Below are 114,146 nucleotides of genomic sequence, written 5' to 3'. Positions count from 1 at the left end.
ATATGCTTTTCGCTATAACCATTGAACAGGTGGCCAAGCAGCCCGCGATCAAGATCGCTGGTCTTCATGAACCAGTCTGCAATAGGGAAGGTCAGGTTCATGTTGTAATGCATCATCAGCCCCATATTGTGGTGCGCCGTGTGATGGCGCCGGATGGTATTGATAAAGGGCACATTGCGCACGAACCAATTGTCATGAACATGGCAGCAGTAATGGAAGGTTTCATACACAAGATATTGCAGCACCATTGTAAGGAAAACAACATAACCGGCATTGGGATTGATAATCACCGAAGCCAGATAGCCCAGGACCAGGCCGCCAACGCCAAGCGTCAGCAAAACCCGCCATGGGAAAAAGACAATCCTGAATTCGCGGCTTGAATCTATCGTAATGTCATTGTCGGTGAAATACTGATGATGCTGCCGGGTATGCCTTTCGTAAATGGCGCGCAGGCAAACACGTCAATGCGTCTGTGCATCACGTAGGTATGCATGGCCCATTCCACGAAGTTGCCCGCCAGGAAGACGGGAATAATCAATAAATACTCCCAGCTCGCCGTGCTCAGTTGCGAGATGCAATAGATGACTGCGGCTATGCCGACCGCATACATCACGCCGATGTGCACCAGTCCGTTATACAAGGGGCTGATATCGCTTTTATATTGTTCGCGAAATTTTCGTTGCCTTTCGGTCATCATAATCATTACTCCTGAAATAAAATCTCAATTGCCATTCATTACCCGGCCACTTATCCGGATATGTCTTCAAGGGCCCGGCCACGGGTCTCTACCCCCAGCAATACAACAACCGCAGCTGCGATGACGAATGAGACAGCACCCAGCGTAAACACGCCAGTCTGTCCGGTGACCGGTAGCAGAAAGCCTACGGCAAAGGGCCCCACAAACGAACCCAGTCGACCAATGGATGACGCAAAGCCGGCGCCGGTGGCGCGGATGCGTGTGGGATACAGCTCAGGGGTATAGGCGTACAGAATGGACCACATGCCAAAAAGGCAGAATTGCATGAACATGCCGGACATCATCAGGTATTGCAGGTCACCCTTTACGCTTGCCACATGCCCATAGATGTATACCGAAACGGCACTACCCAGCAGCAGCAGAACACATGTGGGCTTGCGGCCGATTTTCTCAATGATCCAGGAAGCGAAGATAAAGCCGGGAATGCCCGCCAGTGAAATAGTGACGGTGTACTGCACGGATTTGGTCACTTCGTAACCGGCTTGCTGTAGCAACGCGCCAAGCCAGCTGGTCAGGCCGTAATAGCCCATTAGTGCAAAAAACCACAGTATCCACAGCATCAGGGTGCGGCGTCCGTATTCACCCTTCCACAACTCAGAGAAGCTATTGCCTGAATTGGACTGCGTGGCAGTGGCCGGCAGCGAGACTATGGGCGGCAACTCTTTATTGTTAAGTGTTTTGCGCACATGATTTTCCATGGTGGTCATGACGCTGTCGGCTTTTTCACTTTGCCCTGAATCTGACAGCCAGCGGGGCGATTCAGGAACGTGACGACGGATATAGAAAACGAACACAGCAGGCACCGCCAATACAAAGAAAATACCGCGCCAGCCGATGGGTTCCAGCAGCAGATAGCTCAGCAGGCCAGAACAGATGAAACCGATAGGCCAGAAGCCTTCCAGGATGGCCAGATATCTGCCACGACGGTTGGAGGGAACAATTTCCGAAACGATCGACAGACCTACCGGAAATTCCATACCCATGCCGAAACCCAGCACGATGCGACTGGCAATCAGCATGTTGACGTCGGTCGACAGGCCACAGAACAGGCTGCCCAGTCCCCAGAAAACCATACTGATCTGGAACACGGGCTTGCGACCGAACCGATCGGCCAATACGCCGGCGACAGCAGCGCCGATCAGCATACCAAGAAAACTGGCGCTGGCCACGATCCCGGTCTGGGCAATGCTCAGACCGAACTCGGCTTTGATCGACCCCAGAATAAACGTCATGACGCCCAGATCCATCGAATCAAAGAACCATGCGGTCGCGATAATACAGAACAATTTGGTTTGATAACTTGTCATCGGTAGCCGTTCCATACGACCTGAAATATCCGATGGCGTAATAGGTATTGATGCCATTGCCAGTCTCCTTATCAATATATTTTTCTTGAATTTAACTGATATATTACTGAAATGCAATAGAAATATATCATGAATGTGATATCACGATAGCTGCAGATCATCATAAAGGGGTCTGGGCAAAGGGGGTAACAGCGCTGGCGCAGCATGGAACGCCCGCTACGGTTCCCCTGAAAAAAACGAGGAGCAATCACGGTTGCAATTGAGGGTGGCGCGCGTAGTTGCAAGGCACCAGTCGTACGCAGCAGGCCGCTTCAGCAGTCGGTACGGCCCGATGGCTCTTCTGGTGCGCTGGGGCGTCCCGGCACTGCCCGGCAGTATGTGCCTTTGGGTATTGATTATTTGCAAAGGCCAGCACGCTGCGCCAGCTGCCGGGCGCGGGTGAGCAGGCAGGTTATTCGGAAGTGCAAGCCTCCTGGCTTTCCTGCACATGCCGCAGAACAGCGAGAGGCGTGTCGGTAAACTCGCCAGCCCATGCATTGGCAATAATGCGCAGGTACGACGCAGAGGTATCCGGAACGGCAAATGCGTTGCGCAGACGGGTCACGCTCATTGCGTCTGCGTACAGGCGCGGCAGATCGGCTTCTTTGATGCCAAAATCTTTCAGGTTATTGGGAATACCCAGTTCGCTGACCAGCGTCTGAAGTGTCCGCACCAGTTGTAAAACAGTATCGTGTTCGTGCTCGTGGCCCTGGCCGGTTATGCCAAAAATCGCGGCAATTTCTTTGAGTTCCTGCAAGCGGTTTTCGCGCAACTCATATAGAACATAAGGAAGGATCACGGCGTTGGTGCGGCCGTGTGTTTCATGAGTCAGACCGGCAATACTGTAGGCGATGCCATGCACCGCGTTCAGTCCTGCGCTGCCATAAGACAGGCCTGCAAACACGCTGGCATAGCTCATGCCGATGCGTGCCTGCGAGTCGGCGCCATTCAGGTAAGCCTGTCGCAGGTGGCGGGCGCAAAGCATCATGGATTCGCGGGCGAACATCTTGCTCAAGTGGGTGCGTCCACTGTAGCCTGGATCCGGATTGTTGTTGCGCTCAAACTGATTCGAATCCATGGTGACATAGGATTCCATAGCGTGGATCAACGCATCGATGCCGGCGTCGGCGGTGACGCGCGGCGGACAGGTATAGGTGAACTGTGGATCGACGAGTGCAATAAACGGTCGCAAGCGATTATCCATCAAGGCGATCTTGGTCGCGTTGTCGGGGTCTATCAGAATGGCGCCTGGCGTGACTTCCGAGGCCGTGCCCGAGGTTGTCGGCACGGCGATAAAGGGCAGCGGTTCATCGTTGCCAATGCCGTCCTTGTAGTGCGCTACTGGTTTTTTGCTGCGCAACGTCAGCGTGAGCGCCTTGGCCAGATCCATATTGCTGCCGCCGCCCAGCGCGATCACATGATCGGGCGTCTGGTCCTGTGTCTGGGCCAGAATGTGCTGCGTCGCCTGGTCGCACAGTGTTGTGGACGGATCAGGCTCACCGCCGCTAAATACGTAAGTGCTGATCCCGCATTTGCCGGCAGCCTGCACATATTCGCTGACCCATGGCGTTTGTTCTGCGAAATAGCTATCGGTAACGAGTATGCCGCTGTGATAGCCCAGTTTGGCCAGCAGGGCAGGCAGATCATGTCTGGCGCCTTCCCTGATGATCAGGCGAGAGGGTGCGCAGAAAAACAGATGGTCGTCAAAATTCATGCATTACTCCAGATTGAGAAAGTCGGAAAATCCGGCTGAGACGGCAGCGGTGTTCTTAGTCAGAATCGAATGGCCCGCATTGTCTATCGTGAGAAAAGTGGGGTTTGCAAGCAGCTGGCGAAACTCGGATACCAACGGCAAGGGAGAGTCCTCATCCCGGGTGCCAGTCATAATCAGACAGGGAACATCCACCAACGCGCATTGTTCGCGCAGTGAGCACCGTGCAATGGACTGCCAGGTCCACATAACCGCATGATGCGTGGCCGCTTCCTGCAGCTGCAGGCGCTGTTCGCGTTCGCCAATCTCCTCAAGCAACTGTGCTTGCGTTGTTTGCGTAAACCAGGAAACCTGGCTGATATCGGGCACCCCGGACAGCAACATCAGTTTATCGGGCCGTTTTGCCTGCGCCTGGCCGACAAAGGCCAGGGCCACGCTTACGCCCATACTCCAGCCGGCAAGGCAATAAGGCTGGCCATCATTGATATACTTGTGTACCGTGTCTTCAATCACATTTGCAAACGATTCAAGGGTCATGTCATGTTCAGAGCAGTCCCGCTGGGCGCCTCTTCCCGGCAGGTTCGGCAAAATAAAAGTGCACTGGTGGGCCAGTTGGGCTGCCAGCGGCAGCCAGACGCGGTTGGTCCCCTGTATGCCGTGTATGGCGATAATTTTGATGGGGCCCGAGCCGTGAATCAGTGTATCCATAGTGTTGTGATTGATGAATGAACAGAAAAAGCAAGTCGATTGAAATGAAGGGAGCAACAAATATATTAGTTGTATAATACTCACGTGTGTGATTTTTCACAATAGCCGAAAGAAAAACGATTTTTTTCGGTCAACCTTTTCGTGACATCATGGCCTCAAATAACGCATCGAATTTACAGAATAATCAAGACCTTGTTTCGGAACCCGTTTCGCTTCAACCCAAAGTCAAACTGACCGATATTGCCTATCAAAAGCTTGAGCAGGCTATTACCATGCTGGTCCTGGAGCCGGGCTGTTCTGTCTCGGAACAGCAGTTGTGCGACTTGACGGAAATTGGACGCACGCCGGTACGGGAAGCGGTGCAGCGACTGGCGCGCGAGCATCTGATTATCGTTTTGCCGCAGCGTGGCTTGTTTATTCCCGAGATCAATATCCGCAAGCAGTTAAAGCTGCTCGAAGTGCGTCGGGAAGTTGAACGGCTTGTTTGCCGCATGTCGGCAAAGCGCTGCACGGAACAGGAGCGGCTTGCCTTTGTCCAGTTGCATCAGCAATTTAAGGAATCGGCCAGGCAGGCCGATGTAAACCAGTTCCTGAAAGCCGACAGAATGCTCAATGAATTGACCTTGAAGGCGGCCAGGAATGAATTTGCAGAAGGGGCCATGCGCCTGATGCATGGCTTGTCCCGTCGATTCTGGTATTTTTATTTCAAAAAATCGAATGACCTGCAAACCATGGCCTTGTTGCACGCCGATGTGGCTGAAGCCATCGGCCAGCAGGACGCGGATAAAGCTGCTCAGGCATCAGACAAATTGCTGGACTACATAGAGTTTTATACCAAGGAAAGCGTCACTGATTTTATGTAGCCGGCATGCCGCTGGTAGTGACGGGCGGCACGACGGCCCCGCCAAATATCGATCAGTGCACCCGGGTGCTGTCATCGCATAATGTGATTGTGCACGCTGACAATTGATTCGGTGCGCCCGTTTTACCAGCCTGGCAGGCTCCCGAGTGACGTATCGCGGCGTGGCGCGCGAGGCCACTGCCGCATAATCAATTATTCAATTTTTCCCATTTTCTGTACCGTGACGGCAATGCCTTGTGCATCCTGTTTCCAGTATTGGGCAAAGGCGTCAGCAGGCAGATAATCCAGTGGACTGCCTGTGTTGCCGATGGTTTTGGCAAAAGCAGGGTCGGCAGCGAGTTTATCCAGACTGGTTTTCAATGTCTCGGTGGCCTCGGCTGGTGTGTCGGCGGGTACAAAAACGCCGGACCACTGGATAAAGGTGGCGTCGTGTCCAAGCGACTTCAGGCTGGGTACATCCGGCATGGACGCAATCGGCTTATCTCCCCAGTGTGCCAGCGCCCGCACTTTGCCGGCCTTGACCTGCTGAACTATGCTTGCCGGACCGGTAGCCAGTGCCTGCACGTGATTGCCCAGCAGTCCTGCTACTGCCGGACCGGCCCCGGTATAGGGGATATGTGCAAGAGAGATTCCGGCAGCCTGCGACAGGATTTCCATCGGAACGTGCATGGTGCCATACAGGCCGGAGCTGCCATAAGTGATGCCTTTCGGATCTTTTCTGGCCGCTTCAATAAACTCTTTGGCGCTCTTCCATGGCGCGTCGGCCCTGACCACGAGCACGGTCGGATCTGCTGTGATTCGCGCTATCGGCTTGAATTGATCAAGCCGATAGGCAGGCGTTCGGCCAAGGATTTTGTCTGCCCCGGGCAAAATTGAAATGGACGACAGGCTCAAAAGAATGGTATAGCCATCCGGTTTTGCCTGGCTGACGCCCCGATGCCGATAGCGCCGCCAGCCCCGCCCTTGTTTTCGATGACCACAGATTTGCCCAGTGCTTTGGACATGGCATCTGCCACCGGGCGGGCGACCGTATCGGCAACGCCGCCGGGCGGAAATGGCACAATCATGGTAACGGGTCTTTCCGGGTATCGGGCCAGGGCCTGGGATGCGGTTACAAGCGATAACGCCAGTAACAAGGATGTCAGCTTGCGGGTTGTCGTCATATTGGATGACGACGATGCATTCTTACGTGTTGGTGTCATGGTGGTGTCTCCTGCCGTGACCAATTGCGATTGTCAATGGTGCTTTGTTGTCGTGTGCTGCACTGCATGTTTTTATCGGTTGAAACGGCCAGCTATTGTGTCGTCAGGCTGTGCCGATTCCGTTGCTCGTCAATGAAATGCTCAGCCAAAGGGGTTGCTCAGTTCACCAATGCCGTCTATCTGTATTGTTACCACGTCTGCGCTGCGCAGATATTGCGGTGGTGTCATGCCCATGCCAACGCCCGCTGGCGTGCCGGTAGCGATAATATCGCCGGGGTAAAGCGTGATGCCGCGCGAGCAGGTTTCGATGAGCGTGGGTAAATCGAATATCAGATCTGTGGTGACGGCGTCCTGACGCAGTTGCTCGTTCACCCAGCACCGTACACGCGTATTGGTTGCATCAAGTTCATCGGCGGTAACAATCCATGGCCCCATAGGGCAGAAGGTATCGAACGATTTTCCCAGATCCCATTGCTGGTGGCGCATTTGAATATCACGTGCCGTCACGTCGTTCACAATGGTGTAGCCAAATACATGAGTCAGGGCATTCTCACGCGAAATGTTTTTACCTTTTGTACCAATGATGATTGCCAATTCGGCTTCATAATCAATTTGGCTGGAAATTGTTCCCGGCAGCATAACTGTCTGCCCCGGTCCGATAACGCACTCGGGAACTTTGGTAAATACGATGGGCCAGGAATCCGCTTTTTTATTGCTGTCCTTGAATACCGTGTCGGACAGCTCCCTGGCGTGCGCGTGATAATTTCGGCCCACACAGAAAAGATTGCGGCGGGGCCGGGGTATCGGAGCAAGGACGGTGGCTGCGGCCAGATCGTGTCCTGGCGATACTGGCGTCAGGCGATCTCGTAAGGCTGCATATTGCGATACCAATTGGTTCATATCTCCCTTGAACCCGGTGACAAGCTCGAATATGGGCCAAAATTGGTTCTTGTCAGTATCCACAAGGCATGGATAGCTATTGTCTTGATATTTCAACGTGGCAAATTTCATTTTTTCCAATTAATTGGTCAGAGAAAATGTTAATCTATCACAATAAAAATACCAAAATGGGCTCGTATTGGTCTATATTGCCCTGTTCCAAGCGCAGATAACACGTATTCGACGGATTCAATGACAGACAGAATTAATATCAGTGGCCAGATTCGGCTGCTTGGCGGCAAGAAACTGGCGGACTACCTCGCAGGAGAAATCGTCGCCGGTAAATTGAAACCCGGCATGAAACTGCCGCCGGAACGTGAACTCAGTGACCGTTTCAATATATCCCGTGGCGCAGTACGACGGGTGTTGGCGCTTTTTCGCCAGCAGCAACTGATCAGCCAAAGCATTGGCAGCGGCACGTTTGTAACCGAGCGCGCGGCGTTATTGGCTAATCCGGATCCGCAAGATCAGGTCTCGGCAATCAGCACCAGTCCGGCCGAGCTCATGGTTGCCCGTCAGTTGATCGAACCGCTGATGCCTGGCCTGATCGTTCAGAACGCTACCGTAATGGATTTCCAGCGCATGGCCGAATGTATTGCGCGCTCGGAAGCCGCCCTGACAATTGAAGAGTTTGAGCATTGGGATGAACAGCTGCACAAGGCGCTGGCGCATGCCACCCATAATTCTTTTTTTGTGCAGGTTTTGAATCTGACAAACCAGGTGCGTGCCCAGGGAGAATGGGGGCGGCTCAAACGCAATTCTCTGACTCCCGAAAATCGCCACTGCTATGAGGTGCAACATCGGGAAATTGTCGCGGCGCTGACCGACCGCGATGCCGGGCTGGCCAGGAAACGGTTGCTTGAGCATTTGCAACAGATAGAGATGAATCTGTTTGGCATAAAAAATTAATATCGCCGGCGAGTACTGAGTTTGCTTACTGCCGGCGCGCTGCATGAGGACTGTTTTCGCTGGGCTTGTCCCAACAGCGGGCTACCTTATCAATTGCGCCTCTCTGTATACTCCCACATCCCATCCATCAGCATCCGCAAGGCATAGTCGGCAAAACTTCGCCGCACAATTACCTCCCAGTGCTCACCGGCTTTGTCATCAAGACGGCGCAGCAGCACTGATGTTTTGTAATAATGACTTTGTGCACATTGCCCAGCACCAAATATGCGAGGGTGCAAGTCCAAAGGGCAGCCTTTGGCCAGAACACAACGGGCTTTCGGGCCACTCAGTTGCACTGTGCTGTAGGCGCTGCTCTGGTCGGTCACGGCGCAGAAAATACCGCGCAAAGCCACGTTCAGACGGGTCGGCAGATCGCCGGCTTGCGGCCTTTTTGCACGGATCATCCATTCGTCAGGCGCGAGCCACATAATGCAATACTGATCACTTTCAGTTGTGGTATTGGGTTCGGTCGGCAACGGTATGCCGAGTGTGCTCTGTACGGCAGCAGTAAAGTCAAGATTGTCAGGTTCGCCACGCAGATTAACCAGTTCTGCAAACGGCACTTCAAGCAGTATCACGCACGCGGGTGATCCGTGTTCAAATGCGCCGGCACCGCCTGTCAGGCCTGCCAGTGGAGTTTGCTGTCTGGGTTCATTCAACATGCTGGCGTGCTCCTTGGGGATCATAGAATACCGGACTGCAGATCTGCGCTTGCGCGAATGCGCCGTCTGGCAATGCAACCGTGACTTCCTGTTGCATGCGAGACAGGCCGTTTCTGATCATGGCAAGCGCAATAGGTTGCTTCAGAGTGGGACTCAGATAGCTTGAGGTGACGTGCCCCTGTAACGGTACTATTGCCGGCGCAGCGGGTTCATTAAGAATGGCCGCGCCTTCCGGCAATACGGTTCGCCCGTCTTGCGAGCGCAGTCCGACAAATTGTTTGCGATCAGGGCCGGCTGTGTCGCTGCGCGACAGCGAGCGTTTGCCCAGGAAGTCTTTGGACGGGGCAAGCATACCGCTCATGCCCATGTCAATGGGTGTGGCCGAGCCGTCGGTATCCTGTCCGACAATAATGAAGCCTTTTTCAGCCCGCAGTACATGCATGGCCTCGGTACCATAGGGTGTGATGCCAAACGGTTCGCCGGCATGCATAAGCATTTCCCATATATGATGACCGTGATTGGCGGGCATATAGACTTCATAAGACAGCTCACCCGAGAAGCTGACGCGCAAAATACGTACCGCCACGCCATCAATACTGCCGTGTCTGAAACTCATGAACGGGAAAGCCTGGTTGTCAAAGTCAATGTCATGGCATACGTGCTGCAGCACCTTGCGGGCGTGTGGGCCGGCAACCGTTGCCGTCGCATATTGGTCGGTCAGCGAGGTAAGATAGACTTTAAGTTCTGGCCATTCGGTCTGCAACCAACGCTCCATCCAGCTCATCACTTTGGCGGCGCCACTGGTAGTTGTCGAAATGAGAAAATGCTGATCGGCGAGCCGCAAATTGACGCCATCGTCCAGGATCATGCCATTTTCATCAAGCATCAGGCCATAGCGGCAGCGCCCGGGTTCAAGTTTGGTCCAGGAGTTGGTATAGATGCGATTCAAAAATGTGGCGGCATCAGGCCCGCGCACATCAATTTTACCCAATGTGCTGTAATCGAGCAGCCCGACGCTGTTACGCACGGCCAGGCATTCTCGCGCAACCGCCGCCTCCATGGTTTCATTGTCGCGGGGATAATACCGTGCACGCTTCCAGTTTCCCACATCTTCAAAAACGGCGCCATGCGCAACATGCCATTGATGCAGGCAGCTTTTACGAATTGGATCGAAATACTCGCCCAGCTCTCGTCCGGCAATGGCGCCGAAAGAAACGGGGGTGTAGTTGGGACGGAAGGTGGTCGTGCCCGTCTCCGATATACTCTGGCCAAGCGCGTCGGCCAGCACAGCCATGCCGTTAATGTTACCCAGTTTGCCCTGGTCGGTGCCGAAACCCATGGCGGTATAACGCTTGACATGTTCGATGCTGCGATAGCCTTCGCGTACGGCCAGGTAGATGTCGGACACAGACACGTCATTTTGCAAATCCACAAATTGCTTGGGGCCGCGCGCGATATCCCGGCCCGTGGCCGTTGTCCACAAGGGCAGGATGTTGCCGGCCGGCACAGGCTCTGTGTGCCACGAGATATCGTGATCGGACTGCCAACCTAGCGCGGCAGCCGCTTCGCGGCCGGCCCGTACGCCGCTGTCCAGGGCGCCGGCCAGATCAAATTGGCCGTTGCAAGCGCCGACCGTTGTCTGCCTGGCCACCTGATCGTTCGGCACGAAGCAGGCGTCAAGTTCCTGCCAGCGGGGTTTGCCGCCAGACTGGGCATACAAATGCACGACCGGGTTCCGTCCGCCGGATACGGCAAGCAGATCGCAAGGCAGTGTGTGGGTTGTTATGTCATGGCCGACCGGATTGCCCAGCTGGCGCACGGCTACGCTGTCTATATGACGTTTGCCATTGGCGTGGCTGACAACAGCCTGCCACAGGATCGGTATGCCTTTTTCTGCAAGCAATGTCGGCACGGCTGCGTCCTTGGCCGCGCGCGCGTCAACAACGGTAACCTGGGCGCCGCAGCGATGCAGGTCCAGTGCAGTCTGATAGGCGCTGTCATTATTGGTAAACACCACGGCGCGCCGGCCGGGCAGCACGCCAAAGCGGCCGATATAGGTGCTGATCGCTGACGCCAGCAAAATGCCAGGCAGGTCATTGTTGCCGAACGCGATTGGACGCTCATGGGCACCGGTGGCCAGAATCACGTGCGCAGCGCGGATTTTCCACAGGCGTTCGCGCACGCCGTTACGCTGCTGCAGCGGCAGATGATCGGTCAGTCGTTCGCATACGGTGACCAGGTTGTGGTCCTGATAACCGAAGGCGGTCGCGCGCGGCAAAAATTGGAATTCGGGCATTGCGGCCAGTTCGCCGGTGATCCTTGCGAGCCACTGCCTGGCAGGTGCGCCGTTGACAGAGGCGCACGCGTGCAGCAGGCTGCCGCCCGGTTCCGATTGATTGTCGACCAGTATGACCCGTGCACCCGTACTTGCGGCGCTGTATGCGGCGGCAAGTCCGGCAGGCCCCGCGCCTACGACCAGTACATCACAGTGGGCATAGTTTTTTCGTAGCGATCAGGATCATGTTCGGTGGGAACGGTACCCAGGCCTGCAGTATGGCGGATGTGTTCTTCATATTTCCCCCACCAGCGGCGGGGCCACATAAATGTTTTATAGTAAAAGCCTGCCGGGATAAAGCGCGACAAATATTGCATGAACGCCAGCCGGTCACGTTCAATGTCGGGCCGGGCATTAACGCTGCTTGCAGTCAATCCTTCGTACAGTTCGACTTCAGTAGCGCGCGCATTGGGCACGGTATATGCGCCGTTTTCCAGCTGGACAATGGCATTGGGTTCCTCGACTCCGGCCGTCATGATGCCGCGGGGGCGGTGATACTTGAAACTGCGAGCGACAAAGTGGATGCCATTTGCAAGCAGGGCAGAGGCCAGCGTATCGCCCTGGTAACCCAGATACCATTTGCCGTTAAATTGGAACCGCAGTGGTTTGTTTCTGTCAATAAGACCGCCATCGGCCAGACGATGTGACTGGGTCATGTCTGCTCCTTGCCCGGTGCGCCGATTTTTTCCACCGACTTGAACTGATAATGACGGGTGTCGCGTTCGGCAATAAACCAGCGTCGACAGCCATGAGTATGCACCCATTGTTCGCGGTGGATGCCTAAAGGGTTCTTGCGCATGAACAAATAGTCGCCCCATTGTTCATCGGACAGGTGTTCGGGATTGGCGGGTCGTTCAATACCGGCCTGGCCGCCGAAATTGAATTCGCTTTCGGCGCGCTCACCGCACCATGGGCATCGTATGACAAGCATGATTATGATCCTAGTGCGCAACGGCAGCGGCGCCGTGCTCGTCTATGAGATGACCGGTATAGAAGCGGTCTATGGAAAAGGGCGCGTTCAGGGAATGAGGTTCGTCGTTGGCGATGGTGTGGGCAAAAACCCAGCCCGAGCCTGGCGTCGCCTTGAAGCCGCCGGTACCCCAGCCACAATTGAAATAGAGCCCCTTGATGGGCGTTTTGGAGATGATGGGACAGGCATCGGGACTAATGTCGACAATGCCGGCCCATTGCCGGTTCATGCGCACACGGCTTAAGCTGGGGAACATTTCAACAATGGCCTGCAAGGTCTGTTCGATGCTCTGAAAACTGCCGCGCTGACCATAGCCTGTGTACTGATCAATGCCTGCGCCAATGACCAGATCGCCTTTATCGGACTGGCTGATATAAGCATGTACCGCGTTGGACATGACCACGGTATTGATCGCAGGCTTGACCGGCTCCGATACGAGGGCCTGCAATGGATGGCTCTCCAGCGGCAGGCGTATGCCGGCCATATCGGCAAGCACACTTGAATGGCCGGCCGCCACGATCGCCACTTTCCTGGCGCCGATGAATCCCTTGCCGGTTTCAACACCCAGGACTACGCCATCTTTCTTGCGAATGTTGGTTACGGGGCAGTTCTGAATGATATCCACGCCCAGTTGGTCGGCTGCGCGGGCAAAACCCCAGGCGACCGCATCATGTCGGGCCACGCCACCGCGGGGCTGGAACGAGGCGCCCAGTACCGGGTAGCGGCTGTCCAGGTTGATCAGCGGCTCCAGTTGGCGAATTTGTTCGCGGTCAAGCCATTGGCCGTCAACGCCGTTATACAGATTGGCATTGATGCGTCGCTGGGTATCACGCACCTCTTGCAGGGTATGCGCCAGATTCATTACGCCGCGCTGGCTGAACATGACGTTGTAGTTCAGCTCCTGGGACAGACCTTCCCATAGCTTCATCGCCTTTTCATAGAGCTGTGCTGATTCGTCCCATAAGTAGTTGGAGCGCACAATGGTGGTATTGCGAGCGGTGTTGCCGCCACCCAGCCAGCCTTTTTCCACAACGGCAATATTGCGTATGCCATGAACCTTGGCCAGATAATAGGCGGTTGCCAGGCCATGACCGCCGGCTCCAACAATAACCACGTCGTATTCGCGCTTGGGTTCGGGACTGTGCCAGGCACGTCCCCATTTTTCGTTATGGCTCAGCCCGTTGCGGATCAGACTGAAAATTGAATAGCGGTTGCGCATGATGTCCTCGTAGCAATCCTGTTGCGCCGTGATCGGAGCGGGCGCAGTGACTGCAAGTAGAGCAAATCGGGCGCTGCGCAGATAGAACTTTTCCGCCTATTGATTGGAATAATTACGCCATCATTGAATGGTTTTGAAAGTTGGAAAACGTCTAATGAAACTCCTGGCGCCCCGGAAATACTTCGCTCACATAATCGACCGGGTTCGGGGTTTTTGCGGCCAGCAGCGATGCCGGCAACTGGGCCCGGCTGCGCCACTGGCCAGGAGACATTTCAAAGGTGGTTCGAAATTCCCGCCCCATATGTGAGGCATCGGCAAAACCGCAAGCGCTGGCAATGGCCGCGATGGATTTGGTGGAGTGAGTCAGCATCCAGGCGGCCATGCGCAGCCGAATCCCCCTGGAATACGCCTGTGGGGTCACGCCTGACGATTGCTTGAAAAGCCGTTCCAGCTGACGCACTGAAATATTCAGTTTGCCTGCAAGCGTGTCCATCGTGAGGGCCTTGCCCATATGTTGCTCCATTAACAGCATGGCGCGACGCACCACAGGATGCGTGTCCGGTTCGATACCCGGGGGCAGCGGCTGGGGCGTCGTTTGCGGGTTGGCATTATCTATCTGCAGGATCCGCAAGGCCTTTTGTACGATGGCATGGTCCATATGACGCTTCAGAATATCGGCGGCCACATCAATGGATGCACGTCCTCCCGAGCAGGTAATGCGGCGGCGATCACAGACGTAGAGCCGGTCGGCAACAATCAGATTCGGATCGGCTTGCGGGAACTGTTCGACAAAATCCCAATAATGGAACCAGCTGACGCAGATGCGGTGATCCTGCATGACACCGGCCTGCATCAGCGCGAAAACCCCGGTGCAGACGCCAACCAGATTCACGTTCTGGTCTGCAGCTTGCTGTATAAATCGTTTTTGGGCAGGACTGAGCGGCAGGCCGGTGTGCAACAAACCGCCCACCACCACCAGATAATCAAAACGTGCCGGATCGCCCAGTTTTTCCGAGGGCATTACCTGAATGGCGCTGGAAGAGCTCACTGGCGCCAGCGTTTCGTCGACCACATGCCAGGCGCAGCGAACCGGTTTACTGTAGTCGCCTTCGTCTCCGGCCAGGCGCAGGACGTCCAGCAGACCGGAGAATGCGGTCAGCGTGAACTGCGGCAGCAACAGAAAGCCAAAGCGAATGGGCGCAGTAGCCGTAGGTTTGGGGAGCATGGTGATGGCGTTCCTTAGTATTTGTATTCTAGCCAACTATAGCGCCAAATGCCTCCAGCCAAACGGCGGTCACAAGAGATAACCGCTCAATGCGTTGCAAGCCGGGGGACGCAGCTGGTGTGCACTCAAAAAAACCTCCCGCTCAGGACCTTCTGGCGATTATCTCTCGGTGAATGCCAGCTTGGCGCCCAGCGCAACGAAGGCGGCGGCAAAGCTGCGGCGCAACCAGGTCATGACCGCGGGCCGGCCAATCACGTGGTGGCGAACCGCTGCAGCAAAGACGCCGTAACCGGTAAAAACGATAAATGTCATTGCCATGAAAATGGCAGATAGCTCCAGCATGATCGGTAGCGGGTTGCTGGCCTGGTTGCCGACAAATTGCGGTAAAAAGGCGAAGAAAAATATGGACAGCTTCGGGTTTAGCACATTGACGGCAATAGCGGAGCGAATCACGTCCCTATTGGAGCGCGGCGCGGCGCCGGTTTCGATTTTCAGCGCGCCATGCTCGCGCAGGGTTGTAAACGCCATGTACAACAGATAGGCGACGCCCGCGTACCGGATTATTTCAAAAGCCAGGGCACTGGTATGCAACAAGGCAGCCAGTCCCGTAATGGCGGCGAACATGTGCGGCAAAATACCCAAGGTACAGCCGAAAGCGCAGATGACGGCGGCGCGGCGTCCCCGCGACAGGCCGGCGGCGACGGTGATAATGACGCCTGTGCCGGGCGAGATCACCACGATCAGGGATGTCAGCAAAAATTCCAGGCTCATATTGTGGCTCCGGTAAAAGGTGCAGCAGGCAGGCAAAGACGCGATTGTCTGCCTAGCTTATAACAGTCTGTACCGGGCAAACAACTTATAAATGGGATAACGTGCGACGGCGGGCAATGATTTGCTGTATCCACTCGTAACCACTAACCAGCAATATGCCAAGCAGAACCATCAGCACCGGCCACGAAATTGGGCTCCAGCGGCTCATCCAGCAGCCAGACGCCAAAAGCAATACCGAAAAGCGGCGTCATGAAGGACAGGACGCCAAGCCGGGATGCCAGATACTGCCGCAGCAGCCAGAACCACAAGAGCAGGCTGCCAAAAGACACGACCAGTATCTGAAATGCCATGGCGGCAAAGGCACGCGGCGTAGGGTTGAAATAAGTCTGGTCCATGAGGATGGCGGCAACGATCAGAACGGCGAAGCCGCCAATCAGCTGATACAGCAAGGTGTGCGTGCTTGGGCAGTTGTTCAGGCGAGTGGTGCGTATGACAACAGTGGTCGCACCCCAGGCCATGGCTGCGCAGATCCCAAGCAAGTCGCCCAGCAGCGGGTTAGTGCCGCCGGTATCCGCCGAGCCGCTGCGGCCGGTAAAGGTTACGACAATGCCCGCAAAAGCGATCGCGATGCCCAGCCATTGAACCCGGCTCAGACGTTCGTCGGGCACCTTCCAGTAAAGCCCCAGGGCAGCAAATACCGGGGCAGTGTAAAGGAAAATGACCATATGCGAGGCCGTGGTGTGGTGCAACCCCTCGGCCACCAGCAAAAATTCCAGGGCAAAAAGCAGTCCGGCGGCAATCCCGGGCTTCCAGGTCCCGTCAGAGAGCACAATGCGATCGCCGCGCGCATAGATCAGGATGTACACCATGATGGCTGAAACACCGGAGCGCAAGGCAATCTGAAAAACCGGCGCAACGTCTGGTGCCGCGCCCTTGAGTACGACCTGTTGCAGACCCCAAATTGCGCAAGTAAGCAGCATCAGGCCGGTGGCCTTGCGATCAATTGCCCGGCGGTGTTCCATTTTTGTTCCTGTTCAAGATAAGCCCATTGTGAAACAGGATTATCTCATTGACGGATAATCGCCATATACTGTAAATATGACAATCGATATCGGGATTAAGTCATTTATTGGTATGAAGTGAATTTTCCGACGAGGGGTGGCATGTTTCCTTCGGGATCCATGTGCCGTTTTGCAGATGCAAGTGCGAGCTGTACAGGGATATGGCACGCGTCGGGCTCGTGTCGGTATTGCTGTCAGCGCGATCGCTCTTGGCCTTTCTGTCCGTTATATCGCTTTTATTGGATTACGCTTATGAAAAAATCCGGCTTTTCACCCAGCAACGCGACGCATTTGCGTCGACCTCCGTTTGATACGGCTTTGCCGGCGCCCATTGTCTTTCGGGCGGTGAGCGTGCAGGCAGACACCGTATATCCGCGTCATCTTCACAACTGGGGGGAATTTGTATACTCCTTTAGCGGCATCATGGAAATCGAACTGGCCCATCAGCATTATCTGGCGCCGCCCCAGTACGGTTTATGGCTGCCGCCTCGCACCGAGCATATCGCATTCAATCGTCATGCGGGCATCCACTGCTCCCTGTATGTCGACGCAGCGCTGTGTCAGACCTTGCCTGGCGTCACCTGTGCATTGACCGTCAGCCCGTTTATGCGGGCGCTGCTTGATGAACTGGGCAGAAGGCCGCCGGCCGTTGTCGCTTCACTGCGGGAGCAACGTCTATTGCGGGTATTGGTGGATCAGCTGGAGCAGGCCGATTGTGCAGGGACTTACCTGCCCACATCAGACGATCCTTTGCTCAAGCCGGTGTTGCTGGCGCTACAGGCCAACCCGGGTGATGCGCGTACAATCGCCGAATTCGCGGCGATCAGTCATACAACAGAAAGAACCTGATGCGCCGTTGCCAGCGTGATCTGGGCATGTCTTTTGTTGAATGGCGACAGCGGCTCAAGGTGCTGGCTTCGCTGGCACGGCTTGATCGGGGCGAGACCGTGGAAGCGATTGGCCTGGATCTGGGCTACAGCAGCGCGTCGGCATTTATCAGCATGTTTCGCCGCCTGATGGGAACCACGCCTGATGAGTACCGCAAGGGCCGGCGCACGCAGGGTGCAAGACTGGCAGCGGGCCGGGAGAATAGGTGAACAAGCCACCAACTGAGCAGTGTGCAAAAGCATATATATCCAATACATAAGTAAAGATCAAGCGAAAGGCTGACAGAACCGGTGATGTCGGGTATAAAGCGGAATCAGATATTTATTACGTCAGTCAGGCTATTTGATCGTTGCCCTGAAATTTGATTTCCAGAAAGGAGAAGAAATGAAACTTGAGACATTGGCCATTCATGCGGGTTACACACCGGAGCCCACCACCAAGGCAGTTGCCGTACCCATTTATCAGACGTCTTCGTTTGCCTTTGACAATACGCAGCATGGCGCCGACCTGTTTGATCTGAAAGTGGCCGGCAATATCTACTCGCGTATCATGAATCCGACCAATGCGGTGCTGGAAGAGCGCGTAGCTGCCCTGGAAGGCGGAATTGCCGCGCTGGCAGTCGCCTCGGGCATGGCGGCCATCACCTATGCCATCCAGACCATTACTCAGGCAGGCGACAATATTGTATCGGTCAGCAAACTGTATGGCGGTACCTATAACCTGTTTGCCCATGCGTTTCCGCGCCAGGGAATCGAGGTGCGCATGGCTCCTCATAATGATATTGCGGCACTGGAGGCGTTGATCGATGACAAGACCAAAGCGGTGTTCTGCGAATCCATTGGCAATCCCGCAGGCAACCTGATTGATCTGCGCGCACTGGCAGACGCGGCGCACCGGCACGGGGTACCGCTGATTGTGGACAACACCGTGGCAACGCCGGCGCTGTGCCGTCCCTTTGAACACGGCGCCGATATTGTGGTGCATTCGCTGACCAAATATATGGGCGGGCATGGCACGACTATTGCCGGGGCTGTGGTTGATTCCGGCAAGTTTCCATGGGCCGAGCATAAAGAGCGGTTTGCGGTGCTGAATGAACCAGATCCGGCCTACCATGGTGTGGTCTATACCGAGGCGTTTGCCGAAGCTGCCTTTATCGGACGTTGTCGCGTCGGCCCGTTGCGCAACACCGGCGCCGCCCTGGCTCCGCTGGCAGCATTCCAGATTCTGCAGGGTATTGAAACGCTGGCATTGCGCGTCGAGCGCCATTGTGAAAATGCCTGAAAGTGGCGCAGTTTCTGCAGAAGCATGAGCAGGTCAGCTGGGTGAAATATGCGGGTCTGCCCGATCATCCAGAACACGAACTGGCCCGCAAATATATGGGTGGCAAACCATCGGCCATTCTGTGCTTCGGCGTGAAGGGAGATGCGCAGGCAGGGGCGCGCTTTATCGATGCGCTGCAATTGATTACGCGCCTGGTCAATATTGGCGATGCCAAATCGCTGGCATGCCATCCGGCCACAACCACCCATCGTCAGCTCAATGAGCAGGAACTGGAGAAGGCCGGGGTCAGCCAGGACATGGTCAGGCTTTCGATTGGTATTGAGCATATCGATGACATTCTGGCGGATCTGGATCAGGCATTGCAGCAGAGCAAGGGCTGATCGCAGGCTTTCATATTGTCCATACGCAATCCGGGGCGCCATAATTGGCGCTCTTTTACTGCGCAAGATATTGCGCGCCCGCGTCGCCGGTTCGGTGATGGGGCGTTGTAATCGTCATGGCCATGTACCGCCTTGCATCGGCCAATGGTTACACGCATTCGACCTGCTAAATGCTATGATTGAACCACCAACGGTACAGGAGTTCCCCTCATGGATATTACAATTTATCACAATACCCGCTGCGGTACTTCACGCACGACGCTGGCGCTGATCCGCAATACAGGTGTCGAGCCCAATGTCATAGAATACCTGCACAATCCGCCTTCTCGCGAAGAGTTGACAGCGATTATAGAGCAGGCCGGCATCAGCGTGCGCGACGCAGTGCGTCAGAAAGAAACGCTGTTCAAGGAACTCGGACTGGATGACCCGGCTGTAAGTGATGATCGGCTGCTGGATGCCATGATTGAATATCCGATTCTGATTAATCGCCCCTTTGTGATCACGCCTAAAGGCGCGCGCCTGTGCCGCCCGTCAGAGCTGGTGCTGGATATTTTGCCGCTGCCGCAAAAAGGCGCGCTCAACCGCGATGACGGCACACCACTGATAGATGCACTGGGTCAAAAGGTTACGCAAGCCTGAACGCTTACAGGCAATACCCCACACGATTCATTGCATTTGAAATTGGGTCGGCCCTTGAGCCGATTCACATTGCTGCAGGACTCGCGCTGCGTTTGGCGCATTGATGATCTTGAACAAGGACCTGATATGGCACGCCCGATCTGGAATGGTACGCTTTCTTTTGGACTATTGAATATACCCGTGGCGTTAATGCCAGGGGAGCGACGCATTGATCTGCATTTTCGGATGCTGGACTCGCGTGACAAGGCGCCGGTGCGATACGAGAGGGTCAACGCCGATACCGGCGAAGAGGTGCCGTGGAAAGATATCGTCAAGGCATTTGAATATAGCAAAGGCAATTATGTGGTGCTGGAACCCGACGATATTCGCGATGCAGCGCCGCAAAGCAAAGAGTCGGTCGATGTAGAGGCTTTTGTCGACGCCAGCGCTATCGGCCCGGCGTATTTCGAAAAACCCTATGTGCTGGTGCCGGGAAAAAAGGCGGAAAAAGGATATGTGCTGTTGCGCGAGACACTGCGTGATGCCGGCAAGATCGGAATAGCACGTGTGGTCATACGCACGCGTGAATATCTGTGTGCCGTGATGCCGCAAGACGATGCGCTCATGCTGATTCTGCTGCGCTATCCGCAGGAGTTGATTGATGTGCAGGACTACCGGATTCCGGAAGGCAAGTTGAGCGACTACCGGATTTCCAGCCAGGAAATGGACATGGCCAGTCAATTGATTACGTCCATGGGCGCGGAATGGAAACCAGAGCAGTACAAGGACGAGTTCCGGCAGCGGCTTTCAGATGTGATAAAAAAGCGGATGAAAGCCAACAAAGTCAGCCACCGACCTGAAGACGAACTGGAAGACGCTGCAGTACCGGAGAATGCTGCCACTAACGTGGTCGACTTTATGTCGCTGCTCAAGCAAAGCCTGGCAACCAATAAACGAACACCACCCAAGGCGGCCAAATCCAGTCCTGCAGCACGAGGCAGCGACAGTGCGGCAGGCAAAGCGAGCAAAAAGGCTTCAGCAAAATCAGCGGCCAGAGCGGCGGGGCGCAAGAGCACAACGGATAACGGTAAAACAGCCCGAGGTAAAACGGCAGGCAAGGCAGCCAAATCAACAACGACTGCCAGAAAAACTGCCAAGCAACACCAAAGAAAAGCGCCGGTTCTTCCGGATCCGGCTCACGCAAGCGTGCGGGCAGCACCAAAAAGGCGGCCTAGCGCGCATTTTCCAACACTACTGACCGGGGGCGCCTATGAGCCTTGCCGACTATCAGCGCAAACGCAGGTTTGACCGTACACCGGAACCGCAAGAGGATGCAATTGGCGGCGGTCGGCCCATCTTTGTTGTCCAGCTACATCACGCCAGCCATCGCCATTATGATTTTCGGCTGCAGGTTGCCGGGGTGCTCAAGAGCTGGGCGGTGCCCAAAGGCCCCAGCCTTGACCCGTCGGTCAAACGTCTGGCAGTGCAAGTAGAGGACCACCCCGTCAGCTATGCCCGTTTCGAGGGTGATATTCCCAAAGGGGAATACGGTGGAGGACATGTCAGAATATTTGACAGCGGAATCTGGAGCACCAATGAAGAGGTCGAAGCGCAACTGGCCAAAGGACATTTGAAATTTGAACTGTTTGGCGACATCTTGCAAGGCGGGTGGCATCTGATCCGCAGCCATCGCCGCAGTCGCCAGCAACAGTGGTTACTGATCAAGCAGGACGATGCATTTGCCGGGGACAAAGAGGCTGATGACTTTGTCGATGAGTCTGCAGCGTTGGTCACGGATGGCAAAGGGCCAGCCGCAAAAAAAGCGAGTGCGGGTAAAAAGACCGCCGCCCAAAAAAGAGCAAAAGACAGGGCAGCAAAAAATATAACTTCTAAAGGCACAACTTCCAAAGCAGTAGCCGATACGAAAAGCCAGAAGAATCCGGCAACCGCCGCCTGGCGTGCGCAGCTTGATGCCTTCAAAGGCGCAAAGCGACAGCCGTTGCAGCACAAACCATTTGCGCCACAATTATGCCTTACTGCAGACAAGGCGCCGGTTGGCGATGATTGGCTGCATGAAGTCAAATGGGACGGCTATCGCCTGCTGTGCACGATTGTTGATGGCACTCCGGCCTTGTGGTCGCGTAATGGTCTGGACTGGACGGCACGCCTGCCTGATGTGGCCAGTGATATGGCATCGCTCGGGCTGCAGCAGGCTGCCTTTGATGGCGAACTGGTTGTGCTCGAGGGCGTGCACAGCAATTTTTCCGCCTTGCAGGCGACGCTGTCTGGCGAGAAGCAGGCGCCATTGAGTTATCTGTTGTTTGACCTGATTCATCTGCAAGGGTTTGATCTGTGCGATGTGCCGTTGCAGGAACGCAAGGCATTGCTGGAGACGGTATTGCAAGGCGCGCCATCACGATTGCGATACAGTTCGCATCTGGTGGGTTCCGGACCTCAGGTGTTTGCGCGAGTAACAGCAGAAAAACTCGAAGGCATTATTTCAAAACGGGTAAATGCGTCATATCACGCCGGTCGCAGCAGAAGCTGGCAGAAAATAAAAATGGAACTCAGTGATGAGTTTGCCATTGCCGGCTTTATTGAGCCCAAAGGAAGTCGCATGGGTATTGGTTCATTACTGCTGGCATTGCCCGAGGGCAAGTCAGGCTGGCGACTAGCCGGGCGTGTCGGCACCGGCATGAATGATGCTATGTTGCGACAACTATCGACCCTGTTGCGACCGGTTGCAGAGACAGACCCGACGGTGACAGTTGCAGGCATAGATTCGGATTTGCGGCGTGCAAAATGGGTCAAGCCGCGCCATGTGGTGGAGGTGTTTTATCGTGGACACAGCAGTCAGGGATTGTTGCGTCACACGGCGTTCAAGACATTACGAGAAGACAAGTCTGTTGCTGATCTGCGAGGCAGCCAGGCAAAAGAGGAGCCTATGAAAAAGGATACTGTTCAAATTAGCAGCCCGGACCGCTTAGTGTACCCCGAGATGCAGGTGAGCAAGCAGGATGTGGCCGACTATTACGAACGAGTGATGGACTGGCTGTTGCCGGGGGTAGCCGGACGGCCGCTATCGGTGCTGCGCTGCCCGGATGGCACGCAAAAAGCCTGCTTTTTCCAAAAACACCATACGGCCGGCATGGATGTCAGTACGGTCAGTCTGCAAGAAGAGCAGGGTGGCAGGCAGGACTATTTGATGGTGCGGGACAAGACAGATGTCATGCAACTGGTGCAGTTTAACTCGCTGGAGTTCCATCCATGGGGTGCGCTGGCCGACAGCCCGGATGATTGCGACCGTCTGGTATTTGATCTTGACCCTTCTGAGCAAGTGTCGTGGGCCACGGTGAAAAAGGCGGCGCGTCAGGTGCGCGATCTGCTGGAGCAACTGCAGCTGCAATCGTTTGTACGCACGACCGGCGGTAAAGGGCTGCATGTGGTCGCGCCGCTGAAACCGCCCGTGCCCTGGGAGGACGCAAGACAGTTTGCGCGCGCTTTTGCCGAGTCGCTGGCCGGGGCGCATCCGGACACCTATATCGCAACGGCCTCCAAAAAACAGCGTAAAGGATTGATATTCGTGGACTATCTGCGCAATGGGCGTGGCGCCACCAGTGTCTGCTCGTATTCGCTGCGTGCCAGGCCTGGTGCCGCAGTGGCCACACCGCTGCGCTGGGAAGAACTTGGGCGCGTAAAGTCGTCGGACGCCTTCCATATCCGCAATCTGCCGCAACGCCTGGCCCGGCTTGCCAGTGACCCCTGGGAGGAGATGACTGCGATCAGGCAGTCACTACCTGATCTGCCTGAGTGACGGCGCGCGCTGGGGTGCCGCTATGCCGAAATCGGCCCCGGATTGCCGGGACAGTGACCAGGCGTCGAGCATTTTCACGGCGTCAATATACTCGTGATGCAAGCCATGGCACTACAGACACGCCTTTGAGTTATTCCCAGCCGCCGCCCAGCGCCAGAAATACATCCACCTGCATATCGGCCAGCTGCGCCAGGGACGAGGCCAGCGCGCTGTCGGCACTGGCCAGGGTGCGCTGTGCATCCAGCACCGGCAGGTAATCTGTTTTGCCTGCCCGGTACAGGACCGATGCCTGACTGGCCGCCTGTGCCGCTGTATCGCGTGCCGCTTTGAGTGCAGCGTAACGTTCCAGTTGGCGGGCATAAGTAACCAGCGCGCTCTCGGTTTCCTGCAGGGCATTCAGCACTGTTGCATCAAAATGCGCATATTCTGCCTCTGCCGTTGCCCTGGCCTGGGCAATAGCGGCCTTGGCGGCGCCCGTATTGGGCACTGTCCATGATATTAGCGGGCCTACATTTAAGCTCGTGGTGCTTTTATTGCCAAGCATATCCATGGGGCCGGTCGATGCGCTGGCCAGGCCCAGTGTGATGGTCGGATACAGCTGGCCGATGGCAACGCCGATTCTTGCAGTGGCGGCCGCCAGCTTGCGTTCGGCTGCCCGAATATCGGGGCGACGGCGCAATAACTGTTTGCCGTTGCCAACCGGAATGGTGCCGGTAAACCGAGGAGGCGTGGCGCATTTCAATAGTGATGCCGGCATGGAGGACGGTGTCTGGCCGGTCAGGGTCGCCAGCCGGAACAAGGCAACCTGCTGCTGGGCCTGCAACGGCGGGATGCCGGCGTTCAACTGCTGAACCAGACCGCGTGCGCGGGTGACATCCAGTTGCGTCCCGCGTCCTGCCTGCCACAATTGTCTTGCGATATCGCTCGATTCCTGTTGTATACGCACTGATTTTTTCGCCGAAGCCAGTTGCATACCGGCGGCGCAGATAGTGGCGTAGGCCCGCGCGGTTTCTGCAGCAACTGTCACGCGCGCGGCTTCGTAGGTGGCCATTGCCGCTTGTGCATCCTGCTCAGACGCCTCTATCGCCCGATGGATTTGCCCGAAAAGATCGATCTGATACGCAATATTAAGGCCGCTACTGTATGCCCACCGGTCTGGTGGTCGCAGATCCGGCTGTAGCTGCTGCAACCCGGAACTGTGACCGTACTGTGCCGAGGCATTGACGTCTATGACAGGAGATTGCTGAGCCTGGGCACCCGCCACAGTGGCGCGTGCGCGGGCCAGATTTGCCTGGGCTGCGCGCAGGTTGGCATTGGCAGCCAGTGCCTTGCTCACCAGCCGATCAAGGATTGGGTCATGATTGAGCCGCCACCAGTGCACAGGCAAGGGCGCGTCAGAATAGACATTGGTCGCGCGCGCGCCGACAAAGGCGCCCTGGGCGGACGGCTGTTGTATGACGGCATTGTCCGGCGTTTTGTAATCGGGCCCCACGACACTACATCCGGCCAGCAGGAGGGAAAAAAAGACGAGGGTTGATAAGCGGTAATTCATAATCAGATTTTTAAAAGAGGTCTTGCGTAATGGCGCCACGCTTGCGCCTGCAGCTTGTCTGGCTACGAGTACGGACGCGTCAGCCTGTTAAGAGGGGCTCGTGTTGCCTGGCATGGTTGTGTGTCGGATTGTTTATTGATGATCCTGGCTTGTCTGGTCGATATTCACGGTGGCTGTCTGCCCTGCGACCAGCAGCATGTCCGCATCCTTGTTGTCAATGGCAATGCGTACGGGCACGCGTTGCGCCAGCCGAATCCAGTTAAAGGTGGGATTGACGTTGGGTAGCAGGTCGCTGCCGACGCTGCGTTCGCGATCGGCAATACCCAAGGCGATGCTTTGCACATGTCCCCTGATGATGGCGCTATTGCCCATTAATGTGACGGTGGCCGGATCATTGATATGAATGTTGCCCAGCTTGCCTTCCTCGAAATAGCCTTCCACATAGAACGATGCGCTGTCGATAAGAGCCAGTACCGGTTTGCCGACCGTGACGTAATCTCCAATGCGCAAGCTCAGATTGGTGACCCGACCATCGGTGACGGCGTACACGCGACTGCGAGACAGATTCAGCTGTGCGCTGGCCAGCTGTACTTTTGCCTGGGCCAGCGCCGCTTGTGCCTGATGCAGATGCATGCGGCTTTGTTCGACCATTTCGGCGGCTACCAGTTTGCCCAGGGAGCGGTTGCGTTTTACGTCACGCTGTGCCTGATCCCGGGCCGCAGTATCAGCCTGGACCACAGCCTGTGCCTGGTCGTATGCCAACTGATAGCGTGCCCGGTCAATTTCGAAAAGCAAGTCTCCCGCCTTGACGTCCTGGTTGTCATGCACGGCAACGTTCATGACCAGGCCCGAGACATCAGGGGCAACCTGAATCACATTGGCCTTGACTCGCCCGTCACGGGTCCACGGTTCCACCTCGTAGTGCAGCCAGAGCTGCCAACCGGCGTACACCGCCAGTGTCAGTACCAACATGGTAAGCAGGAACCGGCCAATAGCGGCCAGTGGTGGTGAAGTGGGTAATTTCATTTGTCAAACCATTAGCAATTTCAAAATAGAAGGAAAAGTACGCTGCACTGCGAAAAGCAGAATCACGTACAGCCCCAGGTCAAACAGGGCAGGGTGCCACACCAGGCGATAAAATCCCAGGCGCGAGAGCAGTGTGCTTACGGCCTTGGCGATTACGAATGTGATGAGAGCCAGTACCAGCAGCCAAGGTATATACAGGCCCTGTATGTCAATTTCTCCGATCATGTTTCGGCCTCCTTGGTGTTTGCGGTAACAGGGTACGGCGCCATTTGCGGGAACAGGCCACGGCGCAGACCCACCATGGCGACAACAGCGCGGTGGTGCGACGGACCGATAGTGGGGGCCAGCAATACATTTTTCAGCGCATCATCCAGCTGCCGCAGCAGGTCGTCATCGGGCGCTTGCCTTGGCTTGCGAAGAAAGGCAGCCAGGCTATCGAGCAGCCGGCGCACCGACTGGCCGGCGCGCGGCAGGGACTGCAACGCGCTTTGCAACACGGCGATATCATTGCCGACCCGCAAGGCCAGCAGTGGATCGGGTGTTTCCTGCTGTGCTGTGCGGTTCTCGACGGGCAGACGGGTTTGCAGCAGGCCAACGCGGTCAAGCATGCGTGAAGTCAGGTGTGGTGTGATCCGCAAGCGTCGCGTTGACGCCAGAGTGGCCAGATCCTGTCGATTGGCATTTTGAATGCGAACGACGGCGCGTTCGGCACTGATGGTGCGAAACAGGCTCGCCACCAGCGCTGCCACGGCTGTGCCAGCCAGTTGCCCGGTGATGCTGTTCAGATAAATGTCCAGTGTTGCCTGGTTGACATCCATCAGAGCGAATGTTCCCAGTACGCCAAATAGCAAAGCCATTGCCTTGAGCGCATAGGCAGGGCGTATGGCCAGTGCCGACAGTACAAAGACAACTGGAAAAATGACCATTGCCAGCATTTCAAATGTGTGTACGGATGGCAGTGCAACCAGCAGATAGAAAGCAGAAATGGGAATGGAGTAAATCGTATAGCGCAGGAACACACGCATGGGTGCGGCCGGGTTATCCAGCGTGGAAAAAAAACAGCTGAACACGGCGGCCATCATGGCTGCGGTGCTCCCCTGCGGCCATGCAGTGATAATCCAGAAAACGCAACAAATGCCAATGGCGATCGCGGCCGCCAGCGCCGATTGCAGCGCAATGCCGTGATCAATATGCAGGTCGGGTTTGCGCCGGCTGGCGCTGGCCTCGTCACTGGCTTTCTGGATGCCGGCATCCAGATCTATGCGCATCTGAATACATTTTGCATAGGTGTTGACCAGTTCATGCAGGCGAGTCGCCAGGCTTGCTGACAACAGCGTGTGCCATTTCATGCCGGGCTCAATGGCGGGTGTGATCGTGTCAATTGAGTGATGCATCGCTTGCAGCTGTTTAGCGTCGGGCTGCTGACCGGATGCGATCCAGTCGCTGATTTGATTCATTACCTCGCGCGTTGCAGGCGGCAATGGTCTGCCGGCTCGCTGCAATGCATTGATCCTGTCTTCCACCGAAGAGATGACCGGCGTCAGGCTGATGATGCGGTTCAGTAGCGCACGCAACAGGTGCGAGGACCAGCGAATATTGCTGGTGTCAAACGGTATATGCGTAGCGGTCAGACGCAATTGCGTAATGTCGTTGGCCAGCTTGCGACGATTTTGCCTGTCTTCTTCCGGGGCAGCGCAACGCAGCGTAGATATCATCCAGGAGCGGGCATCGGCCAGTGTCTGGTCCAGGCCATTCATTACCACAGGTGCAATACTGCGCGGTAGCACAAGCGTATGCACCAGGGCGGCGCACACGATACCCAGGCTGATCTCTTCAACGCGGGAAATGCCCTTGTCAAAGAGGCCTATCGGATCGTCGACAGCGGGAAATCCGATAAGTGCGGCGGTGTAGCCCGCCAGCATGAACACATAAGAGCGGGGCGTACGGTCCAGTAACGAAATATACAGACAGCCGCCTACCCACAGAGACATAGCTAAAGTGGTAAGCAGGGGGCTTTGATTCAGGTTCGGAATAATGGCAATCGCTGCGGCCGATCCCAATACCGTGCCAGCCAGTCTGTACAGGGCCTTGGAACGGATGCTGCCTGCCCAGGGCTGGGTTGTGACGACGTAGGCGGTCATCATCGCCCAGAACGGGTTGTGCAGGCCGATGCTGTATGAAATATAAAGCGCCAACATGGCGCTTATATAGCATTTGAATGAAAACAGCGCTTCGTCGCCAGTAAACAGTTTCATTTGTGATTGCCCGAATGCTTCCCTGAAGAGCGGCCAGCTGTACAGGTGCTGTGTCTGATCGTATCGAGCACACGCAAAAAGGCATCGGCATCTTCTTTTGACACCCCATTGAAGACCATGCGCCGAAAGCCAAGCAGGCGCTCATCAATTTCATTTGCAATGCGTCTGCCCGCATCGGTCAGGTACAGCGTTTTGCTGCGCCCGTCTTCAGGGTCCAGCTTGCGTACGGCCAGGCCGCTGGCCTCAAGCTGATCGAGCAGGCGGACCAGGGAAGGGGCTTCAATGCCCAGCTCTTCGGCGATATCCTTTTGTCTTACGCCTTCCCCTAGCCGTCGGATGACCACAATCGGCCACGCGGTGGCCTGAGACATGCCAAGTTCGGCAAGCAATTGATCGGCCGCGCCGCGATAGCGCGTGCCATATGCAGCAGGCCCTGGCTCATGGCCATGCGTGTGGCGTCTGAGGCTGATTGGATTTGTTGGTCATGGCAAGTGGGGTTCAAATATATGGGTTGAGATATTCTATTAGTTAGCTACCTAACTATTATAAGGACTGAAGCTTAAAGCAGACTGAAATCGGGCAGGTGAGCTTTTTCTTGTATGGGAGGTCCGTTTTGGATCGGCCGTTGCGAGTCAGCTTTGGTTACAACGGCCATGCACCTTACCATCTTTAATGTGGGGTTGACCCGTTCCGGAAGCGGCTATGGCGGGTTGCGCTTAAAACCGTGGATACGACCATGATCATGATCGATCAAGTAATTTACATGCCGATACACCGCGCAGGCGCGCCCGCAGTTCTGGCTCGGACTGCTTTATTGTTACACTGAATTGATCTTTCGTACTTGAAAGGAGTTTTGGCATGGCGGTGACGACAACAGAACAGGAACGCGAATTATTGTATTCATTGATTTCGCGTCGCCGCTCCGTCCGGCAGTTTACCGACACGCCCGTTGAAGAACCCGCGCTCATGCGCGTCCTTACCTGCGCACAAGGGGTCAATAGCAGCGACGGCAAGCGGGGCGCGCCTTCGGCTCATGCCTTGCATCCGCTAGGCCTGACGGTTGTGGTGCGACGGGTGCAGGGCGTAGAGGCGGGCAGCTATCTGTTTGACCCGGCGCGCAAATCTCTTGGTCGCATCGCATCTGCCCCGGTATCCGGCAGCTTGCTGCCTGTCTCTCTTGCCGATGATGAATGGCTTGAGACCGCGCCTGTTGTTATCGTCATTAGTGCCGACTATGACCTGGCTTTGCGTCATTTTGCCGATCAGCAGCCCGATGGCCTGCGCGGTTCCCGCTATGTAGACGTAGAGACCGGCGCTGTAGCACAGAACCTTTATCTGGCAGCGCTCGTCGAGAAGCTGGGCGGCGTGCTGGTCATGGGGGTCGATGACCAGGCGTTGGCCAGGCAACTGACCTTGCCCGCCGAACATAAGCCGGTGGCGCTATTCTGTCTGGGCCAAGCTCAGGCGTCATAGCCGAACAATCAGTCCGACAACAGGTTTTGTTATGATGAATGTCATCGTGACATTCAGGGAATATGTAATGACGTCAATCGAGAACGACAAACCGATCAACGGCAAGCCACGCATTCTGCTGCTCTCGGGCAGTACGCGACGACTGTCCTACAATACCCGGCTGGCTCGCCATATGGCGCTCACGGTGGAGCAAGCCGGGGGCAATGCGACGTTGATCAGTCTGGCCGACTATCCGATGGCCATCTATCATGCAGATGATGAAGCGCAGTTTGGTCTGCCTGAATCTGCGCGTCAACTGCGAGCGCTGTTCAAGTCGCATCATGGCGTGTTCTTTGCCTCTCCGGAAGAAAATTCCTCCATCTCGGCTTTGCTGAAAAATACGCTGGACTGGGTGTCGCGTGCAGACGGCGACGAACCGGGCAAAGTGCCTTATATTGGCAAGGTGGCGGCCATTGGCGGCGCAACCACAGGTGCGTCTGGGACCAGGCTGGGCTTGCTGCACTTGCGCACGGTGTTGTCAGGGCTGGGAATGTTGGTATTGCCGTCCGTCATGACAATTCCCTTTGCCGCCAACGCATTTGACGATGCAGGTCTGTTGCAAAGCGAAGAGCAGCGGGCAGCAGCAGAAGCACTCGCGTTGTCCCTGGTCAGGACGGCGCGCGCAGTGGGCGTTAGTTCCTGAGATCAAGGGCGGCGGGCTGGTATACCTTTTTTACATAATGCATGAAATGTGCAAGATCAGGTGTTGTGCGTTGCGGCACCTTGGCCAGATCGTCCCAGCGGCGCAGGCGCAACGCGTCCTGGGCGTAAGGACGTTGCCGGAATTGTTCAACCTCGGCCTGACTGAACTTGCCACCCTGCAAACCCAGGCTGTGTACGGAGGCGGGCGATAGCGTCCCGAAATAGTCCGGATCAATGGCGCACAGGCAACGCTTGGCATCGACGTGCATTTTGACCGGCTCGATCACCGAATCTGGAAACCCCGGTTCAAGGAAGGGAACGGCGGCCAATTGATGGCGGTGGTCGACACCCGGGAACGCATTATCACGCTCCTGATTGCGCGCCTCCAGGATGTGACCCAGGTCATGCAACAGAGCTGCCGCAATGAGCGAATCCGGGGCGCGCCCGGCCTCGGCAAGACAGGCCGCTTGCAGCGCATGTTCCAGTTGCGTGACCGCCTCGCCGTCGTACAATGAGGCGCCATAGTGCTCGTACAGCGATTGAATGTCTTCGGGAGTAAGTGCCATCACGATTCCTGTCTTCTGGTAAAAAGCACCAGCATAATCTTTAAAAATGACAGACGCTTGACCGGATGGCGTAAATGATGCCAGAGCCGATCATCCGTTCGTATTCGTTACAGCACTTGTACGGTCGGCCTTCGTCACTTGTCTAATGCGAAACGCTGCCGGAAAATACATTGATGACAATGACACCGGCAATAATCAGGCCGATGCCCAGCAGTGCTGCCCCGTCAAGAGATTGCCCGAACCAGATCCAGCTTATCAGGGATATGAGCACGATACCAGCTCCGGACCATATTGCATACGCAATACCAGTAGGCATTGTGCGTAAGCTGAGTGACAAAAGGTAAAACGCAGAGGCGTATCCCGCAATGGTGATGATTGAAGGAACGAGCCGGGTGAAGCTCTCGGATGATTTTAGAAAGGAAGTAGCGATCACTTCCATGATAATCGCGCCGGCCAGATATAAATAAGTGGAAATCATCGTGATGGGTGCTCACCTTGGTCAGAGGCAACTTTGCTTTCGATAAGGGCAGTAAACCCGGCCGCATCGCCGTAGTACCGTTCATGCCCCAGTTTTTCCAGGACATCATCCTTTTGGATCACAAAGGCCGGGAAGCCTTGTGCGCCGGCATAATGCATCAGCGTGAGCGTGCTGTCCAGATGCGCCTGGATGTTGTCATTGAGTATTTCCCGGTAGGCCCCGACAAATAACGCTCGATCAATCTGCAGCGACTGTGCCAGATCGGCCAGGACATCTTCCTGAACGACGGCGCGGCCTTCGCGATAGTGTGCATATTGGATAGCCTGCAACATGGCCGGTTCGCTACCGGCAGAGACAGTGCCGACCGCGAGAATGGCGGCAATGGGCGGCAGGGAATCATAAATGGTATCGTCGCGTGCGAGCAATCCGTCCAGATAGGGCTGGCCAAAGTGCTGGCCGGTCATGTTTGCGATACGTGCATCGGCCTGGCGAATCATGGCCCGTTTGCCTTGTGGCAGCGTCATGCGCTGGAACAATCCGCCTGCATGCATTTCAAATGTAAACTTGTCGCGAACGGGAGAGGCAAGAACACGTTCAAGCAGTGGCTCGGCGGCATAACACCAGCCGCAAAGGGGATCATAGATATAGTGCAGTGTAATTTTCATGGCCAGACCCTATGAATATGTGGCAAATCGCTAAGCAGATCGAAATTAACACAAATGAGCCAATTGGCACTAGACTAGGCATACGTCCCTCGCGCCTGGCTAATGTGGGCGATACTGCGTGAGTGATTGTATTTCATTCGCAGGCGGGGTATTTAACGTTAGGCAAAATAACATCATCAGGGAGAGCGGGATGGACACCATCCAGAATCAATATGAAGCCGTTTATCATTCGGACGAGACAACCCGGCTGCGCCAGGACCTGGCACTGGCCTTGCGGGCGGCTGCCTTTCATGATCTTTCGGAGGGCGTCTGTAATCACTTTAGCGCCGAGGTCCCCGCCTGTGCCGACTGGTTCCTGCTAAATCCGCGCGGCTTCCAGTGGTCCGAGATACAGGCCGAAGACATTGTCATGGTTGATGCCGATGGCAACAAATTGTGGGGCGAACATGAAATTGAGCCAACCGCATTGTTTATTCACGCTGCCGTACATCGGATTGCGCGCAAAAAATGTGTGCTGCATACGCATATGCCTTATGCGACCGCACTGACGCTGACCGAAAATGGCGGGCTGGATCCGCTGCTGTCGCAAAATGCCATGCGGTTCTACAACCGTATCGCTGTCGATCGTACCTACAACGGTCTGGCGCTGGACCATGCCGAGGGTGAGCGCATTGCCCATGCCATGAATGGCGCCGATGTTGCATTTTTGACAAATCATGGACCAATTGTCTGTGGTGAAAGCGTCGCTTATGCGTACGACGATCTGTACTATCTGGAGCGTGCCGCCCGCGTGGAAGTGCTGGCGCATTCGTCGGGCCTGCCGTTAAAACCGGTGGAGGAACACAAGGCGGCACTGGCGGCCAGTCAGATACAGCAGGAACGGTTGCAGTCTACGTTGTTCTTTGAATCGCTGCGTCGCTTGCTGTAAGGGCGAGTGGCCAACAGGCGCTGGTTGATGCCGGTTGGTCACTACTTACCGACCGAGATAGTTCAACTGGCGCAGGCAACCGGCATGACTGGCGTTCTTTCCCTGCGTATGGCGACCACTGCAATCAGCAGACTGGCGATCGGCATCAATGCCGCAACATAGGGAATCCATGGCAATCCACCCTCCTGGGCAATAACCAGGCCGCCGGCCCAGGCGCCCAGCGCATTGCCCAGGTTAAAGGCGGCAATGTTCAGACTGGACACCAGGCTCTGGTCTGCATTGGTAATCTTACCCAATACCCACATTTGCAATGGTGCAACGGTGCTGAAAGCCGCTACCCCAAACAGCCCTACTGCAATCACGGCAGCAATCTGATTCTGGAAGGCCCATGGCATGAGCAGGAGCACCGCAGACAGGGCAAGCAGGCTCACGATCACAGTCGTCTTGAGATACTTGTCTGCAAATCTGCCGCCCAGCAGATTGCCTATGACCAACCCGACGCCAAACACAACCAGAATAGGCGAGAGTGCTGTTTTATCAAAGCCGCTGATTTGCGTGAGCAATGGGGCGATATAGGTAAACACGGCGAACACGCCGGCAAACCCAAACACGGTTGTCATCAAGCCCGCAATCACGCCGCCATTGGCCAGACTGCGCACGCTGGCGCGCCAGTTGTGATCGGAGCCCTGCGCGCGGGTACCGGCCGGAACATAATGACGAATGACAAAAAACGACACAATGCCAATTAGCGTGACCGCCCAGAACGTCGCGCGCCATCCATACATCTGGCCCAGGAAGGTGCCGAACGGCACGCCCAGAATATTGGCGGCAGTCAACCCGGTGAACATGACAGCGATGGCCGAGGCCTGTTTGTCCCTGGCAACCAGCCGTGTTGCAACCACCGAGCCGACACCGAAAAAGGTGCCATGTGCAAAGGAGGTGAGCACCCGGGCGAACAACAGGAACCAGTAATTGGGTGCCAGGGCGCAGGCAGCGTTGCCCAGAATGAAAATGACCATCAGAACCAGCAACGTGGTTTGTGGGCAGTCGTCCCGTGGCGATGGTAAAGATGGGCGCGCCCACTACAACACCAAGGGCATAGCCTGATATCAAGGTGCCGGCAGTCTGGACAGGGATCATCAGGTCGTTGCCTACTTCAAGCAACAAGCCCATGATCACAAACTCGGTTACGCCGATTCCAAAAGCGCCGGCCATTAATGCATAAACAGCAATAGGCATGATAATTTCCGATAGGTAGATGAAAGCAGGCTTATTATTGCCTGCCCGACCCCGGGGAAACAGCCTGTCTGCGGCAAATGATTTGTGCGCAGAATTCACGAATTTGCCTGTCTTGCGCTGGCAGCGCGCGGCAACGGTGTTGCTGCGTTTAGCGCAGAATGGTGTGCTCGGTCAGAAAGTCCAGAAAAACGGCGACCCGGCGCGGCATCAGATCGCGTTTGCCCATGAAGACTGCGTAAAACGATTCAAATTCCTGGCTATTGTATTGCTCCAGCACCTGGATCAGCGCGCCACTTTGCAGCTCCTTGTCCACGATGAACCGGGTCAGGCGTGCCAACCCAGCCCCTTGCATTGCCAGATGCTTGAGCGAAATGCCGTTATTGACCTTGATCTGCGCATCTATGCTGACCTGCAGCGCCTGGCCGTCTTGTGTCATACGCCAACCGCGAAACGAACGGGACAGGTTCAAATCGAGCTTGTGATAACGCGTCAAATCTTCGGGTTGCTTTGGTGTGCCATGCTTTTGCAAATAGGCGGGTGCTGCGACGATGACGCGGGGCGATTGTCCCAGCTTGCGCGCGTAAAGATCGGAGTCCTTCAACTGGCCGGCGCGAATGGCAACATCAACACGCGCATCGTACATATCTACCACGTCGTCGGTCAGGTCAATATTGAGTGTAATGTCAGGAAATTTCGCCTGAAATAAAGGAACCAGCGGCAATAGGATCAGTTCACCGAATGGCACATTGGTATTGATGCGCAGGGCCCCGACGGCAGGGCATCCTGTGTCATGCCCGCTTCAATGTCGTCCAGTTCCGAGAGCAGACATTTGCTGCGGTGAAAAAAAGACTCGCCGGCCGGTGTAAGCGATAGCTTGCGCGTGGAACGGTTCAGCAGCGTCACCCGCAGGCGCGCTTCAAGTCTGGCAACTGCTTTGGAAACGGCCGACGGACTCATGCAAAAGTGTCGGGCAGCCAGGGAGAAACTGCCCGACTCGATGGTGGCCACGAACAGTTCCATTTCGACAAGTTTATTGCCCTTGGGTGCAGATGACATATGAATATTGTTCACAAATGTTGTGATTGCTGGTGTCTGGATTGTAAAGCATGTGCACTGCATACTGCACGCAGTTGCTGTTGCCCTTATCCATCACACTTATCGTCCATACACAGGAGACTTCATTGAAATCAACGCACTATATACTGCTGGCGGGCTTTTTGAGCCTTATTACCTTTACCGCGCAGGCCCGGCAATGGGTGGCAAGCTGGCAGGCGAGTCCACAACCGATCTGGGGGCAGGATTTTGCTTTTCCTACGGGCATTCCGCAAGCAATACAGGACGCGACATTCACCCAGAATGTCATGATCAGCCGTGGCGGCAAGCGTTTGCGTCTGGTGATCTCCAATCGCTACGGCACGGCGCCGCTGGTCGTGGCGCAAACCACGGTAAGTCGCAAGACGGGCAAACAAGGATTGACCGATGCCCCAAAAACCGTAAATTTTAGCGGACAGGCGGCAGTGACCATCGCTCCCGGCCAGCAAGCTATATCTGATCCTCTGGATATGCTGGTAGCGGATCTGCAGCAGTTGCAAATTGCGCACTATGTGAAAGCCAAAACGGCATTAGAGACGTTTCACTGGGATGGGCGCCAGCAGGCAGTGTTTCGCCAGGGAAACCAGACGCAAAAGCCGTTGTTGGCCGCTGATCCAGTTTTGCATCGTACGCAGGCCCGGGTTTTTCTGACTCGCATCGACACGGAAAGCGTATCGCCGACCTGTGCCGTGGCTATGCTGGGCGACTCCATTACCGACGGCAACGGTGTGCCGATAGACTCCAACACGCGCGTGACAGACTATATGGCCGACGCGCTGCATTCGGCCGGGATTGCTGTGATCAATGCCGGCATTTCGGGGGCGCGCCTGCTTGGCGACAAAATGGGGAGCATGCAATGGCGCGTATTTCACACGACGTCTTTGATGCGCCGGCTGTGACCACCCTGGTGCTCTTTATTGGCATCAATGACATCAGCTGGCCCGGGACCGCTTTTGCGCCGACCCAGCCTATGCCTGCTTTAAGCTCCTTGCAGGAGGGATATCGCAAGTTGGCAGCGCTGGCCAAAAGCAGAGGGCTGCGCGTTATTGGCGTGACGCTGGCACCATTTCGCGGTGCATTGGCCGGCACGCCGCTGGACAATTACTATGATGACGACAAGAACCGTCTGCGCCTGGCGGTCAACGCATGGATACGTGATGCCGGGATTTTTGATGCGGTGGTCGATGCCGACAGCTTGTTGCAGGATCGGCATGACGTAACAAAACTGGACGCACGTTACGACTCTGGTGACCATTTGCATCCCGGACCGGGCGGCAATGCGGTGCTGGCGCAAGCGATTGCGGGGCAGGTTCGATCCTGTCGATAGTTGCCTGCTCGTTGTATTTCAGACTCGTTGCGCTAAGGCATATTGTCCTATATATTGCGGGGCTTGGTCAGTTTGCCCGCAAAGCAAGTACAATAATGCAACTGTAATATGAGTAGTAAAAATATGGGCTCGCTGGTTACTGGCGGAATTACCATAACAGCAGATGTCCATACCGTGTGCGTATGTTTCAATCCTCCAGGAGCAGCAAATGGAGCTGGACACTCTGACTCTGGCCCGAATACAGTTCGGGTTCACGATTTCTTTTCATATTATTTTCCCTGCCATTACGATCGGGCTGGCCAGTTATATGGCGGTGCTCGAAGGCTTATGGCTCAAGACAGCCAATACCGTCTATCGGGACCTGTACCACTTCTGGTTGCGCGTGTTTGCGATCAACTTCGGCATGGGCGTGGTGTCCGGCCTGGTGATGGCTTACCAGTTCGGCACCAACTGGAGTTACTTTTCCGATTTTGCCGGTGGCGTGACCGGCCCGTTGCTTACCTACGAAGTATTGACCGCATTCTTTCTTGAAGCGGGTTTTCTGGGTGTGATGATGTTCGGCTGGCACAGGGTGGGGCCACGGCTGCACTGGTGTTCCACTATTCTGGTTGCGCTCGGAACCCTTATTTCGGCCACCTGGATTCTGGCCTCCAACAGCTGGATGCAGACCCCGCAGGCTACGAAATCATCGACAGTCGTGTGGTACCGGTCGACTGGTTCGCCGTGATATTCAATCCCTCTTTCCCCTATCGCCTGGTCCACATGGTCATCGCGGCATTTCTTGCAACTGCATTGATCGTGGGTGCGGTTGCTGCCTGGCACATGTTGCGGCGGAACGCGCAGCCTGCGGTCAGGAAGATGTATTCCATGGCGATGTGGATGCTGCTTGTAGTTGCGCCGATTCAAATACTGGTTGGCGATTTGCATGGTCTGAATACACTCGAACACCAGCCGGCCAAACTGGCGGCAATGGAAGGGCATTGGGAAAACGGGCCGGATGGAGAGGGTGTGCCATTGGTGCTGTTGGGCTGGCCCGATATGGAGCGGGAAGAGACGCGCTTCAAAGTGGAAGTGCCGCGTCTGGGCAGCCTGATCCTGACGCACAGTCTGGATGGGAAAATTCCGGCACTCAAGGAATTTGCGCCTGAAGACAGGCCCAACTCCACGATCGTGTTCTGGACATTCAGGATCATGGTGGGACTTGGCATGCTCATGTTGCTGCTGGGCGTGTGGGCATTGTATGCGCGCTGGAAGGACAAGCTTTACGACAGCCCGGTGCTGCATCGTTTCTCTGTCTATATGGGGTTGAGCGGCCTGGTGGCCATGCTGGCCGGCTGGTACACCACTGAAATAGGGCGCCAGCCGTGGGTCGTCTATAACGTCATGCGTACGGCCGATGCCGTTACGCCGCACAGCCCGCTGGAACTGGGCATTACGCTGATTTTGTTTATCGTGGTGTACTTCGTGCTGTTCGGCGCAGGGGTTGTTTATATGCTTCATATAATGGCTCAGGGACCGCAACCGACTCCACATCTTGAAATTGATGGTGGAGGACCGGGAGAGGGGCGTACACCGGCACGGCCACTGTCGGCGGCGACCGATACCGATGAAGAGTCGCGCTCACCAACACAGGGAGACCGTCATGGGAATTGATATTTCGCTCTTGTGGGCTGTGATTATCCTGTTCGGAATCATGATGTACGTGATCATGGACGGATTCGATCTGGGCATCGGGATTCTGTTTCCGCTCATGCCTCGCCGTGCAGACCGTGACGTGATGATGAACACTGTTGCCCCGGTCTGGGACGGCAACGAGACCTGGCTGGTGTTGGGTGGCGCCGGCTTGATGGCCGCCTTTCCGCTGGCTTATGCCGTGATTCTGAGTGCATTTGCCATGCCGCTGATTCTGATGCTGCTCGCGCTGATTTTCCGCGGCGTGGCGTTCGAGTTTCGCTTCCGGGCCAGCGATGCGCGTCGTCGCTGGTGGGACGCCGCTTTTATTGGCGGTTCTGTACTGGCCACTTTCTTCCAGGGCGTGACCCTGGGGGCGTATATTGACGGCATCACAGTTGTGAATCGCGCCTATGCCGGCGGGGCGTTGGACTGGCTCACGCCGTTTTCCGTGTTCACCGGCATCGGGCTGATTGTTGCCTATGCGTTGCTGGGCTGCACCTGGCTTGTGCTCAAGACAGACGGGCCGTTGCAGCAACGGATGATTGAACTGGCCAGGCCGCTGACCCTGGTGTTGCTGGTTATCATTGGTATTCTGAGTATCTGGACGCCGATGAGCAATACGCTTATCTACGAGCGCTGGTTTACCTTGCCAAATCTGTTCTGGTTTGCACCAGTTCCCATTCTGGTGATCCTGGTAAGCTGGGGGCTGATACGCAGCCTGAATCACAATCCGCATGCCGAGCCGTTTATTTTTACCCTGTGTATGGTATTTCTGGGTTATAGCGGACTGGGCATCAGTGTCTGGCCCAATATCATTCCACCTGATATTTCCATCTGGGATGCCGCCGGTCCGCCGGAAAGCCAGGGGTTCGCACTGGTGGGTGCGCTCTTCATTATTCCGTTTATTCTCATGTACACCTCCTGGGCGTACTATGTGTTCCGTGGCAAAGTGACGGCAGATGCGGGATATCACTAGAGGCGTGAGCCGCGGGCAGAGGCATACCGGACTGCCGGCGGCAGTTACCACATTCATAGCTACAGGCGCATATTACATTTGGGATCACGCGATATGACACAGCAGGAAACCAAACGCGCTGGCACCACTACAAGCAAACGCAGTCGCTGGTTATGGTTCGTCGGATTGTGGCTGGCCGGAACCGTGGCGCTATTGCTGGCGGCCTATCTACTGCGCGGCATTATGTCCGCCGTGGGCATGACTTCCTGAAAGCGCCGGCGCGGCTTTTGATCGCGCCTGTCTGCAAATCCACGTTTTCATGCGGTACCGTTTTCGCAGCAGCCTGAAAGCGATGTTTGTACTTGATACGCTAAGGTTTGGCTGCGCCGCCGCTGACATGTCCGATTCCGGCCAGGGCCGTTGGTGGCGGCCTGCTTTGGCGCGTGCACGCTACAATAGCGCCTAAACACAAGCGCAATGTGGCGCGCTGTTGCCATCAGAATCCAATCAGACATCCTAATGAACGCCGAACGTTTAGAGTTTATCCGCAAGCTGCCCAAGGCTGAATTACATTTGCATATAGAAGGTACACTGGAGCCCGAATTGATTTTCCGGCTTGCGCAACGCAACGGCGTGACCTTGCCATATCCATCTATACAGGCACTGCGCGATGCGTATCAGTTCACTGATCTGCAATCGTTTCTGGATCTGTACTACGCCGGCGCGGCAGTGCTGATTACCGAAGCCGATTTCTATGAGATGACCATGGCTTATCTGGCGCGGATAACGCAGGAGGGCGTAGTTCATACCGAAATCATGTTCGACCCGCAGACCCACACCGAGCGTGGCGTGCCAATAGCAACGGTGTTTGCCGGCATTGCGCGCGCCTTGCGCGAGGCCAGGCAGACCTGGGGCATTACCTCGTGTCTTATCATGAGTTTTCTACGGCATCTGTCCGAGCAAGACGCCTTTGATACGCTGGAGCAGGCTTTGCCATTGCGCGAACAGTACAGTGACCTGTGGCTGGGAATCGGCCTGGATTCGGGCGAACAGGGCAATCCACCGGAAAAATTCGAACGCGTGTACGCGCGTTGTGGTCAATTGGGCTTTTATCTGGTCGCTCATGCGGGCGAAGAAGGGCCAGCCGCTTATGTAAGTAATGCACTGAACCGGCTGAATGTGATTCGCATTGACCACGGTGTGCGCAGTGAGGAAGATCCGGTCTTGTTGCAAACGCTGGCTGCCAGAAAAATACCGCTCACCGTCTGCCCGTTATCGAATCTGAAACTCAAGGTGGTCAGCGATATGCGCGAGCATAATCTGAAGCGCCTGCTGGATCAGGGTCTTTGTGTGACGATCAATTCAGATGATCCCGCCTACTTTGGCGGCTATCTGCTCGATAACTATGTTGCGGTTGCCGACGCGCTCGGATTGAGCGACCAGGAACTGATCACCCTTGCCAACAACAGCATGCAGGCTCGTTTTCCGGTGTTCCTGACGCAACCCTGCTGAGGCCGACGCCCGTTGCCAATTTGTGGCCTATGACGCTTTGTCACTGCGCTGATGCATCCGGAAAAACTGCATGATCAGGCTTGAAGCATTCGGGCCATCCGAAGTGTTGAAATCGAGCCTGCTGTCGCCACCGCTCCAGGCATGACCCACTTTTCTGAGCTGGCACAATCGCACAATACTCTTGCGGGCGCGTTTGAAATCAAACTGCGTGTATTCGCGCGAGGTCTGTTCACCCACTGGTTTCTCGATAGGCTGCGCCTGGTCATCAAAACCATTGAGCCAGGCAAACTGACGCGCCAGCTGTTCGCCGTTATTGGCCGATACCACCCTGTCGAGTTGGCCTTGCAGAATCAACGCAGGCAGGTAGTCGTGGCTGGCAGTCAGGGTTTCGCTGGCGGCCTTGAGTGCTGTTAGCGGATCATTCAAGGTACCGCGCCGCATCGTTTGCAAACCGCTGGACAGGCTGCTGGCATTGCCCATGACAGGTCCGGAATGCAGGGCCACCGCGGCAAACAGCCGGGGATGACGCAAGGCCAGCAGGCTGCCCATGCCGGCGCCGGCCGACATGCCTGCCAGATAGATTCGCGTCTTATCCATTTTGTGGCGCCGTATCAGATTGCGCACCAGCGCGGCAATCGCGTCTGCTTCTGCATAACCATGTTGCTGATCGGGTAGATACCAGCGCCAGCAGCGCAGGCTCTGGCGCTGTCGCGATTGCTGTGGATATAAAACGACCATGCCGGATCTGGCGGCATGCTGGTTCATTCGTGTTCCCTGTGCGAATTCGGTGGCTGTCTGTTTACAACCGTGGAGCATGACCAGCATGGCGCTGCCTTGCATTTCGTGCGATGGCGGTACATACAGGAAATAGCTTAGGCGCTGAAAAAACAGGGAGATCGTCGCCGGCACCTTGAAGAGCCGTTCCGTCCAGGAACCATGACGGAACGGCGGCGGAACGGGTTTTTTTGCCGGACGCAACACGGCGGCAGGCGAGGGCGGAAACAGCGGGTTGTGGTTGAAGGCCGAAGCGGCCAGCTTCATATTCGATCGTGTGGCCCTGATCAGTGCGTTGCTCTGCTGGCGCGCAATTTTGCGGGCGGTTTTAAGAAAAATGGAGCTCATGCTGCGAGCCATAATGTGGTATCCCCACGGTAAAGTAGCGTTAACCGGTATTCACCTGGCGAGGGTCGCACAGGGGCGGTTCTTGCATGAAATACTAAGATGTCTGTGTGAAGATATCACGTAAATTATCAATTATTGTATTTTCCTGCCCCGGCAGCCATTGCAGTACATGTCTGCAGCGGGGTTGCCAGCCACGTGCAGGCAGCACAGAAGGCGCCTTGTTACAGCGATTTCAGACTGCTTTAAGACGGACCGGAATGCACCCGCGCAGGGCATTGGTCAGGACAATGGCATCGGCCGCTTGCAGCATGGCCCGGGTGATGCGACCTTCGGTGACATGATCTGTCTGCAGGTACTGTGTCGGGTTGGCCAGCACTTGCGCGCGCATGACACCGGGTAAAATATCCAGGGCCAGGGCCGGTGTCAGCCATGCACCACAATGGTGAATAAAGACCGATGTGCGTGCACCTTCGAGCAGCTCACCATCATGATTGAAATACAGCACGTCGAAATCGCCTGAAACCGTTGCCTGCTTCAGGTCATCGTCATAATGTTTGCGCCATGTCGTTTTAAAGCGACGCAGGGGGTCACATACCTGTAGCCGGCGTGCTGCGATGCTTACACAGGGCAGGCCGGTTTCGGACGGCGGCATAGAGGTGTCCAGAGGGAAGGCAGCGATCTCGCAGGTTCCGTCCTGGGCCAGCATCGCGCGCACGCGCAGTCTTGCGTGCGACGGCTGTGCGCTAATGAATTGCTGCAGCTGTCGTGTCAAGGCAGCCCGGTCGGCGGCAAAACCCAGGCTTTGGGCCGAGGCATGCAAGCGTTCAATATGCCTGTTCAGCAGTGCACAATGGCTTTGCTCGACCAGCATGGTTTCAAATAACGCAAATCCGGCAGGGACGGCGTGCAGAAAACGGGACTTCCAATGGATTTCCTCGTACTCCGATTGTGCCGTACTGTCGTACACAATGCCGCCGCCTACGCCCATGACCCCGGTACAGGCAAGGGCCTGGTCGCGCGCCGGCTGCAGGGTCAGGGTGCGGATGGCAACATTGAAACAACCTTTGGCGCCCATTGTATTGCCGGACGCTTGCAAATAGCCGATGCTGCCGGTATACAGGTCACGCGGCGCTATTTCACTGTCTGCGATATAGTGCATACTCATTTTCTTCGGGGCGCCGGTAATGGAGCCGCAGGGAAACAGCGCGCCAATCACATTTGCCATAGTAATGCCGGGTCGCACCTGGCAGTCAATGGGCGTAGTCATTTGCAGTACCTGGCCAAAGCGTGTCACTTTAAACAGCTCCTGCACCTGTACGCCGTTGGGTTGAGCCAGCATGGATAAATCATTGCGCAACAGGTCCACGATCATCAGGTTCTCGGCCCGGTTCTTGCTGTCGTTGCGCAGCAGGGCGGCCAGCGCCTCGGGATCGTCGCCTGGTTGACAGGCAAGGGTTCCCTTCATGGGTTCGGCGCCAATTATGCCGTTATCATCAATGCGGATAAACAGCTCTGGAGACAGGCACACCGTCCACGGCGCCATGCGCTGATGCGGCAGCCAGGCCAGCACGCCGTAGGGCACCGGTTGCCTGGCACGCAGTGCGCAGTACAGCGCCAACGGCGAGCCATAAGTCTCGAAGTATTGTCTTGCGGTGTAATTGATTTGATAGAAATCGCCACGCACGATGGCCTGGTGCAATCGGTCAAACTGCTGCCGGTAACTGTCAAACGCCGGCAGCAATTGCAGATTGCACAGCCTGCGGGCTGCAGATCCGGATCATGCGCATGCGCCTGTCGGATCAGCCAGTGCTCAATCTGCTCATCCGATAGCGTTGTCGCTTGTGAAAACCAATGGATGTGCATGGCTGCGCCTGCGCGCTGCGCTGCCTGTTCGGCATCGGCCACGCCGAACTCATAGGGAATGAAAATAGCCGGGTGCAGTGCCTGTGCCCAGCCGCGCGCCAGCACGATATCCAGGTCTGCCAGTTGTGCGGGAGCGACGGTGTCTGAGCGTACAAACGCCTCCAGCAGCGTGGCCTGCCGGGTAACGGCGTCATCAAATAGAACAAACGGTGGCAATGTGTCCATGGCACGCAATGATACCGGAATTACGCCTTCTGCCTTCGAGTAAACTGCCAAAGAAAATAGACGGCGCCGATGAAGGTGGCAATCAGGCCGGTGGGAACTTCATAGGGGAACATAATGTGTCTGCCGAGCAGATCGGCACATAACATGATAATAATGGCAATGGTCGAGGAGGCCAGCATTTGCGTGCGCAACCCGTGAAAGCCATGGAGCGGGCCAGATGTGGTGCAATCAGCCCGACAAAGCTGGTCGGGCCAATGGTAATGGAGGCCAGCGTAGTCAATGCTGCGATCAATAGAAACAGCAGGGTGCGGGTAAGCATGGGACGCTGGCCGGTGGCGCGGGCGATGGGGTCTCCCAGACGCAGCAGACTCAAGGGGCGTCGTGTCATGCAGGCCAGGATGACCAGCAAAGCGACAATGGCAAAGCGCATGGGCAGATCGTTCTGCAGCAGGCTCATGTAGGTATCACCGGATATCCATATCAACAGCTGCTGGATCTGTTGCATGCCGCTGGCCAGGGTCAGGGTCAGCAGCGAACTGAATAGCTGCGTGAGCGCCATGCCGGTCAGCAGGATTTTTTCGGGTTGGAACTGGTTGCGCGCATTGATCAGCATGACAAACAGCAGGCTGGCAAACGCGCCGCCAATGCCGCAGACCAGGTACAGCACCGGCGAGGGCGCGGGCACCAGCATCATTAACCCGATCAGGCCCAGTCCGGTCCCGGAGGTGACGCCCAGAAATTCGGGCGAGGCCATGCTGTTGTTGGTCATGTTCTGAATCAACGTGCCGGCGCAGGCGATGGCAATGCCAAACAGAATCGCGGTTAGCGTGCGATTTTCAGTGAACAACGCGATAGTCGGATCAATCTGGGCAACCAGGGTCCAGTTGCCGGCGACATCGTGCGTGATATGCGGCAGGAACACAAAACATCCAATGGCAAGCGTAATCAACAGCAGCATGCGCTTGCGCAGCAGCGATGCAGGATGGCGCACCCCTACATGCAGCGGAGCTACTTCCTGGCGTGTATGGCTGCGCTGTTTCATGAGCAGAAACAGCAGCACCGGCACACCCAGCAGCGCCGTCACGGTTCCCGTCATGATGCTGTTAGGCCAGAGGTATGTGGCCAATTGCAGGCAGAATCAGTAATGGACAGCAGCATGGCGCCAAACAGCATTGCATAGCCCCATTGCTTGCGTATATCGGTCACACCCAGAGAACGGGCGATCACCGGCGCGGCCAGGCCGACAAAGGCAATGACGCCGACACTGCTTACCACGATTGCAATCAGAAACGAGACAAGCACAAAGCCGGTAATGCGCACCAGACGGACATTGACGCCGACGCTTTTGGCCAGCGTACCCTGCAGCGAAAAGGCGCGCAGCGAGGGCAGCAGAAACCAGGACAGCGGCAGGCACAACAGGGTTTGCCAGGCGGTGCGCAGTGTAGGCTGCCAGGAGTCCTGGCTGAGTGAACCGGCGCCCCAGATGATAAGCCCATAGAGACGGTCCGGGTTAAGGATCAGATACATATTACTTAGCGTGGTCAGCAACAGCGTGAGCATCAATCCGATCAGAATCAGGGTGTTGCCGGCGCTGCCGGCGCGCCGGATAAACAGTACGATGACCAGGCTGCTGACCATGCTGCCGGCCATGGCCAGCAGTGTGGAGTCAAATAGCTGCGCCTGCGGAAAGTACATCATGCCCAGCAATAGCGCGAATTGGGCGCCGCTGCTGATGGCCAGCGTGTCGGGGGCAGCCAAGGTGTTCTGCGTGACTTGCTGCAGGATAAAGCCGCCCAGGCCCAGGCAGATGCCGCAAAGCAGCGCCATGGCCATTCTGGGCAGGATGCCATGCCAGAACACCAGTTGTTGCATCGGCGCCTCTGGCGATGCGTCGCTACCCGGTGAGGTGAGCAGGATGACTGCAGCCATCAGGGCAATGGCGATTGCGCAACTGACAAGTGCAAGTGTTCTTGCTGAAAGTGTATATCTCATTTGTTATATCCGGGGAAACGGAAAGCCGCGTTCGAGCCGGCGTTGGCATCCTGCGCCAGCAGGCCGTCCCGGACTGTTTGCGCAAAGCGCAGCACAGTACCCAACCCACCCAGCGTCCAGATGGGCTCGGCAAGAATGACGCGGTTTTTGCGCACGGCCGGCAATGCCTGCCAGATCACGTTTTCCTGTAATTTTCCGGGCAGATCGGCCGGGTAGGGCTTGATGATAAAGATCGTGGTGTCCTCTGGCAAAGCGGCCAGGTGGGTCAGATCTGCACTCTGAAAACCCCACTGATTGACTGCCGCTGTCCAGGCATTGCTGATGCCGATTTTCTCCAGCGCGGTGGAAAAAAGGCTGGGTTTGCCATACACCCGCACATTGCGGGCATCGATAAACTGGATGACCGCTACCGGCTGGCCGCGATGTTGCACCAGCTGGTCGCTGATCGCTTCAAGCTGATCGCCTACCTGTGCAATATAGCGTGCAGCCTTGTCAGGATGGCCGGTAATTTCGCCGATACGGGTTGCCAGCTCGCTCAGGTTTTGGTAGATATCCTGGCCTGGCGTGTAGACGTCCAGCAGCGTCGTGGGACCGATCCGCTCCAGCAGACCTTTGACGAAGGCATAGTCTTGCGAGGCCAGAATCAGCTCGGGCGCCAGCCGGATCATTCGGTCGGGATTGGGCTGCGCGCGCATGCCCAGATCCAGCGTGCTCTGCGGCATGGCCGGCGAATGGCTCCAGACTTCATAGCTGCTTTTTTCGGCGATCGCTGCGGGAAAATTCCCATGGAAGCCATTGTTTCGGCAATGGTCCAGTCCAGCACGGCAATGCGTTGCGGTGTCTTTTTTTGGCTGTTGGGCGGCGCAGACTCAGTTGGCGTTGCCGCCCTGGGTGGGTTCGTCTGGCTTGCGGCCGGGCCAGTGGCTACTGCGTTTGCCAATAGGCAGGCGCAGATCAGCATGCAACGGTGAATTACAGTGGGCATGGGCATGCTCCGACTCAATTGAAGGCCAGTTGCACACCCGGATGTACGGGATGGCTAATCAGTTGGAGGTCGACATCGTAGATATGCCGCAATTTTTGCTGATCGAGCAGGGCCGCGGGCGCTTCGGCATAGATAAGCCTGCCGGCACGCAGGGCCAGAAGGTGATCGCAGTAACGTGTGGCCAGGTTAATATCGTGGATGACCGCGATCACGCACTGGTTTTCCTGATTCGCCAGCCGTTGCAGCAATTGCATCACTTCAAGCTGATGCTTAAGGTCCAGGGCCGCCAGCGGTTCATCCAGCAGGATATAGGGCGTATTCTGGGCAAGCAGCATGGCAATCCAGACACGCTGGCGCTCGCCGCCCGACAGGGAGTCGAGCAGCGCCGGCATGAAAGCCTCGGTATCGGTCAGGGCAATGGCTCGCGCGATGGCCGAGTCATTTTCGGGGTTGCTGTTGCGCCAGATACTATTCCATGAATAGCGTCCCAGTTCGACCAGTTCGCGTGCGCTCATGTCGGGGATGACCGGCGTATATTGCGGCAAATAGGCCAGTTTGCGCGCGTACTGGCGATTGGACAGCGTATCCACACGGGTATTGTCCAGCAGAATGGCGCCCTGGGAGGGAATATATTCACGCGCCAGCAACTTGAGCAGCGTAGACTTGCCCGAACCATTATGGCCGATCAGTCCGTAGAATTTGCCCCGTTCGAATTGGGTCGTAAGCGGATGCAGCAGGGTTTTGGAAGAGGTTTGAAAACCAGCGTTTTCAATCTGGATCATCACGTATCCGGCAAGAGTAGATCAGAGCTGTGATTGTAAATGATTCTCAATATCCAATCGGGTGTTTTTCTGATATCTGGCATTATTAGCCAGCGTTAGTGGTGCTGTTGGCGCGGCCCTCTGTTGGACAGGGCCCGGATCTTGGGCAGGCGCTGGCATCAAGCCCCTGCATCAGCCAGTGAAAAGGCCCGCGTCTATGGCGGGCCCTTCTGGAAAAACCGGCGATTGTCAAAAGCGCAATTAACGAATAGGCAGCCCGTATTGCAGGCCGCCTTCGGTCCATAAGGCGTTCAGGCCGCGTTTGATTTTCAACGGGCTGCCCTGGCCGACATTGCGTTCAAAGCTCTCGCCGTAGTTACCCACTTGTTTAATAATGTTGTAGGCCCATTTCTCATCCAGTCCCAGGTTTTTGCCCGCGCCCGGCGTGGCGCCCAGCAGGCGCTGGATATTGGGATTGGTGCTTTTGAGCTGTTCGTCGACATTGGCCGTGGTCACGCCCAATTCCTCGGCATTGACGGTGGCCTGAAAGACCCATTTGACGATATTGAGCCAGGCGTCGTCGCCCTGGCGTACAAAGGGCCCCAGCGGCTCTTTGGAAATGATTTCCGGCAGCACTTCATAATCGTCCGGCGAGGACAGTTTGGAAATGCGGATGGAGGCCAGGCCCGAGGCATCGGTAGAGAAGACGTCGCAACGGTTAGTTGCAAAGGCATTGACTACCTCGTTGAATTGATCGAATACGACTGGTTTGTACTCCACCTTGTTGGCGCGGGCCCAGTCTGCCAGCGTGTTCTCATTCGAGGTGCCGGTTTGCAGGCAGATGGTTGCGCCATTGAGTTCTTTGGCGCTTTTAACGCCAAGCTTCTTGGACACCAGAAAGCCCTGTCCGTCATAAAAATTGACCCCGGCAGCGATCAGGCCCAGCGCCGTATCCCGCTGTTGCGTAACGGTCGTGTTGCGGGTAAGGACGTCAACTTCGCCCGATTGCAGGGCAGTAAAGCGCTGCTGAGAGTTCAGCGGTACGATCTTGAATTTGCTGGCATCGCCAAAAACCGCGGCGGCAATACTTTTGCACAAATCAACGTCCAGGCCCTGCCACTGGCCTTTGGCATCAGGCGCAGAAAAACCGGCAAAGCCAGTCGTGGCGCCACACACCACAGCACCGCGTTGTTTGACATTATCCAGCGTTGCCGCATGGGTGAGGCCAGGGACGGTGGCTGCGAGCGCGAGCGTAGCAAGTGAGGCTTTCAATAGGGTGGACATAGCAGACTCCAGTTTAGGGTTACAGCATAAAGCAAGAAGATAGACTGCTTTTCAGTCATCGAAAAACAACCATTTCTTTGAATCTTATTACGGAATGTAATAAAAGAAAAGGCACCTAACCGTAACCCGTGGTTATTCGGGTTGCGATACGGTGCCTGCCTACACGCTACGACACGCACGTTACGCGCCCGCGCGTCATGGTTATTTGCCTGCCTGTTTTTCCTGACGGTTTTCTTTCCACAGCTTGTAAATGTGCCAGGCCATCGGCAGCACGGAAATAATCACGATGCCAAGGGTAAACAGTGACAGGTTCTCTTGCACCCAGGTAATGCGGCCCAGGAAATAACCTGCCAGCACCAGCAGGAATATCCACAGGAACCCGCCTAATACGTTATAGAACGCGAAATGGCGCCGATCCATGCCCGAGAGCCCGGCCAGGAACGGGGCGATGGTGCGCACGATAGGAATAAAGCGCGCCAGAGTAATGGTAGAGCCGCCATACTTTTCAAAATAGGCATGGGTTTTATCAATATGACTCTGCTTGACCCAGCCCTTGCGGATCAAAGTCTGCCCAGGGGTGATCGACCGATGGTGTAGTTGACATAGTCGCCGAGCACTGCGGCGGCAAACAGCATAACCATATACCAGAAGGGCGGGATACCGCTGATACCCATGAAGGCGCCGACCGCAAAGAGCAGAGAGTCACCGGGCAGAAACGGCATGACGACCAGGCCGGTTTCCAGAAACAGAATCAGGCAACCAGGCAGATACCCCAGCTCCAGTGATCGTGCAACATGGCCATCAGGGCCTGATTGTCGTGGAGCCAGCCAAACAGCGAGGAAAAATTCATAAATAATGTGCTAAACAGATGAGGCCGCCGTGCAGTGCAGGCAAGCCGTTGAAAAGAGTCAGCTAATAGTAATATGGAATAGGTATTTATACCGTTTGTTCATGAAATTATCATAATTTTTTACATTGAACACGCTATGATGAATGCTCGTTCACACAACCAGGAGTATTGCAATGTCCAGGAAGATTCTGATGCTAGTGGGTGATTATGCCGAAGACTACGAAACCATGGTGCCGTTCCAGTTTCTGTTGGGCGTTGGCTACGAAGTGCACGCTGTCTGCCCCGATAAAAAGGCCGGCGACAAAATAGCAACGGCTATCCACGATTTCGAAGGGGACCAGACATACTCGGAAAAACGGGGTCATAATTTTGCCATCAACCATGACTTTGCCCAGGTAGATACCGGCGATTATATCGGCCTGGTGATCCCTGGTGGTCGGGCTCCGGAGTACCTGCGCAATACCCCGCGCGTGCTGGAAATTGTACGCGAATTCGATGCTGCCAAAAAACCGATAGCAGCCGTGTGCCATGGTGCCCAGATCCTGGCTGCTGCCGATGTGATTCGAGGGAAAAAATGTTCCGCCTACCCGGCGTGTGCTGCAGAGGTGACGCTGGCTGGCGGGCACTATCAGGATATCGCCGTAGACAGCGCCGTAACGGACGGGCATTTGGTCACCGCGCCCGCATGGCCTGCACATCCGGCCTGGATGGCACAGTTCATCAAGGCGCTGGGCGCAACTGTTACGCTGTAATTTGGGCACCTGTCCGTTTTTGTAAGCGGCGCTTGCTACAGCCTGGCAGGTACCTATAGTATCGCGTGCCGGCGACGCAACCCCGGATATTGTGCCGGGGTGGGCATCCGCATTTTTTCTACTGGGAGTTTGAGTTTCATGTATATCCTTCATATTGCCAATAAAAACTATTCCTCGTGGTCCCTGCGACCGTGGATCTTGCTAAGACAACTCGATATTGCCTTTGATGAAGAGATGCATCCGTTCCAGGCCGATATCCAGGCACAACGCGAACAATTCCTGGCATTTTCACCCAGTGCAAAAGTGCCTGTGCTGCAGGATGGGCAAACAGTTGTCTGGGATAGCCTGGCCATTGCCGAGTATCTGGCCGAGGCGCATGCAGGTGTGTGGCCCGATGATCGTGCAGCCCGTGCCTGGGCGCGCGCGGCGTCCTGCGAGATGCATTCCGGATTTGCCCATTTGCGTGAACGCTGCACCATGAACTGCGCGGTGCGCGCCAGGCCGAAAACCGTGACGGCGCCGTTGCAGGCAGATATTGAGCGCATCAATACACTGTTTAACGAGGGCTTGTCACGCTTTGGCGGGCCGTTCCTGGGTGGGGCGACGTTTACTGCCGTCGATGCCATGTTTGCGCCGGTCATATTCCGGATCCAGACCTATGGTTTGCCGATGCAAGGCGCTGCCGCCGATTATGTAGCACGCATGCTGGCCTTGTCGGGTATGCAGCAGTGGTATGCGCAGGCATTGCAGGAGCGCGAGATCGATGAGGCGCATGAGCAGGATGTGGGGCGCTACAGTGATATCATCGCTGATGAACGGCAGAAATGATTGCAGCCCACTGTTGTGGCTGAATCCAAATGGCTTGATTAGTATGGCTTGATTTGATTTAAATCAAGCAGGTAGCCATGACCGAGACCAAACCGGCGCCATCGTGTTTTTGTCCGGCGTAATATTGTCCTTTTTTATTTATTAGTTTGGAAGAATGATGAAAAAATTAGTTCTGGCTTTCACCATACTGGGTGCAACGACAGCCTCTTTGTATAGCACACTGGCTCTGGCCGATCATCAGGGTGGCAGCCACGGCGGCGCTCATGGTAATCACGCGATGCACGCCAGCTCAGAGCGCGCGCCGAGCACCGTGAAGGGCTCTGATCATTTGCGTGTTCAGGACTGCTGGATCCGTCTGCTGCCCAAGGTTGCGCCGTCCGGCGGGTTCTTTGTATTGCACAACGAGGACAAGTCCGAACCGGTTGTATTAAAAGGTATTCAAACCGATGCGTTTGGCATGAGCATGCTGCATGAGACCACCGAGAAAAACGGCATGTCAGCCATGGCGATGGTGCCCGACGTTACCATTGAGCCAGGCCAATCCTTGTCGTTCAAACCGGGTTCCTATCACGCCATGCTGGAAAAGCCCAAGGCAGATTTAAAGGCAGGGCAACAGATCACGGTCAATTTCGAGCTGGGCACCGGCAAGAAAATACCGGTTCAGTGCACGCTCAAGTCGCCATCAGCCCGCAGTTTCAGCGATCAGTAACCGCTCTTACAGGCGCGGCGCCCTGCCGCGCGTCCTCGCTAAGCGCCAATTGCCGGAAGCGTCCGGCAGAATAATGATAAAACGCTTGCGGGCAGATTTGTTTTGATACGACCGTCGCAACCAGGCTGGCCAGCAGCATCCAGAAAAGCATGGCCTGGCTGCCAGACATTTCCATGACGATGACAGAGGCAGTAACGGGCGACTGCGTAGACGCGGCAAGAAAGGCAGCCATGCAAATCAGGACAAATACGCTTTGTGCCTCTTGCATGTTGACAGAATGGGCCAGTTCCACGCCGATGCCGGCACCCGTCGTGAGAGCCGGCGTAAAAATACCGCCGGGAATGCCCGCCCAGTATGAGGCCACCGTGGCTAGCAACTTGGCAATGCTGAAATGTTCTGAATCCTGCGGCAACATCATCAGGCATTTTTAGCGACATCGTAGCTGGTGCCGAACACGCCGCCCGCAGTCAGATAACCCAGGAATGCCACGACCAGGCCCATTAGTGCGGCCATCCATAAAGGATGCTTGTGCACGTGATGCCGCAAGCTTGACGGCATGCAGCCGGCCAGCCCCTTGCTTAGCAGGCGCGCAAAAATACCGCCGGCGACACCGCAGACCACCGCGCAAAGCAATGCCCACAAGAGCATTTTTTCGTGCAGTGGCGACGAATGAAAGCTGCCGAAATAAGGATTGTCGCCGGTCAACGCAACGACGATAAAACCCGCAGCCAGTACGCCCAGCAATACCAGCCGTTGCCAACGCAGATCCAGCCCTTTGCCGATCTCTTCGATGGCAAAAATCACGCCGGAAAGCGGTGCGTTGAATGCGGCGGCAAGCCCGCCGGCGGCGCCGGCTGCAATCCACTCGCGTGTATTGAATCCTTTAAGAGGCAGGCCAATTTTCTGGCACCATTGCCCCCAGGCCAGCATCGCTGCAGCGCCGATCTGTACGGAAGGGCCTTCGCGACCAATGGACGCGCCAGCCAACAGGCCCAGGAAGGTAAGCGGAATTTTCCAGATTGCTTGCGCCAGCGAAACCAGCCGCAGTTTGCCGGGCGAGTCGCGGTGCAGTGACAGGCTGGCGATGACTTGCGGAATGCCGCTGCCGGCCGAATAAGGGGCGAAGCGCATGACACACCAGCGTAACAAGACGAAGGCCAGCGGCATGACTAACCAGATCAGATAGGGATAAGCGCGTGTCCACTCACGATTTTTCTCCAGCGCATAGTCGGCCATCATTGCAAAGCCAATGGAAACCAGCGCAACAAGCGCAGCGCCGCAAAGCATCAGGAGCAGCTGTAAAGATTTTTTGGACAGACGCAACGCCTGTCTGGTTTTTCGCTGTACGGAACGACGTATTCTGGGCGCAGGAGATTGCATGCGATTACCGGGCAGGCGTTTCTGGAATGAGTTCCTCAAGAATGATCTGATTGAATGCATGGGGCAGGGCCAGGTTCAGGCCGTGCGAGGCCGGTGTCAACGTATGGCGTGTCACATGGCTAAAATGCTGCTGCAATGCATCCAGGATAGCGGGGAAGGGAGCCGGGCTGTTCGATCCGCCCATGAGTGTCACAGGAATACCGTATTCGTTAATCCGAGATGGGTTCAGCTCGTATAGCGGCTCGCGGATGATCAGTGGCAGGGTGGCGGCCTGCTCTCGCGTCATCGCCTTGAACCAGGACACCATGCGTTTCCAGGTGCCGGCACCGCTGACGCCGTCAATGAAAATTTCCAGCGCTGTATCCGTATCGCCGTGTTCATATGCTGCCAGCGCCAGATCGCGGTACGGCAGCGCGGGCATGCTGTCTTCCGGCAGTACGGAACCCAGGCCAGGATCAGCCAGCAGCAGATGCGTTACCCGATCAGGACGTCGGCAAGCCATTTCAGCTGCCACGCGGCCGCCGCGGGAATGGCCCAGGACGGCAAAGTGATGAATGCCCAAATGGTCCATCAGGCAAATAGATCCGTCGCATGCTGGTCAATGGAAAAGCGCGCACCTGCATCAGATAGTATGGGCGATACTGGTGGGTAACCCGGCAGGCTGGGCGCAATGACACGCACGGCAGCAGACAGGTCAGGCAATTGCCAGCGCCAGAAACGAAAGTCACATAGTGAGCCATGGACCAGCAACAGACAGGTGGGTGATTGCCCCACGTCCTGGTAGGCAAGGGTGGTACTGGCCAGTGTGAGCGTATGTTGCGGGTATTCGTTTTGCATCGTCATCAAATAAAAAAAGCATCCTGCGACTTCCGGATGCCTTTCGGTAAAAACGGAATCGGGGCCCGAACTTAGCGGAACAGCTCCAGGCGATTCCGGGCTGTATCGGCAGCAGGGGTATTTGGGTATTCGTTCACTACGCGCTGCAAGGTCGCTTTCGCACCTGCAATGTTATTCAATTCTACCTGACTGCCGGCAATCACAAGCAGTGCGTCTCCGGCTTTCGGATCGCGGGGATAGGCCGCAACCATGGATTGCAAGCCCTGTATGGAACCGTTGAAATCCTTGTTCGCATAGCGGCTGCTGCCTTCATAGAAGCGAGCGCTTGGCGCCAGCGGGCTGTTAGGATATTGCTGGGCGAAGCGGTTCAGTGCGGTACTGGCTTCCGCGTAGTTGCCCTGGCGGAACAGATCAAGAGCGCTATCATAGCTTTGCTGCTCGTTCGGGTCACCCACCTGCGGTGATGGAGGAACGTCAGGATTGGCTGCTTGCTGGCCCGATTGCTGAGCCATGCGCGCCTGATGGTTGACCGTTTCAATAGTGCCGCGCAATTGCGTGATCTGTTGTTGCAGATTATTGATTTTATTGGTCAGATCGACGTTGTTTTGCTGGGTTTGTCTTAACTGGGAGCGCAGGTCAAGAATGGCACGCCGAGCATCTTCGTCTTCAAACGCATATGCTTGATTGGCACTCAGACTGAGTACAAGGGCAGATGAGGCAATGAGCAGGGAATGTGATTTCTTCAATTTCATATGGACTCCGTTAAAACAGCAACGCCGCAACGGCAGAACCGTTTGCGGCGCAGTGAGCTTAACCTACAAAGCAGGATTAACGCTGATAGTTAATGTCTGCGCGACGGTTTTCAGCATAGGCTTCTTCAGTAGAACCTTCTGCTTTTGGACGCTCTTTACCGAAGCTGACTGCTTCGATCTGGTTAGGGCTTACACCCTGTTGTGTCAGCTGGTTGGCAACTGCTACAGAGCGACGCTGACCCAGTGCCAAGTTGTATTCGGCGCTGCCGCGTGCATCGGTATTGCCTTCGATGCGAACACGCTGGTTAGCATTAGCTGCCAGGTATTGTGCGTGCATTTGAACAACGGGCTGGTATTGCTGCTCAACAACATAGCTATCGTAAGCAAAGTAAACAGAGCGTTGCTGTGCCAGTGGGCTGTTAGGGTTGAATGGATCCATAACGGCGTTGGAAGTGCCTGTTCCAGCTCCAGCAGTGCCGTCTACAGGAGTAGAGCTACACGCTGCCAGTGTGGCAGCCAAACTAGCAATGGCAAGTGTTTTTGCAATGCGAGAACCCATGGTAATTTCCTTTATCAAAGTCAAAAATAAACTTATTTTGTAAACGGCCCCCAAGCCGCACCAGTCACATTGCCAGACGAGGGTATTGAGGCCTGGAACGAACCGTCAGCATTGACGATACCGAGACCGCCACCTGCTGCGTAGAGCACTTGCATTCCGTTAGGTGCGAAACTTGGAGAAAGATCATTGCCGCCAGAAGTCAGTACCTGATCAGATCCAGAGCCAAGACTACTTATAGCAATAACATATGACCCACCTCGTAAGCTAGAATATACCAGTTTTGACCCATCTGGTGATATTTTTGGCGAAACATTTTGTGATCCACTGAAGGTCAGACGGCTGGCTGCACCCCCTCCTAAACCGGCGCGATAGACCTGTGCGCTACCCCCTCGGTCGCTGGTGAAAACAATGCCACTTCCATTAGGGAAAAAGAACGGTTCAGTGTCAATTTCCGCTGAGTTGGTCAGGCGTTGCTGGCTTGAACCGCCGCCTGCGCTGACCAGGTAAATTTGTGAAATACCCCCTTGACTTAGCGCCACGGCAAGCTGACTACCGTTCGGAGACCACGCAGGGCGCTGTTGTTGCCCTTGAAGTTGGCTGCCACTGTGCGTCCGCCGGTGCTCAGGTTCTGCACGTAAACTATGGGTTTGCCCCCTTCAAAACTCACATAGGCCAGACGCGTGCCATCGGGAGACCAAGCCGGAGAAATGAGCGAAGAAGACGAACTAGCCACGACCTTGCGGCCCTCTCCGTCGGCGTCAGCGACGACCAATTGGCGGCCGGTGGTGTAGGCAATTCTCGTTGCAAAAATACCACGTACACCTGTTGTTTTTTCGTAAATAGCATCGGCTACCCTATGGGCAAGTCGGCGCATTTGCGCTTCTGAAATGTTCTTGGCATCCAGTTGCGACTGCTGAGCAGCATCTGCCAGACGATAATCGACGCTGTTGCCATTGACTGTGCCGTAGGCAACGGTCGTGCCGCCAGCCTGGGATATGGCTGCCCAATCCGGTGTGCTGTTGGCGCCCAGTGTCAGATCACCGGTGCTCTTGACTTCGAACTGGCCCGAACGGGTCAGGTCGGCGCGAATGATATTGGCAATTTCCGCCCCATTGGGGCCTTCAAAATTAGCGACAACGATCGGGAATTTATTGGCAGAGCCTGAACCGCGCAGCTCTACGTTTACCTGGGCGTGGGCGATGGAATAGAACACGACGGCAACAAATAGCGCCCAGGTCATCAAGATGCCGACATAACGCTGCACAGCACGGGCGGGAACGGCAGCAGTTCCTTTTTGATTGAGGCAGTCATGACTGCGGTCTCCTTACAGAATGTAATAACGACAGTGTATCAATAAAGCCCGCTTTGCCGAGGCAGAGCGGGCAAATGTTGTTTCACGATTTTTCGATCGACCCCACTATGCCAGTTGGCATTAGTTCGGGTTGTAGCGATACGGGCCAGTCACATAGGAATCGCCGCCTGGAGGTTTGGGGAACGGTTTGCAGGCCATGAGGGCGGCCTGCACCGCGCGGTCGAAGGCCGGGTTGCCCGAGCGCACCAGGATTTTGGCGCCAGTTGGCGTGAAGTTGCTGTCGAAGTCAACGCGATAAGTCACTTTCAGACGCTGATTACCGGAAAATCTCAGGCGTGGCTCCACGCACTGTTGCACGCGTCGCGCGTAGCCGGAATTACCGCCACCGCCACCGACCTGATTGCGGTCACTCTGGCCGCCACGAATACCGGCGGTGCTGCTGACGTCGCCACGCATGGCGGCACGCAGGGCATCGCCCTTGGATTCGGCTTTTGCCTTGGCCTGCGCTGCTTTGCGGGCATCGGCCTTGGCTTTTGCTGCAGCCTTGGCCTTGGCTTCGGCAGCCGCTTTTGCCTTGGCCTCGGCGGCAGCCTTGGCTTTGGCCTCGGCCGCTTCCTTGGCTTTGGCAGAGGCTTCTTCTTTTGCTTTTTCTTTGGCTTCGGCTTCTTCACGGGCTTCGGCTTCGGCGCGAGCTTTGGCATCGGCTTTCGCTTTTGCTTGCTCGCGGGCTTTTGCTGCAGCGGCAGCCTTGGCTTGCGCTTCGGCTTTGGCCTGCTCTCTGGCCTTCGCTTCTGCTTCTGCTTCGGCCTTGGCTTCCAATTCAGCCTTGCGTTTGGCCTCGGCCTGGGCTTTGGCCGCTTCCTTGGCTTCTTCCTGAGCACGGGCTTTGGCGTCGGCTAATTCTTTCGCTTTTTTCCGCGCCTCGTCCTTGCGTTTCTTTTCCAGCGCGATATCCGGGTCTTCCTGTTCGCTGTCTGTTGCTTGCGATTGCTGGGCGCGCGCTTGTTGCGCAGCCGCAGCCGCAGCGGCTGCCGCAGCAGCCCGTGAGGGCGGTGGCGGGGGCGAGGCTGCTTCCTCTTCTTCGTTTTGGGTGTCTTCTTCGGCAGGGTCCGGCGTGCGCGTTTGTGCCGGCGGTTGCAATACCTGATTTTCGCCCTCGGTCCACAACTCAAGCTGTACCGGGCCGGTCGGCGCTTCGGTAGATTGGAACAGTCCGGCGATCAGCGCGATCACTAACAAAGCGTGAAGGATAACCGCGCCGATCAGGCCTTTGCGATTATCTCCTTCATCATAAAATTCGTTAGGATTGTCGAAGTGCTTCATTAAATTGAGATGTGGTGGCAATAAGAATGGGCGGGACGGCTTACTTTTTGCCGTCTGTTGATTTCTGGTTGACCAGCAGGCCCAGGCGTGTCAGCCCACTGCTGCGCAGCGTGTCCATAACCTTCATGACTTCTTCATAAGGTACTTTGCCGTCTGCTGCAATCACGACAGGGCTGTCGGGCTCAACCAGTGCTTTGACTTCTTCCACAATATTGGCTTTGTCTATCGTTTGAAAGTTTTTGCCGGCAGTGCGCTGGCGCACTTTGACTTCGCCGTTTTCGGACATTTCCACTTCCACCGGCGTGGCCGGCACAGCGGATGCCTGGCCGACCGACGGCAGGTTGATCAGGCCTGGCGTGATCATGGGAGCGGTCACCATGAAAATAACCAGCAACACAAGCATCACGTCGATATACGGCACGACGTTCATCTCGTTTTTCATGCGGCGCCCGCGACCGCGGCGGTTTTGTATTCTGGCCATTAGCGAACCTGGCGTTGCAAAATATTCAGAAATTCGTCAATAAAGCTGTCGAAACGGCTGGCCATTTTGTCGATGTCGTTCGAAAAATGGTTGTAGGCCAGGACCGCAGGAATCGCGGCGAACAGGCCGATGGCCGTTGCAATCAGGCTTCGGCAATGCCGGGGGCAACCGCTGCCAGCGTTGCCTGGGCAGTGCCGGACAGGCCGATGAATGAATGCATGATCCCCCAGACTGTGCCCAGCAGGCCAATGTAAGGGCTGACCGAGCCAGCTGAAGCCAGAAAATTCAGGTTGGAGTCCATGGCATCCAGTTCGCGCTGATAGGTCGCGCGCATCGCCCGGTTGGGACCCTCAAGCAGAGCATTGACTTCCTTGACGCCGTTGCGGCGCGCTTTGAGAAATTCATCCATACCGGCTTCGAAAATGCGCGCCAGCGGACCTTCTTGCTCACTGTTTTGGGCGATGGACTGGTGCAGGGAGGTCAGATCGCCGCCTTTCCAGAACGAATCTTCAAAATCCCGTGTCTGATTGCGCGCGCGTTTGAGCGCAATTCGCTTACTGATGATATAGGTCCATGACAGAACCGAGATGATCACCAGAATCAGCATGATGACCTGTACGGGTAAGCTCGCGTTGATGATCAGCGAGATAATCGACATCTCTTCGGGGGTGGTAGGTTGCATAAAATCTAGTCCTGCACGAAAGGAAATAGTTGTCGGATAGGCATTGGAATGGGAGCCGGACGAAATGTGTCCGCATTTACACAGCATACCTGAATCTGGCTTTCCACCAGCCGGATGCCATCGCGTTCTGCTACTTGTTCAAAATGGACGGACGCGGCGCCCATTTTGGTAATCCGGCTGTTGATGGCCAGCAGGTCGTCCAGCCGCGCCGGTGACCGATAGCGCAACTGCGTATTGACAACGATGAATATCAGCCTGTCGTTGCCTGCCAGCGCGGTCTGACTGACCCCGAGATGGCGAAGCCACTCGGTGCGGGCGCGTTCGAAGAACTTCAGGTAATTGGCATAAAACACCACGCCACCCGCGTCGGTATCTTCGTAATAAACGCGAACGGGAAAATGAAAAGAATTTTCCAACAAATCAGACCTTGCAATACAACCGGAAAGTGTAAAAACTCAAGAAAATCACGAAATCATAACGTGTTTTTGAGCTCGTTATAAAGGGATTTGATCCTTGTTAACATTTCTGCAACAGGAACCTTTTGCCCCTCTGGCCAACTGCGCGATTGTAATTCCACGATACCATCTTTCAGTCCACGATCGCCAATTGTGATACGAATTGGAACACCTATCAGTTCCCATTCAGAAAACATGACGCCGGGTCGCACGTCGCGATCATCCAGGATGACGTCTATCCCGTCCTGGCGCAGCGTATCGTAAAGCTGCTGAGCCTGTTGCTGCACGGCCTCGCTTTTGTGCAAGCCGATGGGGCAGATGACGACTTCGAACGGCGCCATGGCCAGGGGCCAGATAATGCCCTTGGCATCGTGGTTCTGTTCAATGGCGGCGGCCATGATGCGGCTGATGCCGATACCGTAGCAGCCCATTTGGAGTGGCTCGGGCTTGCCCTGTTCGTTCAGGAAAGTGGCCTTGAGCTTTTCCGAGTACTTGTCGCCCAGAAAGAAAACGTGACCAACTTCGATGCCGCGCTGGATGGCCAGCCTGCCGGGGCCGTCGGTAGCCGGATCGCCTTCGACAACATTACGCAGGTCGGCCACCTCTGGTTCGGGCAGGTCGCGTCCCCAGTTGACGCCGGCATAATGGTAGTCTTCGCGATTGGCGCCGCAGATGAAATCGGCCATGTTTGCAACAGTCCTATCGGCCAGCAGATGCACTTGCCCGATAGGCTTGACGGGGCCGAGAAATCCGGGTTTGGAACCGAAGTACTCCATGATTTCCTCTTCGGTTGCCATGCGGTAGCCTTCCTTGAATGCAGGCAGCTTGCCAATTTTGACTTCATTGACTTCATGATCGCCGCGCACCATCAGCAACCACAACTGGCCGGCGCCTTCTTTGGGCGTGGTCATAAATACCACGGCCTTGACGGTTTTTTCCAGGCTGACATTCAACTGTTCGGCCACGATTTCGCATTTGCTGGCGCCGGGCGTGGCCACTTCCCGTAGCGCTTCTGTTGGGGCGGCACGCGAAGCGAGCAGGCAGGGGGCGTCGGCCAATTCGATATTGGCGGCATATTGGGAGTCGGGGTTGTAGACGATCAGATCTTCGCCGGTGTCGGCGATTACCTGGAATTCATGACTGCGATCTCCGCCAATGGAGCCGGTGTCGGCGGCCACGGCGCGGAACGTAAGGCCCAGGCGCGAAAAGATTTTCACGTAGGCATCGTACATGGCATCGTAGCTGGCCTGGGCAGACGCTTCGTCACGGTCAAACGAATAGGCGTCTTTCATGGTGAATTCGCGGCCGCGCATCAGACCGAAGCGGGGGCGACGTTCGTCGCGGAATTTAGTCTGAATGTGATAGAAATTGACGGGTAGCTGGCGCCAGCTGTGGATTTCATTGCGGGCGATGTCGGTGACTACTTCTTCCGAGGTGGGCTGCAGCACGAAATCGCGCTGGTGCCGGTCCTTGATGCGCAGCAGCTCGGCGCCATATTGCACCCAGCGGCCGGACTCCATCCAGAGCTCGGCGGGCTGAACCACCGGCATGAGCAGCTCGATCGCGCCCGCACGGTTCATTTCTTCGCGCACGATGTTCTCGACCTTGCGCAGGGTTTTAAGGGCCAGCGGCATATAGGTGTAGATACCACCGGCGTGCTTGCGGATCATGCCGGCACGTGTCATGAGCTGATGACTGATGATTTCTGCTTCTGCAGGGGCTTCTTTTAAAGTATTTAGATGAAATTTTGAGGCTAACATGGCTACCGGTTCAATTGATACGTATAATCAAAGACAATTGTATTTAAAAATGGGAGTGGCCGCATGCTTGATCGCGAAGGCTACCGTCCTAATGTTGGTATTATCCTCGTAAACCAGAAGAATGAGGTCTTTTGGGGTAAAAGAATTCGAGAACATTCCTGGCAGTTTCCGCAAGGTGGTATCAAATATGGCGAAACGCCTGTTCAGGCCATGTATCGAGAGCTTCAGGAGGAAGTGGGTCTTAAGCCCGAGCATGTACGAATATTAGGTCGAACACGAGACTGGTTACGCTACAACGTACCTGATAACTTTGTCAGACGGGACTCACGCGGGCATTATAAGGGACAGAAACAGATCTGGTTCCTGTTACGCCTGGTGGGCAAGGACACCGATGTCAGCCTGCGGGCCACGCATCATCCGGAATTTGACGCCTGGCGTTGGCATACCTACTGGGTGCCGCTGGACGTCGTCATCGAATTCAAACGTGATGTGTATCACCGTGCGCTTAAAGAATTGTCGGATATCCTGTTTCGTCGGCACGGAGAGTCGCGTTTTTTGCGTCAGCGTAACGGCACAGGCTCAGTGCCGCGCAAAAATGCGCACGTAAAAGATGCCAATGGCAAAAAAGGGCATGCCGTCCATCCGGCGGGTGCCGACACGTCTGTCGCCATTGCAGCCAAAGGCGAGCTGCCTAAAGGAAGCAAGCCCGTGATGGCAGGCCGCCAGAACGCCAAGCCTGGCGCCAAACGCAATTTTGAGCCCGGCCACGGCCCGCGCGCTGCACAGGGCCGGCGCAAAAACAGGCCCCACGGCACGCACGCAACGGCCGTGTTCATGCATCCGACGGTAACACGCAGGCGCATCGCGTCAAGGCGCTGCCGGTAACCCGTTAGCTGCATTATCGGTTAGCCGGTACGTTATTGGTTAGTTGTTATTTATTTGTTAGTTGTTATTTGTTATTTGTTAGGTACGTTATCTGTTTGTTGCGTTATCTATTCATGTACCGGATAAATGCGGGGGCAGTTCAAGCCAATAAAACATCGCGCAGCGCCGGTCAGGCGCAACGCGCGGTGTTGTTGTATCCGATAAGCAGGAGCGACTGCGCCCCGTTTAACACCCCTGTTTAAATCGACAACATTAATAAACGGGCTGCATTTGCCCCTGATCCGGGCCAGGCGGCCCACCAGGCGGGCGCGCCGCTATTGATGTGGTGCTATTTGCGCGGTGTCAGTCTGGTGATCAGGCTGGAGGTATCCCAGCGCTGGCCGCCATTTTGCTGCACTTCGGCATAGAACTGGTCCACCACGGCAGTGACCGGCAGCAGCGCGCCGTTGCGTTTGGCCTCATCCAGCACTAGCCCGAGATCCTTGCGCATCCAGTCGACCGCGAAACCAAAGTCGAATTTGCCCTGCACCATGGTTTTGCCACGGTTTTCCATTTGCCAGCTCTGGGCGGCGCCCTTGCTGATGACATCCAGCACGGCGTTCATATCCAGATTGGCGCGCAATCCGAAGGCAATGGCTTCGGACAGTCCCTGTACCAGTCCGGCAATGCAAATCTGGTTCACCATCTTGGCCAGTTGGCCGGCGCCATGTTCACCCAGCAGGGTGACCGCACGCGCAAAATGACCGGCTACGGGTTTGATTTTTTCAAAAACCTCGGGCTCGCCACCGCACATGACGGTAAGTACGCCGCCCACCGCTCCGGCCTGACCGCCAGAGACCGGCGCGTCGATAAAACTGAATTTACCTTCACGGGCGGCCGCTGCCAGTTCGCGCGCCACATCGGCCGAAGCCGTGGTGTGATCGACAAATACCGCATTCTGCTGCATGCCATGGAAGGCGCCGTCGGCGGCGGTGGTGACGCTGCGCAGGTCGTTATCATTGCCCACGCAGCAAAAGACAATATCGGCGCCTTCGGCTGCCTTTGCCGGGGTGGGGGCGCTGTTGCCGCCGAATTCGCTGACCCATTCTGCGCTCTTGCTGGCGGTACGGTTGTATACAGTGACATCGTGGCCGGCGCGGGCCAGATGCCCTGCCATGGGATATCCCATCACCCCCAAACCAATAAATGCGACTTTTTTTGCCGGGACCGAATCATACTGTTTCTCTGTAATTGAAGCCATGAGTGCACCTGAACGAATTGGAAGTGAATGGTAATAGAACGTAAATAGTACCTGTTTGTGTCTATTTTTTGGAAATATGGCTCAGAACAGGTAAAATTCAATCTCATTTAATTAAATCCGTGTGCACTGCATCGTAAGCGTGCCCGCATATTTTGAGAACGTGATACCACTATGCTTCAGGATTTAGATCAAGTTGCTGTCCGCATCGGGCAGCTGGTTCAGCTTACGAAACAGCTTGCTTCCGAAAGGGAATCCCTGGCGACCAGACTCAAACAGGCTGAAGGCGGACGGGCAGAACTGCAAAGTCTGCTGCAAGAGCGGGAAGGCCAGTTCAAGTCTATCAGCGAACGTCTGGCCAATCATGAGACCGAAGTCAATGGTATCCGGGAACAGGCTCAGGCCGAGAATGTTCAGTTGCGCCAGACACTTGAAGGCACCACTGCCGAACTGCAAAGCGTCAAACAGCAGCTGGCGGCCGCCAAGAACGAAGCCAATGCTTTGAAGGAAAGCGCCAGAACTGCGCGTGAAAAAGTGGAACGCGTACTGGCCAATCTGCCGGGCAATGCGTCAGAAGGAGTGAACTAATGGAACGCATAGATGTCTCTATTTTGGGGCGCGATTTTTCCCTGGCATGTAATCCTGAAGAAAAGCAAAAGCTGCTGTCAGCAGTCAAGCTGGCTGATCAGCTCATGCTGAAAATCAAGGGTTCTGGCGGTATGACGTCTGCCAGCAACGAACGCATCGCCGTAATGGCCTGCATTCAGATGGCTTCGGATCTGCTTTCCGTTAAATCTGCCGACGAAGGCTTCGGCGGCATGCAATATGGGCAATTCAAGAGTAAAATAGAGGAACTCAATACGTTGCTGGATTCCGGCCTTAACGATCTGAAAAAACTTTAAAGTATTCAGGGTTTAACTTATCGTGATTTTTCTGTACAGTTAACCCTAACAGTTTGTCCCTGCTGTATTCGTGACTTGGCTATACATCTCTTACCTATGCTTATGGCAACGGTCGCCGGATTACAGAGTTGGAGTGATCGTCTCTAGTCAGATGAACCCGACGCTCTGTTGAAGGTAACCAACTTTGAACTGAAAGGTTCGAGGTGCCAGCCTAGACGATACAAGCGGGGCCATTATTCCTATAAAGCGAGCTGTCATGGCTCGCTTTTTTTTCGGAGCCATCCATGCAGCGTACATTTTCCCACGCGTTTTTATCCAGAGCCACTTTGATCGCCATGTTCACATTGGGCGCCGTGGCCGTGCCCGCTACTGCGGTGCTTGCCCAGCCAGCCTCGAACCCGGCCACCACACAGTCAACAGAGCCGACGCTGGCGCTGAGCGCCTCTGCATCCGAGACGGTGGCTCAGGACACCGTCACCCTGACGCTGACGCGTGAATTGCGCGGTGAAAATCAGGTCGACCTGTCACGCAGTGTCAATGAAGCCATGAATAAGGTTCGTGATAAAGCCAAGTCAGACAAAGACCTTGAAGTTCGCACCGGTTCCTATCAGGTGTGGTTTGAACGTGACAATAATCGACCCGTCAAGCCTGCTGCGACAGGCACCCGGGCCGCCGATGCAAAAGATGACGGCAATGCGGACGATGCCGGCGGTATCTGGGTCGCGCGCGGCGAGCTGCTCATAACTTCCAAAAACATGGAAAAGGCCAGCCAGTTTGCGGCCGATGTTGACGAGGATATGGCATTGGACGGCATTCGGTTCTCCCTGTCGCGCGAAGCACGCGAGACCATTGAAAAGCGCCTGCTTGTCGCGACCACGAAAGCCTTCAAAACCCGCGCCCAGGATGCTGTTACCGCACTGGAATTTGGCGGCTATCGGATCAAGTCATTGCGTCTGGGCGATGTGGGGCAGCCTGAAAGCTACCAGCCGCGCATGATGGCAATGAGTGCTGCCAAGGCCGGCCCCGCGATCGAGGCCGGCAAGGAAACCGTCACGCTGTCGATGGAGGGAGAGATCTTTTTGTTGCCCAAATAAAGATCGCGATACCCACTACTATCATGGGCAGTGACAGCCACTGCCCCATGGACAGTCCCAGACTTAGCGTGCCCAGGAAACTATCCGGTTCACGCGTATACTCCACCAGGAACCGGGCCAGGCCATAACCGGTCATGAATACGCCGCTGGTTTGTCCGACCCAGCGCTTCCTGGAAGAAAAGATCCACACGACCGCAAACAGGATGATCCCTTCGGCCAGCATTTCATAAAGCTGGGAGGGGTGACGCGCAATGGGTCCGCCTTGGGGAAAGATCATGGCCCAGGGCAGATCCGAAGGACGCCCCCACAGTTCGCCGTTAATGAAGTTTCCGATACGGCCCATGGCCAGGCCAGGCGGCACTAGCGGGGCGATGAAGTCTGCAACCTCGAAAAATGTCATGCCCTTTTTGCGCGCATAAAGGTACAGCACAACCAGTACGCCAATCAGTCCGCCATGAAACGACATGCCGCCATCCCAGACTGAAAAGATATGCAGCGGGTTGGCAAGATAGTAAGCAGGCTGGTAAAACAGAACATAACCCAGGCGTCCGCCCACCACTACACCCATGACGCCGTAGAAGATCAGATCTTCAAATTCGGAGACAGTAAGTCGTATCATCCTTTTTTGATCCGATACTTGCCAAGTATCCAAAGCAGGGCGAACGCCGCTACATACATCAGGCCGTACCAGTGGATTTTGAGCGGACCGATTTCAAGTGCAATCGGATTAAATTGTGGATATGCGATCATAAGAACCAAAATGCGACAATGAAATGGAAAGTATAAAGGCGCGGCCAACGCTTTGTGCGTGGTCGGGTAAAATAAACGCAAGTTAATTGTTAAAATTTAAAAGGTTACCGTAGTGTCAGGAAAACAGATTGTCGCCTGCTTGGCAATTATTGCATTCAACATAACTTATGCCAGGGCGCAAACGTTGACTGACGGACCGCAGTTGGCAAAGGACAATATCTGCATGGGCTGTCACCAGGTGGATAAAACCCGCGTGGGACCGCCGTTTTCGGCCGTGGCGCAGCGCTATATGGCAGGCGGCCAACCCATGATCAACTATCTGGCCAATAGCATTCGCAAGGGCGGGCGTGGTCGCTGGGGGGCCGTTCCCATGCCGGCGCAGCCGCAGGTAAGCGAAGAAGAGGCCACCGCATTGGCTGCCTGGATCCTGTCACTGGCCACCCCGGCAAAATAGTGACTGAACGCTGCCAGGCTGCAACCGTGACATTGACTGGTTATCCCCGAAGCGGGTATGCGAACTATGCCAGATGGGATATGACAGTTGAAAAGTATCTTGCGAACTGTTTAACCGTTTCTCTGGAGAAATGCCGAACAGCTGTCCGGCATTGACCACCACCGTATCGGCAGGGCACAGGCCTGACGGACGGATTCTTTTGAAGGTGAGTGTTTTGACAAATCAAACTGAAATCGCGGTATTGGGTAGTGGCTGCTTCTGGTGTTCAGAGGCCGTATTCCAGCAATTGCAGGGCGTGCAGTCGGTGCAATCGGGCTATAGCGGCGGCCATGTGCAGAACCCGACTTACGAACAGGTCTGCGGCAAGGACACCGGCCATATAGAAGTGCTGCGGATTGAATTTGATCCTGCCGTTATCACTTATCAGGACTTGCTTGATATTTTCTTTGATACACACGATCCAACCACGCCGGATCGTCAGGGTAACGATGTGGGTCCGCAGTATGCTTCTGCCATTTTCTGGCAGTCGGACGAACAAAAAGAGACTGCTGCGCAGGTGATCGCTGCCCGGCAGGCTGATTTTGCAGACCCTATCGTGACCAAATTGCTGCCGGCGGCGCCTTTTGGCCGGCAGAAAGCTACCACGATGATTATTTCATTCAGCATCCGAACCAGTCTTATTGCGCATTTGTGATTTCACCCAAAGTGGAGAAATTCAAAAAACGTCATTCAGACAAGCTCAAGCGTTAGTGGCATCGCACTCGATCATACAGTTGTGGCCGATGCCTGATCGAGTGCGATGTTGCGCAGCCAGGGCGTGATCTGCAACCGTGGTGGGTGGCGTCTTAGTCAACGGCGCGCACCACCCCGCGACGCATCTGGTCCAGTTCTATGGACTCGAACAGCGCCTTGAAGTTGCCTTCACCGAACCCTTCGTTGCCCTTGCGTTGAATGATTTCAAAGAAAATCGGGCCGATCTGGTTTTCAGTGAAAATTTGCAGCAGCAGGTCGTTATTGGGCCCGCCATCGAGCAGAATGCGATTTTTCTTAAGGCGTTCCACATCTTCACCGTGATCGGGCAGCCGGGTGTCCAGCAGCTCGTAATAGGTATCGGGCGTATCCAGAAAACGCAGTTCGCGGGTACGCAGGTTTTCGATGGTGTCATAAATGGTGCTGGTGCCCAGGGCAATATGCTGGATTCCTTCACCGCGATACATATCAAGATACTCCTGAATCTGACCTTTTTCTTCCGTGCCTTCTTCATTGATTGGGATACGGATCTTGCCGCAAGGCGATGTCATGGCCTTGGACTTGACGCCAGTAACCTTGCCCTCGATGTCGAAGTAGCGCACTTCCCGAAAGTTGAACAGACGCTCATAAAACTCCGCCCATTCGGCATGCGGCCTTTATGAACGTTGTGGGTCAGGTGATCAATGATTTCCAGCCCCGCACCCTTGTAGTTCAAGTCTTCTTCGGCAGTAGACGGATCGATGGCAACAAAATCCACATCATAAATACTGATGTCGCCAATGCCGCCCGTACCATTCTTGCCTTTCCAGCGGTCTACCAGATAGATCAGTGAATCGCCAATACCTTGATGGCCGGGATATTCAGTTCCATCGGGCCGCTGCCGGAGTCAAATCCCCAGGCGCCCAGCTCGAGCGCGCGCTGATACGCCTTGGTAGCGTCATCAACCCGGAACGCAATGGCACAGATGGAGGGGCCATGCAAACGGGCAAAGCGCTGGGCAAAAGAGTCTTTTTCGGCATTGATCAGAAAATTGATTTCACCCTGGCGATACAGCGTTACGTCTTTGTGGCGATGCCGGGCGATGGCTCTAAAACCCAATGTTTCAAATACTTTTCCGAGTGCAACGGGATCGGGTGCTGTATATTCAACAAATTCAAAGCCATTTGTGCCCATCGGGTTTTCCCAAGGCGTAAACGTTGTTGTAGACATAGCATTGCTCCTGAAGTTTTTTGTTCTGATAAAACATCTATTCTAAGCAAAAAAGCGAGGCAGACGATTGCAAAAAATGCTGCAAAATTTCGTTATCTTGCATTATTATTTTATTTTTCGTTATATTTAGGAAAGATTATGTCACTAAATACACTAGATAAAACAGACCGGCAAATTCTTAACCTTCTGCAGAAAAATGGCCGGCTAAGCAACCAGGACCTGGCCGATAAAATAGCGCTTTCCCCAAGCCCGTGTCTGCGCCGCGTCAAGCGTCTGGAAGAAGAGGCTATATTAAAGGATACGCCGCCCGCGTGGATGCCGACAGAATCGGGCGCGGCCTGATTGCATTTGTCTCTATTCGGCTGAACAAACACAGTGGCTCCAGCCATGCCCCCATGCAGGATTTCAACCGTGATGTCCAGCTCTGGCCGGAAGTGGTCGAGTGCCATTCCATGTCGGGCGATATGGACTACCTGCTGCGCGTGCAAGTGCAGGATCTGGCCGCATTTTCTGCATTTGCCATGAACGTTTTGATGCAGCACCCCTCTGTGGTGGATATGAGATCCAGTTTTGCCTTGGGAAAAATCAAGGAAAGCGGCGCGCTGCTGGTGTAATTGCCAAGGCAAGGGATAGGCAGTCTGCCAGAGTGTTGGGCAACGCGCAGCGGCTGCTTCGAATTGCTATCTCGGTCGGCCGCCTCACCGGCCACGCTTGATGTGGCCTGATGCGGCAACGGTACCGTCTTGGGCATGTGCTGCCGTTTTTTGATATCGGAGGGTGCATCCGGGTGTGAAAATGTCTTCATGCTACTTAAGGAGACATAAATGAAAATGAAATCCCAACTTGTGTGTGCCGTGCTGCTGTCGGCCGCTCCGCTACTTGGCTGGGCGCAGTCGTGCGAAGTGACCGTTGAGTCGAGCGATACCATGCGCTACAGCATGCGCTCGATCAGCGTCCCCAAATCCTGCGAGACCTTTAAAGTCACGCTCAAGCATACCGGACGCATGCCCAAAACCGCCATGGGACACAATTGGGTGCTGGGCAAAAGCAGTGAAATTGACGCCATCATCAAGGACGGCCAGAAAGCGGGAAGCGAGCATGATTTTCTCAAGCCCGACGATACCCGCATCATCGCCAAGACAGCGTTGATTGGCGGCGGAGAGACGGCCGACACGACGATCACCACCAGCAACCTCAAGCCAGGCGAATCCTATACATTCATTTGTTCATATCCGGGACATTGGAGCATGATGCGCGGCACGCTCAAGCTGGAGGCATAAGCCGGCACGCCGGCAAATAGTCAGAACTTGTGGGAAGGCCCGGTTGCAGATTGTCCTTGCGGCCGGATACCGGGCGCCGGGGCCGGGTATCCGGCTGTTTTTTTGCCGACGTCGGAGGGTACTATTTCTTTATTTCTCGATTGATTTTATTTATTGATCTCGCCCGCTTGCGGCCGATTCGCCGTCTGCCATGTCAGCGGGCGAAAACTGATTTCAAATACATCATTGGGACAGTGGTCGATACAGGCCCCACAATTGATGCAATCGCCCGATATCACAAATGCGTTATCCTCGCCGCGCAATGCGGGACCAATGACATGCGGTTCCGGACATTTTCTCAGACAGGCACCGCATTGCTCGCAAGCGTCGCGCCGGGTTGCCCGCACGCGGATCCGGCTGAATCGGCCGATGGTTCCATAAAAGGCGCCTACGGGGCAGAGATAGCCGCACCAGCCATGGCGTGTAATTAATAGATCGAACAGGAACACGCCAGCAATCACTGCCCATCCCAGCCCCATGCCGAAGATCAGCCCGCGTTGCAGGATCGTGACCGGATTGATAATCTCCCAGGCAATGACGCTCGTGGTCACGCTGGCCAGCAGGGTCGCGGCCAGGATGACAAGGCGGGTGTTCTTGTTGAGAGCACGGTCGCGTTTTATGCCGAGCCGGTCACGCAGCCAGAGTGCAGCATCGGTAACGATGTTTACCGGGCATAGCCAGCTGCAATAGCTGCGGCCGCCCACCAGAAAAAAGAACAATACGATCAGAAGGGCGCCGCCAGCAGCGACCGCGGAAATGGCGTGGCCTGCAAATAATGATTGCAGCAGGATATAGGGGTCAGAAAGATTGATGATGCCAAACCACTGGCTGGATGCGAAATTGCCCTGAGCAATGCGCCATCCCAGCCAGGGCCCAGCCATAAAAGCGAACAGCAGGGCAAGCTGGGCCGTGCGACGGGCCAGCAGCCAGCGCCAGGATCTCCAGCCGGTACGTTCCTTTTTTTTCAGGGATTTGTCCGCGATAGCAATTGTCATTATTACAGTCGTCCTGAAGGGTTTCTGCCTTCCTGGCCCAGCCCTAGTTTGCGCGGCAGCACGCGAATGGCTGCCTCCTTGATCACGCAATGCTTTTCACACGTACCGCAGCCGGTGCAGGCATCGGAGTGCACGGTCGGGATAATGCGTTGTTTGCCATTTATCTGATGGGTTTCCAGGGTGATGGCCTGGTCACGTACGGGGCAAACCCGATAGCAAATGCTGCAGTTAAGTCCCTTGTAGTTCAGGCAGGTTTCATGCCCCACCAGTACCGCCACGCCCATGTCGGCATCCTCGATCCGGGCCATTTCGCTATCGAGGGCGCCGGTCGGGCAGGCTTTTGCACAGGGAATGTCCTTGCACATTCGGCACGGATCATCGCGTGCAACAAAGTAAGGCGTGCCGGTTTGAGCCGGACCATCCAGTGTTGCCAGCGAAAGAATATCGTAAGGGCAGGCACGAACACAGAGGCCGCAGCGCACACAGGCAGATAAAAATGCTGCTTCATCCAGTGCGCCGGGCGGTCGCAATGCCTGAGGCTCGGCGGCGGAAGCGGCATCGGTTGCGGTATCCAGGGCGAGCCATGTCACACCCAAAGCGCCAGCGGCGCGCACCGATGTTTTCAGCAGGTCGCGTCGCTTTTCCGAAATCCGGGGAGCATCTGACGGCTTTTCCTGACCCATTGGAGCCTCCGTAAAAGGCCGGTGTCACGCGTGACGGCTGCGTGTCTCGGACGGCAACTCGCCGAACAAGGCCTTGTAATAGCGTGAAAACAAACTCATATGCCAGAATCCCCAATGAATGGCGATATCTGCAATGGAGCTGCCCGATAGCTTGCCGGTCTGCAGATCGGCGCGCACGCGATTAAGCCTGATATTGCGAATGTACGACACCGGGGTAATGCCCAGTACCCGCAAAAAGGCATGGTTCAGCGTTCGGCGGCTTACATTGAGTTCCCGGCACAGTTCGCCAATGCTTGGCGGGCACAGCGGCGAGGCCAGCGTGCGTTCGCGAACCCGGTTTACCAGATAGCGATGGATCCGGATATCGGAGGTGCGCTGTGAAAGGGGCTTGATGGAAGCCAGTGCGTGTACGCACTCAGACATGATATCATCTTCAAAATGACTCCAGGCGGCATGGTTCGGTGTAATCCGCGCCATGGGGGCAGATGCAAAAAGAAATCATTGAACATTCTGCGCATGGAGTCTGCCTGCGCCTGCTCCAGCCGTTCGACTGGCCGTATTTTTCCAAAAACGCATTGCAGATCAATACCCAGTACTTGCTGGGCATATTCGTCCAGCCTTTCGGCATCAATGACGGCCACTGAGATTTCTGATTGATGCGAGGTTCGGAAAACCAGTTCGGCATCCTTATCCAGCGTGATGAGCGAGTTTTCTTTCAGCGCAACCGAACCCCAATGGGAATCGCCGGTTACTTTGCCGGCCAGACCTATGACATATGTGTTTGCCGGCGCACAGGCCAGTTCATCTACCGAACAGGTCATGGACTCCCGAAACAGCTGGATGCCGCGCGTGGCAATGCTGTCAACCTCGCCATGAAAACTGCCTGCAGACAATTGGGTATAGTCCTGTGACCAAAAAGGCAGGGCCTGCGCCTGCTGCAGGACATCGCTATTGCGCAGCCGTACCGCTGACATGGATTGGGCGGGAAGCACCTGTCTGCGGACAGAGACTCCCTGATCCGATATAGCCATTGTTTTATCCTCCAGTCCCCTTATGGTCGTCCAGCGTCTTTAGCGCTGATTCTGACCGGTATTATGCAGCCTGAGAATAGGCCGTTTTCCACACAAGCCATAGTAAAAATCGGCAACCCTTTGCTTGCCTTGATCTTGCCAGCCTGTACGTTTTTTATCGACAAGGGTAAACCCGCATTCGGAAGATGCCGATAAGTGCTACTGAATGGTCTTGTGTACCGGTAACCTTCGTCGCAAGCAGTATGCAAATAACACAAATGTGATGGAGGGGCTACAGATGATAACCACAAACCATGATGCAACCGTGTCCACCAGCTTGCGCTCGGCCGAATCAACGGAGCGCGTGCTCGATTGCATTTCCTTTGCGCAATCACAGTCGTGGCAGGCTCGATTGTTGCTGATTGTCCTGGCGCTGAGCGCCGGGGCCGTAATCGGGACCACGCTTGATGCACCGGGTTCTCCGACGCAGTCATTAACGTTAATTTTGTGGCCACTGGCATTTTGTGGCGGGCTGCTGTCCACCTGGTCTCCTTGTGGCTATTCAAGCCTGAGCCTGCTACGTCCCCAGGCAGGCTATGGCCTGCGCAGCGTGCTGGCCTGGATCCCAACTATCCTGATGCATGCGCTGGGCTATCTTGCCGGTGCACTCATGCTGGGCGCAATGCTCGGCGGGGTGGGGGCGCTGCTATCTACCGGTAGCCTGCTCGTGCCCGGAACTGTCGTGCTGGCCATACTGGCGTTCTGCTACGGCGCGCATCAATTCGATTTCCTTCGCATGCCCTATCCGCAGCGCCGGGCGCAAGTGCCTCACGATGCGCGCTTTCGTTTTCGCTCATGGGTAATCGGGCTGTTATATGGCTTTGCGCTAGGCACAAATTATTCTACCTATGTGCAGACGCCGATTCTCTACATTGTCACGCTGGCCGCGGCGCTAAGCGGTGATATTTCGTTTGCTATTGCAACGGTGTGCGTATTCAATGCCGGTCGCTTTTTACCCATGCTCGTCAACCTGTTCCCGGTAAGTGACCGCAGCGTGCAGGGTTTTTTGGCCAAATATCAGGAAAGGGCGGTAACGGCAGACGGTTTTCTGTTGATCACGGCAGGGGCTGCGGCGCTCGTCGTGTGTTTGGTGTAAGGGGGCAGCGCACGTGCGACCTGCATATAACAGATACAGCTGGAGAGACAAATGAAGACTGATGGACTGGTGGTAAAGACAAGCAGCCCTGGCCTGCAGGTGCGTGCAGGATGGGTGCTGATGACGGCGTGCACGGCGCTGGTACTGGCGGGAGCAGCGGGTGCTGCCGAACCCAAAATTCCAACTCAGCTGGGCAAGGAGATTACCTCGACCCTGCAGGATGAACCCATCATCCTGTCCGCGCCGCCCAGCAATGCCAAACGAGTGTATGTCACAGACCCAGGGCATTTCAATGTAACGTCGCAAGTGTTTTCAATCGATGGCGAGAAAAGCAAGCTTCTGGGCATGACTGATGCTGGCAAGCTGCCGCATGTGATGGCCTCGCATGATGGCAAGTTTTTTGCCGTGGCCAATACACTGTTTGCGCGGATAGCACGAGGCCAGCGTAATGATTATATTGATCTGGTGGATGCCCAGACTCATGATCTGATTGCCGAGATTGATATTCCGGAAGGCCGGTTTCTGAGCGCGACGCTCGAGCGCATGGCCACGCTGTCCAATGACGACAAATTCCTGCTGTTCCAGCAGTTTTCCCCATCGCCTGCGGTCGGGATTGTAGATGTGGCCAACAGATCATTCGTCAAAATGGTTGACGTGCCCGACTGCTATCATTTGTTCCCGGCAGCACAAAACACCTTCTTTATGCACTGTCGCGACGGATCGCTGCTGAAGGTGGGGTATGACGGCAAAGGAGAAATCAAGCAGGAAAACACCAAGGTCTTTCATCCCGAGGACGATTATCTGTTTAACAATCCTGCCTATTCGGCAAAAGCCGGACGTCTGGTCTGGCCCAGTTATGAGGGCAATATCTATCAGGCGGATTTGACTGCGGACGGTGCCACGTTTGCCAAAGTGTTCAATGCGTTCACAGAAGAGGAGCGCAAGCAAAAGTGGCGCCCCGGCGGCTGGATGACCGTGACCTATCATCGCCCCAGCGACACGATTTATCTTCTGGCCGACCAGCGGGAAAAATGGACACATAAGCTGCCCAGCCGCTTTGTCTTTGCACTTGAAGCCAAAACCGGAAAACGAATCAGCAAAATCGAACTTGGCCACGAGGTGGATTCGATCGGAATAAGCCAGGACGACAAACCGGTGCTTTATGCCGTGTCGGCCATAGATCGCACCTTGTATATGTATGATCCGGCCACGGGCAAAGAGACCGGCAAGGTGGACGAGCTGGGTAAAGCCCCCCTCATGCTCACCATCCCGGAATTGTGAGGACACCATGAACTTGATATCCAATCCGCTACTTTTCATGCTGGCAAAATTCTTCCTGGTTTTTGTGCTGATTGCAGCGGCATTACCCAAGCTGCGGGACAGGGATGAGTTTCATGGCGTCGTGGCGAACTATCGTGTTTTGCCCGACGTGCTGGCCTATCCATTTGCGCGCATGCTGCCTTACCTGGAATTGTCGTTTGCAGCGCTGTTATTGATCAACGCTGTGACCGCGTATGCCGGGGTGCTTGTTGCCTTGCTGCTGCTGTCGTTCGCTATTGCGATTGGCATTAACCTGGCGCGCGGCAGAACCCATATCGATTGCGGGTGCCTGCGCGGCGCCGAGCGCGGCAATGGTATTGGCCTGGTTCAATTTGCCAGACCCCTTGTGCTTGCGGGGTTCGCGTTGTACGTGGCGCAGGCGGCCAACGCCGGCGTTACCGCAACGCTGGGCGAAACCGTGCTGGCGCTGGCCGCAGCCGCAATGACAGCGATTCTTTATACCGGTGCAGATATGCTTTCATCTCTGTCACCTGCCAGTTCTAATAATTCTTAAAGGGAAATGGAGACATCATGAATACAACTTTGCTTATCGCTTCCAACGTAATGCTCTGGCTCGGATTCATCGGCCTGGCGGTGCTGGTTATGGGCCTGATTCGTCAAATAGGTTTGTTGCACGAGCGCTCAGCGCCGCTAGGGGCATGATGCTGGATCACGGTCCGGATATTGGCGAGCAATCTCCGGTATTTCAGGTGGATGACTTCTATGGTGTTCCGCTCGCTGTCGGACAGGCGCTCACGCCAGGACGCCCCAGTCTGCTGATGTTCACCGGCCCAACCTGCCCGATTTGCGCAAAGCTGTTTCCCATTATCCGCTCAGTGGCGCAGCGCGAGGGGGCCGATGTTGTCCTGATCAGCGACGGTAATGCGGCAGACCACCGCAAGTTTCTGGCCGAGCACGATATGGGCGAAGTGAGGTACGTGGTGTCGGCCGAGATCGGCATGAAGTTCCAGGTTGCAAAAATTCCTTATGGCGTTCTTCTGGACGAACAGGGAATGATTCTGGCCAAAGGTCTTTGCAACACACGCGAACATGTCGAGAGCCTGTTTGAAACCGTGCGGCTGGGGCACCATTCCCTGCAGAAATATATGCGCGAAAAAATGGTTCAGCCGGCCGATATTGCGCCCCAGCTGCATTGAATCCCAACGTTAACCAGACAAGCGCTTGTATAGAGCGAGGAGATCGTCATGAAAAAAACCAACAATTTCGATAGTGGAATGGAAAGGCTCAGCCGCGTTGCTGCCAGCAAAATTGGTCGACGCAGCTTTCTGGGCCGATTGGGCGCGCAGCTGGCAGGCGCGGCGTTGCTGCCGCTGTTGCCGGTTGATCGTCGGGGGCGGCTGAACAATGCGCATGCTGAAACCACGGGCTCGCTGGGCCGTGAAGGCTGGAAGCCGCAAGACACCAATTCCCAGGCATGTGACTATTGGCGCCACTGCTCAATTGACGGCAACATCTGCGATTGTTGCGGCGGCTCTCTGACCAATTGCCCCCCGGGTTCAAAACTGTCTCCCAGTTCCTGGGTGGCCAGTTGTCATAATCCCGGCGATGGCCAGAGTTATCTGATCGCTTACCGGGATTGCTGCGGTAAACAGACTTGCGGACGGTGCAACTGTGTCAATACTCAGGGAGAATTGCCGATCTATCGCCCTGAGTTTAACAACGACGTGGTTTGGTGCTTTGGCGCCGAAGATGACTCCATGACCTATCACTGCACCATTTCGCCGATTGTCGGCAAGGCCAGTTAATTGGTGCCGCGACAGGTACACGATTGTGATCAAAGGCGAGAAACAAAGCGGGCGTACGTGGTCAGGCCTGATGCTGCTGGCAGCATTGCTTGCCGGTGTGCAGGGGTCTGAACTGCGTAGCGCTCACAGTGCCCCGCAAGCGGATGCCGAATTGATGCGGTCGCTCAAACAGAAGTATCAGCGACCGCAATCGGTGCCCTATCCGGCAGACAATCCCCATTCGCAGGCAAAAGAGGAACTGGGGCGCAAGCTGTTTTTTGACTCGCGACTCTCGCGCGCAAGCCGCTCTTGTGCCACCTGTCACGATCCCGGCAAACGCTGGAGCGATGGTCTGGTTCAACCGGTGGGTTCCGGGCAACAGGAATTTGCCCGTAGAACACCGACGCTGCTCAACAGCGCCTGGCTGTCCGCTCTCATGTGGGACGGACGCGCCAATACGTTGGAACAGCAAGCGGTCATGCCTATTACGGCCGAGCATGAAATGAATATGCCGGTGGCGCTGTTGCTGGAGCGTATCAATGCGCTGGACGATTACGCACAACCGGTGCAGCGCGCCTACGGGCGTGTACAGCAAATTACTGTCGAGCATATCCAGCAGGCGCTGGCTACTTTCGAGCGCTCGCTGGTATCGCCGCGCACCGATCTGGATCGCTGGATCGCCGGTGATACGCAGGCGCTGACCACACAGGAGCAGCGCGGTTTTGCTATCTACAATGGCAAGGCCCGCTGCAGCGCATGCCACAGTACCTGGCGTTTGACTGATGATGGTTTTCATGACATCGGGCTGGCCAGCGCTGATCGTGGCCGGGGAAAGTTTACGCCACCCCAGGTGGTTGGCATGCAGCATGCCTTCAAGACGCCGACGTTGCGTGAACTGAACGATAAGGGGCCCTATATGCACGACGGCTCAATCGACTCGCTGGAAGCAGTAATCAAGCATTATGAGGAGGGCGGCATTGACAGGCCCAGTCGTTCTCCGGAAATGCAACCCTTTACGTTGACGGAACAGGAACGCGCAGACCTTTTGGCATTCCTGCGGGCACTTGGCAGAAATCCCGTGACCCAGGCCGCAACCGGCCAATTGGAGAACTGACCCATGCAGGATATGACTCGGCGTACATTCATACAGCATATGGCGCTTGGTGCTTGCGCTGTGCCGCTGGTGACTTTTTACTCACCTGTCATGGCCGCAACGGCTGATCATGTGCTGACATTGAATCATCACGAACTGAGCAAACCCGATTTCACGGCAAGGTGGGCGATCGCGTACGTATCGTGAATGCGGCCGATATTGCGCATAGTATTTACGTGACCTACGAAGACGGCAAAATCGTTTCCCTGGATACGCAGTTGCCGGGTACAGAAAAGTCATTTGTGCTGGAAGCTGGCGGTACTGTTGTGCTGCGTTGCTGGATTCACCCTGTTATCAGGCAGGAGTTGCAGGTTACGCTGTCTTAATGAGGTCTGCTGTGACAGGCATTGCCATGATTGTGTACACCCCACTGCATCATCATGGAAAATGCAAAACTACTGGATATAGCGGCGTCTATCAGCACAGTTGGAGGTTTTTAAGGTGCAATGCAATGGACTGCCGGTCCGGCCGTTTCTCCCACCACTGCCCTTCGCACCACGACGCGTTTATTGTCGCGCCCGACCTGCGTGCGTTATACCAGCCGCCGAAACAACCCCGGATAATCCATCACAAGTCCATCCTCGTCCACCGCCAGTTCGGCAGAAAAATCCCGGTCGGCACTCTCGTATAGATAACGTCGATCGGCAATACGGGTGTAACGTTGCCCATCGGGGCACATTTGCAGGGATGGCAAGGGCACATAGGCCATGGTAAGTTCGGTAGTGCACCCCTCGCTCAGGGAGAGCCGCCGTATCGGCAGGGTATTGGTAAACGGGGTAGCTGCAATATCTACATCGATGCAACCGCCCAGATTGGGCATTGCGTCGCCTTTGTCATCGGTCCAGTGTCCCGTCTCCGTCGGAAAAAACATGCAAATAAACACCGCTGGCCATGCGCACCCACACTTCGCGGGTACGCCATTGCGTGTCTGTCGTGACCCGGTAATGCAGGCCGTAGGGCGAGCCACCTCTTGCGCCGATCACGACGCCTTCGCCCTGGATCGTGTCGGCATTCATATGCAGGCAGAAATGTTCCAGGCCGGTGTTGTCGCAGCTTTTCCAACGAACAGTACGGGCGGGAAGGGCAGTGTGGTCCATGGTCGCAGCTCCTGTGCCGGATGACCTTGCTTGCTTTTATGGGTCGCAATACATAAAGTTTGCGATTGTATTGCCGACCTGTCAACCCTAGCGTTGCAGCAAGGTTTCCACCGCTTTGGCGATCGCCAGGACAGTGCGATCCTGACCGCCAGCTGCGGCTATGCTCACGCCGACGGGTGCAGTTCCCGGGGCATGGCAGGGTAACGATACCGCGCAACCGTCCAGGAAGTTAATGAAGGTGGGATTGCGCAACAGCAGCAAATTGGTTTTGTGATATACCTCTTCATCGCGCAGCTCGGCAATCGTGGGCGCGATGACCGGCACGGTAGGCATGATCATGGCGTCATAGTCCGCCAATTGCATTTGTAATTGCTGTATCCACTGCGCGCGGCGCTGCAGCAGGTCGATATAATCGGCGGCGCTAATTTGCTTGCCGCGCAACATGCGCGAGACCACGCGTGGATCATAAGCGTCGGCCTTGTCCGCGATCAGCTGGCGATGCCACGCCCAGGCCTCGGCAGCAATGAAACCGCCCTGGGCGTTGATGCCGGGCAACTGGTCAAATGGCGGCACGGCCTGTTCCACAATAATGGCCCCTGCCGCCGACAGTTGCGACAGCACCTGTGCATAACTTGTCGCGACATGATCGTCAGCGCCATCTAGCACGGCGTTGCCGGGAAACAGCAGGCGCAGGCCCTTGATGGGTTTGGACGCAATCGGTGTGTAGTTTTCGCCGGTCATCAGGCGTCCAATATGGCGCAGCACTCTACGCTGGCGGCCAGCGGGCCGATGGAATCCAGGGTCGTGGACAGCGGCAGGACGCCTTCTTGCGGCACCCGGCGTGCAGTTGGTTTGAAGCCGGTCAGCCCGCAAAGGGCAGAGGGGATGCGCACAGAGCCGCCGGTATCCGAACCAATGGCCGCTACCGCCATCCCGTCTGTGACTGATACTGCGGCGCCCGAAGAGGAGCCGCCCGGGATACGGCCTTCGCCGACGCTGCGTTCCCACGGGTTGCGCGGTGTACCGTAATGTGGGTTCACGCCCAGGCCAGAGTAGGCAAACTCGGTCATATTGGTAGTGCCGATAATGATGGCACCCGCGTTGATCAACCGCTGTACGACCTTGGCATTATCCGAGGCGGCAGGCGCATCGTTCAAGACGACCGAGCCGGCCCGTGTGGGCTTGCCTTTGATATCAAACAGATCCTTGACTGATATGGGCAAACCGTCGAGCGCAGAGCGGCGTATGCCCGCCTGACGCAGGGTGTCGGCAGCCGCAGCGGCGGCCAGCGCCTGCTCCTGGAAGACCTGTGTATATACTTTGGGGCCTTCGCCGCTGGTTGCGCGCGCCAGAGCCTGTTGTGTCAGTTGGACCGAAGAGATTGAGCCTTCATCGAGCGCGTGCGACAGCGAGGCTAGACTGGGAAATGCAGAAGAGTTCATTGGACAACCATTAATGACAAATGAAATTAGTGGACAGTAACTTGCTAGTGAGGATGATCAGCCACCACAGGCAGCGTTTCGACACGGTATGTGTGTTGCAGGCTGCGGTTCTTGACCGGATCGTGCAGTTCCATCACAAATGTGTTGGATGGACGGATGCCGCCAATAGCGCCGACCGTGCCGCAAATCATACCGTGTCCTTCGGGCAGCACGCTCTGGTTGCCGGTATAGCCTTTGATCAGTTCCTGTGGCAAACGCAGGCTATCCAGGGTGCCTTCCTGATACAGTATTTTTTTGCCCGCTTCGTCGATCCAGGAGCGGATGACCAATTGATCCCAATGTTCCACTACCTCGTCAAAGCGCCAGGCCGAGGTTGCTACCGGTTTGACGCAAGCCTGTTTGGATTCGGCCACGCCATAGGCCTCCAGTTTACGATCAGTATGGTCTGAAGCCAGACTGACATACATGGTGCCATCCACGGTGAACACGAAGACTTCAACCTCGCCGGATGAGTCAGTGCCCAGGGCCTGAATGTTGCTGGCCTGAGTCAATTGATTGTTGGCTACCCTGTAGTACAGCGGAACCGCGCTGGGGCGGGGCACGCCAAGGGCGGCCAGCTCTTCTATATGGTGTTCGATGGCTTTGATGTCGCGTCCGGCCCAGCCGGCAACGATCAGGGTGTCAATATCAGCAATAACGGTTGCTGCAGGGTCTTGGACAAGTGAGAATTCAAGTTTCATGGTAATACTCTTGATAAACAGATGGGAGAGCACGCATGCGCGATGTGTCACGCATGCTTGTGAAATGATGGGGGTGCTGGATCAGCGCTTTTTGACAAAAAGGATGACCAGGATCGAGGCCAGTATTTCCAGTGCGGCTACAAAATAAAGCCCGGAAGACAATGAACCGGTGCTGGTTTTCAATGAGCCAATCATGTATGGCGCAACAAATCCGGCAAGATTGCCTATAGAGTTGATCAGTGCAATACCGCCGGCGGCGGCGGTGCCGGCCAGAAAGGCTGCGGGAATGGACCAGAACACCGGAAAGGCGGCCAGGATGCCGACAGAGGCAATGGTAAGGGCGATGAGCGCGAACAGGGCATTGTGCAATAGCATGCCGGTGGCAACCAGACCCAGGCATGCGATCAATGTTGCCACGGCGCAATGCATGCGACGTTCGCCGGTTTTGTCCGAGTGAGCGCCATTCCATACCATTGCGATTGTTCCGGCAATGAAGGGCAGGGCCGAGAGCACACCAATCATCAGGTCATTGTTGATGCCGATGGCTTTGATGATGGACGGGCTCCAGAATGCAATGGTAGCGTTGCCGCTAACAATGCAAAAGTAAACAGCGGCACAGAGCCATATTGCAGAATTGCGATAGGCGTCTTTGAATGACAAATGCTTGTTGCCTGTCTGGCTGTTTTCCAGTTCCAGGGCCCGCGTCACCGCCTGTTGCTCTTGTGGTGTGAGCCATTTGGCGTTTACTGGTTTCTCTGGCAGGTATTTCAACACGAACATGCCGGCAATAACAGAAGGAATACCTTCGAGAATAAACAGCCATTGCCAGTTGGCCAGGTGCCCTACACCTTGCATGCCGTTCAGAATCAGGCCGGCCAACGGTCCGCCGACCACACCAGCGAGCGCGAACGAGGTCATGAACAGCCCGTTGACACGTGCCCGGTATTCCGCCGGGAACCAATAGGTGAGATAAAGCACCACGCCCGGGAAGAACCCGGCCTCAAATACGCCCAGTAAAAAGCGCATGATATAGAACTGCGTGGGGGTGGTGACATACGCCATACCGATGGACGCGGCACCCCACAATATAGTGATGCGGGCCAGCGTTTTGCGGGCACCGATTTTTTCCAGCAGCAGATTGCTGGGAACTTCGAATAGAAAATAGCCGATAAAAAAGATCCCGGCGCCAAGCCCGTATACGGCTTCGCTAAATTGCAGGTCCTGCAGCATGTGCAGTTTGGCAAAACCAACGTTAACGCGGTCCAGCCAGGCCAGAATAAATAGGAAGACCAGGAAAGGGATCAGTCGCCAGGCAATTTTTGCATAGGTTGCCTTCAGTTCGTTCGCGTTGGTGCCCAGGCTAGGGCTGGTCGCAGTGCTTGAGTTATTCATCGTGTTTTTCCAACTACTGTTGCGTGTTGAATAGGGCCGGCCGGCGCCAGGAGCCGGTCAGCGGTGGGTGGAATGTGGCCGGAGATGATGCCCTCTACAGGGGCGTGGCCGGAAATAAGACTGCCTGTTGCGGCCAACATGGCGCAACGTTGTGCTGCATTAGGTCTTATATGTGGGCAGTGTAGGTAGCGCGTTTTTGACTGTCCAACAAGAAAATATACGCAGTCGTGATTGCAAAATCTTATTGTTGCCTGGAATCAGTTTGCATATTTCGTAAAAAAAGCATAAATATCAAATGGTTATAATAATTTTCAAGATGATTTTTAACGCCAGAAACAAGAGAATTGCGTTCAGGGGCAAAAACCGATCCTAGGGTAAATACTTAGATTTGGAATGCAGGCAGGACGAATCAAAGTCATGTCTGTTCTGCGACCATGTGCTGGTGGTCTTCAGGTTTGCAGTGGGGCACAGGCGATGCTCTGGCCTCGATTGGTGGCAAATGCGATGGCCACATCCTGAGCAATCAGGCCGATGGTCTCGGCTAGCGGATTGTCCTGATTGTGGCGGAATGCGGCCTGCAGCTCGAGCGGTGGCAAGACCGTATCCGCCCGCAGCAGTTGTAGTGTCTGCGCATTCAACTCCTGCTGGATAATGGCCGGGGGCAGCGCAGCCACGCCAAAACCGTCTCGGACCAGCCTGATCATGGTCGCCACGGAAGAAATACCGTTAAGGTGCAGGGACACGTCTCCCGCCGTAGCAAACATTCTTTCGATGGCGGCGTAGGGCTCGGAGTCACGCGCAAAGCTGACGATGGGGAAGGCGGCCAGATCGGCCAGGCTGAGTACATCGTTGCCCACTTCCAGTGTTGGGCTGGCGACCCAGCGCATGGGTAGTTGGCCCAGGGCAATGGCATCGACCTGGGAAACATGGATGGCGTTGCCTTGCAGTACCAGGTCCAGGCTCCCCTTATTGAGTTGTTCGGTCAAATGGGCGGTGGTGTCGCTGGTAATTTCAATTCTCAGGCGAGGATAGCGTTCGTGCAGACGGGCCAGAAACTCTGGAAACCAGCTGTGCACAATAGATTCAATCACGCCAATGCGAATGACGCCGGCATAAGTATGCTTATCCAGCATGTCTTCTTTCATGTCGCGCAGCAGCTTGACCATGCGTTCGGCATGAACCAGGGCTTTGCTTCCGTCGGGTGTCAGCGAGACCTCGCGGGCGTTGCGCTCGAACAGGCGTACGCCGAACTCCTGCTCCAGCGAAGCAATACGACTGGAGATGGCTGCCTGCGTCGTGTGCAAGCGTTCCGCGGTCATACGTAAATTGCGCATTTCGGCCAGCAAGACGAAAGTTTCCAGAAATCGAATATTCATGGGGCCAATTATAGCCCGCGGGGGACCAATGCACGTGACAGGGAACGGATACCTGCAGGCGTTTTATGGCAAGCAGGCCTGGGGCAGGGGAGTAAGACCCGGATCCAGGGCCCGGGGTTCTATGCTCAGGTGCTGGGTACATTCCTGTGTCATGCCTGGGCATGATGTGCGACATTTCTAATACATCTGGCTGGCTTCTCTATATAGAGATAGGGAAATATGGATCGGAATGTGCCTATACCTATATATAGGAGCATGCCTATATAAGGATACAGAGGAGCGTCTGTGGGCGCATGCGTTTGGGTCGCGGCAGAAAGCGGCGTTATAGCTAAAGTGGAGCACCTTGTAATATATACCCTTGTTTCAACGCTCCCCATGCGGGACGACTGATCAGGGATGAGTAAATCACAGGCATTGTCTGTAGCATCTATATATAGGGACCGCTATCTCTCTATATTAAAGGCCGATATAAGGGCGCTTATATAAAGAGGCTGGCTATACAAGAACCCAGCAACCAAAAACCCAGCGACGACAAGTCCGGCTTGCCAAATCGTGGAGGCCAGTGATAGCTATTGCCTACCTGGGAACGTTACCCTTTGTGTGGATGCCTATAATAAGGCAGATATATCCGGTGATATGGTTAGTGTATGGCCTGCTAATGCGCTCAATCAAAGCTGAACAGGGCATTTTCTGGCCGTGTGGGCATAAAGCGCCTGGACTCAGTAGTGGTGGCAGCCGGAAAATCGTGGTTTTTGGGCTAAATCACACATTCACAGCCAGCATAATTGCCAGCTAGCCGTGCAAGCGAGGAGAAATTTCCCTCATTTGTAGAAAAAAGCGTACAAAAACGTCAGCGCTCCATGTACTGATCTGAGCCTGTTGTTGCCTTTTTGCTGCAAAAACCACACATGATGCGAGCGGGCTTAAAAATTATTAAAAATGTCGTAAAAAGGTGAAACTGAATCAAATCATGCGCTTAGGGTAATTACGGATCTTAAAACGGCTGACTGGGTGAAGTATTTTGAGAATTAGGCTTGCCAAGGGTCAAATGGCTTGCTATAGTTTCGATCTTTCCTGCTTAACAAACAACGCAGGACACCTCAAGAAGGGTACCGCATGAGCGGCAAATTCTTTAGGTAAATCAAAGCGTTGTGAATGTACTTCGGTATGTTTGGGTGGGGAAATCGCAGAAGGTGTGGCGAGCAGTTATGAGTGGTTTTTTGTTTTTGGCGGTTGCTCAGGCGATGGTCGATAAGGAAACGAAAAGCCGATCATGAAGAAGTAGAAAGTAAAAATAGTTCTTGCTTTTTGTTTCTAAGTGGTTCATAATAGCGGGCTACGCTACTGAGAAGTGAAGTGGTTTTGTAGTGAGTTTGAAGGGATTTTTTGAAGTGAGTGAGAAAAGAAATTTTCGAGCTGTTGCAAAAAAGCCTTGACAACAAAAACCAGATGCTTCATAATCTCGTTTCTCTGCTGATGACACACAACAGTGTGACGGCAGCAAGAGAAAAGAAGTGAAGCGGTGAGTTAGTAATAACTTGCTGAGCGGTACAGAATTTAGCAGTATGTGATTCTTACTATAATTAGTATGAACGCCGAATGTGACAGCGCAATGTCACCGCTTACTCCAGTGGGAGCTAAGAAGAAATGTTCTTTAACAACTAACAGCCGATAAGTGTGGGCGCTTGGAATGAGTGCGCAACATGGTCTAACCGGGGGTACCTGGCTAGATTGTGATGCTAACAATATATATTTTAGGCGCTCACTTGAAATACAGAAGTAAGGTTTATATCACTATAAACGTTATTTCTTTTGAGTGAAGCAGCGACCATTTACCTATTTAAACAGTTAAATGGCAATTAAACAGAGATTAAACTGAAGAGTTTGATCCTGGCTCAGATTGAACGCTAGCGGGATGCCTTACACATGCAAGTCGAACGGCAGCGGGAAAGTAGCTTGCTACTTTTGCCGGCGAGTGGCGAACGGGTGAGTAATGTATCGGAACGTGCCCAGTAGCGGGGGATAACTACGCGAAAGCGTGGCTAATACCGCATACGCCCTACGGGGGAAAGGGGGGGATCTTAGGACCTCTCACTATTGGAGCGGCCGATATCGGATTAGCTAGTTGGTGGGGTAAAGGCCTACCAAGGCGACGATCCGTAGCTGGTTTGAGAGGACGACCAGCACACTGGGACTGAGACACGGCCCAGACTCCTACGGGAGGCAGCAGTGGGGAATTTTGGACAATGGGGGAAACCCTGATCCAGCCATCCCGCGTGTGCGATGAAGGCCTTCGGGTTGTAAAGCACTTTTGTCAGGGAAGAAAAGGTTTCGGATAATACCCGGAACTGATGACGGTACCTGAAGAATAAGCACCGGCTAACTACGTGCCAGCAGCCGCGGTAATACGTAGGGTGCAAGCGTTAATCGGAATTACTGGGCGTAAAGCGTGCGCAGGCGGTTCGGAAAGAAAGATGTGAAATCCCAGGGCTCAACCTTGGAACTGCATTTTTAACTACCGAACTAGAGTATGTCAGAGGGGGGTGGAATTCCACGTGTAGCAGTGAAATGCGTAGATATGTGGAGGAACACCGATGGCGAAGGCAGCCCCCTGGGATAATACTGACGCTCATGCACGAAAGCGTGGGGAGCAAACAGGATTAGATACCCTGGTAGTCCACGCCCTAAACGATGTCAACTAGCTGTTGGGCCCTTCGGGGCTTAGTAGCGCAGCTAACGCGTGAAGTTGACGCCTGGGGAGTACGGTCGCAAGATTAAAACTCAAAGGAATTGACGGGGACCCGCACAAGCGGTGGATGATGTGGATTAATTCGATGCAACGCGAAAAACCTTACCTACCCTTGACATGTCTGGAATCCTGAAGAGATTTAGGAGTGCTCGCAAGAGAACCGGAACACAGGTGCTGCATGGCTGTCGTCAGCTCGTGTCGTGAGATGTTGGGTTAAGTCCCGCAACGAGCGCAACCCTTGTCATTAGTTGCTACATTTAGTTGAGCACTCTAATGAGACTGCCGGTGACAAACCGGAGGAAGGTGGGGATGACGTCAAGTCCTCATGGCCCTTATGGGTAGGGCTTCACACGTCATACAATGGTCGGGACAGAGGGTTGCCAAACCGCAAGGTGGAGCTAATCTCATAAACCCGATCGTAGTCCGGATTGCAGGCTGCAACTCGCCTGCATGAAGTCGGAATCGCTAGTAATCGCGGATCAGCATGTCGCGGTGAATACGTTCCCGGGTCTTGTACACACCGCCCGTCACACCATGGGAGTGGGTTTTACCAGAAGTAGTTAGCCTAACCGCAAGGGGGGCGATTACCACGGTAGGATTCATGACTGGGGTGAAGTCGTAACAAGGTAGCCGTATCGGAAGGTGCGGCTGGATCACCTCCTTTAAGAGCGAAGCGCACGAAGCGAAAGCGTCCACGCTTATCGGTTGTTAATAAGAACGAGTACAGCGGTCTGTGTACGAAGTTGGGTTTGTATGAATTGTTATTGATTATCAATGATGGTTTAATGCGAGCGGCTTTGTATATGGATGAACAATCAGGTTTCGCTGGGGTTGGCTTTGCGAGTGGTTGATGAGCGCTGATGGCGCCGACAGATCACGAGCGGTTGCTGACTGATGTGAAGTTGGGTCAGTAGCTCAGTCGGTTAGAGCACCGTCTTGATAAGGCGGGGGTCGTTGGTTCGATTCCAACTTGACCCACCAAACAGGTTTGTTGGGGGATTAGCTCAGCTGGGAGAGCACCTGCTTTGCAAGCAGGGGGTCGTCGGTTCGATCCCGTCATCCTCCACCAATAATGATTGTGGCACATCGATTGTGAAAGCATGATTGCCCGGTGGCGCGCCAAGTACATAAAACACGTTCTTATTGACGAACACACAGAATTTAAGTGCTTTCTTTTTTAGAAAGAAGGTGCTAAAATACTGATCCTCTCGAATTTGGGTTTACCCGAATGAGGGTGGTGAAGTAAAGCATTATTGGCTGTATATGTTCTTTAACAATTTGGAAGAAGCACAACTAAAGTATTCAAAGGGTACTTATGCGATCCACCAGGGTCGGGTAAGTAAACGATGAAAAATTGGGTTGTGATTGCATTATTTTATGAAGTTCTATTAACTCAAGCTTCATGATCGAATGCGCTTTTGTCTTGTGATTCAGGATTTATTCTGGGTTGCTGGGTGTGAGTGGATTTGAGAGTGAGGAATGACATTGATGAACGGCACACAAACGCAAAAACTCAGCATGTTTATGCAGTGAATTCAAAAGGCACTGTATAGACGAAGCAGTAAATTCCTATAGCCTTTAGTGTTATAGGATCAAGTGACTAAGTGCACATGGTGGATGCCTTGGCGATCACAGGCGATGAAGGACGTTATAGCTTGCGAAAAGCTACGGGGAGCTAGCAAATAAGCATTGATCCGTAGATATCCGAATGGGGGAACCCACTGTCTTTGACAGTATCCTGTACTGAATACATAGGTACAGTGAAGCGAACCGAGTGAACTGAAACATCTAAGTAACTCGAGGAAAAGAAATCAACCGAGATTCCGAAAGTAGTGGCGAGCGAAATCGGAACAGCCTTGACGAGATAGCAGCATTGGTAGTTGAACGGGATGGAAAGCCCGGCCGTAGCAGGTGATAGCCCTGTAGACGAAATCTTTGCTGTGGTACTAGGCGTCGAATAAGTAGGGCGGGACACGTGAAATCCTGTCTGAATATGGGGGGACCATCCTCCAAGGCTAAATACTCGTGATCGACCGATAGTGAACCAGTACCGTGAGGGAAAGGCGAAAAGAACCCCGGAAGGGGAGTGAAATAGATCCTGAAACCGTGTGCATACAAACAGTAGGAGCCTCCTTGTGGGGTGACTGCGTACCTTTTGTATAATGGGTCAGCGACTTACATTCAGTGGCAAGCTTAACCGAATAGGGAAGGCGTAGCGAAAGCGAGTCCGAATAGGGCGAATTAGTCGCTGGGTGTAGACCCGAAACCAGATGATCTATCCATGGCCAGGTTGAAGGCACGGTAACACGTGCTGGAGGACCGAACCCACTAATGTTGAAAAATTAGGGGATGAGCTGTGGATAGGGGTGAAAGGCTAAACAAATCTGGAAATAGCTGGTTCTCTCCGAAAACTATTTAGGTAGTGCCTCGCGTATTACTGCCGGGGGTAGAGCACTGTTATAGCTAGGGGGTCATGGCGACTTACCAAACTATGGCAAACTCCGAATACCGGCAAGTACAGCGCGGGAGACAGAGCACTGGGTGCTAACGTCCAGACTCAAGAGGGAAACAACCCAGACCGCCAGCTAAGGTCCCTAAATATTGCTAAGTGGGAAACGAAGTGGGAAGGCATAGACAGTCAGGAGGTTGGCTTAGAAGCAGCCACCCTTTAAAGAAAGCGTAATAGCTCACTGATCGAGTCGTCCTGCGCGGAAGATGTAACGGGGCTAAGCAATATACCGAAGCTGCGGGTTCGTGATTTATCACGAGCGGTAGGAGAGCGTTCTGTAAGCCTGTGAAGGCAGCTGGAGACGGTTGCTGGAGGTATCAGAAGTGCGAATGCTGACATGAGTAGCGATAAAGGGAGTGAAAAGCTCCCTCGCCGTAAGTCCAAGGTTTCCTGCGCAACGTTCATCGGCGCAGGGTGAGTCGGCCCCTAAGGCGAGGCAGAGATGCGTAGCTGATGGGAAGTTGGTTAATATTCCAACACCATTGTTAAATGCGATGGGGGGACGGATTGCGGAATGTGAGCGGGTGATTGGTTGTACCCGTGACTGGTACTGAGAAGGTGGTTAGGTAAATCCGGCCGCGTAATTCAAGGTATTGGTGCGAAGCGAATTTATTCGTGAAGTCATAGGAAGTGGTCCCAGGAAAAGCCTCTAAGCTTCAGTTTAACAATGACCGTACCGCAAACCGACACAGGTGGACGGGATGAATATTCCAAGGCGCTTGAGAGAACTCAGGAGAAGGAACTCGGCAAATTAATACCGTAACTTCGGGAGAAGGTATGCCCTAGTAGCGTGTTAAAGCGCGAATGGGCCGCAGAGAATCGGTGGCTGCGACTGTTTATTAAAAACACAGCACTCTGCTAACACGAAAGTGGACGTATAGGGTGTGACGCCTGCCCGGTGCTGGAAGGTTAAGTGATGGGGTGCAAGCTCTTGATCGAAGCCCCAGTAAACGGCGGCCGTAACTATAACGGTCCTAAGGTAGCGAAATTCCTTGTCGGGTAAGTTCCGACCTGCACGAATGGCGTAACGATGGCCACACTGTCTCCTCCTGAGACTCAGCGAAGTTGAAGTGTTTGTGATGATGCAATCTCCCCGCGGCTAGACGGAAAGACCCCATGAACCTTTACTGTAGCTTTACATTGAATTGTGAACCGGCCTGTGTAGGATAGGTGGGAGGCGTTGAATTACGGTCGCCAGATCGTAGGGAGCCATCCTTGAAATACCACCCTGGTTTGTTTGCGGTTCTAACCTAGGCCCGTTATCCGGGTTGGGGACAGTGTATGGTGGGCAGTTTGACTGGGGCGGTCTCCTCCCAAAGTGTAACGGAGGAGTTCGAAGGTACGCTAGGTACGGTCGGAAATCGTGCTGATAGTGCAATGGCATAAGCGTGCTTGACTGTGAGACTGACAAGTCGAACAGGTGCGAAAGCAGGACATAGTGATCCGGTGGTTCTGAATGGAAGGGCCATCGCTCAACGGATAAAAGGTACTCTGGGGATAACAGGCTGATACCGCCCAAGAGTTCATATCGACGGCGGTGTTTGGCACCTCGATGTCGGCTCATCTCATCCTGGGGCTGTAGCCGGTCCCAAGGGTATGGCTGTTCGCCATTTAAAGAGGTACGTGAGCTGGGTTTAAAACGTCGTGAGACAGTTTGGTCCCTATCTGCCGTGGGCGTTGGATACTTGACGGAGCCTGCTCCTAGTACGAGAGGACCGGAGTGGACATACCTCTGGTGTATCGGTTGTCATGCCAATGGCATTGCCGAGTAGCTATGTATGGAAGAGATAACCGCTGAAGGCATCTAAGCGGGAAACTCGTCTGAAGATAAGGTATCCCGGGGGCTAGACCCCCCTGAAGGGTCGTTCGAGACCAGGACGTTGATAGGTCAGGTGTGTAAGCGTAGTAATGCGTTTAGCTAACTGATACTAATTGCCCGTGCGGCTTGATCCTATAACTCTGCAGGTTATAAGTAGACATGTTAAGTCATGGTTCTACGACTGCGCTGAGCATAGTGTTTGAGTGTCGTTCAAAAAACTGAAGTAAATTGCAGCAAAATCAATCACCAACGCAAGATTGACTCATCTGCCCCGCCGAATACATAATAGCTTGTGCTTCTTCCAAATTGCTAACGCATAGCAACCAGCTAGCGCTAAGCCATACCAGCTTACGCTTGACGACCATAGCAAGGTGGACCCACTCCTTCCCTTCCCGAACAGGACAGTGAAACGCCTTTGCGCCGATGATAGTGATGGACATCTGTGAAAGTAGGTCATCGTCAGGCTTTTTATTCCTTCAAACGCCCCGCAATTATTCATTGCGGGGCGTTTGTGCTTTGTGGTCACCGGTTTTTATTTAATCTTAAACAGGCTTCTGATGCCCGTATAACAAGCGCTTGCTCTTATACCCGAATGCTCGGGATGAGGCGCCGCCACACACTACACCGAGCGCACTGCATCCAGCCTTTACGCTGACCCCCCTCGCTTCTTAGTTCCAGGCTCTGTTCCCCAACGCGGTGATTGAACTACATCGAATTTCTTGCTTCCAGGTTCGGCAGAGATTCACCAGAACTTTGATCATTCTGACTTGAGCCCTCTCTATATCATCCTCTGGCTCACTGTATTCTCTACAATTGAAGCACGCAATGACGCCCATATGTGCTTGCAGCCACTTGTAGATTTATCCGGATTTTGATTTGTTTGCTGAAATGGCAATAGGCACCTCTGGCGGCTGACTCGTAGTGCCCCGGACAATCAGTTCAATATCCAGGCATACGGAAACCGGTTGCGCATCCTTTTCGATCCATTCCAGTATCGAATGGGCGCATTCAATACCCAATTCATAAGTCGGCAACTGCACCGTGGTCAATCCTGGGGGTAGATGCGACACTATGGGCAAATTATCGCAGCCGACAATAGAAAGATCCCGGGGCAATTGAACCCCGTGTTTTTGTGCTTCGAACATGCATCCCATTGCCAATACATCATTACCGCAAAAAATGGCAGTGGGGGGCACGGGCAATTGCATCAAACGCGCCCAACCAGAGCGGCCCCCGGCAAAACCAAAGGGCTGTTCAATCAGATTGCGTTTGTCAAATGCAATGTCGTTGCGCTGCAAGGTGTTGATGAATCCTTCTGCACGTTGTCGCGCCCGGTCGTTATGGCGGGTGTAGCCGGAAATCATGCCAAATTGCCTGTGCCCCAGTGCAACAAGATGTTCGGCTGCCAATTGACCAATAAGGCGATTATCGAAAGCCACCGATGGATAGCTTTCGTGGGTAGCCCAGGCAACGAGCAACGGTGTCCGACTGCGCCGGACCAGGTCCCATGTTGTTTCTGCGTGATGTGTGCCAACCAGCACCAGCGCATCTATTCGTGTTTCCAGCAGGGCACGGACCTGTTGCGCTTCAGTTTCGAGATTGTATTCATGAGCTGCTATCAGGAGCTGGTAACCATGCGCAGCCAGCGTCGTTTGCAGGCCTTGGACGGCCAGCGCAAATATTGAATTATCCAGAGTGGGGACAACCATGCCGACCGTGTGACCTTGGCCCGACGCCAGGGCGCGGGCTGAGCCATCCATAAAGTAATTCAACTCATCAATGGCACGCTGGACCCGTTCGCGGGTAGCGGGCTTGACCGAGTCTGGATTCGATAGGGTACGGGATACAGTGGCAACTGACACTCCTGCCAGGGATGCAACGTCAGCGATGCGCGCCCGGTGTTTCATGGCTGGCCTTTTGTCTTTGTTCATAAACAGAACGTATTATAAGCCGCTGCCTGGCGAAAACTTATTATTTAAACATTGACGCGCTAGCAATCCTTAACTACAATAAAATGTAAGCGCATACATTTAGTAGATCAATAGCGTATAAAATTATTCGAGACATAATATTATATTCAATAAATACAACGTACTATATTAATTAAATCTTTCGCTTTTATGAAAGCGAATACATTTTAGGATGAAAAATGGCGATTGAATACTTAAAGAAAGCAGACAAGACACCAGAGACGGAGACAGGCGCTGCAAGGGAGGTAGTTGACCAAATGCTGGCCGATATTCGGGCCGGTGGTGAAGTCGCGGTGCGCGAATACGCGAGCAAGCTGGATAAATGGACTGGAGAGATTGTGATGAGTGAAGCACAAATCAACCAGGCCACTCGGGATATTCCCACAGCCATTAAAAACGATATTGAGTTTGCTGTACGTCAGGTTTATGACTTCGCAGTAAGACAACGCGAGTCTATTGAGGAGTTTTCAGTTCAACTGCAGGGTGGTGTGACAGCTGGCCAGCGGGTATTGCCTGTAAACGTTGTTGGCTGTTATGCACCGGCCGGTCGCTATGCGCATATTGCGTCTGCCTATATGGGCGTGGCCACTGCCAAGGCGGCGGGTGTGAAAAATATTATTGCCTGCTCCAGCCCGTTTCGTGGTGGCGCCATGCATCCCTACGTGTTGTACGCGTTTCGCACTGCCGGCGCTGACACCATCATGACGCTCGGCGGCGTACAGGCAATCGCCAGCATGGCTTTTGGCCTGTTCACGGGGACTCCCGCAGATGTGGTGGTGGGGCCCGGTAATAAATTTGTTGCCGAGGCCAAGCGCAGTCTTTTTGGGCAGGTAGGAATTGATGTGTTCGCAGGGCCGTCAGAGGTTGCAGTGATTGCCGATGAAACTGCTGATCCGGAAATTGTCGCCAGTGATCTGGTGGGCCAGGCAGAGCACGGCCACGAATCACCAGCCTGGCTGTTTACGACCTCGCGTTCGCTAGCGAACAAAGTGGCGCAGCGTATACCGCAACTTATCGAGCAACTGCCAGGTCTGGCCAGGGACGCGGCGACCGCTGCTTGGCGTGACTATGGAGAAATTATCATTTGTGATACGCGCGAGGAAGTGGCAGAGGTTTCGGATAGATATGCATCGGAACACCTTGAAATTCAGGCAGAGGATCTGGATTGGTGGCTTGAGCGTCTGACGTGCTACGGTTCGCTGTTCCTGGGTGAAGAATCCACCGTGGCTTTTGGCGACAAATGCAGTGGACCGAATCACGTGTTGCCGACCAAGGGCGCGGCGCGATATTCGGGCGGGTTGTCTGTGCACAAATTCATGAAAACACTCACTTGGCAGCGTATGTCCAAGGATGCCGTGAGACAGATCGGTCAGGTAACCGCGCGCATTTCCCGGCTGGAGGGAATGGAAGCCCATGCTCGTACCGCGGACGATCGCCTGGCAAAATACTTTCCCGGTGAAACATTCGATTCCGGCCAGGCCGTGACTGTATAGGCGACGGACAGGAGACAATGATGAAAAATCGAGCTCTGTTCGATCTTTCCGGCCGGACAGCCTGGTGACCGGGGCAACTCCGGCATTGGCGCTGCCATCGCCAGAGGGCTGGGGCTGGCGGGCGCACAGTTGGTGTTAGTGGCCCGTCGCGAGCAGCCGTTGCGCGACCAGGTTGCGCTGCTGGCTGAAGATGGCATAAAGGCGCACTATTGCATTTGTGATTTGGCTGATCATTCGGCGCTGCAGGCTTGCGCCAGCGAGGCAGTAGCCAGCGCTGGGACGATCGATATTCTGGTCAATGCGGCGGGGGTTAATTTGCGTCAGCCGTTTGAGCAGGTGGATTACGAATCCTGGCGCTTGCAGATGGAACTTCATCTTGCAGCGCCATTTTTCTTTACCCAGGCGCTGGCGCCGGCGATGAAGAACAATGGCTGGGGACGCATCATCAATATTGCGTCTTTGCAGTCATACCGCGCGTTTGCACATAGCGCCCCTTATGGTGCGGCAAAAGGCGGCGTAGTACAGCTGACGCGTGCCATTGCCCAGGAGTGGTCGCCGCATGGCATTACCTGCAATGCAATTGGGCCGGGATTTTTTCCGACGCCGCTGACCGCCTCGGTCTTTGGCGATACTAGCCTGAGCCAGCAGCATGCAGCGCAAACCTGCATTGGTCGCAATGGTCAGTTGGAGGATTTGCATGGGGTTGCCGTGTTTCTGGCCAGCCAGGCATCAAGCTATATCACCGGACAGGTGATCATGGTCGATGGAGGTTACACAGCGAAGTAGGCAGTATTCTTGCGGCAGGATTTTGCCGTTCCTCAATATATATAAAAACAGAATAAAAGCGCTATGGAGCAGAGACAGCATGAACAATTCAGAACATGGACAGGCCCGCAGTAATCTACATCGGGCGACGATATCAAGCCTGTTTGGGTCGATTATCGAGTGGTACGATTTTTTCCTGTACGGCGTTGTCGCCGGGCTGGTGTTTGACAAGCTTTATTTCCCCGGGGAAAACGAATTTATATCCACAATGCTGGCTTACGGAACGTTCGCGCTGGGATTCGTTGCCAGGCCCCTGGGTGGCATCATATTCGGGCATTTCGGCGATACGGTCGGTCGCAAGAAAATGCTGATGCTCACGCTGTTGTTGATGGGCGGGGCCACTGTCGCAATCGGCTTCATTCCAACCTACGCGCAGATCGGCATCTGGGCGCCGATTCTATTGCTGTTCTTTCGCATTGTGCAGGGAATCGGCCTGGGTGGTGAATGGGGTGGGGCGGTGCTGATGACTTATGAATCGGCCCCACAAGCACAACGCGGATTTTTCAGTAGTATTCCCCAGACTGGTATGTCGCTGGGGCTGGTACTGGCCTCCGGTGTGGTGGGATTGTTGTCTTGGCAATTGAGCAATGAAGACTTTCTATCCTGGGGCTGGCGTGTTGCTTTTCTGTTAAGCGGCCTGATGGCGCTGGTGGGCGGTTATATTCGCAATCATGTGTCCGAGACGCCTGAATTTGAAGCAATGAAACAAAAGGCGACTGCGGAAAAAAGCGTTGAAAAGCCCGTGCTGCCACTGGTTGACACCCTGCGCCGATATCCTCGCATGATACTGGCATGCATGGGTGCGCGTATGATCGACGGCGTATTTTTTAATGTGTTCGGCGTCTATTCACTTAATTATCTGACTCGTGAACTGGATTTACCGCGCACGTATGCGTTGTTGGGCGTGATGATGAGCGCCGTATTGATGACCTGCTTTATCCCATTCTGGGGAGCGGTTGCTGATCGCGTCGGCAAGGCTCGCGTATACGGGCTGGGCGCATTGTTTGCATCGCTTTCGGCCTTCCCTGCGTTCTATGTCATGCAGACATTCTCTGACAATATCTATCTGGTCTGGCTTGCCATTATTATTCCGTTTGGCATATTCCATGCCGCGGTGTTTGGCACCATGTCGTCATTTTTCTCATCGTGCTTTGATGCGAAGGTGCGTTATACCGCAATTTCATTTGTGTACCAGTTGGCAGGAGTAGTGGCAGGCGGGCTCACGCCCATTATTGCAACCGTATTGACCGATATAAATGGCGGCGATCCATGGTTGTTGTGCCTGTATGTCCTGGCGGCTGGTCTGCTTAGCGTTGCGTGCACACGGTGGATTGCCCGGCATGTGCCGGACCAGGTCACATACGCACGCAGGGAACCGGCAGGCGCCGCGCAAACTTCAATATCTTGATTCAGTACCGGGTCCGGCGGAAGTCGGATCTGCACAAAAGGAGTTTTATCAAATGAAAGCACTGGTTTATACCGCACCCAATGAGATGGCGCTGCAAGAGCGGCCACGGCCGGAATTGCATGCGGGGGAAGTGGTCCTGCGCATCGAGGCCGCAGGCATTTGCGGCTCTGATATGCACGCCTATCATGGGCACGATCCCAGACGCAAGCCAGGCCTGGTCCTGGGACACGAGCTGGCAGCCATCGTAGCGGAAAGCGCAACAGACGCAATCAAAGTTGGTCAGAGAGTGACGGTCAACCCGCTGATTACCTGCGGTGTCTGTCAATATTGCTTGCAGGGCAGAGATAATTTATGCAGCAATCGTGGCATGGTAGGCATGTCGCGGGCCGGTGCGTTTGCGCAATTTATGTCGGTGCCTGGCAAATCGGTAATTCCCGTTCCTGCCGATATGAAGCCTGTGGTGGCGGCCCTGACTGAGCCTGCTGCCACGGTGCTGCATGCATTGAATCTGGCAATGGCAACGATGCATCGTCCTTTGCCGGAGGGGCGGGTGTTGGTGATCGGAGGTGGAGCAATTGGGCTGCTGACGGCAATTTTGCTGCGCGCCTACGGCTGCAAACACGTGGATCTGGCCGAAACCAATGCGTTGCGACGGGCATCCGCAGAAAAAAATGCCGGGTGCGCGACCATCGACCCGATAGCGACCACACCCCAGCAGGATTACTACGATCTGGTCGTGGATGCGGTTGGGGCAAAAGCCACGCGCAATACTGCGCTTAACAGCGTACGCCCAGGCGGCACGATAATGCATATCGGCTTGCAGGACTGGAGTAGCGAAATTGATATGCGCAAGTTGACTCTTGCGGAAATCACCTTGCTGGGTACCTATACGTACACCATGGCTGACATGTATGCCACTGTCAATGCCTTGCATAATGGCACTTTTGGAGATCTTTCCTGGGTAGAGACACGTTCCCTTGACGACGGTGTGACCGCATTTACCGAACTGGATCAGGGGAACATTGCTTCAGGAAAAGTAGTGCTGCTACCGCACTGATCAGAACTCCATTTCTGCCGAGAGCAGCACGGTACGCGGTGCTGCTGCAGTGGCCACGGTCAGTCTTGAACTGCTCGATAGCCAGTACTTCTTGTTAAAGACGTTCTCTACGCTGGCACGCAATGTGAGCGGGCGACCCTGGAATGTTGTGCGATAGCGTGCACTCAAGTCGTAGCGTGTCCACGATGGCAGTGTGAGGGTGTTTTCTGCATCATAGGGGGTTGCTGCAGTGTGAATGGCGCGTGCGCCCACGCTCAAGCCAGGCACCCAGGGCAAGTCCCAATCGGCTGCCAGGTTGAACGTGCGCTTCGGTACGCCATTGGCCCGGTTGCCCTGGTTGACGCCTCCCGCCGTGCGGCGCAGTTTGGCATTATAAAAAGTGGCGCTGGCCAATAGGCGTAAACCGTCGGTCACTTCACCGACAGCGGATAATTCCACACCGCGATTACGCTGTTCGCCGTCGTAACTGTAGATATTGGTGTCCGGGTCGGTAATTGCGTTGGGACGATCTACCTGGAAAACCGAGACGGTGGTCATGATGCGACCCCAGTCTACTTTTACGCCGGCTTCATACTGCTTGGACTTGTACGGCGCAAACACTTCACCGGCATTGGCAGCAGTGGCCGGGGCCGTACCGCCCGTGCTCAGGCCCGAGGTAAAGTTGCCGTATATCGACACATTGTCCAGCGGACGAACGACAATACCGAAAAGCGGCGATACCGCGCTTTCATTATAGGATGAGGTCACCGTACCTGCGATGTTGAAATTCTCCGACTTAACCTGTTGCCTGCGCAGGCCGCCGGTAATCAGGATGCGATCGTTTGCAAATGAAAGCGTGTCGGTCAGGGAAATGCTGGAGTGCTGGGTTTCTGAATTCCTGCTGGGTGACTGGCGATCGCCCGTCATAGGAATCAATCGCACCGGATCATAGATATTGGAGTCGATCTTCTGACTCAATGGCGCTGATAGGTAGAAGCTACCCGCTTCTGTTTTGAGAATCGAGCCTGACAGCGTCACCAGGTGGTTGATGCCGAAGGTATTGAAGTTCGCACGCGCGCCGATCTCTGCAGTTCGGTTGCGCGAATAGGCGTCATACCATGAATTGATGACCCGGAAGTTACCCAAATCGTCGACGGCATCGGTCGTGCGTGCAGAAGGGAAGTCCTGCTCACTGGCGCCGTAGTGGTAGCCTGCTGCGGCATATACCATCAACCGGTCGGATATATCGTATTCCAGTCGCGAGGCAATGGTGGAGTCGCGAATCGTCAGGTCGGCGCCGGAATAGATGGCGCGATGACCGGACGGGGCGGCGGGAATACTTGCATTATCTGGATGGAATCCGGTCTGCGCACGAAAGTTATCAACGTTTTCACGTTGTGCGTATGTGTCCAGGGACCATCGCAGTTTGGCCGAGCGGTAGTCCAGCGATAATGCGCCAAGGGCAAATTTCTGGCGACCGTCGTCCAGGCTTGTTTTGCCATTGCGGTATACGCCGTTGAACCGGATACCCCATTGCTTGTCATCGCCAAAGCGGCGTCCCATGTCCAGATGCGCGCCCAGGATTGACTTGCTTTCGTATGTGGTCGTCAGTCGGGTCAAGGGTTCATCGTCGGCACGCTTGGTTACGATATTGATGTTTCCGCCGATACTGCCGTTGGGCTGATGCCATACATCAGGGTACCCGGCCCCTTGAGCACTTCAACCCGTTCCATCATGGCCGTCGGCATGCGGTTGGAAGAGGCCAGACCATATAGCCCGTTAAAGCCGACATCACGGCTGTCAACATTGAAGCCTCGGATCTGGAAGTCTTCGCTGAAGACTGCCCGTTGACGTCATCACGCGTACAGATGCTTCGTTGACCACCACATCGGCCAGTGTGCGGGCTTGCTGGTCGTTAAGAAATTGGGATGTGTAATTAGTGGTGCTAAAGGGCGTATCCATGACATCAGACGAACCCAGCACGCCCAGACCACCGCCGCGCGCGAGCTGCCCGCCTGCGTAGGGTACGGGAAGCGCATCCTCGGCGGCGCTTGCCATGATGGGGGTCAACTGCACGACGCTGCTCTGGGCGTAAGCCGCCACTGGTAATCCCAGGACAGAGACACTCAGGGTATTGACCACCAGCCGGTTCATAAGCGAGGCCGAAGTCGGCAATATTGTTTCGGAGGAGGAAACGAGCCGTGCTGGCTGAGCGGTTCTCATGAACTGGCCTTCAATTAATTTGGAAAGGGCAAATTATATAACAATAATAATAATGATTATCAGTATTCTTATCGTTTTTTCGTTCATGCGTATATGACCGATGAAGGCAGTGGATCATGCGACCGTAGGGCGGGATTATTCAATTTTCGAATTTCGTCGGCACGGTGGGTGCCGGGCGTTGCTTGGCATGCGGCCGAGCTGCTATGGGCAGGGTACAGGCGGGCAACGCTCGCGCCGGTTGTTTATTGATGAGACAATGGACTTTTTCAAGGTGGAGTGTGATGAGTGATCAAGCTGTTCTGAAAGTGGTGCTGCATGCGCCAACCGCAGATGCGCTGCAGCGTGCCCGCAGCAATGCCGGCAACCTGTTGCGCGAGGAGCCGGGCGCACACGTTAAAATCGTGCTCAATGCCCAGGCGGCAATTGCTGCCCTGGATGAGCCGCAAGAGGCACTTGATGCCATCACCTGGTTATGTCCAAACACCCTGAATCGGGCCAATCGCCAGAACAGAGCGCCACTGCAGGTGCTTGCACATGGGGCTATTCTTGAACTTGCCCGGTTGCAGCAGGATGGATGGGCTTACATCCGGACCTGATCGGCAACGCACAATTTATGTTGAATCTTCTTCGTCATAACGTGCGACGCGGCCAGCTTGCGCTGGCCACACCACAAGGCATGTGCAAATATTGATCGCTTATACTGTTTTGGCGCTAAGCCTGTCATACAGTGCGGCGTAGACCGCTACAATAATGAAGCAAACTAAAGGCAGGCCGTAGGAGAGCGCGGTATGATGGCCGTCGGCGATTTTTCCCATAAAGTAAGGCATCACGGCGCCGCCCACGATGGCCATAATCATAAACGAGCTGCCAATTTTTGTTTTGGACCCCAGGTTTTTTACGCCCATGGCAAAAATCGTGGGAAACATAATGGACATGAAAAAGAAAATCCCAATGGCAGCAATACTGGCCACACCCGGGGCGCCTGTCATGACGATGCCGCAGAGCACGATGTTGATAATCCCGTAGATAGCCAGCAGGCGAGAAGCCGGAATGCGTGTCATGATACCGGTACTGACAAAGCGGCCGATCATAAATGCCAGCAAACCTATCGAGAGCAGATATGAGGCGTCTTTGGCTTCAAATCCACTCCAAGTCTCCAAAGTGAGATTAATAAAGAATGCGCCCACTCCAACCTGAGCGGCAACATAGAAGAACTGAGTAATCACACCGCCGATAAACTCCCTGTGTGAGGTGAGTGAACGCTGGTTGGCTGAAGCGTTTTTTTCGTCGAGTGCGCTTTCGACATCGCGCAGATCCGGCAACTTGGTGCGAGCAAACAGAATGATCAATAATAAGACAACAACGGCAATAGCGACATAAGTGATAGTAACTGCACCATTCTGGGCGCTGCCTGTTCGGTAGATGTGCCTTCGAAGAAAAACAGGCCGCCGATGAGCGGGCCGCAGAACTGGCCAAAGCCGTTGAACGACTGGGATAGATTGAGCCTTGTTTCCGCCGTCTCCGGTGCTCCCAGTGCTGATGCGTAGGGGTTGGCTGCTGTTTCCAGAAAGCCCAGACCGCAAGCCAGCACAAATAATGCAAACAGAAAAAAGGGAAAAGTCATGGCGCTGGATGCGGGTACAAAGAGCAATGCGCCGATGGCATAGAGTGAGAGACCAGTAATAATGCCGGCCTTATATCCTTTTTTTGATATGAACATGCCAGCAGGCAGTGCAATGATGAAATAGGCACCAAAGTATGCGGCCTGCAGTAACCCGGATTGCGCCTTGGAAATATGCAAAGCATCCTGGAAGTGTTTGTTGAGCACATCCAGTAGACCATAGGATAGGCCCCACATAAAGAAGAGCGTTGTAACCAAAATGAATCCGGTGCGGTAGCGAGGATCGGTGATGGCGTGTTTCATTGATATCTCCGTTGTTGATCTTGATTTTTTTATCGTTGGTATGGTTTGAATGGTTCTGGCATACCTGATACAGCAACATGCCTTATTGCATTTTCAGGTCAAATATTTTTTCCATGGCTATCCATTTTTCGCCGGTCGGCGTCCACGGCGTTGGCAGTTGAAACTGCCACATCAAGGTTTCCCATTCCTTGACTCTGGGCTCGGTCGCTGCGATAGCGGCCGCGTGCTGAGGACTGTAGGTGTCGTCAACTTCCATAATCATGAATAGCCGCGTGCCGATGTGCCAGATCTGCATGTCCATGATGCCGCAAGCGTAAATATTGGCTTTGACTTCAGGCCAGATTTTCCTGTGCAGCGCTATATAAGTTTGGATTTTTTCCGGATCATCTACCAGATCCAGAGCCAGGCAATATCGTTGAAGTGTCATGCCTTATCTCTGCGTCAGGAAATGGCACGATCAAGGTGGGTATAGCCGCCGTCTACGAATAGACATTCGCCTGTTGTATGCGACGATCGATCCGACAGCAGGAAGACCACGGTGTTGGCGATCTCGCGTGGTGTGGTCATGCGCTTTTCAAATGGAATGCGCGCGGTTATGGCTGCCAGTTTTTCCTGCGGGTTTTCAAAGCTGCTGATCCACGATTCGTATAGTGGTGTCATCACTTCGGCGGGGATCACGGCATTGACCCGGATTTTATCGTTCAGCAGCGCCACGGCCCATTCACGAGTCAGCGCAAGTCGCCCGCCGTTGGCAGCGCAATAGCCACTGGTTTGTCCCTGGCCGGTGATGGCCGTTTTTGAACCTATATTGACGATACTGCCTTGGCTGTTTTTCAGATAGGGCAGGGCATGGTGAACGATGGTAAAGTAGTGCACCAGATTTTTTTCAAGCGACAGACGGAACTCATCTACGCTTGCGGTAAGCGCAATATTATCATTGACTCCGGCGTTGTTGACGACGCCGTCGATACGACCATATTGCTCTGCCGTAGTGCTGATCGCGGACTGACACGCGGCCTCGTCCATCAGGTCCAGTTGCCGGAAGGCATATCCTGATGCAGACTCGGACAGTTTCTCGTGTAGTGACGGTGACAAGGGTGAGCGTGCGAAAATGACAGGGATGGCCCCTTCCTCTGCCAGCGTCAGGCTGATAGCTTCGCCAATGCCTGATCCGCCACCCGTTACGATAATAACTTTATCTTTCAAATTCAGATCCATTTGTCTCTTTCGTCCTTCAATTACAGTTGGTATATTTTGACAGGCGTCGCCAGTTGTATCTGGTGAGCTTCGGCTTGCGGCAGATGGCGTGTGTTTTCTTTCCAGTAGGCCAGCAAGTCTGCATATGAATGGGTTGCCGACGACACGGGCCAGTCAGAGCCCCACAAGAGGCGTTCCGAACCGAAGAGTGTCCAGACCGCGTCGACATAAGGCTGCAGATCAGCGGCAGACGCATTTGTTCCTGCTTCTGTTACCAGGCCCGATATTTTTACTACGACGTGCGGCAAAGTAGCGAGCTTGCGCATATGTACCTGCCACCAGTCAAACGCCGCCTGACCCGCAAACGCGGGTTTGCACAGATGGTCAATGACAAGCCAGTGCTTGTCGTGGCGCATGCAGAAACTGACTACCGCGGGCAGGTCGGCTTGGTGAGCGAGTACTTCATAAATGTACTTGCGCTGCTGCATTACCCGAACGCCATGTTGCAGGCCGGCGTGTTCGCTCAGATAGAGTGAAGGCTGCGGCTCGTCCTGGATCAGATGGCGAAAGCCTTTAATCAGGGCATGGCTGGCAGCGGCCTCCAGTTGCGGTTCAATGCAGGCATCAAAATCACACCAGCCAATGACACCTTTGATGATGGGAAAGTCCTGCGCCAGTTGCAGCAGAAAACTATTTTCGCTAAGTGTGGGGCGGGCCTGCACCGCAATGAGACCGGTGATGTGTTCCGCGGTGAGTGCGGCTAGATCGCACGGCAGGCGGTTTTGTTTCAGCGATGGTTGGTGGTCGCCGATCCAGGGGAACTCATCACGGTTGTAATTCCAGAAGTGAACATGCGTATCGATCATAAACTGTCCCGTGGTTATTTTTCGATTTGCGCAGATCAGGCTACAAAAGCATACTGGCGACGAGACTCGGGCTTCATTTCGATACTGAAGCCGGGGGCTGTGGGCGGCATATATGCCGCATTCCGGATCACGCACGGATGTACAAAGTGTTCATGCAGATGATCTACGTATTCGGTGACCCGACCTTCGCGTGTTCCCGAAAAGCACAGGTAGTCAATCATGGATAAATGCTGAACGTACTCGCACAATCCGACGCCGCCTGCGTGCGGGCAGACCGCAAGCTTGAACTTCGCAGCCAGCAGCAATACGGCGAGTACTTCATTGACGCCACCCATGCGGCAGGCGTCAATCTGCACGATGTCAATCGCCTGGCGGCTCATAAACTGTTTGAACATAATCCGGTTCTGACACATTTCGCCTGTGGCCACCTGTATAGGGGCGATGGCTTGGCGGATTTGACGGTGCGCTTCGATATCGTCGGGACTGGTGGGTTCTTCAATAAACCAAGGGTTGGCAAAAGCCAATTGCCGAACCCAGTCGACGGCCTGATCGGTTTCCCAGATTTGATTGGCATCAATCATAAGCTTGCGTTGTGGACCGATAATGTCCCGCGCAATGCGGACACGGCGTTTATCGTCTTCCAGATCACGTCCGACTTTGAGCTTGATGTGATTGAAGCCTGATCAATTGCTTCCTGACACAGATGGGCCAGCTTGTCATCGCTGTAACCCAGCCAGCCGGCTGATGTGGTATAGCAGGGATAACCTTCGGTCTGAAGCAAGGCTTCCCGTTCCGATTTTGCCTGAGCACGATCGCGGAGCAACTGTAGTGCTTCGTCGCGGCCAATGGTATCGGTCAGATAGCGCAAATCAATGCAATCGAGCAATTGTTCCGGACTCATATCAGCAACCAGCTTCCATACCGGTTTGCCTTCCATTTTTGCCCAGAGGTCCCAAAGGGCGTTGACGACAGCGCCGGTAGCCAGATGCATGGCGCCCTTGTCGGGGCCGATCCAGCGCAACTGGCTGTCGCCGGTGAGCTTGCGCCACATATCGGCGGGAGATGCTTTGACGCTATCCATATCAAGGCCGATGACCAGATGACGCATCGCTTCAATGGATTTGCAGCAAATTTCATTGCCCCTGCCTATGGTGAACGTCAAGCCATGACCGGCCAGAGAGGGGGCGTCGGTGTGCAGGATGACGTAAGCGGCTGAATAGTCCGGGTCCGGATTCATCGCATCGGATCCGTCAAGCAGCGTTGATGTCGGAAAGCGGATGTCCAGCACTTCCAATTGGGTGATCTTTGTCATGGTGTCTCCTCTAACGCTATAATGTCTCGCGACCAGACCAATTTTTAAATTTAATCTAATTTGGTCAGGCCAATTTAATTGGTCTGTACAATTTAGGCGAAATTTTAGTGGTTTGCAAGTTTTTTCGATCAATTATTAGAGTCATACATGGAAAGTGATCGCGTTTACCAACGGATTGCCGCAAGCATCCGCGAAAAAATCCTGAATAATAGTTATCCGGTTTCCAGTCGTATTCCACCCGAAAGAGAACTGGCCAGCCAGTTCCAGGTAAGTCGCACTTCGGTGCGGGAAGCGATTATTGCACTTGAGGTTTCCGGTTGGGTCGAGGTCAGATTGGGTAGTGGTGTGTATGTGCGGCAACGTGACCCGGCCCAGGTAAATCATGAAGACCCGCCAGTGCATCCAAAGTTGTTACCTCACCTTGCTACGGCGACTGAAGTGACGCCATTTGAATTACTGCAGGCGCGTCTTTTGCTGGAGCCGGAAATTGCGGCGCTGGCAGCCCGAAGACGTAGCGATGAACAAATGCAGGCAATTAAAGATGCGTACCTGATGAATGTTCAGGATAATCTCAATCGCTCGCAGGATCACATCGGTGACCGGCTGTTTCACATTCGTATTGCCGAAGCAGCTGAAAATGGTGCCTATGCTTTTTTTGTGCGGTATCTTCTGGGAAAACAATATACTGAGCTGTTTGGCAGGCTACAGCAACTGTACACACCGGATGATATGCCCTTGCGGTCTCAATTGGAACATCATCATATCTTGCTTGCACTGGAACAGCAGGATGCAGACGGTGCCAGACGGGCTATGCATGTGCATTTGACAAATGTGATCCGGATTTTTATGCGCAGCGTCGAAAGCGGATCGTGATAAGGACTTGGGCGTCGGGCGAAAATGGCATTATGACCGCAGCTGGTGCTGTGCGGTCGCCTCGGTTAGCAAGGGACGAAAAAAAACGAACCCATGGGATTCGTTTTTTAACCGGCAATGCACATCTGATTATTTCAGGTGTGTGCTGACCAGTTTTGTCATTTCGAACATGCTGACCTGGTCTTTACCGAAAATGGGGCGCAGTTTCGCGTCGGCATTAATGTTGCGACGGTTTTTAGGATCCTGCAGATCGTGTTTTTTGATGTATTCCCAGATTTTCTTGGTCACTTCTGTACGAGGTAACGGATCACTGCCGATTACTTGAGCCAGCTCAGCGCTGGGAGTCAGCGGTTTCATGAAAGCTGCGTTTGGCTTACGGGCTGGTTTTTCTGAAGTTGTTGCCATATTTGTAAATCTCCATAAAGGCGTGTGTATATTCGTACATGGAAGAGAATAACGTGTAATTTGCCTCTTGCATAGTTTTTTTTTATGCGAAATTGAAGAAAATTACAGATATTGTTTTTTGAAAGCAAAATAAAAGAAATTAGATTGAATAGACTGTTTTTTGTGCGATTTTTCTGATTTTTTTGAAAATGACCGATTTGTTAAGAATTATTAGCATTGTCGTGCATAAGCCGCTTTGATCGGCCTCTGCGGCGTTTTGTTCAGCCTGCGGTCAGTGTAAACGGTCGCTGCCTGTATCGGCCAGCAGACCCTGCGGTGCAATACCAACTGCTGGCGGCGCTGTGGCTGCGCAAAATTTGCTCAAAAACGCAGCCTTGCACGGACCGTCGTCTTTGCTTCTATATGCAGCCGATGCGCCAGCCCGAAATTTGCCCGCGGTTTTCTGTATAGTATTGGTCATCAAAAGGACATCCATCATTATGCTGATTACAGATACTGCCATCACCCTTATTCAGCCAGACGACTGGCATTTGCATCTGCGGGACCAGGAGGCGTTGCAAGCCGTGGTCGCCCATTCTGCCCGTCAATTCCGGCGCGCCATTATCATGCCTAATTTGCGCCCGCCAGTAACAACGGTGGAACAGGCCGGGGCCTATCGCGACCGTATCGTTTCGGCGCTGCAAGTGGCGGGGCGCGATCCTGCTACCTTTACTCCCCTGATGACGTTGTATCTGACTGAAGGCACGACGGCGCAGGACATTGCGCAGGCCGCTGCCTCTGACTTCGTGCATGCGGTCAAGCTATATCCGGCCGGCGCCACCACCAATTCAGATGCTGGCGTAACCAATCTGCTGGATCAGTGCGACAAGGCGCTGGCAGCCATGGAAAAGCACGGCGTGCCCTTGCTGGTGCACGGAGAGGTCACCGATCAGACAGTCGATCTGTTCGATCGCGAGGCGGTGTTTATCGACCGCGTCATGATCCCGCTGCGTCAACGTTACCCATCACTTAAAGTGGTGTTCGAGCACATTACGACCAAAGAAGGCGTCGATTATGTGTCGCAGGCAGAGGGGCCGGTGGCCGCTACGATTACGGCGCATCATTTGCTGTACAACCGCAATGCGATTTTTACCGGTGGGATTCGGCCACACTATTATTGCTTACCGGTTTTAAAGCGTGAAACACATCGCCTGGCGCTGGTGGCTGCGGCCACGGGCGATAGCGATCGCTTTTTCCTGGGAACCGATAGTGCGCCGCATGCCCGGGGGCTCAAGGAGCACGCCTGCGGTTGCGCTGGCTGTTATACGGCACTGCATGCGCTGGAGTTGTACGCCACGGCATTTGAACAGGCGGGGCGCCTGGATCGGCTGGAGGCTTTTGCCAGCCTGAACGGGCCTGCCTTTTACGGGTTGCCCGTCAACTCGGGCACGGTAACGCTGGAGCGCAAGCCCTTTGAAATTCCGTTTACACTTGAATATGGTGCCACCGAATTGGTGCCGCTGGCCGCCGGTGAAACGCTGAACTGGTCGTTTTCTGATTGATCCGGCTTGCTGACGGCATGGGTCATCAGCACTGGCACTAGCGCGAGCGGCGTTCGCAATCACGGGCCGCTCCGGGATATGTACCCGTCTGAACTGCATCTTGCCTGAGCCTATCCTGGCCCTGGCCAGTGCGACGCTGCCATCACTGCTCTGGGGGCATTGATCCCGACTGCCACGGCAAGAGGCAGCAGCAGTGTTTGATCCATCCAGTCATGGGACCCCAGTGCGCGGCGCTCAGTCGCTGTGGCCTGCGCCGGTCTGACCGACACGGCAATCGCTGCCGGCTACCTTTGTTATTAGAGTCTTAACGCTATGAAAATTCAGATTACCCCCGAACGTTACGTTGCGGTCGATGATTATTTCAACAGTCTGCTGTTGGCGGACGATACCATTCCTGCCAAAGTGCTCGCGCATTGCGAGGCGCACGCCATGCCGGCGATTCAGGTGGCCCCCAATCAGGGTAAGCTGCTCAATTTGCTGGTGCGCCTCAAGGGCGCAAAGCGTATTCTGGAACTGGGCACGCTGGGAGCGTACAGCACCGTCTGGATGGCGCTGGGCATGGGGCCCGACGGCCGGTTGCTGACGCTGGATTTTGATGAAAACTATGTGAGGGTTGCGCGGGAAAGCCTGCGCATTGCTGCTGTGGATGATCGGGTTGAGATCCGCCTGGGGCGTGCAGCCGATCTGATGCAGGCGCTCATTGACGAAGGCGCAGCACCATTCGATTTCATTTTTATGGATGCGGACAAGGAAAACAACCCTCGCTATCTGGAATTGGCGCTGAAGCTGTCGGCGCCGGGCACGGTGATTGTGGCAGATAACGTGGTGCGCCAGGGGCAGATTCTGGACGCCCATTCCGAAGGCAGTAATATCAAAGGCTTGCGCCGTTTCTTTGATGATATGGCCGGCAACGAGCGCCTGTCGGCCACGGCCTTTCAGACCGTGGGCAGCAAAGGTTGGGATGGCCTGTTAATTGCCATCGTCAACGGCTGATCAGCCGCCTTTCTTGCTTTCCAGCAATTCCCAGCGCTCCAGCTTGGTCAGCAGGGTTTCTTCAATTTCCAGCAGGCGCTCGTGAATGCCGGCGGCTTTTTCCGGGCCATCGGCATACAGGTCGGGCTCTGACAGATGTTGGGTCAGCTCGCTTTGTTCCGTTTCCAATGCAACGATTTCCTTGGGAATGCGGTCCAGTTCCTGCTGTTCCCAGTTGCTCAGACGGCCGGATTTGCCATCCTTGCGTGCACTCGCCTGCGTCTGACCCGATGCGTTCTTTGCCGACATCGATGTACTCGCGTTATCCTCTGGTTCCTGTATGGATGCAGGCCGCTGGGCAAGCCAGTCGTCGTAACCACCTACATAATCGCGCCATTGGCCGTTGCCTTCACAGGCAATGGTTTGGGTAATTACGTTGTTCAGGAATGTGCGGTCGTGGCTGACCAGCAATACGGTGCCGGAAAACTCCTGCAGCAGTTCCTCCAGCAATTCCAGCGTTTCAATGTCCAGGTCGTTGGTGGGTTCATCCATGACGAGGATATTGGCCGGGCGGGCGAAAAGGCGTGCCAGCAGCAGCCGGGCGCGTTCACCGCCCGACAGGCTGGATACGGGCGAGCGGGCACGGGCCGGTGAGAAAAGAAAGTCGCCCAGATAGCTCATGACGTGCTTGCGCTGGTTGCCAATTTCCACCCATTCGCTGCCTGGATTGATGACGTCGGTGAGCGCGGCGCTGTCGTCCAGCTGTTCGCGCATCTGGTCGAAATAGGCCACCGACAAATTGGTGCCCAGTCTGACGTTGCCGCTGTCTGGCGCAAGTTTGCCTAGAATGATCTTGAGCAGTGTGGTTTTGCCAGCGCCGTTGGGGCCGATAATCCCGATCCGGTCGCCGCGCATGATGGTCGTAGAGTAATCGCGTAAGACGGTTTTGTTGCCGAAAGCCTTGTTAACGTTTTCCAATTCGGCAACCAGCTTGCCCGAACGCTCGCCTGTGGCCAGGGCAAAGTTCACATTGCCCACGCGCTCCCGTCTTTCAGTGCGCTCGCGCCGCAACTGCTCCAGCCGCTTTACCCGGCCTTCGTTGCGGGTCCGTCGGGCCTGTACGCCCTTGCGTATCCAGACTTCTTCCTGTGCCAGGACTTTGTCGAATCGTTCGTTCTGTACTTTTTCAGCGGCCAGCCATTCGGCCTTGTGGGTTTGCCACTGGCTGAATGTGCCGGGGTAGCTGTGCAGCTTTCCGCGGTCCAGTTCTACAATGCGTGTAGTGACGGCATCCAGAAAGCGCCGATCGTGGGTGATGACGACGCAGGCCCCGCGGTTTTGCAGGATGCGTTTTTCAAGTCCAGGCGATACCCAGGAAGTCCAGGTGATTGGTCGGCTCGTCCAGCAGCAGGAGATCGGGCTCTTCGACAAAGGCGCGCGCCAGGGCAATACGCTTGCGCGTGCCTCCAGAAAGGCCGGCGATTTTAGCGTCGGGGTTCAGGCCAAGGTCTTCGATCATGGCGTTTGCCCGTGTAGGACGCTGCCAGTCTTCTGTGCTCAGAAAATCACCAACAATGGCATCGTATACCGTACTTTCTTCGGGAAGCTCGGGTTCCTGTTCGACAGTCATCGAGCGCAGTGACCCCAGTCGAGAGACCTCCCCGTCGTCCGGGTCGGAGCGGCCATCCAGGATGCGCAGCAACGACGATTTGCCGGCGCCGTTGCGGCCGATCAAGCCGATGCGGTCGCCCTCGATTATGGTGAGCGAGGCGTGATCGAGCAGGGCATGGTGGCCAAAGGCCAGTTGTGCGTTCAGAAGCGTGATGAGCGTATTTGCTGCCATAAGAAAACTGCGAACCTGAAAAAGAGAGCCTGAGAGAGCCAAAATTGAACAATACCAACATTGTCGCATTATTCCTGAGCCCGCTTGCGGATATCGCTGGCTAGCGAGGCATTATCACGGTTACAATAGTGGCCGCAGGAAAGGTTGGGCAATCGCGGTACATCAGTATCGAGGAATGTCCGGACTCCGCAGGGCAGGATAGCGGCTAACAGCCGTCCGGTGGTTTGCGCCACCGAGGAATAGGGCCACAGAGACGAGACTGGCGCGCGGGCTTAACCGCACTGATACGGCGACTTCCGTAAGGCGTCACCCCAATAGGGTGACAGCGCGTCAGGGTGAAACGCGGTAACCTCTATCCGGAGCAACATCAAATAGGCATGCGTGTGATTCGTCACGAAGGGCGGCTCGTCCAAGCATGCGGGTAGATGGCTTGAGTGCCTTAGTAATAAGGTTGCCAGAGGAATGATTGCCAACCGGGAAACCGGTTTACAGAATCCGGCTTACAGACCTTTCCTGTCTTCTTTTTCTCACATGTCGCTAATGTTAATAAATGCTAATAATTATTCCGAAATTAGCGACTGTTTCTGACATTTTCCTGTAATTAATTTTAACCCCCTGATTTTTATAAACAAAAATTTCGCGTTTTCGGCGAAGTTGGCTAAGTCTTTGTTGTGATTGGAAAAAGTCACTAAATAGAACTTGACCATTTGCGCGCATTCACTTAAAGTGGGAAAAAGTAGGATTTTGTGCAAAATTGTGGGATAAAAGTGATATTTCAGGGAAACAGTGCGCTCACGCTGGATGCCAAGGGGAGGATGACTATTCCAACCCGGTATCGTGACGCCCTGACCGAGGCCGCAGACGGCGCCCTGACTGTCACCCGCAACTTTGACGGCGGTTTGCTTATATACCCACGTCCGGTATGGGAAGAAAAACGCGAGGCCATTATGGCGTTTCCCATGTCTGCGCGTCACGTGCAACGCATGCTGCTGGGTAATGCCCAGGACGTCGAAATTGATGGTTCGGGCCGTATTTTGATTGCGCCGGAATTGCGCATGGCAACCAGCATTGTGAAAGATGTGGTGCTGGTGGGCATGGGCAAGCACTTTGATTTATGGGATGCCACGATCTTTGCGCAGCAACAGGCACAGGATCTGGCCAAGGGTCTGCCAGACAGTCTTGAGCATTTTTCACTGTGATGGCAGAAGCAGGGTACGAGCACAAGCCGGTTTTGTATGAAGAAACCGTCAACGCGCTGATACTGGCCGATTTTTACGCCAAATCTGCCGCAGTCAGGCAGTGGGCGCCACCGGCAAAGCGCGATGGTGTGTTCGTAGATGGAACTTTTGGTCGGGGTGGGCACAGTCGCCTGCTGCTGTCCGCCCTGAGCAAAAGTGCCCGGTTGTTTGTGTTTGACAAGGATCCGCGTGCGATAGAAGCCGCAATGCAGTTAAGTCGCGAGGATGCCAGGGTCACGGTGATTCATGATGGCTTTTCCACCATGGTGCCGGCGCTGGCCGAGCAGGGAGTGACGCAGATTGATGGCGTCATGATGGATTTAGGCGTTTCATCGCCACAGATTGATGAGGCAGCCAGAGGGTTTTCGTTCATGCGGGACGGCCCACTGGATATGCGGATGGATACAAGTCGCGGTCAGACGGCCGCACAGTGGCTGGCTCAGGCCAGTGTGGACAACATGAAGGAGGTCATTAAATATTATGGCGAAGAACGGTTTGCTTTCCAGATTGCAAAGGCGATTGATGCTCGCCGCCAATCCAGCCCTTTGTGCACAACGCTCGAACTTGCCGAGCTCGTCGCAAACGTCGTCCGTACGCGGGAAAAAGGCCAACATCCGGCCACACGCACCTTTCAAGCTATACGGATTCACATCAATGAAGAACTCAAGGAATTGGCGGACACCCTCGCGTCAATTCTGAAGGTACTTGCTCCACAAGGAAGAATGGCGGTGATCAGTTTTCATTCTCTTGAAGACCGCATGGTCAAGCAGTGTTTTGCTGCAGCCTCGTCGCTGCCGCCCGAGCTTGCCCGTATGCCGTTGCGTGAGAGTGAAATGCCCGAACCGGTTCTGAAGAATTTGGGCAGGGTATTGGCCGAGGAGGGTGAGGTTCGCGAAAATCCGCGCTCGCGCTCTGCCGTACTGCGCGTTGCCGAACGCACCGATGCGGCCTGGAACCAGGCGCACGAAAATGCGATCCGCGCGGCGCTGCCCGGCATGGATACACAGAAAAGGAGAGGATCGTGGCCCGCCTCGCACTGATATTTCTGATCGGTTTTTTCATGTACAGTGCATTTCCCTGGTGTCCAGCCGCTATCAGCAACGTTTACTTTATATCGATATTGGTCGGGCTCAGGCCGCCGAGCGTGAGCTGGAGGTTGACTGGCGTCACCTGCTGCTAGAGCGTGCGCAACTGACCACCAG

101 protein-coding genes, 2 tRNA genes, 3 rRNA genes, 2 other RNA genes and 18 pseudogenes (2 of these 126 only partly in view) are annotated in these 114,146 nt (G+C 54.9%); 55 read left to right on the top strand and 71 right to left on the bottom strand.

All coding sequences use genetic code 11. The annotated features are described in order from the left end of the window. The 4 genes and pseudogenes from TKWG_RS15695 to TKWG_RS15680 all read right to left on the bottom strand — a co-directional run. Window positions 1-697: pseudogene (locus TKWG_RS15695) on the bottom strand (sterol desaturase family protein) (it extends 121 nt beyond the left edge of the window). Between the two features lie 50 nt (window positions 698-747). Beyond that, a complete protein-coding gene (locus TKWG_RS15690) occupies window positions 748-2,121 on the bottom strand; it encodes an MFS transporter (protein WP_014751774.1) in 1,374 nt (457 codons plus the stop codon). 394 nt (window positions 2,122-2,515) lie between these two features. Further along, complete coding sequence (locus tag TKWG_RS15685; protein ID WP_014751773.1) at window positions 2,516-3,817, bottom strand: iron-containing alcohol dehydrogenase; 1,302 nt, start codon at window positions 3,815-3,817, stop codon at window positions 2,516-2,518. Between the two features lie 3 nt (window positions 3,818-3,820). Further along, complete coding sequence (locus TKWG_RS15680; RefSeq protein ID WP_014751772.1) at window positions 3,821-4,522, bottom strand: alpha/beta fold hydrolase; 702 nt, start codon at window positions 4,520-4,522, stop codon at window positions 3,821-3,823. Window positions 4,523-4,671: 149 nt separating this feature from the next. On the opposite strand from TKWG_RS15680, the gene TKWG_RS15675 reads away from it, so the two are divergent. Further along, window positions 4,672-5,385 (top strand): GntR family transcriptional regulator, encoded by a 714-nt coding sequence (locus TKWG_RS15675; RefSeq protein WP_014751771.1) that lies wholly within the window; start codon window positions 4,672-4,674, stop codon window positions 5,383-5,385. 191 nt (window positions 5,386-5,576) lie between these two features. On the opposite strand, the pseudogene TKWG_RS15670 reads toward TKWG_RS15675, so the two are convergent. Together TKWG_RS15670 and TKWG_RS15665 are read right to left on the bottom strand one after the other, a co-directional pair. Beyond that, window positions 5,577-6,388, bottom strand: a pseudogene (locus TKWG_RS15670) (tripartite tricarboxylate transporter substrate binding protein). Window positions 6,389-6,727: 339 nt separating this feature from the next. Beyond that, complete coding sequence (locus TKWG_RS15665) at window positions 6,728-7,597, bottom strand: fumarylacetoacetate hydrolase family protein (protein WP_014751770.1); 870 nt, start codon at window positions 7,595-7,597, stop codon at window positions 6,728-6,730. A gap of 120 nt (window positions 7,598-7,717) precedes the next feature. On the opposite strand from TKWG_RS15665, the gene TKWG_RS15660 reads away from it, so the two are divergent. Further along, window positions 7,718-8,434 carry a FadR/GntR family transcriptional regulator gene (locus TKWG_RS15660; RefSeq protein WP_014751769.1) on the top strand — a complete coding sequence of 239 codons (717 nt, stop codon included), beginning with the start codon at window positions 7,718-7,720 and terminating at the stop codon, window positions 8,432-8,434. Window positions 8,435-8,523: 89 nt separating this feature from the next. Here TKWG_RS15660 and TKWG_RS15655 read toward each other — a convergent pair whose 3' ends face one another. From TKWG_RS15655 to TKWG_RS15625, 7 genes and pseudogenes are all read right to left on the bottom strand, one after another. Next, entirely contained in the window at window positions 8,524-9,135 is a 612-nt protein-coding gene (locus tag TKWG_RS15655; RefSeq protein WP_014751768.1) for a sarcosine oxidase subunit gamma, read from the bottom strand. Beyond that, window positions 9,125-12,126, bottom strand: a pseudogene (locus tag TKWG_RS15650) (sarcosine oxidase subunit alpha family protein). The gene TKWG_RS15655 and the pseudogene TKWG_RS15650 overlap by 11 nt, the downstream one beginning before the upstream one ends. Further along, window positions 12,123-12,401: a sarcosine oxidase subunit delta gene (locus TKWG_RS15645; protein WP_014751765.1), complete on the bottom strand. Its 279-nt coding sequence runs from the start codon at window positions 12,399-12,401 to the stop codon at window positions 12,123-12,125. Before TKWG_RS15645 ends, TKWG_RS15650 begins: the two are co-directional and overlap by 4 nt. A 10-nt stretch (window positions 12,402-12,411) precedes the next feature. Further along, complete coding sequence (locus tag TKWG_RS15640; RefSeq protein ID WP_014751764.1) at window positions 12,412-13,659, bottom strand: sarcosine oxidase subunit beta family protein; 1,248 nt, start codon at window positions 13,657-13,659, stop codon at window positions 12,412-12,414. A gap of 151 nt (window positions 13,660-13,810) precedes the next feature. Then, on the bottom strand, window positions 13,811-14,884 hold the full coding sequence (locus TKWG_RS15635) for a GlxA family transcriptional regulator (protein WP_014751763.1): 1,074 nt from the start codon (window positions 14,882-14,884) through the stop codon (window positions 13,811-13,813). A gap of 159 nt (window positions 14,885-15,043) precedes the next feature. Next, on the bottom strand, window positions 15,044-15,655 hold the full coding sequence (locus tag TKWG_RS15630) for a LysE family translocator (RefSeq protein ID WP_014751762.1): 612 nt from the start codon (window positions 15,653-15,655) through the stop codon (window positions 15,044-15,046). 143 nt (window positions 15,656-15,798) lie between these two features. Continuing rightward, entirely contained in the window at window positions 15,799-16,677 is an 879-nt protein-coding gene (locus tag TKWG_RS15625; RefSeq protein ID WP_014751761.1) for a DMT family transporter, read from the bottom strand. Window positions 16,678-16,968: 291 nt separating this feature from the next. On the opposite strand from TKWG_RS15625, the gene TKWG_RS15620 reads away from it, so the two are divergent. The 6 genes and pseudogenes from TKWG_RS15620 to ligD all read left to right on the top strand — a co-directional run bounded on the left by TKWG_RS15620 (window position 16,969) and on the right by ligD (window position 23,697). After that, window positions 16,969-17,565 carry an AraC family ligand binding domain-containing protein gene (locus TKWG_RS15620; RefSeq protein WP_238534198.1) on the top strand — a complete coding sequence of 199 codons (597 nt, stop codon included), beginning with the start codon at window positions 16,969-16,971 and terminating at the stop codon, window positions 17,563-17,565. After that, window positions 17,565-17,813 carry a helix-turn-helix domain-containing protein gene (locus tag TKWG_RS25240; protein WP_238534197.1) on the top strand — a complete coding sequence of 83 codons (249 nt, stop codon included), beginning with the start codon at window positions 17,565-17,567 and terminating at the stop codon, window positions 17,811-17,813. The genes TKWG_RS15620 and TKWG_RS25240 overlap by 1 nt, the downstream gene beginning before the upstream one ends. A 175-nt stretch (window positions 17,814-17,988) precedes the next feature. Further along, window positions 17,989-19,265: pseudogene (locus TKWG_RS15615) on the top strand (bifunctional O-acetylhomoserine aminocarboxypropyltransferase/cysteine synthase). A 210-nt stretch (window positions 19,266-19,475) separates the two neighbouring features. Further along, complete coding sequence (gene arsC / locus TKWG_RS15610; RefSeq protein ID WP_014751760.1) at window positions 19,476-19,904, top strand: arsenate reductase (glutaredoxin); 429 nt, start codon at window positions 19,476-19,478, stop codon at window positions 19,902-19,904. A gap of 126 nt (window positions 19,905-20,030) precedes the next feature. After that, the gene (ku, locus tag TKWG_RS15605; RefSeq protein ID WP_050981740.1) at window positions 20,031-21,191 is read left to right on the top strand and encodes a non-homologous end joining protein Ku; all 1,161 of its coding nucleotides are present in this window, start codon (window positions 20,031-20,033) and stop codon (window positions 21,189-21,191) included. Continuing rightward, complete coding sequence (gene ligD / locus TKWG_RS15600; RefSeq protein ID WP_014751758.1) at window positions 21,154-23,697, top strand: DNA ligase D; 2,544 nt, start codon at window positions 21,154-21,156, stop codon at window positions 23,695-23,697. Before ku ends, ligD begins: the two co-directional genes overlap by 38 nt. A gap of 130 nt (window positions 23,698-23,827) precedes the next feature. Here the strand turns inward: ligD and TKWG_RS15595 are convergent, their stop codons facing one another. The 5 genes from TKWG_RS15595 to TKWG_RS15575 all read right to left on the bottom strand — a co-directional run bounded on the left by TKWG_RS15595 (window position 23,828) and on the right by TKWG_RS15575 (window position 28,901). Further along, a complete protein-coding gene (locus tag TKWG_RS15595) occupies window positions 23,828-25,249 on the bottom strand; it encodes an efflux transporter outer membrane subunit (RefSeq protein ID WP_041710382.1) in 1,422 nt (473 codons plus the stop codon). Between the two features lie 132 nt (window positions 25,250-25,381). Continuing rightward, a complete protein-coding gene (locus tag TKWG_RS15590) occupies window positions 25,382-26,275 on the bottom strand; it encodes an efflux RND transporter periplasmic adaptor subunit (RefSeq protein WP_014751756.1) in 894 nt (297 codons plus the stop codon). A 3-nt stretch (window positions 26,276-26,278) separates the two neighbouring features. Continuing rightward, window positions 26,279-26,500: a DUF1656 domain-containing protein gene (locus tag TKWG_RS15585; protein WP_014751755.1), complete on the bottom strand. Its 222-nt coding sequence runs from the start codon at window positions 26,498-26,500 to the stop codon at window positions 26,279-26,281. Beyond that, a complete protein-coding gene (locus tag TKWG_RS15580; RefSeq protein ID WP_014751754.1) occupies window positions 26,497-28,530 on the bottom strand; it encodes an FUSC family protein in 2,034 nt (677 codons plus the stop codon). The genes TKWG_RS15585 and TKWG_RS15580 overlap by 4 nt, the downstream gene beginning before the upstream one ends. Next, window positions 28,527-28,901: a MarR family winged helix-turn-helix transcriptional regulator gene (locus TKWG_RS15575; protein ID WP_238534196.1), complete on the bottom strand. Its 375-nt coding sequence runs from the start codon at window positions 28,899-28,901 to the stop codon at window positions 28,527-28,529. The genes TKWG_RS15580 and TKWG_RS15575 overlap by 4 nt, the downstream gene beginning before the upstream one ends. 487 nt (window positions 28,902-29,388) lie before the next feature. Here TKWG_RS15575 and TKWG_RS15570 point away from each other — a divergent pair, with 487 nt between their 5' ends. Both TKWG_RS15570 and TKWG_RS15565 read left to right on the top strand, forming a co-directional pair. Continuing rightward, complete coding sequence (locus TKWG_RS15570) at window positions 29,389-30,003, top strand: nitroreductase family protein (protein ID WP_014751752.1); 615 nt, start codon at window positions 29,389-29,391, stop codon at window positions 30,001-30,003. A 31-nt stretch (window positions 30,004-30,034) separates the two neighbouring features. Next, on the top strand, window positions 30,035-30,685 hold the full coding sequence (locus TKWG_RS15565; RefSeq protein WP_202947717.1) for an NADPH-dependent FMN reductase: 651 nt from the start codon (window positions 30,035-30,037) through the stop codon (window positions 30,683-30,685). Here TKWG_RS15565 and TKWG_RS15560 read toward each other — a convergent pair. From TKWG_RS15560 to TKWG_RS15550, 3 genes are all read right to left on the bottom strand, one after another. Continuing rightward, window positions 30,675-31,250: a phosphonate degradation HD-domain oxygenase gene (locus TKWG_RS15560; protein WP_014751750.1), complete on the bottom strand. Its 576-nt coding sequence runs from the start codon at window positions 31,248-31,250 to the stop codon at window positions 30,675-30,677. The two genes, TKWG_RS15565 and TKWG_RS15560, sit on opposite strands and share 11 nt — an antisense overlap. A gap of 142 nt (window positions 31,251-31,392) precedes the next feature. Then, window positions 31,393-31,725: an SMR family transporter gene (locus TKWG_RS15555; protein ID WP_171815214.1), complete on the bottom strand. Its 333-nt coding sequence runs from the start codon at window positions 31,723-31,725 to the stop codon at window positions 31,393-31,395. After that, window positions 31,725-32,393, bottom strand: coding sequence for a DsbA family protein (locus tag TKWG_RS15550; RefSeq protein WP_014751748.1), 669 nt, complete (start codon window positions 32,391-32,393; stop codon window positions 31,725-31,727). The genes TKWG_RS15555 and TKWG_RS15550 overlap by 1 nt, the downstream gene beginning before the upstream one ends. Window positions 32,394-32,583: 190 nt before the next feature. Between TKWG_RS15550 and TKWG_RS15545 the strand changes: the two genes are divergently transcribed. Next, complete coding sequence (locus TKWG_RS15545; protein ID WP_014751747.1) at window positions 32,584-33,321, top strand: aldolase; 738 nt, start codon at window positions 32,584-32,586, stop codon at window positions 33,319-33,321. A gap of 62 nt (window positions 33,322-33,383) precedes the next feature. Here the strand turns inward: TKWG_RS15545 and TKWG_RS15540 are convergent. The 3 genes and pseudogenes from TKWG_RS15540 to TKWG_RS21810 form a co-directional block, all read right to left on the bottom strand. After that, window positions 33,384-34,560 (bottom strand): annotated as a pseudogene (locus tag TKWG_RS15540) (MFS transporter). Window positions 34,561-34,708: 148 nt separating this feature from the next. Continuing rightward, window positions 34,709-35,305 carry a LysR substrate-binding domain-containing protein gene (locus TKWG_RS15535; protein WP_050981636.1) on the bottom strand — a complete coding sequence of 199 codons (597 nt, stop codon included), beginning with the start codon at window positions 35,303-35,305 and terminating at the stop codon, window positions 34,709-34,711. Further along, window positions 35,287-35,631 carry a LysR family transcriptional regulator gene (locus tag TKWG_RS21810; protein WP_171815172.1) on the bottom strand — a complete coding sequence of 115 codons (345 nt, stop codon included), beginning with the start codon at window positions 35,629-35,631 and terminating at the stop codon, window positions 35,287-35,289. Before TKWG_RS21810 ends, TKWG_RS15535 begins: the two co-directional genes overlap by 19 nt. A 694-nt stretch (window positions 35,632-36,325) precedes the next feature. On the opposite strand from TKWG_RS21810, the gene TKWG_RS21800 reads away from it, so the two are divergent. The 5 genes and pseudogenes from TKWG_RS21800 (at window position 36,326) to TKWG_RS15515 (ending at window position 41,120) form a co-directional block, all read left to right on the top strand. After that, entirely contained in the window at window positions 36,326-36,979 is a 654-nt protein-coding gene (locus TKWG_RS21800; protein ID WP_081489313.1) for a GDSL-type esterase/lipase family protein, read from the top strand. A gap of 208 nt (window positions 36,980-37,187) precedes the next feature. Then, window positions 37,188-38,632: pseudogene (locus TKWG_RS15525) on the top strand (cytochrome ubiquinol oxidase subunit I). Further along, a complete protein-coding gene (gene cydB, locus TKWG_RS15520) occupies window positions 38,622-39,629 on the top strand; it encodes a cytochrome d ubiquinol oxidase subunit II (RefSeq protein ID WP_014751743.1) in 1,008 nt (335 codons plus the stop codon). Before TKWG_RS15525 ends, cydB begins: the two are co-directional and overlap by 11 nt. Before the next feature lie 93 nt (window positions 39,630-39,722). Next, complete coding sequence (locus TKWG_RS22695) at window positions 39,723-39,878, top strand: DUF2474 family protein (RefSeq protein WP_081489312.1); 156 nt, start codon at window positions 39,723-39,725, stop codon at window positions 39,876-39,878. Window positions 39,879-40,127: 249 nt separating this feature from the next. Next, on the top strand, window positions 40,128-41,120 hold the full coding sequence (locus tag TKWG_RS15515; RefSeq protein WP_014751741.1) for an adenosine deaminase: 993 nt from the start codon (window positions 40,128-40,130) through the stop codon (window positions 41,118-41,120). Window positions 41,121-41,147: 27 nt separating this feature from the next. Here the strand turns inward: TKWG_RS15515 and TKWG_RS15510 are convergent, their stop codons facing one another. The 6 genes from TKWG_RS15510 to TKWG_RS15490 all read right to left on the bottom strand — a co-directional run bounded on the left by TKWG_RS15510 (window position 41,148) and on the right by TKWG_RS15490 (window position 47,089). Then, window positions 41,148-42,242, bottom strand: a complete 1,095-nt coding sequence (locus TKWG_RS15510; RefSeq protein ID WP_014751740.1) for an extracellular catalytic domain type 1 short-chain-length polyhydroxyalkanoate depolymerase — start codon at window positions 42,240-42,242, stop codon at window positions 41,148-41,150. Between the two features lie 232 nt (window positions 42,243-42,474). Continuing rightward, the gene (locus tag TKWG_RS15505) at window positions 42,475-43,926 is read right to left on the bottom strand and encodes a chorismate-binding protein (protein ID WP_238534430.1); all 1,452 of its coding nucleotides are present in this window, start codon (window positions 43,924-43,926) and stop codon (window positions 42,475-42,477) included. 424 nt (window positions 43,927-44,350) lie between these two features. Then, window positions 44,351-44,461, bottom strand: coding sequence for a hypothetical protein (locus TKWG_RS27230; RefSeq protein WP_407636932.1), 111 nt, complete (start codon window positions 44,459-44,461; stop codon window positions 44,351-44,353). Then, window positions 44,413-45,426 (bottom strand): iron chelate uptake ABC transporter family permease subunit, encoded by a 1,014-nt coding sequence (locus tag TKWG_RS15500; protein WP_014751737.1) that lies wholly within the window; start codon window positions 45,424-45,426, stop codon window positions 44,413-44,415. Before TKWG_RS15500 ends, TKWG_RS27230 begins: the two co-directional genes overlap by 49 nt. Further along, window positions 45,423-46,322 carry an iron chelate uptake ABC transporter family permease subunit gene (locus TKWG_RS15495; protein WP_014751736.1) on the bottom strand — a complete coding sequence of 300 codons (900 nt, stop codon included), beginning with the start codon at window positions 46,320-46,322 and terminating at the stop codon, window positions 45,423-45,425. Before TKWG_RS15495 ends, TKWG_RS15500 begins: the two co-directional genes overlap by 4 nt. Then, the gene (locus TKWG_RS15490; protein ID WP_407636931.1) at window positions 46,319-47,089 is read right to left on the bottom strand and encodes an ABC transporter substrate-binding protein; all 771 of its coding nucleotides are present in this window, start codon (window positions 47,087-47,089) and stop codon (window positions 46,319-46,321) included. The genes TKWG_RS15495 and TKWG_RS15490 overlap by 4 nt, the downstream gene beginning before the upstream one ends. 18 nt (window positions 47,090-47,107) lie before the next feature. On the opposite strand from TKWG_RS15490, the gene TKWG_RS15485 reads away from it, so the two are divergent. Next, window positions 47,108-47,293: a hypothetical protein gene (locus TKWG_RS15485; protein WP_014751734.1), complete on the top strand. Its 186-nt coding sequence runs from the start codon at window positions 47,108-47,110 to the stop codon at window positions 47,291-47,293. A 28-nt stretch (window positions 47,294-47,321) separates the two neighbouring features. Here the strand turns inward: TKWG_RS15485 and TKWG_RS15480 are convergent, their stop codons facing one another. From TKWG_RS15480 to TKWG_RS25225, 4 genes are all read right to left on the bottom strand, one after another. Then, complete coding sequence (locus TKWG_RS15480; protein WP_014751733.1) at window positions 47,322-48,089, bottom strand: ABC transporter ATP-binding protein; 768 nt, start codon at window positions 48,087-48,089, stop codon at window positions 47,322-47,324. A gap of 240 nt (window positions 48,090-48,329) precedes the next feature. Then, entirely contained in the window at window positions 48,330-49,352 is a 1,023-nt protein-coding gene (locus TKWG_RS15475; protein ID WP_014751732.1) for an amino acid ABC transporter substrate-binding protein, read from the bottom strand. Between the two features lie 201 nt (window positions 49,353-49,553). Further along, window positions 49,554-49,916 (bottom strand): VTT domain-containing protein, encoded by a 363-nt coding sequence (locus tag TKWG_RS25230; RefSeq protein ID WP_014751731.1) that lies wholly within the window; start codon window positions 49,914-49,916, stop codon window positions 49,554-49,556. After that, window positions 49,913-50,074 carry an SNARE-associated domain-containing protein gene (locus TKWG_RS25225; protein WP_014751730.1) on the bottom strand — a complete coding sequence of 54 codons (162 nt, stop codon included), beginning with the start codon at window positions 50,072-50,074 and terminating at the stop codon, window positions 49,913-49,915. The genes TKWG_RS25230 and TKWG_RS25225 overlap by 4 nt, the downstream gene beginning before the upstream one ends. Window positions 50,075-50,375: 301 nt before the next feature. On the opposite strand from TKWG_RS25225, the gene TKWG_RS15465 reads away from it, so the two are divergent. The 3 genes from TKWG_RS15465 to TKWG_RS15455 all read left to right on the top strand — a co-directional run bounded on the left by TKWG_RS15465 (window position 50,376) and on the right by TKWG_RS15455 (window position 52,491). Then, window positions 50,376-50,954 (top strand): DJ-1/PfpI family protein, encoded by a 579-nt coding sequence (locus TKWG_RS15465; RefSeq protein ID WP_014751729.1) that lies wholly within the window; start codon window positions 50,376-50,378, stop codon window positions 50,952-50,954. Window positions 50,955-51,092: 138 nt separating this feature from the next. Then, a complete protein-coding gene (locus TKWG_RS15460; RefSeq protein ID WP_014751728.1) occupies window positions 51,093-51,782 on the top strand; it encodes a glutathione S-transferase family protein in 690 nt (229 codons plus the stop codon). Window positions 51,783-51,936: 154 nt separating this feature from the next. Beyond that, entirely contained in the window at window positions 51,937-52,491 is a 555-nt protein-coding gene (locus tag TKWG_RS15455; protein ID WP_081489310.1) for a copper chaperone PCu(A)C, read from the top strand. Here TKWG_RS15455 and TKWG_RS15450 read toward each other — a convergent pair. The 11 genes and pseudogenes from TKWG_RS15450 to TKWG_RS15405 form a co-directional block, all read right to left on the bottom strand. Further along, window positions 52,478-53,871 (bottom strand): annotated as a pseudogene (locus tag TKWG_RS15450) (chloride channel protein). The gene TKWG_RS15455 and the pseudogene TKWG_RS15450 overlap by 14 nt on opposite strands. Window positions 53,872-53,875: 4 nt before the next feature. Continuing rightward, a complete protein-coding gene (locus TKWG_RS15445; protein WP_014751726.1) occupies window positions 53,876-54,442 on the bottom strand; it encodes an alpha/beta fold hydrolase in 567 nt (188 codons plus the stop codon). Further along, window positions 54,442-54,714, bottom strand: coding sequence for an alpha/beta fold hydrolase (locus TKWG_RS21790; protein WP_014751725.1), 273 nt, complete (start codon window positions 54,712-54,714; stop codon window positions 54,442-54,444). The genes TKWG_RS15445 and TKWG_RS21790 overlap by 1 nt, the downstream gene beginning before the upstream one ends. 65 nt (window positions 54,715-54,779) lie before the next feature. Continuing rightward, on the bottom strand, window positions 54,780-55,460 hold the full coding sequence (gene ybgF, locus TKWG_RS15440) for a tol-pal system protein YbgF (protein ID WP_014751724.1): 681 nt from the start codon (window positions 55,458-55,460) through the stop codon (window positions 54,780-54,782). A gap of 76 nt (window positions 55,461-55,536) precedes the next feature. Further along, complete coding sequence (pal, locus tag TKWG_RS15435) at window positions 55,537-56,019, bottom strand: peptidoglycan-associated lipoprotein Pal (protein WP_014751723.1); 483 nt, start codon at window positions 56,017-56,019, stop codon at window positions 55,537-55,539. A 32-nt stretch (window positions 56,020-56,051) separates the two neighbouring features. Beyond that, window positions 56,052-57,259: pseudogene (gene tolB, locus TKWG_RS27225) on the bottom strand (Tol-Pal system beta propeller repeat protein TolB). A 192-nt stretch (window positions 57,260-57,451) separates the two neighbouring features. After that, window positions 57,452-58,654: a cell envelope integrity protein TolA gene (gene tolA, locus TKWG_RS15425; RefSeq protein WP_014751721.1), complete on the bottom strand. Its 1,203-nt coding sequence runs from the start codon at window positions 58,652-58,654 to the stop codon at window positions 57,452-57,454. 40 nt (window positions 58,655-58,694) lie between these two features. Continuing rightward, the gene (locus TKWG_RS15420; protein WP_014751720.1) at window positions 58,695-59,135 is read right to left on the bottom strand and encodes an ExbD/TolR family protein; all 441 of its coding nucleotides are present in this window, start codon (window positions 59,133-59,135) and stop codon (window positions 58,695-58,697) included. Beyond that, a pseudogene (gene tolQ, locus TKWG_RS15415) lies at window positions 59,135-59,817 on the bottom strand (protein TolQ). Before tolQ ends, TKWG_RS15420 begins: the two are co-directional and overlap by 1 nt. A 5-nt stretch (window positions 59,818-59,822) precedes the next feature. Then, window positions 59,823-60,233, bottom strand: coding sequence for a tol-pal system-associated acyl-CoA thioesterase (ybgC, locus tag TKWG_RS15410; protein WP_014751718.1), 411 nt, complete (start codon window positions 60,231-60,233; stop codon window positions 59,823-59,825). Window positions 60,234-60,289: 56 nt separating this feature from the next. Then, window positions 60,290-62,032, bottom strand: coding sequence for a proline--tRNA ligase (locus TKWG_RS15405; protein ID WP_014751717.1), 1,743 nt, complete (start codon window positions 62,030-62,032; stop codon window positions 60,290-60,292). A 63-nt stretch (window positions 62,033-62,095) separates the two neighbouring features. On the opposite strand from TKWG_RS15405, the pseudogene TKWG_RS15400 reads away from it, so the two are divergent. Continuing rightward, a pseudogene (locus tag TKWG_RS15400) lies at window positions 62,096-62,695 on the top strand (RNA pyrophosphohydrolase); the annotation flags it as partial. Between the two features lie 550 nt (window positions 62,696-63,245). On the opposite strand, the gene TKWG_RS15395 reads toward TKWG_RS15400, so the two are convergent. Next, on the bottom strand, window positions 63,246-64,157 hold the full coding sequence (locus TKWG_RS15395; protein ID WP_014751715.1) for an NAD(P)-dependent oxidoreductase: 912 nt from the start codon (window positions 64,155-64,157) through the stop codon (window positions 63,246-63,248). Between the two features lie 171 nt (window positions 64,158-64,328). Here TKWG_RS15395 and TKWG_RS15390 point away from each other — a divergent pair, with 171 nt between their 5' ends. From TKWG_RS15390 to TKWG_RS15380, 4 genes are all read left to right on the top strand, one after another. Continuing rightward, the gene (locus TKWG_RS15390) at window positions 64,329-64,742 is read left to right on the top strand and encodes a hypothetical protein (RefSeq protein ID WP_014751714.1); all 414 of its coding nucleotides are present in this window, start codon (window positions 64,329-64,331) and stop codon (window positions 64,740-64,742) included. Beyond that, entirely contained in the window at window positions 64,742-65,056 is a 315-nt protein-coding gene (locus tag TKWG_RS15385) for a cell division protein ZapA (protein WP_014751713.1), read from the top strand. The genes TKWG_RS15390 and TKWG_RS15385 overlap by 1 nt, the downstream gene beginning before the upstream one ends. A gap of 53 nt (window positions 65,057-65,109) precedes the next feature. Then, window positions 65,110-65,291: non-coding RNA, 6S RNA (ssrS, locus tag TKWG_RS22685), on the top strand. Between the two features lie 49 nt (window positions 65,292-65,340). Beyond that, window positions 65,341-66,150, top strand: a complete 810-nt coding sequence (locus TKWG_RS15380) for an SIMPL domain-containing protein (RefSeq protein ID WP_014751712.1) — start codon at window positions 65,341-65,343, stop codon at window positions 66,148-66,150. Here the strand turns inward: TKWG_RS15380 and lgt are convergent. Beyond that, window positions 66,107-66,900 (bottom strand): annotated as a pseudogene (lgt, locus tag TKWG_RS15375) (prolipoprotein diacylglyceryl transferase). The gene TKWG_RS15380 and the pseudogene lgt overlap by 44 nt on opposite strands. A gap of 112 nt (window positions 66,901-67,012) precedes the next feature. On the opposite strand from lgt, the gene TKWG_RS15365 reads away from it, so the two are divergent. Both TKWG_RS15365 and msrA read left to right on the top strand, forming a co-directional pair. After that, window positions 67,013-67,354: a c-type cytochrome gene (locus TKWG_RS15365; RefSeq protein WP_014751709.1), complete on the top strand. Its 342-nt coding sequence runs from the start codon at window positions 67,013-67,015 to the stop codon at window positions 67,352-67,354. A gap of 214 nt (window positions 67,355-67,568) precedes the next feature. Next, a pseudogene (gene msrA / locus TKWG_RS15360) lies at window positions 67,569-68,104 on the top strand (peptide-methionine (S)-S-oxide reductase MsrA). 95 nt (window positions 68,105-68,199) lie between these two features. Here msrA and TKWG_RS27220 read toward each other — a convergent pair. Both TKWG_RS27220 and TKWG_RS27215 read right to left on the bottom strand, forming a co-directional pair. Continuing rightward, complete coding sequence (locus tag TKWG_RS27220; protein WP_407636857.1) at window positions 68,200-68,706, bottom strand: 4-hydroxyphenylpyruvate dioxygenase family protein; 507 nt, start codon at window positions 68,704-68,706, stop codon at window positions 68,200-68,202. Next, a pseudogene (locus TKWG_RS27215) lies at window positions 68,652-69,277 on the bottom strand (hypothetical protein). Before TKWG_RS27215 ends, TKWG_RS27220 begins: the two are co-directional and overlap by 55 nt. Before the next feature lie 174 nt (window positions 69,278-69,451). On the opposite strand from TKWG_RS27215, the pseudogene TKWG_RS15350 reads away from it, so the two are divergent. Further along, window positions 69,452-69,927, top strand: a pseudogene (locus TKWG_RS15350) (Lrp/AsnC family transcriptional regulator). Between the two features lie 210 nt (window positions 69,928-70,137). Next, window positions 70,138-70,593, top strand: a complete 456-nt coding sequence (gene azu, locus TKWG_RS15345; RefSeq protein ID WP_014751707.1) for an azurin — start codon at window positions 70,138-70,140, stop codon at window positions 70,591-70,593. Window positions 70,594-70,739: 146 nt separating this feature from the next. Here azu and napH read toward each other — a convergent pair whose 3' ends face one another. From napH to TKWG_RS23685, 4 genes are read right to left on the bottom strand one after another with little or no spacing between them, the layout of a single operon-like run. Beyond that, window positions 70,740-71,627 (bottom strand): quinol dehydrogenase ferredoxin subunit NapH, encoded by an 888-nt coding sequence (gene napH, locus TKWG_RS15340; protein WP_014751706.1) that lies wholly within the window; start codon window positions 71,625-71,627, stop codon window positions 70,740-70,742. A gap of 2 nt (window positions 71,628-71,629) precedes the next feature. Next, window positions 71,630-72,310, bottom strand: coding sequence for a ferredoxin-type protein NapG (gene napG, locus TKWG_RS15335; protein ID WP_014751705.1), 681 nt, complete (start codon window positions 72,308-72,310; stop codon window positions 71,630-71,632). Window positions 72,311-72,334: 24 nt separating this feature from the next. Next, window positions 72,335-72,733: a helix-turn-helix domain-containing protein gene (locus TKWG_RS23070; protein ID WP_171815171.1), complete on the bottom strand. Its 399-nt coding sequence runs from the start codon at window positions 72,731-72,733 to the stop codon at window positions 72,335-72,337. Beyond that, entirely contained in the window at window positions 72,649-73,341 is a 693-nt protein-coding gene (locus TKWG_RS23685) for a hypothetical protein (protein WP_171815170.1), read from the bottom strand. The genes TKWG_RS23070 and TKWG_RS23685 overlap by 85 nt, the downstream gene beginning before the upstream one ends. A gap of 277 nt (window positions 73,342-73,618) precedes the next feature. Between TKWG_RS23685 and TKWG_RS15325 the strand changes: the two genes are divergently transcribed. Genes TKWG_RS15325 through TKWG_RS24060 form a run of 9 tightly spaced genes read left to right on the top strand, consistent with a single transcriptional unit; the run spans window position 73,619 to window position 79,020 of the window. Next, on the top strand, window positions 73,619-74,476 hold the full coding sequence (locus tag TKWG_RS15325; RefSeq protein WP_014751704.1) for a methylamine utilization protein MauF: 858 nt from the start codon (window positions 73,619-73,621) through the stop codon (window positions 74,474-74,476). Between the two features lie 51 nt (window positions 74,477-74,527). Then, a complete protein-coding gene (mauB, locus tag TKWG_RS15320; RefSeq protein ID WP_014751703.1) occupies window positions 74,528-75,757 on the top strand; it encodes a methylamine dehydrogenase (amicyanin) large subunit in 1,230 nt (409 codons plus the stop codon). Window positions 75,758-75,764: 7 nt separating this feature from the next. Beyond that, window positions 75,765-76,310, top strand: coding sequence for a MauE/DoxX family redox-associated membrane protein (locus TKWG_RS15315; RefSeq protein ID WP_014751702.1), 546 nt, complete (start codon window positions 75,765-75,767; stop codon window positions 76,308-76,310). Window positions 76,311-76,327: 17 nt separating this feature from the next. Continuing rightward, window positions 76,328-76,459, top strand: a complete 132-nt coding sequence (locus tag TKWG_RS26100) for a thioredoxin domain-containing protein (protein ID WP_264300248.1) — start codon at window positions 76,328-76,330, stop codon at window positions 76,457-76,459. Then, complete coding sequence (mauD, locus tag TKWG_RS15310) at window positions 76,456-76,953, top strand: methylamine dehydrogenase accessory protein MauD (RefSeq protein ID WP_202947716.1); 498 nt, start codon at window positions 76,456-76,458, stop codon at window positions 76,951-76,953. The genes TKWG_RS26100 and mauD overlap by 4 nt, the downstream gene beginning before the upstream one ends. Before the next feature lie 48 nt (window positions 76,954-77,001). After that, window positions 77,002-77,562, top strand: coding sequence for a methylamine dehydrogenase (amicyanin) small subunit (gene mauA, locus TKWG_RS15305; RefSeq protein ID WP_014751701.1), 561 nt, complete (start codon window positions 77,002-77,004; stop codon window positions 77,560-77,562). Window positions 77,563-77,587: 25 nt separating this feature from the next. Further along, window positions 77,588-78,655, top strand: coding sequence for a cytochrome c peroxidase (locus TKWG_RS15300; protein ID WP_014751700.1), 1,068 nt, complete (start codon window positions 77,588-77,590; stop codon window positions 78,653-78,655). Between the two features lie 3 nt (window positions 78,656-78,658). Further along, window positions 78,659-78,841 (top strand): twin-arginine translocation signal domain-containing protein, encoded by a 183-nt coding sequence (locus TKWG_RS24065; RefSeq protein WP_014751699.1) that lies wholly within the window; start codon window positions 78,659-78,661, stop codon window positions 78,839-78,841. Then, window positions 78,817-79,020 (top strand): cupredoxin domain-containing protein, encoded by a 204-nt coding sequence (locus TKWG_RS24060; RefSeq protein WP_202947715.1) that lies wholly within the window; start codon window positions 78,817-78,819, stop codon window positions 79,018-79,020. The genes TKWG_RS24065 and TKWG_RS24060 overlap by 25 nt, the downstream gene beginning before the upstream one ends. Before the next feature lie 206 nt (window positions 79,021-79,226). Here TKWG_RS24060 and TKWG_RS26095 read toward each other — a convergent pair whose 3' ends face one another. The 6 genes and pseudogenes from TKWG_RS26095 to TKWG_RS15270 form a co-directional block, all read right to left on the bottom strand. After that, the gene (locus tag TKWG_RS26095) at window positions 79,227-79,514 is read right to left on the bottom strand and encodes a putative glycolipid-binding domain-containing protein (RefSeq protein ID WP_264300247.1); all 288 of its coding nucleotides are present in this window, start codon (window positions 79,512-79,514) and stop codon (window positions 79,227-79,229) included. A gap of 13 nt (window positions 79,515-79,527) precedes the next feature. Beyond that, the gene (locus tag TKWG_RS26090; protein WP_264300246.1) at window positions 79,528-79,791 is read right to left on the bottom strand and encodes a putative glycolipid-binding domain-containing protein; all 264 of its coding nucleotides are present in this window, start codon (window positions 79,789-79,791) and stop codon (window positions 79,528-79,530) included. An 87-nt stretch (window positions 79,792-79,878) separates the two neighbouring features. Continuing rightward, window positions 79,879-81,233: pseudogene (locus tag TKWG_RS15285) on the bottom strand (amidase). Window positions 81,234-81,277: 44 nt separating this feature from the next. After that, the gene (locus TKWG_RS15280) at window positions 81,278-81,973 is read right to left on the bottom strand and encodes a DUF2848 domain-containing protein (protein WP_014751697.1); all 696 of its coding nucleotides are present in this window, start codon (window positions 81,971-81,973) and stop codon (window positions 81,278-81,280) included. A gap of 81 nt (window positions 81,974-82,054) precedes the next feature. Continuing rightward, window positions 82,055-83,365, bottom strand: a complete 1,311-nt coding sequence (locus TKWG_RS15275) for an MFS transporter (RefSeq protein WP_014751696.1) — start codon at window positions 83,363-83,365, stop codon at window positions 82,055-82,057. A 449-nt stretch (window positions 83,366-83,814) separates the two neighbouring features. Beyond that, complete coding sequence (locus tag TKWG_RS15270; protein WP_014751695.1) at window positions 83,815-84,741, bottom strand: LysR family transcriptional regulator; 927 nt, start codon at window positions 84,739-84,741, stop codon at window positions 83,815-83,817. A gap of 1,872 nt (window positions 84,742-86,613) precedes the next feature. Between TKWG_RS15270 and TKWG_RS15265 the strand changes: the two genes are divergently transcribed. The 5 genes from TKWG_RS15265 (at window position 86,614) to rrf (ending at window position 92,283) form a co-directional block, all read left to right on the top strand. Further along, window positions 86,614-88,154: ribosomal RNA gene (locus TKWG_RS15265) — 16S ribosomal RNA — on the top strand. 240 nt (window positions 88,155-88,394) lie between these two features. Then, window positions 88,395-88,471: transfer RNA gene (locus TKWG_RS15260), tRNA-Ile, on the top strand. Between the two features lie 12 nt (window positions 88,472-88,483). Continuing rightward, a tRNA-Ala gene (locus TKWG_RS15255) sits at window positions 88,484-88,559 on the top strand. A 521-nt stretch (window positions 88,560-89,080) separates the two neighbouring features. Then, window positions 89,081-91,952, top strand: a 23S ribosomal RNA gene (locus TKWG_RS15250). Window positions 91,953-92,171: 219 nt separating this feature from the next. Next, window positions 92,172-92,283 (top strand): 5S ribosomal RNA (rrf, locus tag TKWG_RS15245). Together the 16S, 23S and 5S rRNA genes with 2 tRNA genes alongside form the textbook arrangement of a ribosomal RNA operon. A gap of 395 nt (window positions 92,284-92,678) precedes the next feature. Here rrf and TKWG_RS15240 read toward each other — a convergent pair. Further along, complete coding sequence (locus TKWG_RS15240; protein WP_050981736.1) at window positions 92,679-93,725, bottom strand: LacI family DNA-binding transcriptional regulator; 1,047 nt, start codon at window positions 93,723-93,725, stop codon at window positions 92,679-92,681. Window positions 93,726-93,967: 242 nt separating this feature from the next. Between TKWG_RS15240 and hpsN the strand changes: the two genes are divergently transcribed. The 4 genes from hpsN (at window position 93,968) to TKWG_RS15220 (ending at window position 98,571) form a co-directional block, all read left to right on the top strand. Beyond that, window positions 93,968-95,281 carry a sulfopropanediol 3-dehydrogenase gene (gene hpsN, locus TKWG_RS15235; protein WP_041709574.1) on the top strand — a complete coding sequence of 438 codons (1,314 nt, stop codon included), beginning with the start codon at window positions 93,968-93,970 and terminating at the stop codon, window positions 95,279-95,281. Between the two features lie 132 nt (window positions 95,282-95,413). Further along, entirely contained in the window at window positions 95,414-96,067 is a 654-nt protein-coding gene (locus TKWG_RS15230) for an SDR family NAD(P)-dependent oxidoreductase (RefSeq protein ID WP_275450155.1), read from the top strand. A 79-nt stretch (window positions 96,068-96,146) separates the two neighbouring features. Next, window positions 96,147-97,514: an MFS transporter gene (locus tag TKWG_RS15225; protein WP_014751691.1), complete on the top strand. Its 1,368-nt coding sequence runs from the start codon at window positions 96,147-96,149 to the stop codon at window positions 97,512-97,514. Window positions 97,515-97,566: 52 nt separating this feature from the next. After that, window positions 97,567-98,571: a galactitol-1-phosphate 5-dehydrogenase gene (locus TKWG_RS15220; RefSeq protein ID WP_014751690.1), complete on the top strand. Its 1,005-nt coding sequence runs from the start codon at window positions 97,567-97,569 to the stop codon at window positions 98,569-98,571. Here TKWG_RS15220 and TKWG_RS15215 read toward each other — a convergent pair whose 3' ends face one another. The 3 genes and pseudogenes from TKWG_RS15215 to TKWG_RS25205 form a co-directional block, all read right to left on the bottom strand. Then, window positions 98,572-100,170, bottom strand: coding sequence for a TonB-dependent receptor (locus TKWG_RS15215; RefSeq protein WP_014751689.1), 1,599 nt, complete (start codon window positions 100,168-100,170; stop codon window positions 98,572-98,574). Between the two features lie 119 nt (window positions 100,171-100,289). After that, window positions 100,290-100,370: pseudogene (locus TKWG_RS25210) on the bottom strand (hypothetical protein); the annotation flags it as partial. Beyond that, on the bottom strand, window positions 100,351-100,773 hold the full coding sequence (locus TKWG_RS25205; protein WP_238534193.1) for a Plug domain-containing protein: 423 nt from the start codon (window positions 100,771-100,773) through the stop codon (window positions 100,351-100,353). The pseudogene TKWG_RS25210 and the gene TKWG_RS25205, both read right to left, overlap by 20 nt. Before the next feature lie 281 nt (window positions 100,774-101,054). Between TKWG_RS25205 and TKWG_RS15205 the strand changes: the two genes are divergently transcribed. Then, window positions 101,055-101,369 carry a DsrE family protein gene (locus TKWG_RS15205; protein WP_014751686.1) on the top strand — a complete coding sequence of 105 codons (315 nt, stop codon included), beginning with the start codon at window positions 101,055-101,057 and terminating at the stop codon, window positions 101,367-101,369. A gap of 99 nt (window positions 101,370-101,468) precedes the next feature. On the opposite strand, the gene TKWG_RS25200 is transcribed toward TKWG_RS15205, so the two are convergent. From TKWG_RS25200 to TKWG_RS15180, 6 genes and pseudogenes are all read right to left on the bottom strand, one after another. Next, window positions 101,469-102,095 carry an MFS transporter gene (locus TKWG_RS25200; RefSeq protein ID WP_238534192.1) on the bottom strand — a complete coding sequence of 209 codons (627 nt, stop codon included), beginning with the start codon at window positions 102,093-102,095 and terminating at the stop codon, window positions 101,469-101,471. Window positions 102,096-102,118: 23 nt separating this feature from the next. Beyond that, the gene (locus tag TKWG_RS25195; RefSeq protein WP_238534190.1) at window positions 102,119-102,697 is read right to left on the bottom strand and encodes an MFS transporter; all 579 of its coding nucleotides are present in this window, start codon (window positions 102,695-102,697) and stop codon (window positions 102,119-102,121) included. 82 nt (window positions 102,698-102,779) lie between these two features. Next, the gene (locus TKWG_RS15195) at window positions 102,780-103,124 is read right to left on the bottom strand and encodes an L-rhamnose mutarotase (protein WP_014751685.1); all 345 of its coding nucleotides are present in this window, start codon (window positions 103,122-103,124) and stop codon (window positions 102,780-102,782) included. 14 nt (window positions 103,125-103,138) lie between these two features. After that, the gene (locus tag TKWG_RS15190) at window positions 103,139-103,915 is read right to left on the bottom strand and encodes an SDR family oxidoreductase (RefSeq protein WP_014751684.1); all 777 of its coding nucleotides are present in this window, start codon (window positions 103,913-103,915) and stop codon (window positions 103,139-103,141) included. 20 nt (window positions 103,916-103,935) lie between these two features. Continuing rightward, on the bottom strand, window positions 103,936-104,760 hold the full coding sequence (locus TKWG_RS15185) for an amidohydrolase family protein (RefSeq protein ID WP_014751683.1): 825 nt from the start codon (window positions 104,758-104,760) through the stop codon (window positions 103,936-103,938). A gap of 35 nt (window positions 104,761-104,795) precedes the next feature. Beyond that, a pseudogene (locus tag TKWG_RS15180) lies at window positions 104,796-106,072 on the bottom strand (L-fuconate dehydratase). 147 nt (window positions 106,073-106,219) lie between these two features. On the opposite strand from TKWG_RS15180, the gene TKWG_RS15175 reads away from it, so the two are divergent. Beyond that, window positions 106,220-106,945, top strand: coding sequence for a FadR/GntR family transcriptional regulator (locus TKWG_RS15175; protein ID WP_014751680.1), 726 nt, complete (start codon window positions 106,220-106,222; stop codon window positions 106,943-106,945). 129 nt (window positions 106,946-107,074) lie between these two features. Here the strand turns inward: TKWG_RS15175 and TKWG_RS15170 are convergent, their stop codons facing one another. Continuing rightward, on the bottom strand, window positions 107,075-107,350 hold the full coding sequence (locus TKWG_RS15170) for an SWIB/MDM2 domain-containing protein (RefSeq protein ID WP_014751679.1): 276 nt from the start codon (window positions 107,348-107,350) through the stop codon (window positions 107,075-107,077). A 479-nt stretch (window positions 107,351-107,829) separates the two neighbouring features. On the opposite strand from TKWG_RS15170, the gene pyrC reads away from it, so the two are divergent. After that, window positions 107,830-108,891 carry a dihydroorotase gene (pyrC, locus tag TKWG_RS15160; RefSeq protein ID WP_014751677.1) on the top strand — a complete coding sequence of 354 codons (1,062 nt, stop codon included), beginning with the start codon at window positions 107,830-107,832 and terminating at the stop codon, window positions 108,889-108,891. 312 nt (window positions 108,892-109,203) lie between these two features. Further along, a complete protein-coding gene (locus TKWG_RS15155; protein ID WP_014751676.1) occupies window positions 109,204-109,884 on the top strand; it encodes an O-methyltransferase in 681 nt (226 codons plus the stop codon). Here TKWG_RS15155 and TKWG_RS15150 read toward each other — a convergent pair. After that, window positions 109,885-111,706, bottom strand: a pseudogene (locus TKWG_RS15150) (ATP-binding cassette domain-containing protein). It lies immediately after the preceding gene. 136 nt (window positions 111,707-111,842) lie between these two features. Here TKWG_RS15150 and rnpB point away from each other — a divergent pair. The 4 genes from rnpB to ftsL form a co-directional block, all read left to right on the top strand. Beyond that, an RNA gene (gene rnpB, locus TKWG_RS22095) (RNase P RNA component class A) lies at window positions 111,843-112,225 on the top strand. A 251-nt stretch (window positions 112,226-112,476) separates the two neighbouring features. Continuing rightward, window positions 112,477-112,905 (top strand): division/cell wall cluster transcriptional repressor MraZ, encoded by a 429-nt coding sequence (gene mraZ / locus TKWG_RS15145; protein ID WP_041710370.1) that lies wholly within the window; start codon window positions 112,477-112,479, stop codon window positions 112,903-112,905. Next, window positions 112,905-113,984 carry a 16S rRNA (cytosine(1402)-N(4))-methyltransferase RsmH gene (gene rsmH / locus TKWG_RS15140; protein WP_014751674.1) on the top strand — a complete coding sequence of 360 codons (1,080 nt, stop codon included), beginning with the start codon at window positions 112,905-112,907 and terminating at the stop codon, window positions 113,982-113,984. The genes mraZ and rsmH overlap by 1 nt, the downstream gene beginning before the upstream one ends. A gap of 40 nt (window positions 113,985-114,024) precedes the next feature. Continuing rightward, window positions 114,025-114,146, top strand: partial view of a cell division protein FtsL gene (gene ftsL, locus TKWG_RS15135; RefSeq protein WP_014751673.1) — the 5' portion only. Its footprint extends 163 nt past the window's final position; the window shows 122 of its 285 coding nt (coding positions 1-122); it begins with the start codon at window positions 114,025-114,027; the stop codon falls past the right edge of the window.

It is taken from the genome of Advenella kashmirensis WT001 (assembly GCF_000219915.2).
GTDB lineage: Bacteria > Pseudomonadota > Gammaproteobacteria > Burkholderiales > Burkholderiaceae_B > Advenella > Advenella kashmirensis.
This window is presented reverse-complemented; position numbering and strand designations above follow the sequence as displayed.

Excerpts from the sequence above, each read along its gene's own strand:
- TKWG_RS15690 (WP_014751774.1), bottom strand. The coding sequence starts at position 2,121 with ATGGCATCAATACCTATTACGCCATCGGATATTTCAGGTCGTATGGAA.
- TKWG_RS15685 (WP_014751773.1), bottom strand. The coding sequence starts at position 3,817 with ATGAATTTTGACGACCATCTGTTTTTCTGCGCACCCTCTCGCCTGATC.
- TKWG_RS15680 (WP_014751772.1), bottom strand. The coding sequence starts at position 4,522 with ATGGATACACTGATTCACGGCTCGGGCCCCATCAAAATTATCGCCATA.
- TKWG_RS15675 (WP_014751771.1), top strand. The coding sequence starts at position 4,672 with ATGGCCTCAAATAACGCATCGAATTTACAGAATAATCAAGACCTTGTT.
- TKWG_RS15665 (WP_014751770.1), bottom strand. The coding sequence starts at position 7,597 with ATGAAATTTGCCACGTTGAAATATCAAGACAATAGCTATCCATGCCTT.
- TKWG_RS15660 (WP_014751769.1), top strand. The coding sequence starts at position 7,718 with ATGACAGACAGAATTAATATCAGTGGCCAGATTCGGCTGCTTGGCGGC.
- TKWG_RS15655 (WP_014751768.1), bottom strand. The coding sequence starts at position 9,135 with ATGTTGAATGAACCCAGACAGCAAACTCCACTGGCAGGCCTGACAGGC.
- TKWG_RS15645 (WP_014751765.1), bottom strand. The coding sequence starts at position 12,401 with ATGCTTGTCATACGATGCCCATGGTGCGGTGAGCGCGCCGAAAGCGAA.
- TKWG_RS15640 (WP_014751764.1), bottom strand. The coding sequence starts at position 13,659 with ATGCGCAACCGCTATTCAATTTTCAGTCTGATCCGCAACGGGCTGAGC.
- TKWG_RS15635 (WP_014751763.1), bottom strand. The coding sequence starts at position 14,884 with ATGCTCCCCAAACCTACGGCTACTGCGCCCATTCGCTTTGGCTTTCTG.
- TKWG_RS15630 (WP_014751762.1), bottom strand. The coding sequence starts at position 15,655 with ATGAGCCTGGAATTTTTGCTGACATCCCTGATCGTGGTGATCTCGCCC.
- TKWG_RS15625 (WP_014751761.1), bottom strand. The coding sequence starts at position 16,677 with ATGGAACACCGCCGGGCAATTGATCGCAAGGCCACCGGCCTGATGCTG.
- TKWG_RS15620 (WP_238534198.1), top strand. The coding sequence starts at position 16,969 with ATGAAAAAATCCGGCTTTTCACCCAGCAACGCGACGCATTTGCGTCGA.
- TKWG_RS25240 (WP_238534197.1), top strand. The coding sequence starts at position 17,565 with ATGCGCCGTTGCCAGCGTGATCTGGGCATGTCTTTTGTTGAATGGCGA.
- arsC (WP_014751760.1), top strand. The coding sequence starts at position 19,476 with ATGGATATTACAATTTATCACAATACCCGCTGCGGTACTTCACGCACG.
- ku (WP_050981740.1), top strand. The coding sequence starts at position 20,031 with ATGGCACGCCCGATCTGGAATGGTACGCTTTCTTTTGGACTATTGAAT.
- ligD (WP_014751758.1), top strand. The coding sequence starts at position 21,154 with ATGAGCCTTGCCGACTATCAGCGCAAACGCAGGTTTGACCGTACACCG.
- TKWG_RS15595 (WP_041710382.1), bottom strand. The coding sequence starts at position 25,249 with ATGAATTACCGCTTATCAACCCTCGTCTTTTTTTCCCTCCTGCTGGCC.
- TKWG_RS15590 (WP_014751756.1), bottom strand. The coding sequence starts at position 26,275 with ATGAAATTACCCACTTCACCACCACTGGCCGCTATTGGCCGGTTCCTG.
- TKWG_RS15585 (WP_014751755.1), bottom strand. The coding sequence starts at position 26,500 with ATGATCGGAGAAATTGACATACAGGGCCTGTATATACCTTGGCTGCTG.
- TKWG_RS15580 (WP_014751754.1), bottom strand. The coding sequence starts at position 28,530 with ATGAAACTGTTTACTGGCGACGAAGCGCTGTTTTCATTCAAATGCTAT.
- TKWG_RS15575 (WP_238534196.1), bottom strand. The coding sequence starts at position 28,901 with ATGTCTCAGGCCACCGCGTGGCCGATTGTGGTCATCCGACGGCTAGGG.
- TKWG_RS15570 (WP_014751752.1), top strand. The coding sequence starts at position 29,389 with ATGGCGGTGACGACAACAGAACAGGAACGCGAATTATTGTATTCATTG.
- TKWG_RS15565 (WP_202947717.1), top strand. The coding sequence starts at position 30,035 with ATGATGAATGTCATCGTGACATTCAGGGAATATGTAATGACGTCAATC.
- TKWG_RS15560 (WP_014751750.1), bottom strand. The coding sequence starts at position 31,250 with ATGGCACTTACTCCCGAAGACATTCAATCGCTGTACGAGCACTATGGC.
- TKWG_RS15550 (WP_014751748.1), bottom strand. The coding sequence starts at position 32,393 with ATGAAAATTACACTGCACTATATCTATGATCCCCTTTGCGGCTGGTGT.
- TKWG_RS15545 (WP_014751747.1), top strand. The coding sequence starts at position 32,584 with ATGGACACCATCCAGAATCAATATGAAGCCGTTTATCATTCGGACGAG.
- cydB (WP_014751743.1), top strand. The coding sequence starts at position 38,622 with ATGGGAATTGATATTTCGCTCTTGTGGGCTGTGATTATCCTGTTCGGA.
- TKWG_RS22695 (WP_081489312.1), top strand. The coding sequence starts at position 39,723 with ATGACACAGCAGGAAACCAAACGCGCTGGCACCACTACAAGCAAACGC.
- TKWG_RS15515 (WP_014751741.1), top strand. The coding sequence starts at position 40,128 with ATGAACGCCGAACGTTTAGAGTTTATCCGCAAGCTGCCCAAGGCTGAA.
- TKWG_RS15510 (WP_014751740.1), bottom strand. The coding sequence starts at position 42,242 with ATGAGCTCCATTTTTCTTAAAACCGCCCGCAAAATTGCGCGCCAGCAG.
- TKWG_RS15500 (WP_014751737.1), bottom strand. The coding sequence starts at position 45,426 with ATGACGGGAACCGTGACGGCGCTGCTGGGTGTGCCGGTGCTGCTGTTT.
- TKWG_RS15495 (WP_014751736.1), bottom strand. The coding sequence starts at position 46,322 with ATGAGATATACACTTTCAGCAAGAACACTTGCACTTGTCAGTTGCGCA.
- TKWG_RS15485 (WP_014751734.1), top strand. The coding sequence starts at position 47,108 with ATGGAAGCCATTGTTTCGGCAATGGTCCAGTCCAGCACGGCAATGCGT.
- TKWG_RS15480 (WP_014751733.1), bottom strand. The coding sequence starts at position 48,089 with ATGATCCAGATTGAAAACGCTGGTTTTCAAACCTCTTCCAAAACCCTG.
- TKWG_RS15475 (WP_014751732.1), bottom strand. The coding sequence starts at position 49,352 with ATGTCCACCCTATTGAAAGCCTCACTTGCTACGCTCGCGCTCGCAGCC.
- TKWG_RS25225 (WP_014751730.1), bottom strand. The coding sequence starts at position 50,074 with ATGCCGTTTCTGCCCGGTGACTCTCTGCTCTTTGCGGTCGGCGCCTTC.
- TKWG_RS15465 (WP_014751729.1), top strand. The coding sequence starts at position 50,376 with ATGTCCAGGAAGATTCTGATGCTAGTGGGTGATTATGCCGAAGACTAC.
- TKWG_RS15460 (WP_014751728.1), top strand. The coding sequence starts at position 51,093 with ATGTATATCCTTCATATTGCCAATAAAAACTATTCCTCGTGGTCCCTG.
- TKWG_RS15455 (WP_081489310.1), top strand. The coding sequence starts at position 51,937 with ATGATGAAAAAATTAGTTCTGGCTTTCACCATACTGGGTGCAACGACA.
- TKWG_RS15445 (WP_014751726.1), bottom strand. The coding sequence starts at position 54,442 with ATGGACCATTTGGGCATTCATCACTTTGCCGTCCTGGGCCATTCCCGC.
- TKWG_RS21790 (WP_014751725.1), bottom strand. The coding sequence starts at position 54,714 with ATGACGATGCAAAACGAATACCCGCAACATACGCTCACACTGGCCAGT.
- ybgF (WP_014751724.1), bottom strand. The coding sequence starts at position 55,460 with ATGAAATTGAAGAAATCACATTCCCTGCTCATTGCCTCATCTGCCCTT.
- pal (WP_014751723.1), bottom strand. The coding sequence starts at position 56,019 with ATGGGTTCTCGCATTGCAAAAACACTTGCCATTGCTAGTTTGGCTGCC.
- tolA (WP_014751721.1), bottom strand. The coding sequence starts at position 58,654 with ATGAAGCACTTCGACAATCCTAACGAATTTTATGATGAAGGAGATAAT.
- TKWG_RS15420 (WP_014751720.1), bottom strand. The coding sequence starts at position 59,135 with ATGGCCAGAATACAAAACCGCCGCGGTCGCGGGCGCCGCATGAAAAAC.
- TKWG_RS15405 (WP_014751717.1), bottom strand. The coding sequence starts at position 62,032 with ATGTTAGCCTCAAAATTTCATCTAAATACTTTAAAAGAAGCCCCTGCA.
- TKWG_RS15395 (WP_014751715.1), bottom strand. The coding sequence starts at position 64,157 with ATGGCTTCAATTACAGAGAAACAGTATGATTCGGTCCCGGCAAAAAAA.
- TKWG_RS15390 (WP_014751714.1), top strand. The coding sequence starts at position 64,329 with ATGCTTCAGGATTTAGATCAAGTTGCTGTCCGCATCGGGCAGCTGGTT.
- TKWG_RS15385 (WP_014751713.1), top strand. The coding sequence starts at position 64,742 with ATGGAACGCATAGATGTCTCTATTTTGGGGCGCGATTTTTCCCTGGCA.
- TKWG_RS15380 (WP_014751712.1), top strand. The coding sequence starts at position 65,341 with ATGCAGCGTACATTTTCCCACGCGTTTTTATCCAGAGCCACTTTGATC.
- azu (WP_014751707.1), top strand. The coding sequence starts at position 70,138 with ATGAAAATGAAATCCCAACTTGTGTGTGCCGTGCTGCTGTCGGCCGCT.
- napH (WP_014751706.1), bottom strand. The coding sequence starts at position 71,627 with ATGACAATTGCTATCGCGGACAAATCCCTGAAAAAAAAGGAACGTACC.
- napG (WP_014751705.1), bottom strand. The coding sequence starts at position 72,310 with ATGGGTCAGGAAAAGCCGTCAGATGCTCCCCGGATTTCGGAAAAGCGA.
- TKWG_RS23070 (WP_171815171.1), bottom strand. The coding sequence starts at position 72,733 with ATGTCTGAGTGCGTACACGCACTGGCTTCCATCAAGCCCCTTTCACAG.
- TKWG_RS23685 (WP_171815170.1), bottom strand. The coding sequence starts at position 73,341 with ATGGCTATATCGGATCAGGGAGTCTCTGTCCGCAGACAGGTGCTTCCC.
- TKWG_RS15325 (WP_014751704.1), top strand. The coding sequence starts at position 73,619 with ATGATAACCACAAACCATGATGCAACCGTGTCCACCAGCTTGCGCTCG.
- mauB (WP_014751703.1), top strand. The coding sequence starts at position 74,528 with ATGAAGACTGATGGACTGGTGGTAAAGACAAGCAGCCCTGGCCTGCAG.
- TKWG_RS15315 (WP_014751702.1), top strand. The coding sequence starts at position 75,765 with ATGAACTTGATATCCAATCCGCTACTTTTCATGCTGGCAAAATTCTTC.
- TKWG_RS26100 (WP_264300248.1), top strand. The coding sequence starts at position 76,328 with ATGAATACAACTTTGCTTATCGCTTCCAACGTAATGCTCTGGCTCGGA.
- mauD (WP_202947716.1), top strand. The coding sequence starts at position 76,456 with ATGATGCTGGATCACGGTCCGGATATTGGCGAGCAATCTCCGGTATTT.
- mauA (WP_014751701.1), top strand. The coding sequence starts at position 77,002 with ATGAAAAAAACCAACAATTTCGATAGTGGAATGGAAAGGCTCAGCCGC.
- TKWG_RS24065 (WP_014751699.1), top strand. The coding sequence starts at position 78,659 with ATGCAGGATATGACTCGGCGTACATTCATACAGCATATGGCGCTTGGT.
- TKWG_RS26095 (WP_264300247.1), bottom strand. The coding sequence starts at position 79,514 with ATGCCCAATCTGGGCGGTTGCATCGATGTAGATATTGCAGCTACCCCG.
- TKWG_RS26090 (WP_264300246.1), bottom strand. The coding sequence starts at position 79,791 with ATGGACCACACTGCCCTTCCCGCCCGTACTGTTCGTTGGAAAAGCTGC.
- TKWG_RS15280 (WP_014751697.1), bottom strand. The coding sequence starts at position 81,973 with ATGAAACTTGAATTCTCACTTGTCCAAGACCCTGCAGCAACCGTTATT.
- TKWG_RS15275 (WP_014751696.1), bottom strand. The coding sequence starts at position 83,365 with ATGAATAACTCAAGCACTGCGACCAGCCCTAGCCTGGGCACCAACGCG.
- TKWG_RS15270 (WP_014751695.1), bottom strand. The coding sequence starts at position 84,741 with ATGAATATTCGATTTCTGGAAACTTTCGTCTTGCTGGCCGAAATGCGC.
- TKWG_RS15240 (WP_050981736.1), bottom strand. The coding sequence starts at position 93,725 with ATGAAACACCGGGCGCGCATCGCTGACGTTGCATCCCTGGCAGGAGTG.
- hpsN (WP_041709574.1), top strand. The coding sequence starts at position 93,968 with ATGGCGATTGAATACTTAAAGAAAGCAGACAAGACACCAGAGACGGAG.
- TKWG_RS15225 (WP_014751691.1), top strand. The coding sequence starts at position 96,147 with ATGAACAATTCAGAACATGGACAGGCCCGCAGTAATCTACATCGGGCG.
- TKWG_RS15220 (WP_014751690.1), top strand. The coding sequence starts at position 97,567 with ATGAAAGCACTGGTTTATACCGCACCCAATGAGATGGCGCTGCAAGAG.
- TKWG_RS25205 (WP_238534193.1), bottom strand. The coding sequence starts at position 100,773 with ATGAGAACCGCTCAGCCAGCACGGCTCGTTTCCTCCTCCGAAACAATA.
- TKWG_RS15205 (WP_014751686.1), top strand. The coding sequence starts at position 101,055 with ATGAGTGATCAAGCTGTTCTGAAAGTGGTGCTGCATGCGCCAACCGCA.
- TKWG_RS25195 (WP_238534190.1), bottom strand. The coding sequence starts at position 102,697 with ATGAAACACGCCATCACCGATCCTCGCTACCGCACCGGATTCATTTTG.
- TKWG_RS15195 (WP_014751685.1), bottom strand. The coding sequence starts at position 103,124 with ATGACACTTCAACGATATTGCCTGGCTCTGGATCTGGTAGATGATCCG.
- TKWG_RS15190 (WP_014751684.1), bottom strand. The coding sequence starts at position 103,915 with ATGGATCTGAATTTGAAAGATAAAGTTATTATCGTAACGGGTGGCGGA.
- TKWG_RS15185 (WP_014751683.1), bottom strand. The coding sequence starts at position 104,760 with ATGATCGATACGCATGTTCACTTCTGGAATTACAACCGTGATGAGTTC.
- TKWG_RS15175 (WP_014751680.1), top strand. The coding sequence starts at position 106,220 with ATGGAAAGTGATCGCGTTTACCAACGGATTGCCGCAAGCATCCGCGAA.
- TKWG_RS15170 (WP_014751679.1), bottom strand. The coding sequence starts at position 107,350 with ATGGCAACAACTTCAGAAAAACCAGCCCGTAAGCCAAACGCAGCTTTC.
- pyrC (WP_014751677.1), top strand. The coding sequence starts at position 107,830 with ATGCTGATTACAGATACTGCCATCACCCTTATTCAGCCAGACGACTGG.
- TKWG_RS15155 (WP_014751676.1), top strand. The coding sequence starts at position 109,204 with ATGAAAATTCAGATTACCCCCGAACGTTACGTTGCGGTCGATGATTAT.
- rsmH (WP_014751674.1), top strand. The coding sequence starts at position 112,905 with ATGGCAGAAGCAGGGTACGAGCACAAGCCGGTTTTGTATGAAGAAACC.